The following is a 115,343-nucleotide window of genomic DNA, read 5'->3' as shown; positions in this document are numbered from 1 at the left end:
GTGATCCCGTTTGGCGCGGTGATGTAAACGTCACCGTAAGAGTTCACATTGCTCCCTTGTGGTTTATGGTTAGTCGTCACATTTTGAACCATGTTAGGCGGTAGCGTCGGCAGAGCACTCGGTTGTTTGTATTCGGCAATGCTTTCACCGTTAGTCGTTGTTGGCATTGCTGGCGCGTCGAACATCATGGGTTCAATTAATTTAGGGGCGTTTCGCTCAGCTTGAACCGCTGCACTGACCTCTGGCGTCTCCACCTGGCTACCCAATTCAATGTCCACACCGGGGATCATATTCAGCAAATCAACAAGGCCCTCAATCGCTCCTGCAATAACATCAAACCAAGCCGTGTCTTTGAATGCTGCGGTTAAGTCGTCCCACCAATAGATTGCAGCAACCACACCACCAATAAGCAGTGCCATACCAGCCACAACCCATGTGACTGGGTTAGCCCATAAAGCGGCATTAAATAACCAGGCTGCAGCAGCGCTAGCGATCGTACTAATGCGGAACAACTTCATGATACTGTTTAAACCTGTCATGGTGACGGCCCAACCTGCCGACATCATTTGTCCGATCCCCATCACAAGCGATAGTGTTGCTACGACACCACCAAGAGACAAACCCGCAATCGAGACGTAACCCAAAATTTCAGCAAGCCAAGGGAATTCGTCTGTCCAACCCACAAGCACCATCATGCCGTCAGCCATCGAACCGACAACAGTATTGATAGACGGAAGCACAGCACCAAATACAGCAGCGCGGACGGCAAACCATACAGACTCCAATCGCTTCCATTGGTCAGTCATAGCACTCGCCATTTCTTCAGCTTTTGACATGCCCTCAACTTTACCTAGTTGTTCAATGCTTACAGCTAACCCATCAGTATCAGCCATGAGCAGCTTGATCATGCTTACGGCTTCTTCTGAACCAAATGCTTTTTTCAAGTTGGCCGCTTCTACCACACTCAAGGTGTCACCATATTGGCCTTTCAATTTATCGAGAATATCCAACATAGGCAGCATCTGACCTTGGCTGTCAGTAAAAGATACATTGAGTTTGTCTTGAGCATTGGCGACCCCAGCTAGGAACGCTTTATATTTAGTCCCCGCTTCACTGCCGCTCATTGTGGCTTGCAACGTACCTAATATTGCCATTTGTTCCGACATCGCAATTCCTGCCGATGTAGCATTAGCACCCACACTAGTGAAAGCGCTACTCATTTCACTACCCGTGGTCTTGAACCTTTGCACTGCACTGGCAGTCATGCCTGCTACCTGATCCACCCATTCACTTTTACCCATTTCTAGGGCTTGGTTTTTAAATATTCCGTACATGGTGCCCATGTAATTGGTGATAGTAGCGGTGTCCGCTTTAGTCGCAGCAGCAAGCACACCCGACGCTTTGGTGAACTGAGAAAGCTCCTCACCGTTTAACCCCGCAATAGCGGACTGAATATCATAGGACGCCCCAACAAACTCCGTCGCTGACTTACCGTACTTGGCAGAAAAGTCGAGAGCGGTTGCTTGCAATTGCTTTAATGCATCCTCAGCAACCCCAAGTGATTTCACCTCACCTAGTTTTCTGTCCATTTCAATGGCAGGCATCAACGCATTCTGGATAGCAAAGCCAGCCGCAACCAAACCCGCGCCACCTGTCGCCATGTTTTGCATGCCTTGCTTGCCTACTTCCATGGAAGATTGCATTTCTTTAGTGATGCCTTGCAGTGGTTTGGTTACTTGGTCAACCAAAGCCACGTGCATTAAAAGCTTTTCCATACTCATGCGTAATGTTGCCTCTACCTACTAAACAATCGGCTAATTGCGCTCATTACTGCTCTTTCTTCACGTTCGAACTGGTGTTTATCCAACCAGATAGCGCGACTTAAACTTTGTTCGTCATCAGGCTCACTGGGTAAAAAGTGACGACGCAGGGCAAAGGCTTGTTCAAGTGGGCTCCCTTCAATCCTCTTTGCCCTGTCGGTTATTTTTTTAGTGTGATTTCAATGCCACCTTTAGAGGCATTACTCACGGTGGCATACAGCTCAATGGTTAGGCCGGGAACACTATCCAGCAACTCGGTCAATGCCGCTTTCTGTTCCGGTTTAACCGTACGAGTTAAATACGTGTATGCAGGCGCCACCTTATTGTTTGGCATCATGTCATTGGTGTAGTTGTTCGCGTCTTGCACCGTTGGGGTAAATTCGAAGTCCGTGTCACCGATAGTGACTTCTACAGGTTTTGAGGCAAAAACAGGTTTAGTCATTGTCATCTCTCTTGGTTTTTTCGTGCTTAGCACGCCATTGCAAATAATCTTCAGCTTGCTGAGCGCATTGACTCAACGCCGCTTTTAATTTGGGTACATCTTCACTGGCGGTTATTAATGGGCTAGTGCCTCGAATTTCCGGTTTATGACAAGACACGATCAGCCCCGCAGGCGGTAACTTCACCACCACTTGAGTCGCAACCCACTCAGTACGGTTCGCGCAACCTGTCAACAACATCACTAGGCCAAGGCCTTTGATAACACTCTTCATCAGCAAGTTGGCGTCGCAGCGTTTCAATGTCTTCATTGAGCTTTCCTTCTCTCGTGCTGTGTAACCTTGCTCTCTCTACCAGTAAATGATTCGCATCGCTGTTTTCTTGGGTTAGTGTTTCAATGGTTGCTTGGCTGATCTGATTGGTTGATAAAGTGCTTTCTAAACGCGCCTTTAAAGCCGCTAACTCAGACTGACTCACTTTCAACATCAACCACATGGTCCCCATGGCAATCCCCATAACGACAATCAGTAGCCACTTCCCCCATTTAATGCTTTTATATGGCAAGGCAGCGATCACGTTCTTTTTCCCTGCGGTCAATTAAACCTTTCAACTTCACGCCTCCCCCATATACCCACCTTGGTAACTCATGGCACGCTTTGATAAAGTCACCCCGTTTAATGAAACGGTAAACCTGCGTTTCACTACCATCCCGGTTTCGCATAAATCGAGTGCACCCCGTATTAAAGCTAAAAGAGGTGAAGGCATCGAACTGACCTGGTGACATCTGTTTGCCAGAGGCCGCTTCTGCCCGACTGATACACTGTTCAGCTTGTTGTAGGTTCTTCACCCAATCTGTGGCGATTTGCTCTAACGACACCACTTGGTCTTTCACATTATGGGTATTGCCAATACCATTCGTTGCTAACCCTGCCGGACAGGTGTAAAGGCCTTGGCGGCATCCTTCCGCATTGCCGATGATCTCCAGCCCAATGGGGCTCGTTCTTAGTGCCCCCATTTGTTCACCTGCGATTGTCACATTGCCAATCGGCAACTCTGAGCGATGCAATGCCATTCCCCCTGTCACTAACCCGACCACTGCCGTTACAGAGCAAATAATGCGTTTCGTCATTTTCACTTGGTGTCACACCTTTTTTCGCTCGCGATACGTTGCATCGCTCGTTTATGCCAGTAATTCAATCCGAGAGCTGCCAAACCAATGACCAGCGATAAGATGAAGTACCATTCTTCAAATGTCAGGTTACTTAATGTCATGCCGACCAATGACATTAAGTAAGCAATCCCACTGGTTATTTTGTCGTACCAGTCTTTCATTCCGTTACTCCCCTCTACTTGGCAAGATATACAATACCGACACCCTGCTATCGCTACTCGACGCTCTTCTGGAATGCCCTCGCCACACTCAACGCACTCTTGCACGCTTTCTTGTTGGCTCGTCTGCACTGACCGTTTAAGTTGGCTTGCAATCGCCATTTCGGTGAATTTGGCTTCGTTACTACTTGCATGGTCAACAAAATCCGGCATTCGCTCTCTCTCATTAGACTTAAAGCAGACCGCGTGTATCGTCTGAACTTAAGTATGAAATCCCATTGATGCGGACAAAGTGCGGGCTCGTCACAAACCCTTTCAGTTTGCGCTTAGTTTTATCACTACTATTAGGATCAACACTGAGCAGATCAGAGAGTTGAAGCTTCACACCGAACAACTCCACTTTGTCTTCATCCTCCCCCGTATTCGCATAAAACATGCAATCGTGAGGTTGAACGCTACGCCAGCTTCCCGCTTCACGCGCTTTCTGCTGCAGCTTTCGGAAATTGTTCAAGTCCAACTCATATTCCACGTCACAGTTCACCGCGCCGTGAGTAAAACCGGTTGGAATACCTCGCTCTTTATCAACGGCTGATTCATCATTGATGGTTGCCGTTGCCGATTCCACATGAACCAAAACACCCAGAATATTTACGTCGAAGCTTCGACCGGTATAACGAGAATTCATTGATTACTCTCCTAGTCGTTGATTAAGCATGATGCCGATTGTGATTTTTACCGGACATTCATAAGGTGTCACCGCCAGCAGAATTTCTACTTCTTCACTGTTCATCCAAGTGATGGTGATGTCTTCATCTTGTGGCGGTTTGATTTCGCCAGGGAACTCGTAATCACCAATTTTCTTCACAACCGCCATTTCACGCAGGTCTTGGGTAAAATAGAGTTTTGCACTTGCTTCACTGCCTGGTGTTGAATTCAATTCACGATCCGCAATTCGAGCGATGGCACGAGCACGAACTTTACGCGCCGCTTTCATCGCAACACGAATGTGGCGAATATCTTGGAAGTCGCCCCCTGGCACATCCAATGTGCGGCCCGTTGTCCAATACTGCCCCGGATAATCTGGGTACCACATCGGCACAGCAATTCGAGACGCTTCCAAAGCCTTAAGGGTTGCTAACTCCAAAGGCTTGCCGTCTTTATCTTTTGCCAGTTCTAGGCTCCCTAGAACACTGCCTGTTTTGACTCGCGCAGGGGAATCCGCGATAGATACTTCTTGGTTTGCCAGCCGCCCCGCATAGATACCAACTGTTGAGTTATCTTTATGAACTTGAGGAACAACAGTGACGTACTCACTGGCGATGCTTGTTGGTATGGCCACTGTTGCCGCGAGCCATTGCGCCCAGGTTTCACCTGTTATCGGATCATTATTGATACCCGGTAACGTGCAAATCATGAATACTTCACGACCTAACTTGGCTTTTAGTTCAGTACGGAAAGCGACTGCCTCTTCAAGAATCGATGTACCTGTCTCCGTTTTATCCAACACAACCGATTCAAAACTTGACGTTTCATTGGCTTTAAGTACGGCGGCTTGCCAACTGTCAGCAAGGTCTAAAACCATCACACCTGCCGTCCAATTCTGCTTCCCATTCAATTGGGCTGCTTTCAATGTGAGCATGTGTGCAGGATCGATGTTATCAAACGTGCTGTCTGTAAAATCCGTGGTGTTGTCCACCATGATCAAGTTGCGCTCAGTGCCCGAAACTGTGCCAAACACAACAAACAGAAAATGAAATTCAACGCCCGGGATTGGTCCGCGCATCATGTTCAGAATATTAATAATGACGGTAGGCCATGCCATGAGTATTTATCCTCTTCTTAGGTGTTTAGGTTGAACCTTCCAACCGTAGTCAATGCCTTGAAAAGCTCTTGTCCATGCCTTTCTTAAGCTTTGCCTTGTCGCTCCTAGGAACTTACGAGGAGGGACAACAATCTCCCAACTGCTTTTTATCCGAACCAGTCCTAGCTCCCTCAGTTTCTTGAATGCTCCTTTAACTTCGTATTGAGTTAGGTTTTGAGTCATCCATTTTATGGTTGGAACTCGCTTGGAACCTCTTTGCGCTTTCGGGTTAATTCGCCTTGCATACACTTCATAACCAATATTTCGTAATGCTTTCGCCTGCCCCTTTGTGCACATTTCAGTGTCACTGAGCGACGTTTTACGCCCAGTAGGCGTGTTATCTTTGTTTGCTTTACGTCTGTGCCCCTGCTGATGAAAATTGGCAACATAAGCACCGTGGATGCGATAACTCCCTTTCCCCACTGAAACTTTCGCTGCATCTTTGTTGGCCGAGACATAAATCAACTTCTTAAACCCTGTAAGCATTTTTTTGCTCTTGCCTTTACGCTTATTTCTCCGAGCTTTCCACGCTTTCCCATCTGGGCTTTGCTGTTTGGTAATATTGCGTTTCGATATTTTCTGAACTTCTTTGGCGACTCTTCGCAATAACCGCTCTCGCTTGGTTGCTGGCATAGCCAGAGCTTTTAGAATTTCATCTGTTCTGAGGACACCTTTTTCATCCCACTGAACTTTAATCATCGTTTCAAATCCAAAGTGAATCGTTCAGCAATCCAAACTTCATATTCTGCTAAGTTGTATTGTTTGCCATGCCAATGAATCACCCCTTTTGCCTCTTCGACTAACGTGACAGGCTCTATAAACTGAATATCTATCTCTACATTGGCTGTCTTGTCACTTTCGGGCTCAACTTTGAATCTAGGGTCTTCCAACTCGTAGGGTTCACGATATGGGTCATTACTTTGCAACCAAGCCATAACTGAGGCCATGACAATAGCTGGCTCAAACTCCCTAAAAGGAAAACGTTCTATCGAGATAACCGCTTCGTATTCCATCATCCCTAAATCGACGCCCAACCCTTGGTGCTTTGGAGTGAGTTGCAGTTCCGCCCCATCCATCCACGACTCAAGCAGCGAGTGACAATTTTTAGGGATGACTGTCAATAAGTGAGCCGTTAACGTTTGGAGTAAATACCCCATTTCGCTTTGACCTTTTGACTCGATATTCATATCAGAACAACACCTACTCGACCTTTGCCTTTCATGGCTCGAACGTGCTGCTGGCTTTCTGCTAGCAAACTCTCTTTGGTGTCAGACTCTTTTTCAGCGACTCGATCACCGGCTTCTTTGGTTTGCTGAGTGGCGAACTCAGGTAACAAGTCGGCTTTGGCTCTCGCATAAACCGCCTTTTCATACAGAATGACCAATAAGTTTTTATCTAAAATGCTTGGTTGCCCAGTCACACTGGCAGCTTTAGCAAACCCGCTTTCTTGGTATTGTTCTTTGGTCGTGTTTAATTCAATATTTAGTTGTGCAATTGCAGCAGCGACAGCGTATGCAATCGCTTCTTTGTCCATATGAGCTGGTACCCCACGGCGTTTCTCAAAATCACCGGCATTAATATCCGGCCAAAAACCATCATTGATGATTTTGGTATCTTGATAGTCTGCTCCTGATGAACCATTAAACATTGCATCCCCTTGATATAAGTGAGCCTCTAGCCACTGGGTCGATAGGTCACGATGAACTAAAAGCTATCGCACCCTCACCAGTCGAGGCTCGGCGGCGTAGGAGTCTTTAAAGATTCGAACCCTCTTTAATGGCACGAATACGTTGCTCGATTTGACCGATTTTGGTTTTCACCCCCACTTTCTCGTACTTATCGTGAGCGTGTTGCAGAAGTGCCAACGCTTTTTCTAATGTTTCTAAGTCCCCAATAGCCGTTGGCTGCGGTTGCCCCTGTTCATTTAGAATTAAGTGCAAACCTGCGAATCGGTACCACTTGGCTTGAACTTTTTCATGCAGTCGCCACTCTTTATCGACCTTTTCAAATACCTGACTGAAATAGGGTTCAATCGAGTGACCACGAGCAGATTCTTTCTCTGCCCACTCAAGAACGGCATCAGCGCAGACTGTCGGCCAGTCACGACGAAAGTTTTCTGGTGTCGGCAAATCCATCTCAATGGCTTTCATGCACCAATCAATAGCGGTATTCATCTCGTTGACATCGAATAACCAAATCACCATATTGGTAAAAATTGGGTTTTCGAAGACTTCACCTTTTTCCAAATACATTTCCACGTAGGGTTTGTACTTCGGTACTAAAACCTCTCGTTTATGCTTCACTCTGTCTTCGATGGCATTGAGCTGTTTTAAGCACTTACGATCTTCTTCAAAACCGAGCAGCTTGATGTGTAGGCTTTCGGTATCTGCACCGGGAATCAATTCCGATGCAGACTGGTTAGCTTGCTTTTCAAGCAGTTGTCTGCGCTGTCTGGCTAATGGACTCGCCATCCTCTCCCCCTAAAACTTTTGGTTCAGATTCAACAACGGTGACAGATTCGATAGCCGCAAACTTTTTCAAATTACCCACAGCGTAACCTTCCATACGGATATGGTTTTGCTTAAAGCGAAGCTCATCCTCATCATTTTTCTGTGTACGCCATTGCGTCCCTTCTTGCGTTAAAATTTGCAAGTTCTTGGTATTGGTCACCCATAGCTGATCAGCTGGGAAGAATGGTGGTGTATAGGCCTTTTTACCCGCGATAGTCTTAGCCAGGCTCTGTGCCGCCTTGTGCTCCGTTGGTTTATCTGCGGATTCAAGTAAACGATGCTGCTCAGCCGCCACCAAGTCAGAACCCACCAACACGACAAGATCTGGGTCTTGGCGATGCTCTGGAGCAATAGTGGTATTGATTAGATCTTGAGCTAAGGAATCCAAATTCTTGTAGGAGTCCTCAGCAGCTCCGGTAGGATCTAACAGTGCAAACGAAAGAACTTGGCTTGGTCTCTTCTCTTTAACTATCGTTAGCCAACCTTTGTTCACATCTTGGCCAAGAGGATTGACTACTGGGTTGGTTTTAACCGCAATAGAGGTGCCGTTAAAACCAATTCGAAGCATGTCTAATCCAAAACGACGAGAAATCGCGTTTTTCATCATGGCCAACCATTGGCCTTTCGAACCGGAGTTAGCCCATTGGGTCATGATTTCCCAAAGGATATGTACACCAGAATCGGTTTTGGTTAGCTCGTAAGTATTGCCACTTTGTCCCACTTCAACGCTAAAACGTCCAGTGTCGGAACGACCCGTCGACAGGCCATCATCACCAACATCGATCACTTGACCTTTGATTTGCTGAACAGGTAACAATGAAATCATGCCCATAAACGCATTCGACTGCATGATTGCTTGGCGTAGCTTAGTTTCCATTGGAGGCGTTAAGTTAAAAGACTGCGTCCCTTGTGGAGCATTCGCGGCTTCTAATGTTGCCGCACAAAACTCTTGTAGGTATTTAGTCGATATTGCGTTAAGCATTAAATAATCTCCTCAGATGAGAACTTCTCACTCGCACCCGATGGATCCGGCTCTTGATTAGGTACTTCTTGTGATAGTTCAGCGAACTTAGTTTCGATATCGTTCACTTTCTCAATAAACGGGGCCAACTTTTCTTCCAACGTTGCAGAAAACTGCTCAACGGTGGCTTGGCTGGCCTCTTCTGGCTGCTCTGGACTTTCTTGCAAATTGAACGCTTCTTTCAGTTCTTTCTTAAACTCGCCCTTAAAGGCAGAAAAATGTTCTTCCAGTGCGGCTTTGAGTTGCTCTTCGGTCACGTCGGTGTCCTCTACTTTTGATGGCGTTTCTGGCTCTTCATCACCAGAAGAGAAAAATTCATTGAATGCCGCAAAAAATCGGTCTTTATGAGTAAAGCAATCTGAAAAATCGACTTCTTCTAGGTGGCTAGCTTGAATTTCGGTGGTTTCACCTTTAATGCGAGAAAATTGAAGGCGTGATGTCCCTGTTGACGCTGGTGAGTCAGTCGCCGCTAAGCCCATTAAATAGCAACGACCTTCCCCCTTGTAATCGGGGTTTGGCTCAATGGAGGTGAATAGTTTTTGCTTTCTACGATTGGCTTCGAGCATATAATCGTTAGGTTCGAGCTTCGCAAATAGGCGTAATTTACCGTTCAACTCTTCCGCTTTCACTTCGACCACTCGCCCCCAGTTTTCACCGTAACCATAGAAGCGGCGATGCTCAGGCCAGATAAGTGCGGTGTATTCATCCATTGAGTAACTCGCGGCCATTTGTTCAATCCAATCACGGGTGATTTTTCTCCCGTCAACGGTTGGGCCCTCAGTCGCTATGATTTTCCACTCACTAATCTTTGGCATTTTTGTACTCAAACTTGTCAATCACACACCGTTTGAGCAAACAATACGCCTTTGAATGAAGGCGATCAGCTACTTCAATTCCTAGGGATTCGGATTTGGCCTCTATCCGAATTCATCCGAATTTCCATTCATCATTTTCAATATTTCGGGGCGTATGATGCGCTTATGGCCTATTCCCCCGAAGTACGACAAACCGCCCGAGCACTCTATTTAAAAGCTTGGACGCCAAGTGAAATCGCTACCGAACTGAACCTGAATAATGAACGCATCATTTATTACTGGGCAGACAAATTCAGTTGGCGCGATATGTTGCGTGAACAAACAATTGATGAAGCGATAGCGAACCGTATTCAAACGCTGCTCGAATTGGAAGAACCAAGCAAAAACCAACTAGACATGCTGGATAGGCTTATCAAACATCACGCGGCGTTGAAGAAACAAAGGGCCCAAGAAAAGCAGCAAAGTGAACCATCGTTAAATGCAGGCAACAAAAACAACCCTAGTGACCAGCTATCTGACCGCCGCTCTAAATCAAAGAAGCGCAAAGGCAAAAAGAATGACATCAGCGAACTGAGCAAAGAAGATTTCGACACGTGGCACGATTCCCTGTTTGCCTATCAACACGTCATGCGCAACAACATCAAGCAGCGGATTCGAAATATTCTTAAATCCCGCCAGATTGGTGCGACCTATTATTTCAGTGGTGAAGCGTTAGAAGACGCGATTCTAACTGGTGACAACCAAATCTTTTTGTCAGCGTCACGTGCTCAAGCGGAAGTTTTTCGCAGCTACATCATTGCGATTGCAAAAGAGTTCTTAAACATCGAGCTGACCGGGAACCCAATCATTCTCTCTAATGGTGCTGAACTTCGTTTTTTGTCGACCAATAGTAAAACCGCCCAGAGTTATCACGGCCACGTTTATATTGATGAGTATTTCTGGATACCTAAGTTTGACGAACTCAATAAACTTGCTTCGGCCATGGCTACCCATAAAAAATGGCGTAAGACCTACTTTTCGACTCCATCATCGAAAATGCATCAGGCATACCCATTTTGGACTGGCGACCAATGGCGAAAAGGTCGAGACTCCCGCACTAAAATTGAGTTTCCTACGTTCGAAGAATATAGAAATGGCGGTGTACTTTGCCCTGATAAGCAGTGGCGTTATGTCGTTACCATTGAAGAGGCTGCAGCGGGCGGCTGTAACTTATTCGACATTGAAGAGCTGAAAGACGAATACAGCAAAGACGATTTCGACAACCTATTTATGTGTGTCTTTGTTGACAGCGCTTTGTCTGTCTTCAAATTCTCTGATCTTGAGAAAGGCATGGTTGACTCTGCCCACTGGCAGGATTTCAAGCCGAAAACCAAATTACCCTTTGCAGGTCGTGAAGTCTGGTTAGGTTATGACCCTAGCCGAACGCGCGATAATGCTTGTTTAGTGGTCATCGCACCGCCAGCAGTCGCCGGTGAAACATTCCGTGTGTTAGAAAAACACTATTGGAAAGGACTGAACTTCCAATATCACGTAGCTGAGATCGAAAAGGTATTTAAGCGCTATAAGGTCACTTACATAGGCGTTGATACAACCGGCATTGGGGGTGGTGTTTGGGACCTAATAAAGAAAAAGCATCCACGTGAAGCCCACGCCATACATTACAGCAATGAAAATAAAAACCGCCTTGTAATGAAGATGATCGACATCATAGAAGCTAAGCGACTGCAGTTTGATGCCGAGCACAAAGACATTGCTATGGCCTTCATGGCAATTAAACGGGTTCCGACCAATAGCGGTAACGCCATGACCTTTAAAGCCGCTCGAAGTGAGACAACAGGCCACGCCGATGCGTTTTGGGCAATTTCACACGCAATTATCAACGAACCGTTAGATCACGAAACACCAACGAAATCAACTTGGGCCACTGCAGCATGACCGACACTAAAACAAAACTAGTTAAGCAAGAAGCACTAGCCGAGTCTGTTTATCACATTGACTCATCACCAGAGGCCATCGACTCGACCAGTTGGATGACGTCTTATTCTGAGCTGTTCTACAACGACACAGACAACTATTGGGAACCGCCCATTTCACGACAAGGATTGGCCGAGACATCACGAGCTAATGCCTATCATGGCTCTTTATTAAAAGCACGTGCGAACTATGTTGCTGCTCGTTTCATCGAGGGCGGAGGGGTAAGACGTCGACAACTTCAATCGTTTTGTAATAACTACTTCACTTTTGGTGATGCCGCCTTCTTAAAAATCCGCGACCATTTTAAGCGGCCAGTGCGCCTGTTCCCTCTACCGACTATGTACCTACGTAGACGTAAAAATGGTGACTTTGTGTTACTTGAGCGTGACAACAAGCAACGAGTCTACAAAGCAAATGACATCATTTTCTTGCCTCAAGAAGACTTGCAACAGCAGATTTATGGATTACCGGATTATTTGGGTAGTTTGCAAAGCAGCTTGCTAAACAAAGATGCCACGCTCTTTCGTCGCCGCTACTACAAGAACGGTGCTCACATGGGCTTTATCTTCTACGCCAATGACCCAAATTTAAGTGACGATGATGAAAAAATGCTAAAAGATAAGATCGCGAGCTCAAAGGGTGTGGGTAATTTCCGCAGTATGTTTGTCAATATTCCTGGTGGTGCGGAGAAAGGTATTCAGCTAATACCTGTGGGAGACATCGCAACGAAAGATGAATTCGAACGCATTAAAAATATTACAGCTCAAGACATCTTAGTAGGTCATCGCTTTCCTGTAGGTAAGGCAGGTATCATTCCACAAGGAACAACTAACTTAGGTGACCCGATTAAGATTGGTAGTGAATACGCCAAAGATGAGATCATACCCGTATGTGAACTGATTATGGATGAAGTGAACAATGACCCAGAAATTAGAAACATAAAAACCCTCCACCTAAAATTTGATGTTACTACGGGCGACGCTTTATAAAACTGTACAAAAATACAGCAGCTGGCGTAATATCATATTGTCAGTCCATTAAGTTAGGCCAACGTTATGAGAGTGTTTTGCCCTGAGTGCGGTGCAAGAAGCCGGATCCTGAAATCGAATAGAATGAGCACAAAACATGCAGATTTGTATTGCTCATGCAGTGATCCTGAGTGTGGGCATACCTTCGTGATGAATTTATCTTATAGCCATACTCTAAGCCCTAGCGCTAAAACCACATTACAATTAGCTTTCAACCTAGTGCAGGCCTTACCGCCAAAACAACGACAAGAACTCCAAGAACAACTTTCCATGCTATAACGAGAACTTTGGTGACTCTGCTTCTGCAGCCATTTCAACGATTGACTGGATAGCCTTTACTTTATCTGCGTCTAGTTCGCCCTTATTGTCTGCAATCAACAACCCCATTAAGTACACTCCTGCCTGTTCGCTTCCTTCACGATCTCCACTCATTGAAACCCCATCAATAATGACCTCCAGAGCGGATTGAAATAGCTGTTTTTCTTTAGACATATCATTACCCTTATCAGTAAGACTGAATTTACTGTGTATTTATACAGCTTGGTAATAGTGAAACTTACTGGATATTTGTACAGCTTTCTAGCTAGATTCTTAAGTTAGCTTCACTCATATGTCATATTTCTTCTTTGAGAGCATAAGTTTATTGCTCACCCTAATAACTAACAAAAAATGATTAAACTCTATTTAATTCATTGACTTAAAATAAATTACAGATTTAAAAATATTCAAATTCCCCATAAAAAAACCTCACGTCACCCTCACATATAAATTAGATATAAATTAAATGAAATAAGATTTGCCAGGACAGATGTGAGGTATGGATGTGATCTATACTCCTAATTAGGCATCCATAGTTAATCAATGTTAACCATGCTTAACAGTATTTAAGGGTAAGTGTGGTTATTTAATGTGATTTTGGTATTATGAGCGGTGTTGTTTTTATATCGGAACAGTATATAAAACTTAGAAAGCTGAACTAAGTCTTCAACTGGACACAATGAAGAAAGGTAGAAATTTCCACCTAAACTAGAATGGCTTATCAATAAATAAGGTGAACCTTTGCAAATAGCACCCCAATCTAAAGTAAATGAAATTCTTAGCTCACTAATGGAAGCTGTTAGTTCTTCTACAGTTTTGAGTGAGTTTGAAATCGCTTACTATAAAAGAGAGGCGGAAAAGCTCCCTGAAGCAAGTCATACTCACTTAACGTTGACTATTCTCTACACATCTTTAAAACAACAAAAACAAGCTTTATTACACGCTCACGAAGCCATACGCCTAGCGCCTGATGACCAAGTTATTATTGGTAATATCATATGGGCTCTTTCGTTTGTTGGTGCGGCTAAAACTGTTTATGAACTAATAAAAAAGATACCTACTGAAATTTGTACAGGTAAAGTATTAGAAAACATCTTGGTTGCTAGTCACTTTTTCAATGATCTAGAATTAACTGAAGGATTACTTAAACAGCTTGAATCTGAGCAGCCTGATGCATCTAGATACAAGAGTGAACTAGCTCACTTCCAGGCTAAAATGAATAATATAGCCTGGGCTAAACAGAGAATTGACTTTAGTGAGAACGACTTCTTAGAACTCTCTCTACTTGCCTTAGAGCTAGTTGAGCGCTCACCTAATATTAATGCTGTAAGTTCATATATCTACGCCCTACCAGAGTCCGATAAGATCTGCCTCTCTTTTGAGGTAAACTGCGAGCCTGAAGCTATTTTTGACCTCAACTGGGAACTAAGCCTGCTCATTACAGAGACTAATCTCATGTCGAGTCCAGTAATTGCACGCTTTGATGTAGCCGACAATAACCACGAACTAACGCGAAGTGGAGGATTCTAATGGCTGTATCACCATCAGATATTTTGACATGTACTGAAAACCAGCTAAGCCAAGCAACAACAGAGTCTGAATACCGCAACATTGTAAGTAGAAGCTATTATTCTATGTACCATTCAGCTTTAACGATTTTAGCACATGAACCACCATCATATGGAGGTCAAGGTGTACACTCATCACTAATCAGCTATTTACAGTCTAATGATGTAAAAACAAGTGAAGTACATTCGCCTAGCGCTTTGAAGGCTTTATCCTATATGCTTCAGCAGTATAAAGCTCAGCGAGTTATTGCTGACTATTATTTAACGCAAAACATCACTAAAGACAACGCATCTGATTCCGTAAATACCGCCAAGAGATTCAAGCAAAAATGTGATGAAATAACACCCCAACAAACTTCTGACAAATGACTCACGGCAACGGCCAATCATCAGACTCAATGATTTCTAAGTAATCGGCCCACTAACCTTTCATATCCCCATACTGCCTCAGAGGTTTGTTCATTAACTGTTCTAGCTTACGCTTTCTGGCTGCCTTAGCTTCTGGGCTATTGCTTGGATGATTAGGGTCTTCTGCTTCTTCTATTCTTCTTTTTGCTTTAACTTCGGCTTCCGTTAACCATGCTTCTGAACCAACAATATGATTATTATTAGCGTTGTAATCTGAAAGGCGTTCACTCTTACTTTTTGGCATCACCTGACTCCATTCAACTATTATCCGCTCTAATATTGACCAACAATGTCTTAATTGCAATATTTGTTAGGTGTAGAAATCCGCTTAGAACGACAAGGCATATACAGTTCTGTGGCGTATTCTAATTGAGCCTCCATCCAATAACTTTTCTCTCCTTCCTCCACCTCCCTAACTGGTGGGCTATCTTCAAATACTGACTTCCAATAAGCTAACCGCTCTTGATGCCGAATAAAATCATTTGAGTACAAATTGTCAGCCTCTTGCTTGATATCATTTAAGTCTAGCTCTCTACATTCCATCGACCAACCACGGGCACCAGCCGCCCAGAATAAGAATTCATCCACTTTAATCTTTGAATCATCGCCTTCAAACGTTACTGAGAACCTATTATCACTTGAAGCAAATACGCCACGTTCACGGATCTCTTTGTTCACCTTCTCCACCTGTTTTTCCAAACGAATAATACGGCTCTGCATTTTGTCAGTGAGCTCTTTCGGTTTGCCTTGTTGCACTGCTATCGACTTCGCCTTGATTGTTTGAGCCTTAGCAGCAGCCAACTTAGTTGCCTTTCTTTTCAGCGGCTTTTTCCACTGGTCTAGCTTATGTCCTAGCTCCTTAATTATCGCCGTCATATTGCCAGCCTCAAACGAAGCTAAACATTCCCATTTTGGTGCTCGAGTGCTTGCCGATATGTTATAGCGATTCCCTTTTATCAACCCTTGTTCCGAATCTCCACCTTTGGCGGCATACCCAACCGCTTTGATGATGTACGAGCCGGCGGCTTTAGGCTTCCTGATTCGCTCAATATTTGAAAAACCATGTCCCCAGATTTTCTCCAATCGTTTTGCCCAAGCGCGGAATAACCTAGGTTCAACATTCCACTTTAAAAGCATATGTACATGAGGGTTAGGTTCACCATCATCATTGGCCGGACACTCTGCAACCCAAATATAGTGAAAGTCGAGAGGTTTATTTGTTGGGCCAATGTCACTTGGTTTACCTAGATGAGGTGGCACTTTTTCAACTTTCAAATCGCAGTAAGGTTGCCCACTGTCTTCATCTATTTGAATAGTATGATCAGCCACCCAACCGCGTTGATACATTTTTTTCATTGCATCAAGTAAGCGTGAAACTTCTTTACCTATAGTGGTTTCAAGGGTTTTTTCTACAGTAAACTCTTTGGCGGGCTTATCTTCCAAGCGACAGAAATCACCCGCTATCTCACCATTCTGATTCATCAACTTGGTTCGCAGTCTATTTTTAAATGGGACTGTTGAATAAGGTCCAGCAATATCGGTAACAGGCGAAGCCACTCGCTTCTCTTTCGAGTTGCTCCTATAGGTCACCATGTTTCGACGATAACGAATTGGATGCCTAGCGCCTAGTTCACCCAATTCCGATTCATCAGCCATACCGCCAAATATGGCCAATCTCTGCTCTCGGGTGAACGTTAAGGTCAAAAACGTAGTGAAACCATCGTTACGAACTGCCGAATAAGCCGCACTTTCAAAAATCTTAGTTACCGCTCGCTTGGTCAGCTTGTCGGTGTACCGATCACCACTGTTGGCAACTGGTGCTTTACTCGTCGGTGTTTGAGTAATGTGCTGGATTCTGTACTGGTCGAAACACTCTCGCTGCTGTAATTGGACTGAAGTAGGAATAATTTTAGGCTCACAGCGGTTAGCTCTACCTTTATCGTGTAAAACGGCAGGTGTATTACGCTCTGTAGAGGTATATAACGAGTCGTGATTGAAATACGCCTCAGGGCTTTGCAGAACTTCCGATGGATTAATAACCCTCTCTAGCAACTGCAGAGTTTGGCGATTTCGCTCAATTCTATGCCGGTGTTTCTCTGTCGGACTTTTGCGCCCTATGTCTAGCCTATACTCTTCGGCGATTCTCGCCGCCGCTTCGCGGTCGTGTTCAGTGCGATAATTAAGAGCTTTAAAGAGATCTATCGATCTCTTGAGCTCAAATTCTCGCTTAGATTGTTGGTTGAAAACACGATCGTAGATTGGGATTTTTTTAACAAAACCAGCGTCTAAAAGGGCTTGCTCTTGGTCGGTATAAATTTTAGGCACTAAAAAACCAGCGTGGTATCTAGCATCATTTCGTTTGATTCGGTCGAGGGGCATTACTTTCCCTGCTATGTATAAGAGATCATTGTGTGATATTTCATCCATTCTCATACTGCCACCTCCCCTAATTTTTTTAGTAGAGTCGTCGCCTCTGTAGCAAAATAGCGTGAGTCTTGAATCTGCCTTTCTAGATCAGTAGTTGTGAGTCCAGCCTCTCGAATAACGTTAATACCCGCCTCCATACAGTCAGCAGCTTCAACTAAACGATCTCGTAAATGCCCCATCAAAATTACACTGTTTAAGTGAGATGAATTAGAAAGAGAAAGAACACATACCTCTTTGCTTAAACCAAACTTCCCGCCATAAAGTACATGAGTGATTTCATGTACCAGGGACGCACCCGTTTTATAGCCATCTTTGTCAATTTCATGCTGTATCAACACGTCGTTTGCTTGATAGTTACGATCATTAACTCGAATCTCAGCCGTTTTACGACCTAATCGAACTTCATTAAAAAATTCTGATTTGGTGTTTACTTCATGCAATGTCATGCTCACTCACCCCTACCGCCGACAAACAAAACTGTTCGAACTCATATAACGCTTCATCATCAAAATGACCTGAATCACGTAGCCCTAACATTTCAAGAAACAGATGACGATTACTCATATCTAAGTTCGCCCAATGATGAAGCTGTGAAACCTGTGCTATTGAGCCGTTGCGATACCAACTTGGGAATGAATAACCAAAAAACACACGAGCGCGGTCGCCCTGCATAGCTTGCTTGAGATCGGCCAATACTTCTTCTTGTGGTCGATGTGTTGCGATTAGCTCTTGCTTCTTCGCGATAGCCTCTAACTGAACCAGGACTTGGTGTTGCTGCTTTTGATTACTTGAATTAAAGCGAGCAGTAATTTGGTTAACAGACTGATTAAAAAGATGTTCTTCAATAGTCTTCATCATCAATTCCTCAGATTTGAGATATAAAAAACCCTCCCTCTTTAAATCAAAGAGGGATAAAGGGTGTAGGCAAGATGCCTAAGGGCTATGTTCGTTTAAGCATCACTGGACTATGACCAGCGTGACTGAATATCCTTTGCGCTGAAATCAAGAGCTTTTAACTCGCGATCAATGCGAGCTTGCTCTAAACGGTCATTGCTTGAGTTAAATTGATTCAGTAGAGCTTCTCGTGTCTGATAGAGTGACCTCAACTGACGCTCGCCAAGCTCTTTTCTTGTTCGCTGCAAAAGAGCTAGGCCGCGTTCTTTTTGCTCGCGATTCAAAGACCAACAAACTAAATCAGGGCATGGGTTTTCTAGTGGTGGGACATCTACTTTTAAACGTTCTCTTGTTGCAACAGACATAACGAATTCCTCTAACTTAAGCCGGGGATTGGTGCACCGTTGGCAATAAACTCGAAACCCATACTGATAAAAGGGGTTGTGCCACTTGTGCGGTTTTCTAAATCAGACATAAGCAAAACCAAATTGCCGATAGCGGCTTGAGCTTTTGCAATCGTCTTACGTTTTTCGTTTCTGTATAAGCGGTCTGCATTGCACATCTTCAATGCATCGCTAGACAGCTCACCGGACAGAATCGAATTTTCTAGGATGCGTTCAACGAACGTTTTTGACTCCTCTTCACCGGGTACCTTAGCCACCACCACGCCTAAATCGGCTAATACGGTATTAATGATGGTGTAATCGCCCGTTTCTTTACTTATCAACGCCATATCGACAGGCGTTAACTTATATTGCTGCTCTGGGTTTAACTTGCTGCGTAACACGGTCCCGCTTAACCCAACACGTTTAGCGAGCTTTTCCACATTGTGATTAATCACAAAGTCACGACATACAGCGTCAAACGCATTCTGTTTGGGCTCACGTAATTCGCACATGGCATACATTTCGTTCATGAAAGACACTCTCTACAGAAAAGGCGGAACCAGAATGACCACCCAAGCAAATAAATGGAGCCAGCTTGGGCAGTAATTCTTAGTAGGAACTAGGGAAGAAGCAGCCATAGCTAACCCAACTTCTCTAGTGCTTCGCGAGACGCAACTTCCATCATTGCGATAACGTTAACCATTGCCTTTTCGTTCTTCGCCGCTTTAGGACGAATGATTAGTTTATTGTTTTCCATGTCTTTACGGAGTGTCGAAATAGGTACGCCAGAAAAATGAGAGTACTCTTTAATACGCATATATGGGACGGGAGGCGATAGTGAAAATGACAACATGATGATATCCTTACAAGTTACTTTATTAAGAATCAAGCCTACTTGGTTAGCTGCCTTAGTTAAGCTTGAGTACAAAAAGATTATTGATCCATTTTTAGTAGATTTCAATTACCAAAAGTAAATAAATCAACTTTAGTGGATATTAACTACCTTTTGGTGATGCCTTGTCTAATTTAAAGAATAAAAAAATCCCTCCTTATAACTACTTGTTAGGTTCTGAATTTACAGAAAACCTAAAAATCCTAACAAAGAGTAGAAACCAGAAGGAAATGGCTGACTTATTAGATTTGAAAACATCGTTAATAAGCACTTGGAATACACACAACCGCACTTCACATGAATTGATGGTTCGCTTGCATTTAGCTTTAGGTATCCCAATCGAAGAGCTTGCACTGCCTGAAGAAGAACGAGCAAAGCTACCAAGTCACCAACCAAAAACAATTACAGAGCAACCCTCAGTCCAAATAACGGCGGCAAGTACAAACCCACAGCACCAGGTGGTGATTTTGAAGAGCTTTTGTTTAAGCGGCGGCAAGTTATTGGATACAGGTGAAATTCCGTACCCGGTAAGAAGAATTAATAGCTTGGGCTTACAGCAAGCTGAATTAATAGAAGTAGAAACTAACGAAGCCATCTACCTGCTTGATAAAAGCACGACCGATGCACTGCGTGGGAACTACTTAATAGATATTGATGGGCACTTGTCTATCAACCGCATTCAACGTTTACCAGGCAAGAAACTGGCAATCGCATTTGATGACAACACGATTGAGGTATCCGACGAAGATATCCAAGTGGTTGGCTACATTACTGCAACGTTGAAGAAGGAATAATAAATGACACGAATTCTAAGGTTCGCTGTGCTCGTAGCTCTTGTCGCGAACATAGTTTTATTCGGTATGGAAGGTGTAAAGCAACTCGCAGAAGTTGGTAAAAATACGACGTTAAAATAACTAAAATTGGCTGGGTAAATGTAATGGATACAAACGTAATAATAGCTCTCATAATATTTTTTCTTCCCTTAGTTTTGCTCATCATTTCTCGTGCAAAAAGCAAAAAAACACAACAAGCTCTTGATGCCAAATTAAAGGAAACAGAGCAATTACTTAGGAAGGTTGAAGTTGAGAGCAACAAGCAAAGGCTAGAAAACTCAAAACTCAACGAAAAGTACTCTCCAATTACAGATATGGAAGCGTACACCAATGAACTATTAAATGATGCCGAAGAAAAAATTAAACGCTCTCAAGCTGAAGTAGAAAAAACTATCGAAAAAGCAGAAAAGCTTGAAGAAAAAGCACTTTTACAAGTATCAAATGCAAAACGTGAAGCACAAAATATTAAAATATTGGCTAATGATGAACGGGCTAAAATTTTGGATGAAGCCAAAGTTGAATCCAAAAGCATTACTGCTGAGGCTCGTGTAAAACTAGTCCATTCAAAAGAAAAAGCTGAAGAGCTCAAATTAGAAGCTCGTGAAGAAGCAAGTAAAGTCATTAGCTTTGCAGAGGCTCAAGCAAAAGAGATTGCTGGCGACGCATACGAGGCAAAAGCAAAAGCAGACTCTTATGAGAATGCTATTAAAGCCATGAAAAATACTATCGATGGCTATAAAGACGATTACATAATCCCTAACCAATCCGTTCTCGATGACCTTGCTGAAGAGTTCAGTTTCAAAGAGGCAGGCGAAGAACTTAAAGCCGCACGTAAACGCGTTAGAGAAATGGTTAAAAATAACTATGCTGGTTCATGTGATTATGTAGAAGCTCACCGTAAAACCTATGCAATCCACTTTGCTGTCGATGCATTCAACGGAAAAGTAGACAGTGCCCTTTCAAAAACAAAACACGACAACTTCGGCAAAATCCAACAAGAAATTATTGATGCTTTTGCATTGGTAAACCACAACGGCGCACCATTCCGAAACGCCCGTATTAACCAAGAATATCTAGATGCTCGTTTAACTGAGTTAAAGTGGGCGGTTGCAGCATTTGAACTTAGAAAGATAGAAAAAGAAGAACAAAGCGAAATTAAAGCTCAGATTCGCGAAGAAGAGCGTGCTCTCCGAGAAATGGAAAAAGCACGTAAAGAAGCTGAGAAAGAAGAAAAGATGCTTCAAAAAGCGCTCGAAAAAGCACGAGCGGAACTGAACCAAGCAAGCGAAGAGCAAAAAGCTGAATTTGAAGCTCAACTTGCAGAACTTGAAGGCAAGTTGCAAGAAGCTGAAGAGAAAGGTCAACGTGCCCTATCAATGGCTCAACAAACACGCCGCGGCCACGTTTACGTTATTAGTAACGTTGGTAGCTTCGGTGAAGAAGTATTTAAAATTGGTATGACTCGTCGTCTAGAGCCAATGGATCGCGTTAAAGAACTGGGTGATGCATCTGTTCCTTTCTCGTTTGATGTCCACGCAATGATTTACAGCGATGATGCTCCAACCCTTGAGAAAGAGCTCCATAGAAAGTTCAACTTGCAGTCCGTTAACAAGATCAATCCTCGTAAAGAATTCTTTAGGACGACGATTGCTGAAGTAAAACAAGCTGTAGAGCAACAAGGTTTAGATGAAGTTCATTGGACTCTGAAGGCTGAAGCGGCTGAATTCCGTGAGAGTTTAGCCATTGAGAAAGAACAACAAGTTGAAGCTGTGGCTTAGAAAAGTTACCAATTGTTCAAGACGCTTAAGCGAAGGATGGCTCACTAGTATTGTGAAGTAACCAAGGAAGAATACTTGAAGCATCTTTCTCAACTTACGAGGTAAGACGATTCAACAGCCCTGCGATTAAAGCGGGGCTTTTCTTATATGCTGCACTGGTAGTTCTATAGGGCAAATTACCCACAATTTTTGTGAGATATTAATCACAGTTATTAATACCTTTCTGATTGAGGATACTTTGTGTGATTGTTGTCTAATATCGCATGCTGTAAAGGTGTTAGAACATTCAAAAAAGCTAAAACCTGTTGATTTGTGAGAAAAATATTATGGCAAAGACATACGAAGAAGGAATCATCTACAGGGTTGTCCCATACAATCCTTGGTGGAAGGATGGAGAGCGTAACCCTGATCGAAATGATGATACAAGACGCATTATGGATCTTAAAAATCCAGAAGCCTATAACCATCAGGCTGCGATCAATTACTTCGGTGCTAAGTTCACTGCTGGAACTCGTAAAATTATGGACTATTTGGACATTGATCAAGTTCAAATTGCGATAGTTCCATCGTCTAAAGTAGACAAACGTTCTGTAGGATTAGAAGGTGTCATTGGACATGCTAATCAAGGGGAAGTCGTGTACAATCCGCTTTTCCTTGTGAGAATCAAAGATATTGATTCGGCTCATGAAGGTGGGATTCGAAGTAAGCAACAGCACATTGAGACGATTGAAGTGCAGGTTGTTCCAAATCCTGACATCCCTTTGGTGTTACTAGACGATGTAGCAACAACTGGCACTAGTTTTGATGCATGTGAGCAAATCTTGCGAGATGCAGGCGTTAAAGAAATCTATACGGTAGCACTAGGTAAAACTGTTTAATTATGAAGTCTATGGACATACAAACCTTGTTCGCCCTTGCTTTACAAGATGGTAAGGTAAAGATCAAAGATGCAAGTCAATTACTAGAGGTGATTGATTTCTCTGGCGTGGCTTCCATAACAGATCTTCGATTAGCGATTGAGTCTATCGGTCGAGTTGACTTGTTCCCAAGTGAGAAATCTTGGAATTTCGCTCTAAACATTGATGAGCAAAATGCTAAACATGGTATTCAATCTTTTTCTATCGTCTCAGATGGCTATCCTAAGCATTTGAAAGCAATTGATAACGCACCACTTGTTCTTCATGTACGTGGTTCAGTTGATATCTTGCAAGAGATCAATGGTATTGCTGTAGTAGGCTCTCGCAAGATAAGCAAAGCGGGTGCTGTTATAGCGCATAGAATAGCTAAACAAGCCGTAGAGCGTAATTGGATTGTTGTTAGTGGTCTTGCTCTTGGCGTGGATGCTGAGGCGCACAAAGGTGCATTGGCTTGTGGTAAACCTGCTGCGACTGTTGCAGTTCTAGCGCATGGCTTAGAAAAAGCCAAACCAGCGTCAAATGCATTATTAGGTCAAAAGATCCTTGATAATGGTGGTGCATGGGTATCTGAGCACCCAGTAGGAACTCCAGCTAAACCACCTTACTTTGTTCAACGGAATCGTATTCAATTAGGTCTATCAGTTGGTTCGATTATTGTTGAAGCAGAAGAAAAGAGCGGCTCGATTACTCAGGCTAAGTTCTGTGTACAACAGAAACGACCACTGTACGCTGTAATTCCAGAATCGATAGATAATCCATTCGGAATGGTTTGCTCAGGAACGTTAATGCTTGTTCATAAAATGGGAGCTAACCCATTGAGAAACAAAGATGATTATCCTGAAATGTTTGAAAGGTTCGAACGCCAGAAGATGTTAATGCAGTCATTATAAGAAAGGAGCCAGTCGGCTCCTTTTTGTTTTTCAAAGACTCTAAATACTGGTGCGAGTAATGACCTGTTACTTATTAATTTCTTCAATGCCTAGCATACGTCTCAGCTGCTTAAACATTTTCTTTACCAAATTATCATAGGAGGTTCATTGTCGTTGTTTTCAAATTTACGATTCACTGCTTGAACTCGTTTAGTTCGTACCTCATTTTCTAACTGTATACGCTCTTTCTCTGCTTTATCTTTAAGAGCAACAGCATTCACATCAAAATGATCGTTATACGATGCACCGACATAATGCATCGTAGATCGTAACTCGTAATTGCCCCATTCTAAGCTAGAACTGTTTTGTACCTCATTTCTATACGAGGTTATTTGACCTATTTTTCCTTATGCCACAAAGTGTCTATGAGTTTGGTGGGTGTTCAGTCGGTTCTTTACCAAGTTAATCAATACATCACATATCTAGGTTTGAAAAACAATGTTTGGATTAGTCAAAAAGTCCCTCTTGATGGATGCCCAAGCTAACGTTACTGAGCTTGAAAAACAGTTAAGTGAAGCGAAAGAAGAATTGTCGAGTATTCAAAAAGTTTTAGCCTCCCCTGAATATATGAAGGCTACAGATTTAATGAAGCTCGAAGAGGAGTTGCTCGTGCTTAGAGCTACTTGTCATGACGTTAGAGTCCAGTGCGAGAAAGATAGAGCGGCTGCCAGAGAGCACCTTGTTGATATAGAAAAACAGTGTGCATTCGTATTACAAGAGAATGAAAATTCTATAGGACTAGAAAAGTCAGAATTAGCTGAAGAAATTGAGAATGCACATAGACAAAAAGACCTAATTCTGACTGAAGCGAAAGCTGAACGTGAAAAAGTTCTTAGTAATGCGGAGGCTGAAGCCGAAGCCATCGTCGATAAAGCAACGGCTCGTGCAGATAAAGCACTAGTGGATGTTGAGAAAAAAATTGAAACAGGAGAAACCCGCGAAAAGGTACTTTCTAGCAGTATTGAGAAGCTCCGAGAAGAGTTGCGTGACTTGGAGTTAACTAAAGAACATCAGGATCTTCTCTCTACAGTGACGCCATTTGAACACCTTCTTGATGGGCCTACTAGCGATGAAATTAAGGTATCTTTGCAACAAGTAAAAAATAAACAGAAGGAACTGATAAAACAGGGTAACGCATTTGATATTCTTCAAGATATTCTTTGGAATGACAATCTTGCTAAAGGAAAGGCAAGGCAAAAGAGACATGGTAAATTTCTGATAACTGCCTTTAATGCAGAAGTAGACAACATTATAGCTAATACTAACGCACGTAACTTCACCGCTAATGCAAAAAAAATAGACAAGTGGTTTCAAAAGGTCAATAAGAGTGGTGATGATAGCTACGTAGAGCTGAATAGAACTCTACTATTTTTGCGTCTGGAAGAGCAGCGCCATGCCTTTGAATATAAGTATAAAAAGGAGATGGAGCTAGAAGAACAACGATTCATGAAAGAGTCTCTGCGTGAAGAAGCCAAAGTTAAAAAAGAGATAGAAAGCTTTGTCACTGCTCGTGAAAAGGAGGAAAAAGCTTTTCAAAAAGATTTGGGTGATGCTCTAGCCAGAGTTCAAACAGCGAACCAAGAAGAAGTAGAAAAGCTCAGCTCTCATATCGAAGAGCTGAAGCTTAAGTTGGAACGTGCGACTTCTGAGAAAGAGCGTGCGCTAAGTATGGCTCAGCTCACAAGGTCAGGATATGTTTATGTTATCTCAAACAAGGGATCGTTTGGTGAAAATGTGTACAAGATTGGAATGACACGACGTTTAGAGCCTATGGATCGTGTGAAGGAATTGGGAGATGCATCTGTTCCGTTCTTTTTTGATGTCCATGCTCTTATACCATCTGATGATGCCCCAGCCTTGGAAAACAAACTTCATTCTAAGTTTGCCTCTCGAAGAGTCAACAAAGTCAATCACCGAAGAGAGTTCTTTAACCTGACTTTTGAAGAAGTTGAAGAGGCTTTAAATGAGTTTGTTGAAGGTGACTTTAACTTGGTTCGGGATGTTGTTGCTGCGCAGTATGAAGAGTCCAAGTTTTTAGAGGCAAGGGAAGTGCTTAATGGCTAGTATAATAAATGATTTAAAGCGCATTCAACGAGTATCCTCAGTTGTAACAAGAGCTACTGAGCGCTGCTTTCCTAACGCAGAAGTATCGCGAGTAATGTGCGAATACAGTGATGGAGAGTTTTCCATTGACCTGTCAGCTACAGTTTTGGATTATCACGATATTGATGCGGATATTTGCTGTGTGAATGCTGAGAAATGTACATCAATGTTTATCGAAAGTATCTTGAACTCGGTAGATAGGATCATCAGAAGACTAGAGAAAGACGAAAAAGAGTTCCGAAGTGATTTAAAGGAGTATGGTGAGGCGTTCTCAGAAAGCCCAGCAGCGCATCTATCTTCTGCATTGATGTTCAAACAGATTGTAGCTGGAATTAAACCGTGAATAATCACTGGTAAGGTTTTACCTAAATTGTTTCTCGTGGAGTCGAGTAACACGAAGTTGCCCCTTTATGAGTTTGCGCAACAGAACGCTGGTAAATCCTGCCAGAAAATAGCCCGACTTTTATTAATGACAGACCGCGAAACACCGATGCGCGGAATCTCCCAATTCCGAGCATATAGCACTCGTTTTCTCAGATAACATCACTTCACATAACTATGCATTGGGTTCGTAATCACTTCGGGCTTCATTGTCTAGGGTTTAACCTGTAAGATATTGATTTATGGTAGTCAGGAGCAAGGTGATTCTATGGAAAAATATGCAGTGTTATCAGACATACATAGCAATGTATGTGCGCTAAAAGCTGTTGTTGAAGATGCACGGTCAAAGGGAGTGACCAAGTTCGTCAACCTTGGAGATATCTTCTATGGGCCACTTGCTCCTAGAGAGACATATGACTATTTATGTGGGCTGGACGCTATCACTATATCTGGAAATCAAGACAGACAAATTTACCAATCCTCCGCATCAGAGGTTGCGTCCAATCCTACAATGCAATTCATTCTTGATGAGCTAGGCGAAGCTCCCCTTGAATGGATGAGGGCTCTTCCATTTGATTTAGAAATAACGGATGAGATTTACGCTTGCCATGGCACACCAGATGATGATCTTATCTATTTATTAGAAGATGTTACCAGCGGACATGCCTCGGTAAGAACCGAAGTGGAGATTCGTGGACTACTGGGTCAAGTATCCTCAAAGATCATTTTGTGTGGTCATACTCACACACCTCGTTGTGTGGAGCTATCTACCGGACAAATAGTAATAAATCCCGGAAGTGTTGGACTACAAGCATATGCAGATGATGAGCCAATTCCTCATATTATGCAGAACTATACACCTAGAGCCTCTTATGTGATTTTGGAAAAACAAGACAGTGAAGTGTGGGATATTTCATTCTGTAGAGTTAAGTACGACGTAAATACTGCGATTGAGCAAGCCAAAGCAAGAAACCGCACTGACTGGGTTACATATCTAAAAACTGGTAGGTGTGAATAGCCTAGCTGATGCATGTTTGCTATATCTGTAAGCACATTTCAACAGATTGTGATTGAATATGCTGTTTCATGAGATATAAATTGATGCTGTAAGCTGGATATGTCGTATTGTTGATGACAGCTTTTGTCCATTTCCGTTCACGGACGGCACCTTATCAAGCGGTGCCGTTCTGTGTTTTAAAATACCAGAAGTTATCCGAAGGGTAGATTTATCCCGTTGCGCCAAACTCGTTTGTGTCCAAAAGCTTGTTAGCGACATTATATATTTAATGTGATCATATTTAATGTCTACTGACAAGAACGCTGTTCAGTATGACCAGCACAAAGCAACCGCCATACAGAATTAACTAGAGCCCTTCAATCTGCATTGTTCGAACATGCATATTTAAAACATTGCCTACAAAAACCACCCGAATTAAACTGTATTTATAACCAGTACTTTCGGGATTTTTTATGTCTATCAGAAACCTTAAAGACGGCAGCAAGAAACCTTGGCTTTGCGAGTGCTACCCGCAAGGCCATAGCGGTAAACGTGTTCGTAAACGCTTCGCCACCAAAGGCGAAGCGAACAACTATGAATTCTACTTAATGAAAGAGATAATCGACAAACCGTGGTTAGGTGAAAAAAACGATCACCGCCGCCTGTCTGATTTAGTAGAGTTATGGTTTAAGCTTCATGGCCAAAACCTAAAGTCTGGTGAACACGCAAAAAACCGCATGCTGCACATTTGCGATGAAATGAATGACCCTATCGCTTCACATTTATCTTCGCGAGATTTCGCCCATTACCGAGCAACCAGAACCAACAAAGGCAGGGGCCGTAAAGGTAGCCTTTCTATCAGCTCAAACAATGGTGATATTGCTTGGTTAAAGTCCATCTTCACGAAGTTAATCAAGCTCAAAGAATGGAAGTTGCCTAACCCTGTTGATGGTGTAGAGCCCATTAAAAAAGCTGAGTCTGAAGTTACCTTTTTAAATGAAGCGCAAATCATGCACTTGTTTGAGGTTATTAAAGAAAGCAGATCCGCTGAAGATCTCACTACCATTTTCAAAACCTGTTTAGCGACTGGGGCGCGTATAAATGAGGTAGTAGAAATGAAAGGAAGCCAGCTGTTTAAGCACAAGCTCACTTTCATTAATACTAAAGGTAAAAGAAACCGAACCGTTCCAATATCAAATAAGCTTTACAAAGAGCTTCACAAGCCAACAAATGATAAGCTTTTTAGTTGCGGTTATGGTGTCGCGCATAAGTGGCTAACAAAAGCCCTACCCGATTTACCAAAGGGTCAAGCAACTCATGTTTTGCGCCATACTTTCGCCAGCCATTTTATAATGAACGGTGGTAATATTTTAGTATTGCAGAATATTCTAGGGCATCAAAAAATTGAGCAAACGATGATTTATGCTCACTTTTCCCCTAACCATTTGAGTGATGCAATCACCTTCAACCCCGTCACTCAATACAGCCTTTAACGTACTCAAAAAGTGGCGATGAAATGGCGATGAAATTTATTAAGCATGGTTAATTATGGTTAACCATGGCATTCACTAAATCAAAAAACCCTTGATAGGCAAGCAATCACAAGGGTTTGCAAGAGGTATAAAAACAAATGAAAGTAATTAGCTTCAACATCAATGGCCTTAGAGCCCGCCTTCACCAACTGCAAGCGATTATCGACAAACACCAACCCGACGTGATTGGTCTTCAAGAAATTAAAGTGCACGATGAAGCCTTCCCGCTCGCTGATGTTGAAGCGATGGGCTACAAGGTTTACTTCCACGGCCAAAAAGCACACTACGGTGTGGCAATGTTGTGTAAGCAAGAACCTATCTCTGTGCAGAAAGGTTTTCCTACAGACAATGAAGACCATCAAAAGCGTATGATCATGGCTACGTTTGAAGATGAAAACGGTGAAAAGGTAACGGTACTAAACGGTTACTTCCCTCAAGGGGACAACATCAAGCACGAGACTAAATACCCATACAAGCGTCAGTTCTACAAAGACTTGATGACTTACCTAAATGACTACCACAACAAAGATGAACAAGTCATTGTGATGGGCGACATTAACATCAGCCCTACCGATATTGATATCGGTATTGGTGAACCTAATGCGAAACGTTGGTTGAAAACAGGTAAGTGTTCTTTCCAACCAGAAGAGCGCGAATGGTTGAAAACACTGATGGATTGGGGTTTTGTGGACAGCTTCCGTTTACTACACCCTGAAGTGAACGATCAATACTCGTGGTTTGATTACCGCTCAAAAGGCTTCGTGGACAACCGCGGCCTACGCATTGATGTGGTACTTGCGACTCAGAAGCTTGCTGATAAGTGTACTGAAGCGGGCATCGACTACGAGCTACGCGGCATTGAAAAACCATCAGACCACGCTCCGATTTGGTCGACGTTTAAATAGTCATTTTTAGGTAGCAAAACTTAGCCAGATCAAGTAGCAAGCAAATAGTACTCACAACGCTGATCAGAAGCTAATAACGAAAGAGAGGAGATAATATCTCCTCTCTTTTTTATATCACTTTTATATATCGTATGGTCTAGTTAAGCGGCCAAATGGTCATGCCGTCAACGTCTAACGGCGTCTTAGCAAACTCATCTAAACAATATCCTTGATTAGACGATGCAAAATATGTCAAAGGCATGTTACTTAGACTAAGAGCTGTGACTTGTTGCTTCGCTTTGTCACTGAAACTGAATCCCCACATATCTAAGTATTGCGTCATATTCCGTTCTGCAACGTAACTCAATGCGATAAGCAACCAATCATTGTTTGTAATATCTACCGCTTCTTGTCTCGTATAATCTGAAAAACCAATCGAGCCTTTTCGATCGTTCCAAAGTTCATCACCGCCTTTCAAGCGATTAAACTCTCTCTCAATCAAGTGCAAGCGCCCTAATAAATGCCAACCCGAATTCAATACACCCTGCTGCTCTGCAAGCATCATCATTTGAATGTAGATACGAGCTCCCCAACTCCAACCAGTTTGATTTTGAGCCGCCATAAAAGCACTTGGATCAGGTTGAGTCCGGCTCTGCTGTAAAAGCTGATACTGCCCTTTAAAATCTAAGCCTTGGCAAGAAGATACCTTTCCTGTGTCTTTGTAGTATTTTGATTTACTAAAATACGAATAGTAGTTGGTTGTTGAATGACCATCCCATCCAGAAAATCTGAAACGACCTCTCTCTAAGCCATGCCCTAACTCATGAAGATCACCATGCCCTAACGGGTGAAAAGACCAGTAAGCATCGTAAGGGTTTCCTGAACAGCCGTAACCACAGTTCGCTTGATCGGCATTCATGTGCTTCACGATATCAATATTCGCAATTTCCCAGCCCTTTGCCTCACCGTATTGATGAACTTCAGTAATTTCATCAATCCCAGGACCTCTAAAACCTGCAAGCGCATGAGGAAAGTTATGTACATAACGCTCAGTGGCGAGTGCCATATCATGCGGCTGCGTCCAATCTGAGGCACCGATAGACTCTTTCATCTTGTCTAGTTTAGAATGGACTTCGAACCCAGGTGTGACCAACTCGGCCCAATCAAACTTTCCTTCTTCCAGCTGCGCGACAAAACTGTCGTTGTCGGCTTCACTTCGCCAAACAGGGTGTTGAGCAACATTTTCAAAACGTAGTTCAACATCAATATCATTGGTATCAAAATGAACCTGTAATGTTCCGCCATAGGCAGAAGTCAGAGAAATCGTCTCTCCTGTTTTCACTGGATAGGTTACTGACGTCAAAAACTTCGGCCTAGCATAGCCGTCATCGCCCGAAAATTCGTGAGTCGCGCCACTACGTAGGGTATTAAATGCTATCGATGTCGCTACCTCATTGTTGTCCAAACGAGTCACTTTGATTGTCTTACCCGGCAAAGCATAGACACCAGCCGCACGAAAGTTTCTCTTAGACTCTAAGGAAATAAGCTTGGTGACCAACGGTACATTATCAAAACTCTTAGAGCTGAAATTACCTAAGCTTGGTTGCGCTGCATTATACAAACGGCTGTTGTATGTGGCGTAATCACTATAGTAAGAACGAAGAAACTCGATTCTCTCAGTTACGCCTTTACCCATCGGGTATTGAACATCTTTGCGATAACGATCAGCGAGTAACAGCAACAACTTTTCATATTCGTAATCATCGGTTGCAAACAGATCAATTTTTTTACTATCAAGAGTCGTTAGGTGTGAACGAATACTGTTCGCAGCGGCATAGAACTCTTCATTCATGTTGGAATCGTCAGGACAAGATTTGTCATCACACGAATTCAGATCGACGGTGAAGCTGTTGTCTTTCATTCGCTGTAAAAGCGCTTGTTGTTGAACAATATTATCCGGCATTCGATCTATCAGCTGTGTAGAATCCCAGTTCGATAAACCGAGCTTACGCCAATAGTTGTCGCCAACGTAAGTCATGTGCATTTCTGAAAATAGCGCGTTACCTAAGTCCGTCATACCGCCATCAAGATGTAGGTATAACACTGGTATATTTTTATTGAACGCCAAGCGTAAACCCGTAATCACATCTTCAATGTCATCACCATCATTCAGCTTTTGGGACAAAACCAGTAAATCAGGGTTATTGCTTTCAACGCATTGACTCAACTTATCGCCATCACAAGCATTGTCGGCATTAATAACCATTGAAGGATTGATATTACTAGTCAACCAATCTCGTGTTGCTTGGTCGTCAGGAAAATAATGAGATTGATCAAGCTGAGCTAATACGACATTTTGTGGCGAATCATTATCAGAAGCCCACTTAACCAAGTTTTCTAGCCAAATATCCATCTCTTCGTTAACAGAATCTGGAAAGCGCTGCTTAGTTCGAAACGGGTTACTTGCCAATGCTGCATAGCGACTGTTATCTGACGTATAACCCGCAATACCAATGGCAAGCTCTTGGTCGGAATACCCATCTTGCATCGCTTTATTGGTTTGTAAGATGACATCGTTAAAGCCATAAGTTGGTAAGATAATTGCCGTGTCGTGTGTTGGATCCCAATGAAGATTGCGTAAAGGCTCTCCTTCAGAGTTTTGGGATAATGCTTGCTTAATATGATTGAAGTTCGAGTTGTATTGAGCAACTAATGCTCGGCTGGCATCAATGAACTCTTTGGAATCCTTAACATAAGAAGCATCACCTGTGGCCAACGCCTTTTGAACAGCAGTTTGTGGAACCGGAGTGATACCAGGCTCACCACTTCCGTCGCCTTCGTTTCCTTCTCCTCCGGAACCACCAGAACCACCAGAACCACCAGAACCACCAGAACCACCAGAACCACCAGAACCAGTTTGAGCACTTTCACCGCCGCTGCCACCTCCACATCCAAAAAGTGATAAAGCAATAGCACAAAGAACCCAATTGGATAGTAACTTACTCTTTTTCATCATTATTCCATACAACAACAAAATTTTGCTGAGTCTATCTATCGCCAAACCTAAAGCAATCAATCTCATGAATACGCTAGTTTAATTTGAAGCAAGGTAACTATTTCGTTGGGACGTAACTTCTCGAAAGCTCGTAGAATTCAAAAGCACACGACTTGTTTAATGCTATAAAAAACGGCGCTATAGAAGCGCCGTTTTTTTAACTATGATTTATACAAAGTGCAATTAGCTAAGTGGTCTTAGGTAAGCAAGGAAACGCTTCTCTGCGAATTTGAAAATCGCAATAATGATAAACGTTAGCCCCATGTAGAATAGGCCTGCTGTTAAGAACGATTCAAATGGTGCGTAGTAACGTGAGTTAACTAAACGGGCAGCACCAGTTAGATCCATAATCGTTACGATACCTGCTACCGCCGAACCATGAAGCATAAAGATAACTTCATTACTGTAAGCAGGTAATGCTCGACGTAAAGCGCTTGGCAGAATGATGCGGCGGTATGTCTTGGGTGTGCTCATACCATAAGCTTTTGCTGCTTCAACCTCACCTTTAGGCAAGCCGTTGATAGCGCCACGAATGATTTCTGCTGTGTATGCCGATGTGTTAAGAATGAATGCCACCAAAGCACAAAACCATGCATTTTCCCATAGGGTATCTTTTACTGGGAAGAACTGATCCATTCCGTAGTAAATCAGGTACAACTGCACCAATAATGGCGTACCACGGAAGAAATAGATGAACGACCAAGCTGGAGCGTTAATCAGCATATTTGGGCTGTTACGAGCAATAGCTAATGGTATTGCTACACATAAGCCAATGATCAAAGCGACGCAAACCATCCAAGCCGTTGTCCATAAACCACTAAGGTAAATCGGCAGGCTTTCAATTATCAATGAAAAGTCCATAACTACCTCGCGTGGATACTGAATTTACGTTCAACCAACTTAAGCAAGCCCGTCGAAACACTGGTGAAGAATAGGAAAATAAGAGCCACTGTCATATAAAAGGTAAATGGCATTTTGGTTGAACCAGCAGCCAATGCACTAACACGTACCATGTCCTCTAGGCCGATAATCGAAACCAACGCGGTGGTCTTAAGTAGAACCAACCAGTTGTTACCAAAACCCGGCAGTGCGTGACGAATCATTTGAGGTAACAGAATACGGCGGAACGCTAAGACGGGTCCCATGCCGTAGGCCTTTGCCGCTTCCATCTCACCGCTGTCGACAGCCATGATTGCACCACGGAAAGTTTCAGCCATGTAAGCACCAAAGATAAAGCCAATGGTTAAGACACCAGCAATGAATGGGCTGACATCGATATAATCAGGTAAGTAAGCGGTCCATTCATGGTTAGGATCACTTGATGTGAACCACTCATTGAGCCACTCATTGATGGAATACAAACTGTTGTTTAAAAGGATTTGTCCACCAAAGAAAATCAGCATCATCAAGACGAGATCGGGGATACCTCGAATGACAGTTGTGTAGAGGGTTGCAATTGCACGAGCCCAGCGATAAGGCGCAAGTTTTGCTAAGGCACCTAGCATACCAAGAACCATAGCTAAAATTAGCGACAGCAAGGCAACTTCGATTGTAAGCACCGCCCCTTTCAGGATCGAAGCTTCATATCCTTGTAAATCAAACATAATGAATTCCAACAGAACTGCGAAAAAGTTGGTAAGACAGGGAGAGGAGAACCTCTCCCTTAAGAATTGACGCTAGATATTACTGACCGTATACGTCGTAGTTGAAGTATTTAGCTGCGATATCTTGGTAGATGCCTTTTTCACGTAGTGAAAGGATTGCCGCATCTAATTGCTTAGTCAGATCTTTGTCTTGCTTACGTAGAGCAATACCAAAACCATCACCGAACCATTTAGGATCTGTTAATGATGGACCAACAAACTCGTAGTCTTCACCACCCGCTTTGTTTAGTACGCCTTCTTCTAGAGCCGATGCATCACCCAGTACAGCAGCAACACGACCGTTAGCTAGATCAAGGTAAGCTTCATCGAATGAACCGTAACGAACGATCTCTACTGTGTCGCCGTAGTTGTCTGTTAGGTACTTATCGTGAGTTGTTGCACGTTGAACGGCAATTTTTTGACCGCTTAGATCATCGAAGTTAAGGCCTGCACCTTTTTTAGCGATGAACTTGTTTGGGATAAGTGCATATTTACCAGTGAAGTCGATCTTTTTCTTACGCTCTTCCGTGATAGACATTGCCGCGATGATCGCATCATATTTACGAGCAAGTAGAGAAGGAATAATACCATCCCAATCTTGTGCAACGATCTTACACTGCACCTGCATTTCGGTACAAAGCGCGTTAGCCATGTCAACATCGAAGCCTTTTAGTGAACCGTCGGCTTCTGTCCAGCTAAATGGAGGGTAAGCACCTTCAATACCGAAACGTACTGTTTTCCATTCTTTTGCTTGAGCTACGCCCGTTGCAGCAGTTGCAGCAAGTGCCGCGACTAATAACCACTTTTTCATATCCCTACTCCTGTGATTTAGGTTTTTATGTTTTGCTAATTTAATATTGTGTTTGTTGTTGCTTATTAACTTACTTGTTGTGTTTTATTGTTCATACCGTCGCCATTTTCCTTAGCGGCGGTATTTCAATCTTGATTCGTCTGAACGCTTTGCTTTGTCTTTAAGAAGCCATCTATTTTCTACTTCTCTACTGCGCTCTACTGCTAGTAGAAGCCCATCTAACGTTTAGAACATTAATAGATAGAAGAGATAAACTGTTGTAATCGCTCAGATTCAGGTTCTGTAAACAGTTTAGCTGGATCGCCCTGTTCTTCCACTAGACCTTGATGTAAGAACATCACATGGTTCGATACGTCACGAGCGAAAGCCATTTCATGTGTTACCACAAGCATGGTTCTGCCCTCTTCTGCTAGATCGCGCATTACACCAAGCACTTCGCCTACTAACTCAGGGTCAAGTGCAGATGTTGGTTCATCAAACAGCATAACTTCAGGATCAACCGCTAGCGCTCGCGCAATAGCAGCACGCTGTTGTTGTCCGCCAGACAAGTGACCCGGGTAGTAATCTTTACGCTCATACAGACCAACTTTCTTCAGTAGTAACTCTGCATTTTCAATCGCTTGCGCTTTAGGTACACCTAAGACGTGAACAGGCGCTTCGATAACATTTTCGAGAACGGTCAGGTGAGACCACAGATTGAAACCCTGAAAAACCATCGCTAGGCGAGAACGGATTCGCTGTACTTGTTTTTCATTGGCAGGAACTGAAACACCTTGGCGGTTGTTTTTCATTTGAATTAATTCGCCATTAACCCAAATTTCGCCGGCGGTAGGTGTCTCTAAAAGGTTGATACATCTAAGGAAAGTACTTTTACCAGACCCAGAAGATCCGATAATCGAGACTACATCGCCTTTATGCGCAGAAAGTGAAATTCCCTTTAAAACTTCATTTTGACCAAACGTTTTGTGTAGATCCTTTATGTCCAGCGCTGGTACATCTTTCATGCGCTTTCTCTCCCAAGTTTGTGAAAATGCAAGGTACTCCGACCTTTTCATGCGATACAAACTAGCACCACACGGAATAACATGCAACAAATTATTAACCTAATAATTTGGAATAAATAGCGATTCACTCTGACTTATTATGCAAAAGGTAGCGTTTTCACCTCAATTTAATGAATGAGTTCTATCAATAAGTCGTAATTACCACTCTTACATTGTTTAAATAAAGTTAATCAAAATGAGATTCTCGTAGCCTGATAGCTCACAAGAAAAACACGTTTTGTGAACTTAGAAACATCGCTGCCGAAAACATGCAACCAGAGCATTCAGCGCACCCCCTCCATCAATCACAGTTCTGTTTGAAGTCATTACATTGTAAGTATTTCAAAAGGAATGGATGACAATCGAATAATAGTGAAATAACTCAGTACGCGTTAAGCATTCAGCTAATACCATAGCGGGAGAGGTTCAAAGAAGATTGGAAAACGTCAGTTTGTGAAAACAAATTACACTTTTTATCAACGGTACGTTAATGAATCGCTGCGTTTTGTAGCTTTCTTTCACATACACTCATAAAGTGATCAAGATCAATCACCCTAAAGGGTAAGCTTGTTAGACTCCTCAATACAAAATAAGGCATTAAAAATGCCAAACATTTCTTTTAACTTAGCTGCATAAAGCACATCAAAACCGTGCAACATAGTGTTAATAAGTTATAACTAAGAAATAACGCAATTACGCGAACTTATTTAATTCAATTTTAGAATTACTAACATAAAAATATGAGGAATCTATGTCAGACGTTGTGAATAATGCGAACTCTGAAGTAGAAGAGAAAAGCTATAAAGAGCTACACCGCCCTTCTTCGGAATTTGAGAGCCGCTCAGATTATCTAGATCACGAACTTCAAATCATGAAGCCTCGCCGCTTCGGTTTAAACCTTCCAGGCCGTGATTTCCGTTTTGAACTTGAAGATCTTGTTCCTGCACTTGCTGGTACCATAGGTATCATCGCGATGTACTCAGCAGTAATGATGTCTTGGGCTGATGGCCTAACTCAAGCTTGGGATCACGTAAACCTAGGTAAAGACTTCGCAATTGAAGTTGCTCGTGTAGAAATGCTGATTCCTGCACTGCTGTTCTGTATTCTTGCTTCTGGTTTCTTCAACCCTAAAGCAAACCTTGCCGGTAACCACGGCCCAATGATCCCTCTTATTGGTACCATCGCTCTCGCTGGTGCTCACCCTCTTGCATTGGCAATCCTTATCGGTGTCTTCGGTCTAATCCTAAGTTTCCTAAAAGGCGGCTCCAAGCTGGTTAACCTGACTTCGGAAGGTACCGCTGGCGGCTTGCTCATTTTCTTAGGCCTAACAGGCACCATGAGCCAAATTAACTCGATTCAAGCATGGGCGGTTGGTCTTCAATCTTCTACTGTTGAAGCGGGCAGCATGGGTTACGTTGGTTTAATCGTTCTTGCTATTACGATTGCTATCTACGCTTTCTTAGCAAAAGTGAACAAGCGTTGGTTGGCTATCCCAGTTTGTGCATTCACAGGCCTTGCTATTGCATTAGCACTAGGTGCTGGTTTCGATATCGTATTCGAAACTGAAATGGGTATTCCAAACCTAAACCCAGTTTACTGGTGGGGTTCTACTTCTGAAGGTTGGATGCTTGGCTTACCAAACATTGAACACTTCATTGCTTCTTTACCATTCGCAATTCTTGCCGTAGCAATGTGGTCGCCAGATTTCCTAGGTCACCGTATCTTCCAAGAACTGAACTACCCTAAACGTTCTGAAAAAGTTCTGATGGATGTTGATGACACAATGACTATGTGTTCAGTTCGTCAAATGGTGGGTACTGCAGTTGGTGGTGGTAACATCACATCTTCTTGGGGTACTTACATGATCCCAGCAGCAATCGCGAAACGTCCAATTCCTGGCGGCGCAATCTTGCTTGGTTCTCTATGTATTATTGTTGCGATTCTTGGTTTCCCAATGGACGTAGCTGTATGGCCTCCAGTGATGCGTGTTGCGCTGCTTGTAGGTGTATCTCTGCCTCTACTTGAAGCGGGTATGCAAATGGTTAAGGATTCAAAAGATTCTCAAGCAGCTGGTATCTGTATCTTCGGTTCTGCGGTTGTTAACCCAGTATTAGCATGGGCACTGACTATGCTTCTAGATAATAACGGTCTAATTGGTGATAAAGAGCGTGCGAAGCGTCTATCATTTGTAGACAAGATTGTTATCCCAGTTGGCGTTTTGGTTATCTGTTTAGTAGCAATGCTTGCAGTTGGTATGCTAGAAAGTCAATATGGCCTAAAAGCTTGGCTATAATGGTTTTAACTACACAAAAGTAGTATTGGGATTAAAAAAAAGTTTGGGTGGCAACCCCTGCCACCCATTTTTTTTCAACTTTTTTTGGCATTTATTGATTTAGTTTAAGGTTTACAGAAATTTTTTAGCGTAGTCTTGAATACATAGAGTAAAGACAACATATAAAAGGTAGTGACAATATATATAACCATATGATGCGAATATGCTCATATATATTGTTATTAATAAGAGTGTACTACCCTTACGAGGGGCGCTGGCTCAACAGTGTTAATGTACGTATTTTTTCTACTAAAAAGGTAGGTATGTCATGGCAGAGCAATTTGCTAAAGCTTGGGAAGATTTTGCTGCAGGTGAGTGGCAAAGCGAAGTAAACGTTCGTGATTTCATTCAAAAGAACTACACGCCGTATGAAGGCGACGAGTCTTTCCTAGTTTCTGAGGGTACTGAAGCAACTAACAAGCTTTGGTCTTCGGTAATGGAAGGTATCAAACAGGAAAACGCAACTAAAGCACCTGTAGATTTCGATACTTCTGTTATCTCTACCATTACTGCTCACGATGCAGGTTACATTGAGAAAGATCTTGAGACTATCGTTGGTCTACAAACTGAGAAGCCACTAAAACGTGCAATCATCCCTAACGGTGGTGTACGTATGGTTGAAGGTTCTTGTAAAGCATACGGTGAAACTCTTGACCCAATGGTTTCAAAAATCTACTCAGAATACCGCAAAACACACAATGCTGGCGTTTTCGATATCTACACTCCTGATATCCTAAAATGTCGTAAGTCTGGTGTTCTGACTGGTCTTCCTGATGCTTACGGCCGTGGTCGTATCATTGGTGACTACCGTCGTGTTGCACTATACGGTATCAACTTCCTAATGAAAGACAAAGCGGCTCAATTCGCATCTCTACAAGAGCGTTTCGAGAACGGCGAAGATCTTTCTGCAACAATGCAATTGCGTGAAGAGATCTCTGAGCAACATCGTGCTCTAGGTCAAATCAAGCAAATGGCTGAGAAATACGGTTTCGATATCTCTGAGCCAGCTCAAACTGCTCAAGAAGCTATCCAGTGGACTTACTTCGGCTACCTAGCTGCTGTTAAATCTCAAAACGGTGCTGCAATGTCTCTAGGTCGTACTTCGACTTTCCTAGACATCTACATCGAGCGTGATATCGCTGCTGGCAAAATCACAGAAGACCAAGCACAAGAGATGATCGACCACTTCGTAATGAAGCTGCGTATGGTTCGTTTCCTACGTACTCCTGAGTACGATGAGCTATTCTCTGGCGACCCAATCTGGGCTACAGAGTCTATGGGTGGTATGGGTGTTGATGGTCGTACGCTAGTAACGCGTTCGAACTTCCGTTTCCTTAACTCTCTATACACTATGGGGCCTTCTCCAGAGCCGAACATCACGGTTCTTTGGTCTGAGCAACTACCTGACGGCTTCAAGCGTTTCTGTGCGAAGGTATCTATTGATACTTCTTCTATCCAGTACGAAAATGATGACCTAATGCGTCCTGACCTTGGTTCTGATGATTACGCAATCGCTTGTTGTGTATCACCAATGATCGTTGGTAAGCAAATGCAGTTCTTCGGCGCTCGTGCTAACCTTGCAAAAACTATGCTTTACGCAATCAACGGCGGCGTTGATGAGAAGCTTAAGATGCAAGTTGGTCCAGTTGGCGACAAGATCACTGACGAAGTACTTAACTACGATGACGTAATGGGTCGCCTAGACACATTCATGGATTGGTTAGCTAAGCAATACGTGACAGCTCTAAACAGCATTCACTTCATGCACGACAAGTACAGCTACGAAGCGTCTCTAATGGCTCTTCATGACCGTGACGTTCGTCGTACTATGGCTTGTGGTATTGCTGGTCTGTCTGTTGCTGCTGACTCACTGTCTGCAATTAAGTTTGCTAAAGTGAAGCCAATCCGTGATGAAGACGGTATCGCAACTGACTTCGAAATCGAAGGCGATTACCCTAAATACGGTAACAACGACTCTCGTGTAGATGACATTGCTTGTGAACTAGTTTCTACGTTCATGAACAAGATCCGTAAGCTTAAGACTTACCGTGATTCAATCCCTACACAGTCAGTTCTTACTATCACGTCTAACGTGGTATACGGTAAGAAGACAGGTAACACTCCAGACGGTCGTCGTGCTGGCGCTCCTTTCGCTCCTGGTGCTAACCCAATGCACGGTCGTGATGAGAAAGGCGCTGTAGCTTCACTAACGTCTGTAGGTAAACTACCGTTTGCTGATGCTCAAGATGGTATCTCTTACACTTTCTCTATCGTGCCAAACGCGCTAGGTAAAGAACAAGACAGCCAACGTGCTAACCTTGCAGGCCTAATGGATGGTTACTTCCACCACGAAGCTGGCATTGAAGGTGGTCAACACCTTAACGTTAACGTTCTTAACCGCGAAACTCTTGAAGACGCAGTTAAGCACCCAGAGAAATACCCTCAGCTAACAATCCGTGTTTCTGGTTACGCTGTACGCTTCAACTCTCTGACTACAGAGCAGCAAGCTGACGTAATCGCACGTACATTTACTGAGTCTCTATAAGCTCACGCTAAATAGATAAGTAAAATGATATTAGCCCCGCCAATGTGCGGGGCTTTTTTATATCATCCAGAAATTTATTATTTCGTCTTCACTATACGAAACGTCAGATTGAGCAAAAAACCCGTCATCTATTCACTTTTTTTTCACACCTAAACTCTAATTACGGTACTATCTTGGTTCATAATTTAAGAGTAACTGCTCCATGAAATACCTGCGTTGTTTACCCCTGCTCCTTCTCTCTTTTTCATCTTTAGCATCTGAGCGTTCTACGCTAACTTTCGCTTTAGATAATGATGGTATTTTTGGTGTCGACCAAGACTATACCAACGGCTTATTTCTGGGTTACACATCGTCAAGTATTACGCCATACAATTGGGTGAAACCATTGAGTCTCTCTTACTGGGGCGCAAGCTCTCTAGATAAATGGGAAATCACCATTGGCCACAAGATGTATACGCCTTCTGATATTGAGTTAGAAACGCCATCGGCTAATGACCGCCCATACGCAGGTTACCTACATACAGAATTCAACTACATCAGTTTGAACCCACAACAAGCCCAACGTTTTAACATTACCTTCGGTACAACAGGCGAACGTGCACTGTCTGAAGATGCTCAAAAGTTGGTTCACTCGATCACAAAATCAGATGAGCCTATGGGTTGGGAATATCAGGTTGACGATGAGTGGGCGGGGAGCGTTGGTTACTTAAGCCATTTCAACCTAATGCGTAATCAAGCACTAGCAAATACAGACTTCGAGATCTCTAACATTTCAGAAATTAATGTGGGTAACTTTAGAAGTGATATCCAAACGGGCTTCATGTTCCGTTGGGGTACCGACTTAGGTGGTAACTTTGGCGCGGCTAACATCAGCACTGAAAACCCATTTAAAGCTGGCATGATTGGCGCATCCAATACGGGTTGGTTTACCTATGCTGGCCTCGAAGGGCGTTACCGATTTAACGACCTCACTATCGAAGGTGATCGCTCTGGTGTTGACGAATACGCAAATAAAAACAGCGAAAACCCTGCGATCTACGATGTGACATTAGAGAACATCCAAGCGACAGCCGTACTGGGTTTTGCTTGGTATAACCAATACGTTGGTGCCTCTTTCGCGCTAACGGCCAAAACGCCTGATTACAAAGAAGCGAAAGAATCGATTTATACCACTGGTGGCATAACTATGTTTGCTTTCTTCTAGCCACCAGTAAGGGCTTTCGTCCTTTACTTTTCCAGTTTAATAAAGGCAATCATCTTCACCGGTGATTGCCTTTATTTTTAAAGGCCTCGTTACCATTTGACCCTATTTTATGTACCGTTTTTGTAATAAAATACACGATATAAATTCCTCTACGAGAATAGCTCATGTCTACAACTGGTCGCATTCACTCATTCGAATCTTGTGGTACTGTCGATGGCCCTGGTATCCGCTTCATTGTGTTTCTTCAAGGCTGCTTAATGCGTTGTATGTACTGCCATAACCGCGATACATGGGATCTTCATGACGGAAAGGAAGTAACGGTCGAAGAGATCATCAACGAAGCAAAATCATACCGTCATTTCATGAAAGCCTCTGGTGGTGGTATCACCTGTTCTGGTGGTGAAGCGATGCTACAACCTGAGTTTGTTCGTGACTTTTTCCAAGCGGCGCAAGCTGAAGGCATTCACACTTGTCTTGATACTAATGGCTACATTCGTAAGCACACTGAAGTGGTCGATGAAGTACTAGAAGCCTCTGATCTAGTGATGCTGGATCTTAAACATATGCGAGATGAGATACACCACGATTTCATTGGCGTATCAAACAGACGTACTCTGGATTTTGCACGCTACCTGCACAAGATTGGCAAGAAAACTTGGATTCGTTACGTGATTGTTCCTGGCTACACGGATACGCCTGAAGATGCTCATCTTCTTGGTGAATTCATTAAAGACATGGATAACATCGAGAAAATAGAACTGCTTCCATACCATAAGCTTGGTGCTCATAAATGGGAAGCGCTTGGTTATGACTACCCTCTTGAAGGTACAAATCCGCCAAGCAAAGAGAAAATGGACGAAATTGTTGCTGTTCTAAGCCAGTACCATTCAAACGTAAAATACTAATCTAGACTTTTACGTTCATAGTGTTTTTAAACGCCTCAATTTCGATTGGGGCGTTTTCTTTTGTGGCTCAAACTATCCTTTCACTTTTCTTTACAACTTTTGTTTATCAATTCAAAAAATCATATTAAATCCGTGTTGAGATCATGTTTCCACGCGTAGGAATGCTGTTACTCTTACTGCAACAAAAGAATATAACATTTAGTTTTTTAGTGAGGCTCCTCCCATGGAAATGACCAATGCTCAGCGTCTAATTCTATCAAATCAATACTACCTAATGTCTCAAATGGATCCTGAGAACTCCGCTAAATACCAACGTCTACAAACGATTGTAGAGCGTGGTTACGAACTTCAAATGCGTGAACTTAATAAAGAATTTGGCTGTTTGACTGAAGCAGAATGTCGCGAAGTTATCGACATCATGGAGATGTACCATGCCATGCAAGAGTCGAATAAAATGCTTGCAGAACAAGAACGAGCTGAAGTAGACCAACGTCGCCTACAGTTCCTAGGTTTTGATATCGCTTCTGAAGCTCAGAGCGTACATTACGTGCGTTTCCTTGTTGATTCTGAAGGTCTTTACCCTCAATTCGACAAAGCAGATCACCACTTTAATAGCCAAATGCCAATGCTAGAGAAGTACCGTCGCATGCTAACAACATGGCGCAACTGCCCTCGTCAGTATCACCTATGTGCAACAGAGCTATCTCAAATCTTTAGTGCTTAATACATTTATTGATCAGCTCTAACTTTTAAAAAGTTTCAAAAAAGGGTTACTCATCATGAGTAACCCTTTTTTAATGTTCGCATACAAACAGAAAACGGGACTTATGAAGCAATGTGGATGAAAAGTGTACTTCAGATACAGAAAACGCAAATGAATCATAAAGATAAGATATTAAATGTTGAACCATTTCCAATTAATTTCTCTGATATCGCCCATAAACCAACGAACACAAACCTAGTATTTATAACCAATTAAGTCATTCATCTTTATTAATTCCACTTCGAAACATTTAATACAAATTAAAAACCACCGTTCGATTTTGAACGGTGTTTTTTATTTTAAATAAGATAGCTAGAATGCTCCCCGAAATTTATTAACCAGAGCGATAAACAAAATGAGAAAATTCATCCTTGCATCACTAGCTATCATGTCTACTTCAGCTTTCGCAGCTAACGAAATGTACGTACTTGGCGGCGTTGGCATTAACGAAGACGACACAGGCGCACAATTCACTGTTGGTTCACAAGTTCTTGATACAAACTTTTATTTAGAATCAACCATGAATTACATCGATTCAGATATCAGCGATGTTACTTCAGACGTAAACGGCGACCTAACTAAGCACAAGGGCGATTACCAACACTTCAAAATGTCTCTAGCGCCAATGTATAAATATAGTTTCGATGAATCTTTTGCTATCTACGGTAAAGTTGGTCTTGCTTACTCAAACTTTAATTCTAAATCAACGATCACTGATAAAGATGGCTCAGTGAATAACAAGCATTCAAATAGTGAATGGGGGGCAACTTACGGCATCGGTGCTGAATTTAAGTCAGTGCAACCAATGTTTGGTAACTCGAAGTTTATGGCACGTGTTGGTTTTGATTGGTACGACTTCAGCTCAGGTGGTCTAAATCTAGGCAGTGACGGCACTCTAGGTCTACAGGCCGGTTTCACTTTCTAAGGTATGAAGTAGAAAGATTTTACATTAATTGAGCTGATCATAGTTATTGCTATTCTTGGTATCTTAGCGTTAACCGCTGCCCCAAGTTTTTAAACCACTGGGTGAAGAGTTTGGTAGTACGTTGATTTGTAAAAAAGTCACTGGTGGGTGATAAATCTAGCCATGCCATGTCTTTCCTTTCCTTTCCTTGATTTGATTTGATTTGATTTGATTTGATTTGATTACTGTAATAATCGGTCGGTACTTCGCATAAATAAAAAGGGTTACTCATCATGAGTAACTCTTTTTTAATGTCCGCATTTAGAGAGAGAAACCAAAGCAACTAGAAGACGTAAGCAACCCCGACGTTTGCGGCCATGTTGATGCCACTTTCAAGTATTGGGCTGTTCTCAATATCACCTTCAAGGTTGGTATAACGAACGCCACCAGTGACCCGGATATTTGGCGTCACATGCAAGTAACCACCTAAACCAATAAAGTACTGACCATCCCAGTCTGCATCGAACTCATTTAAATTAGTTCTCGACGCTTCTGCTGAACTCACCCCGTATAAGTGGTTATTCAAGCGCTCACTGTTATAAGCATAACCAATAGAGGGTGTAATCGCCCACCCATTGCGACGAATCGGTAAACGCCATGCAGCTTCCGCATAGATACCATTATGCCTAAACCCTAAGTCAGAGCCTGCTGTCGCTTCAAACATCCCGACCAAGGTGATCACTTGGTAGCTAATGCCACCTAATACTGATGCTTTACGTTCATCTAACTTTTGAATATCAACGTTATCAGAATCACCCGGCTTCAATGTCCTCGAATCATAAACCGCTCGAAACACGATATTCTGTGGTGAGCCCGCAGGAAGTAAGCGATAACCCGCACTGAATCCACGCATGAAAAAGTGCTCACCTTCATAACCAATCATAGGGATCACAGCACGGTTTGACGGTGTATCTTTATAGACAGCAGGAGAATAAGAAGCGGCAACGCCCAGTGACCACTGTGAGATTTTTGCATGTGTTGCTGTCGAAGCCAGTAACGCAACACTGATAGCCACTATTTTTAACCCATAATTCTTCACTACATCTACCTATTTATTGAGCAATTTTTGATAACGCTGCGCATTATATGGTACTTCATTCCAGCAAATCAATAGAACTCAGTTATACATCTAATACACATAAATCCAGTGTGAGTATTATTAAGCGACCTAAAATCACAAAACAAACGGCTAGATCCCCTCGAATGTAAAATAATTGGATTCTACACGCCTCAAGTTGCCTATTGCGCTCGCTAGGTTTTTCACACGCAAAATTGTAAATAAATACATAATTGTTAAGCAAAATTGTGCAAGCGGGTCTAACCTTAAAATGTAGGGAGAGCCTATTTTTCAATCGCTCATCAGTTTTGACTGGTTAACAAGGGGAATGTGACTATGAGTATTTTTGACCACTATCAATCACGTTATGAAGCAGCCAAGGAAGAAGAGCTCACATTGCAAGAGTTCTTAGGGCTGTGTAAAGACGATAAAAGTGCTTACGCTAACGCTGCTGAGCGCTTACTACTGGCCATCGGCGAACCGGAGGTTATAGACACCGCTCAAGACCCCCATCTAAGTCGTATTTTCTCGAACCGTGTCATCTCACGCTACAGCGAATTTAAAGATTTCTACGGCATGGAAGATGCGATTGAACAGATTGTTTCTTACCTAAAACACGCTGCACAAGGCTTAGAAGAACGGAAGCAAATCCTTTACCTGCTTGGCCCTGTGGGCGGTGGTAAATCTTCCCTTGCTGAAAAACTCAAAGCACTGATGCAAAAGCTACCAATCTATGTGCTGTCTGCAGATGGTGAACGAAGCCCTGTGAATGATCACCCCTTCTGTCTATTCGACGTAAACGAAGATGGCGACCTTTTGAAACAAGAGTACGGAATAGAGAAACGTTACATACGCTCTATCATGTCTCCTTGGGCAGCGAAACGCCTCCATGATTTCGGTGGTGATATCTCTAGATTTAAAGTCATCAAACTACGCCCTTCGATTCTCGACCAAGTTGCGATCGCGAAGACAGAACCTGGTGATGAAAACAACCAAGATATCTCTTCACTTGTAGGTAAAGTCGATATTCGTAAACTTGAGCACTTTTCTCAAGATGACCCTGATGCCTACAGTTACTCTGGTGCGCTGTGTAAAGCCAACCAAGGTGTAATGGAATTCGTGGAGATGTTCAAGGCGCCAATCAAAGTCTTGCACCCACTTCTAACGGCAACGCAAGAAGGTAACTTCAACGGTACTGAAGGACTTTCTGCACTGCCGTTTGACGGTATGATTCTAGCTCACTCAAATGAATCCGAGTGGCAGACCTTCCGTAACAACAAAAACAACGAAGCCTTCCTCGACCGTGTGTACATTGTAAAAGTCCCGTACTGTCTGCGCGTCTCTGAAGAAGTTAAGATCTACCAAAAACTGCTTGAGCACAGTGAGCTATCCAAAGCCCCTTGTTCGCCAAGCACACTCGATCTGCTATCGCAATTCAGCATCCTATCGAGACTGAAAGAGCCTGAAAACTCTTCTCTGTTCTCAAAAATGCGGGTTTACGATGGTGAGACTCTAAAAGACACCGATCCAAAAGCGAAGAGTTACCAAGAGTACCGAGACTACGCAGGTGTTGACGAAGGCATGTCTGGGCTATCAACGCGTTTCGCCTTTAAGATCCTGTCTCGTGTATTTAACTTCGACCAAGCCGAAGTGGCGGCAAACCCGGTTCACTTGTTCTACGTGATTGAACAACAAATCGAACGTGAGCAGTTCCCTCAAGAGACCGCTGAGAAGTATCTTGAGTTCTTGAAAGGATACCTAGTACCGCGTTACGTAGAATTCATTGGTAAAGAAATTCAAACCGCTTACCTAGAGTCTTACTCTGAGTACGGACAGAATATCTTCGACCGCTATGTCACCTACGCGGACTTCTGGATTCAAGACCAAGAGTACCGCGATCCAGAAACAGGACAGCTATTTGACCGTGCTTCTCTGAATGGTGAACTTGAGAAAATCGAGAAAACAGCCGGTATCAGTAATCCTAAGGACTTCCGAAATGAGATTGTGAATTTTGTGCTTCGTGCCAAAGCCAACAATAACGGTCAAAACCCAGTTTGGACGAGCTACGAGAAACTGCGCACTGTAATTGAGAAGAAAATGTTCTCTAACACTGAAGAGCTGCTTCCTGTTATTTCGTTCAATGCTAAGACCTCAACGGATGATCAGAAAAAACACGACGACTTCGTTGCTCGTATGATGGAAAAAGGCTACACCGAGAAACAAGTGAGACTGCTATCCGAGTGGTACCTAAGAGTTCGTAAATCCTCATAACCAAACTGTATTGAGCTGCTCAACTGAGCAGCTCGTACAAACCAATAACTTTATACCCTAATAAACGAATAGCTCTAATAAACCAATAACTCTTACAACCTATAAAAAGTAGGATCGCGACATCAGCTGAGAGGGAGTTCTTATGGCACAATTTATCGATCGGAGGCTCAATGGCAAGAATAAGAGTGCTGTGAATAGACAGCGTTTCTTACGACGTCATAAAGAGCAAATCAAAGAATCTGTGGCCGATGCAGTCAACCGACGCTCAATCACCAATACTGAAACCGGTGAAGACGTCACTATTCCCCATAAAGACATCAAAGAGCCAAGCTTTCACCAAGGTCAAGGCGGCGTAAGAGAACGCGTTCACCCAGGTAATGACCAGTTCATCACGGGCGATAAAATTGAACGTCCTAAAGGTGGCGGTCAAGGTGGTGGCGCAGGCCAGGGTGACGCAAGCCCTGATGGCGAAGGCCAAGATGAATTTACATTCCAAATTTCAAAAGATGAATATCTTGATATTCTCTTTGAAGATTTAGCTCTTCCTAATCTAGAGAAGAATCAGGTCAACAAAATCACCGAATGGAAGACACATCGCTCTGGTTATCAAAGTGCGGGGATTCCTTCCAACATCGCTATCGTTCGTTCACTGCAGCAATCTCTGGCTCGTCGAACCGCGATGACAGCAGGTAAAAAGCGCGAGCTTAACCTACTGATGGAGCAGCTTGACCAAGTTAAAATGACGGAACCAGCACAACCCTTTGAAGAAAGTCGTTTAAAAGAACAGATTGCCGAGTTACGTAAAAAAATTGAAAGCGTGCCATTTATTGACACCTTCGACCTGCGTTTTAAAAACTACGAGAAGCGCCCTATTCCATCTAGCCAAGCCGTTATGTTCTGCCTAATGGATGTATCTGGCTCAATGGATCAAGTCACGAAAGACATTGCGAAGCGCTTTTATGTCCTTCTGTATCTGTTCCTAAACCGCACCTACGAAAACGTCGATGTTGTGTTTATTCGTCACCATACTCAGGCTAAAGAAGTCGACGAACATGAGTTTTTCTACTCACAAGAAACAGGTGGCACCATCGTTTCTAGTGCACTGAAACTAATGAAAGAAATTGTCGCAGACCGCTATCCTGCAAATGAGTGGAACATCTATGCAGCACAAGCCTCTGATGGCGATAACTGGGCTGATGACTCTCCTCGTTGTAAAGAGCTATTAGTCAATACACTTCTGCCAACTTGCCAATATTACTCTTACATCGAAATAACACGCCGCTCTCATCAAACACTTTGGCACGAATACGAAAAACTCGAGAGTAGCTTTGACAACTTCGCCATGAAGAACATTAAAACGGTGGATGATATTTTTCCTGTGTTTAGAGAACTGTTCCAGAAAGAGACAGCGTAAGGGGGCTTGCCATGACAGCGAAATCAAACGTTGCAGAGAAATCAAACATTGCAGATAGAGATAAAGCGACACAGAAGAGAAACGACAAGATGCTGCCTGATGGTCCAGATTGGACATTCAACCTCTTGGAACAATATCACGTAGAAATCAAGCGTGTGGCGCAGCATTACCGTTTAGATACTTACCAGAACCAAATTGAAGTGATTACTTCTGAGCAGATGATGGATGCTTACTCGAGCATCGGTATGCCGATCAATTACAATCACTGGTCATTTGGCAAAAAATTCATTCAAACCGAGCAAAACTACAAGCATGGTCAGATGGGATTAGCGTACGAAATCGTGATCAATTCAGATCCTTGTATCGCATACCTGATGGAAGAGAACACGGTCACGATGCAGGCGCTCGTAATGGCTCATGCTTGTTACGGCCATAACTCTTTCTTTAAGGGCAACTACCTGTTCCAAACCTGGACCGATGCCAGTTCCATTATCGACTACCTATTATTCGCTAAAAAATACATTACTGATTGTGAAGAAAAATACGGTGTTGCCGAAGTCGAACAACTTCTCGACTCTTGTCATGCCCTCATGAATTACGGCGTAGACAGATACAAACGCCCTGAGAAGATTTCCATAGCTGAAGAGACAGCAAGGCAAGAAGAACGTGAAGCGTATCTGCAATCTCAAGTCAATGAGCTGTGGAGAACTGTGCCTAAAAATCAAGACAAGGAAAAAGAGACCAAAATCCGCTTTCCTAGCGAACCTCAAGAAAACATTCTCTACTTTATCGAGAAGAACGCACCACTACTTGAACCTTGGCAGCGTGAGTGTGTTCGCATCGTTCGCAAGGTGAGCCAATACTTCTACCCTCAAAAGCAAACTCAAGTAATGAACGAAGGCTGGGCAACCTTCTGGCACTACACCATTCTTAACCACCTTTACGACGAAGGTTTGGTGAGTGACAAGTTCATCTTAGAATTCCTACACAGCCACACCAGCGTGGTCGCACAGCCCGCCTACAACAGCCCTTATTTCAGCGGGATAAACCCTTATGCGCTTGGCTTTGCGATGTTTAGAGACATCCGACGCATCTGTGAAGAACCAACCGATGAAGACAAAGAGTGGTTCCCTGAGTTAGCCGGAAGTGATTGGTTAGAAGCGGTGCACTTTGCGATGCACAATTTCAAAGATGAAAGCTTCATCAGCCAATACCTTTCACCAAAGATCATTCGAGACTTTAAACTGTTCTCTGTGCTCGACGACGATCGCAAAAACACCATTGAGATAAGTGCTATTCACGATGACCCAGGCTATCGCTTGATTCGTGAAAAGCTTGCGGCGCAATACAACCTAAGTAACCTTGAGCCGAATATTCAGGTGTTTAACGTCGATGTTCGTGGTGATCGCTCGATGACACTACAATATGTGCCTCACGGTCGTATCCCGCTTGATAAAGGCTACGACGAAGTGATGAAACATCTCTATCGCTTATGGGGCTTTGATGTGATTTTGGAAGAGCTCAAAGATACGGGTCATAGAGAGATTCTGACTACTTGTCCAAAACGTAATGATTATGGAGCCAAGATTTAATACCAATCACAGTAAGTAAGTGCTTGGTATAAAACTCCGCTCCCCCTACAACATAGTGGTCACCCGCTCGGAAGTGGAGCAATAAAAAAGCGCATAAGTCTGATGACTTATGCGCTTTCTTTTTAAGGCTTAAACGTCTTTAAATGACAACCTAGAACTAAATAAGCTTAAACAATCGGCTTTTGGCCGCGTTCAATCAGCTTCATCAACACGCTATCAGCAGATTTACCTGCAACGCTTGCTAACTTGTCCGAAAGCTTTTTCTTCTGTACGTAGTGAATCGCTAGAACTGTCTTGTCTTTGCATGCTTCTACAACTAGGTCATCAGAAGTACGGATCTCATCCACCAGCCCAAGTTCATGTGCTTGTGTACCAAACCAGTGTTCACCCGTTGCTACTTTTTCAAGATCGAGTGCTGGACGATGGTCACGGATGAAGTCTTTGAATAGGCCATGTGTCTCTTCGAGCTCTTCTTTAAACTTCTCGCGTGCTTTATCGCTGTTCTCACCAAACATAGTAAGTGTGCGTTTGTACTCACCCGCCGTTAGCTGTTCGAACTCAATATCATGCTTTTTAAGCAATTTATTGAAGTTTGGCAATTGAGCAATAACACCAATAGAGCCAACAATAGCAAAAGGTGCAGATACAATTTTGTCTGCAATACATGCCATCATGTAACCACCACTCGCGGCTACTTTGTCTACCGAGATAGTCAGAGGCAAACCTACTGCTTTGATACGGTCGAGTTGAGAAGACGCCAAACCATAGCCGTGAACCATGCCACCGCCAGACTCAAGCTTAAGCAAGACTTCATCACCTTCACGAGCCACAGACAGAACCGCCGTTACCTCTTCACGTAATGAAGCCACTTCTTTCGCATCAATGCTGCCATTAAAGTCGAGAACGAATAGGTGTGGTTCACGCTTGCTATCAAGCTCACCCTCTTTCGCTGCTTTCTTCACTTCTTTGCCACGTGATTTTACTTTTTCTTTTTCCGCTTTCTTTTCTGCTTTATCACGTGCTTTGATGAAAGCATCATCATGCAAATGGTGCTCTAGTTGTTCAATCGTTTGTTTGTGGTGTTCAGATAGGTTCGTGATTTCCAGCTCACCTTTAATCGCGCTTGATTTTCCACCCACCGATTTAGCAATCACTAAAATTGCAATGATGGCGATTACAACGGTCGCAATCTTGGCTAAAAACAAGCCGTAGTCCAACAAAAATTCCAATGTCATATCCCCTATTGTATGAATTAGTGTATTGTAACCATCTTGTCACGATTACCAAGAATTTCTCATCATTCCTGCGGTTATCTGTGTGATTAAACATCAATGGAATGACGAACATAATAAAAGAAAGAAGGATAAGCACAGTGGATTACCCAATCTCTACAGATGCCCTCAAAGATAAAGTAATTTTGGTTACAGGTGCCGGTGCTGGCATTGGTCGCCAAGCCGCACTAAGCTTCGCTCAACATGGTGCAACTGTCATTCTGTTAGGCCGCAATGTTAAAAACCTTGAATTCATTTACGATGAAATCGAAAGTGCTGGTTACCCTCAGGCTGCGATCATTCCGCTAGACCTCAAAGGAGCAACAAAGCAGAACTACATTGATATGGCTGAAACCATTGAATCACAGTTCGGTCGTTTAGACGGCCTACTGCATAACGCAGGTGTGCTTGGCACGTTAAGTCCATTTGATCAAATCGATGAAGAAACGTTTGATGGCGTTATGCAAATCAACGTTAAAGCTGAATTTCTAATGACTCAAGCATTACTGCCTGTCATTAAGAAAGCTGAAGCGGGTCGTATTGTCTTTACCTCTTCAACGGTTGGTCACTCTGGCCGTGCGTTCTGGGGCACTTACGCGATTTCTAAGTTTGCTACCGAAGGCATGATGCAAATCCTAGCGGACGAACTTGAAGACACCAACATCCGTGTAAACGCGATCAATCCTGGCGGCACTCAAACACGCATGCGTGCAAAAGCGTACCCAGGTGAAGATGCGAACAAGCTGAAAACGCCACTCGACATCATCCCGCTGTACCTACACTTAATGAACCCAAGTGTGACAGACATTAATGGCCAATGTATCGATGCTCAACCTAAGTAACTGATATCATTAACCAACAGTAAGAAGCCGCTTCCATAGCGGCTTTTTTTGCATCTAAATCAATCATCTAATATTTAGTTCATCTGATTTTCGTCATTTTTCTTTGCATCTTTTTCATTGTCAAATATACTGTATAAATATACAGGTATTTAATTATGCATGAACTAATAAAAAACTTACAAGACCGCCAGCTAATCTGGACAGGGTTACAATCAACAGCGCAAGGAAGCACTACTTCAACCGGCTATTCTCAATTGGATAAACAGCTTGATGGTGGCTTTCCGACACATGGTGTTATTGAGGTTGAATCGCAACAAGGGATCGGCGAACTTCGCCTACTTACGCCCTATTTAGCTCAACAAAACTCACAAAAATTGGCCATCTTCATTAACCCACCGGGGAAGATCTGTGCTGAGTTTTTTAGCAGCCAAGGTATTGAACTAGAAAACATCCTCGTTATCCAACCTCAGCGCGATCTCGATGCATTGTGGGCAGCAGAGCAGTGCCTTAAAAGCGGCGCCTGTCACTCGGTATTGCTATGGGGAGCCGATCTAGAGATACACCAAACCAAGCGCCTGCAAGCAGCAAGCGAAACCGGTAAGTGTCTGCAATTTCACTTTAAGGCCACCAGCCATAATCAGTTATCCCTACCCGTTTCTCTAAGCATGAAGCTATCTTCTCACGCCCAAGGGTTAAAGGTTGAGGTCACAAAAAGGAAAGGCAGTTGGTCGTATGGCAGCTTTATTCTAGACATGAGCCAAAATTGGCCGTTACTCACTGAAAAAATCACCCTTCAAGACAGTTCACATAGTGCTTTATCAAATAACACCGTGCTGGCTTTCCCTATTGCGAAACAAGGCTAGCGTATGTTGTGGCTTTATCTGCACTTTCCATCTCTGCAGTTAGATACCTTGTTTAATTCTGAGCTATCTAACTCCGAGAAAGTTCACTCTAATGAAGAGTCACACGAGCAACCTATTATCATCGTGGATGAAAAAGATCACCGTGTGCTGCAAGCTAACCAAGCTGCTCTGCAATCGGGAATTTCACTTGGTATGGGGCTAGGGTCTGCGGCGGCGCTTTGCCATAACTTACACGTCCACCCTTACAGTATTGAGCTAGAAAAAAGCAAGCTCAAAGAGATCGCTCAATGGGCGTATTTGGTCACTTCTGACATGGCTTTACTACCACCGAATGGTTTGTTGATTAAAGCTTCTAATATGCTGTCACTTTACGATGGGTTAGATAACTACTGGCATGAGCTCAAAAGCCACTTAGAAACGCTCAATATCCAGTTCAGCTTCGCGACGGGTTACTCACCACTTTCTGCGATCCTTTTGGGCAAGCAATCCATCAACCAAGTCACTAATAATGTTGAGCAAATGAAAGCATGGGTCAATCAACAAGCATTGAGTTCTAGTGAGTTGCCAACTAAGCAAGTGGAGCGTCTGAACCGCGTCGGCATTAACTTAGTGGATGACCTATTGAAACTTCCTTTGCAAGAGGTCGCACGTCGCTTTGATATCGATTTGGTGAATTATGTCGGTCGCCTTAACGGCCAGTTCAAGCACCCGATTGATTTCTATCATCCACCAGAGAATTTCCAGAAATATTTGGAGCTGTTGTTTGATATTGAAAACATCCTGTTTATCGAAAAGCCGTTACTGAAATTATTAAATCAACTCGAGTGTTTTTTGAAGCTACGCGACCGAGTGGCTTTCGAGTTAACGCTGACTTTGCACCTGAGAGATAAAGACGACCACCCTGTCTCTTTCTATTCAGCACAAGGCGATTACCTTGCTGCAAAGTGGGCGAACCTGACTCATCTAACCTTAGAATCACTGAAGATCACGGCACCGGTTCAGGGGCTGACCCTTTCCGTAATTCGTCATGGAGAACCGCAAATGGCCTACCGTGATCTTTTTGATGGCAATACAGGAACACTTGCCGCGTTAGATTTGCTCTCATTACTGCAAGCTAAGTTAGGGCAAGCCTGCATTCAAACACCGAAAATACAGCACGACCCAAGGCCAGAAAAAGCCAATCAGTACTCGCTTCCAACACTGAATAAGTCTATGGCAAAGAGGCAAACACCCCCAGAGTTCGAGCAACAAACAGCGACTCTCAACATCAACCAACAACGACTCAGGCCCAGTATTTTATTGCCAGAGCCCGAAGCCCTAACCGAAAACGTCACCTTATCTCAAGGCCCTGAGCGTATTGTGTCTGGCTGGTGGGATGGCGAGAAAATCATTCGTGACTACTTTATTGCTCACAGCGAAAACGGTCGGTGGCTATGGATCTTTAGAACGCCAGATAAGCAGTGGTTTTTGCACGGCTTATTTAGCTAGCTTGCAAGAAAGTAAGTCAGTAAGAAAGCTAGTCTGTAAGTAAGTCAGTAAGAAAACTTCGTTAGCTCGTCCGTTCTACTTATTAAATTTCAACGTCCCTTTTCAATCAAGCCCACTCGCAATGGTTAAGTGAGATTACGTTATGTCTCAGCAATACTCAGAGCTATTTTGCCAAAGTAATTACTCCTTCCTTGAGGGAGCCTCACACGCAGAAGAGCTTGTTTTACAGGCCGACTTCTTGCGTTACAAAGCACTCGCTATCACTGATGAGTGCTCTGTGGCGGGCATCGTTAAGGTTCACTCTGCGATCAAGCAACATAAACTGTCGCTCAAGCAAATTGTCGGGAGCCTATTTTGGTTAAATGAAGAGTGCCAAGTTGTCTTGTTATGTCCAAACAGACAAGCCTACGCCGAGCTGTGTCGTATTATTACCAATGCGAGACGTCGTAGCAGCAAAGGACATTATCAACTCTCTGAATGGGATATCATGTCGGCTAAGCACTGCTTTATTCTTTGGCTTCCTCAACAGAAAAATGAAGATGCGCATTGGGGGCAATGGCTTTCTCAACACCACTCCGGTCGATTGTGGATTGGCTTACAACGACACCTAAAGCAAACCGACCAGCAGTACACGGATTACTGTGTTGAGCTGTCACAACACCATCAACTGCCGATTACTGCCTGTGGTGGCGTGCTGATGCACAACGCTAATCGCTTACCCTTGCAGCATTCACTCACTGCGATCAAATACCAACGTCCCATTACTGAAGTGGGCAGTCACTTACTCGCCAATGCCGAGCGTTGTTTACGCAGCATCAATAAGATCTCTCATATATTCAAAGCTGAGTGGCTAGAAGAGAGCAACCGAATCTCTGGGCTATGCGAATTTGATTTAGACAGCTTACGTTACGAATACCCTAGCGAGCTCATTCCTCAAGGCGAAACACCTATGAGTTATTTGCATATGTTAGTCGAGAAAGGGAAACAGGCTCGCTTCCCGCGAGGCGTGCCTAACGACATTCAACAAATCATAGATAAAGAAATGGGGTTGATTGGTGAGCTCAATTACCCTTTCTTTTTTCTCACGATTCACGACATTGTCATGTTTGCCAAAAGCCAAGGTATTCTTTATCAAGGTCGAGGTTCTGCGGCTAATTCCGTGGTCTGTTACTGCCTAGAAATCACCTCTGTCGATCCAAGACAGATCTCAGTGCTATTTGAACGCTTCATCAGTAAAGAGCGCGATGAGCCACCCGATATTGATGTCGACTTTGAACATGAACGCCGTGAAGAAGTCATCCAATACATATATCAAAAATACGGTAGAGAACGGGCTGCACTTGCTGCAACGGTCATCTCTTATCGCTTTAAAAGTGCGGTTAGAGATGTCGGTAAAGCATTGGGACTACAAGAAACTCAACTTGATTACTTCATTAAAAACACCAATCGCAGGGACAAAAGCCTAGGCTGGCAGGCTCAGTTAACTCAATTGGGGCTACAACCTGACTCTTTAAAAGGTCAGCAGTTTATCCATTTGGTCAATGAAATCATCGGTTTTCCACGTCACTTATCTCAACACGTCGGTGGCTTTGTCATATCCTCAGGGCCTTTGTATGAACTGGTTCCTGTCGAGAATGCCGCGATGCACGAACGAACCATAATTCAATGGGATAAGGATGATCTAGAAACCTTAGGCTTGCTGAAAGTCGATGTGCTTGCACTGGGTATGCTCTCTGCGATTCGTAAATGTTTCGACCTGATCCAGTCTATCCATGGACGATCACTGACCATTGCAGAGATCACTCGCCTTAAAGATGATCCTCAAGTTTACGGCATGATTCAACGGGCAGACACGGTCGGGATATTCCAAATTGAGTCACGCGCTCAAATGAGTATGCTGCCAAGGCTTAAACCGAGGGCTTATTACGACTTGGTGATTCAAATCGCTATCGTGCGTCCAGGGCCTATTCAAGGTGATATGGTGCATCCGTTTCTAAAACGCCGAGATGGTATTGAGCCAATCAGCTATCCATCTAAAGATGTGGAATCGGTACTGTCACGCACTTTAGGCGTACCGATATTCCAAGAACAAGTGATTAAGCTCGCGATGGTCGCTGCAGGGTTCACCGGTGGTGAAGCCGATCAGCTCAGACGCGCGATGGCCGCTTGGAAAAAAAATGGCAACGTCTTTAAGTTTAAAAACAAGCTCATCGAAGGGATGCAAAATCGCGGCTATGAGGCAGAGTTTGCCGAACAAATCTTTAAACAAATATGTGGTTTCGGTGAATACGGTTTTCCAGAAAGCCATTCGGCCTCGTTCGCAGTATTAGCGTATTGCTCAGCTTGGTTGAAGTGTTACTACCCAGAATGTTTCTACGCGTCTTTGCTGAATAGCCAACCGATGGGGTTTTATAGCCCATCACAGTTGGTACAAGATGCGCAGCGACACAATATGGTAGTTCTTCCGGTATGTGTGAACGCCTCACAAGACAACCACATAGTCGTTGAACATCAGAATGGTTTAGCGATTCGCTTAGGGCTGCGACAAATCAAAGGATTCAGCGAACATGGAATTCAAAGTGTGCTCGCCAATCGCCCGCAATCCGGTTATCGCCACCCTAGCCAGGTGAAACAGTTATCGATGAATAAAAAAGATATCGAGCTACTGGCATCGGCCAATGCGCTACATAACGTCTCGGGAGACCGCTTCCAGACGCGTTGGGCAATGATGGACTCAGCCTCTGATCTGCCTTTGTTTAACCAAGTCGATAACTATGCAGAAGATGATAATGGCGAGCTCTCATTGCATCAACCCAGTGAGATGCAAGATCTACTCGAAGATTTCACCAGTGTCGGGATTTCATTAAACAAACACCCAATCACTTTGCTCGAAGAAGCCAATCGATTAGGTCGATTCACACACATGAAGGACTTAATACAACAAAGACACAAATCCATGGTCACCGTTGTCGGATTAGTCACGGGTAAACAGTCACCCGGCACCGCAGCTGGTGTCACCTTTGTCACATTGGAAGATGACACAGGTAATATTAATGTTGTGGTCTGGGGAGCCACCGCCCGCGCGCAACAGCAAGCTTATCTCACAGCCAAGGCTTTAAAGGTACAAGGGATATTAGAAAAAGAAGGGGAAGTCGTGCATGTTATCGCGGGTAAGCTCATCGATATTACCGAGGAGATTGTTGGCTTGAACACCAAATCTCGAGATTTTCATTAGCGATTCAAATAGCCCTTTCATAAATGCCAGAAAAGGAAAAGGGAGGCATCAGCCTCCCTTCAATTTAAATCGTTGAGTTATGACTCAACTTCAGCTTCCGTACGTCTTTTCTTAAATTCCCTATACAGTAATAAGCTCAAAGTCATTACGACTTTAGAAGTCAACCATATCATTAAGAGGAACTACCTTAGATTGAGTGTGAAAAGTTACGCTAGTAGTTGAGCATATTTCGTTAAGAAAAATATGCTGCGTGAATATTAGCAAACGCTTTCCATAAGGTCACTCAAAATAACCGTACAGCAGTCTTAATTATAAAATCTGACGCATTCGCTCTTGAGTCACTTCAACCAGAAGGTCCGGTTGGAACTTAGAAATAAAGCGATTACACCCTACTTTCTCAACCATAGCTTCATTAAAACTTCCACTTAATGAAGTATTTAGCGTGATGAACAGGTCATGCATTCTTGGATCCGTACGCACTTCATGCGTCAGTTTATAGCCGTCCATTTCAGGCATTTCAGCATCGGTGATCATCAACAATATTTCTTGATTGATGTCTTTACCTTCATCACACCAGCCCTTAAGTAAGGTCAGTGCTTCTAAACCATCACAACATTCAATAATGTTCAAACCCAGTTGCGATAAGGTACCTTTAATCTGGTTACGCGCGGTTGAAGAGTCATCAACGATAAGTACATTACGTCCAACCATTTCATTGGCAAGTTGCTCATCTAAAACACCGTCAGAAATCGAAACATCATAATCAATGATTTCAGCGAGTACCTTTTCAACATCAATAATCTCAACGATTTTGTGCTGCTCTTCTTCTTGAATATGCGTGATAGCAGTCAGGTAATTGGCACGACCCGTTGTCTTTGGAGGCGGCTGAATTTCAGTCCACGTCGTATTCACGATATTACGCACTTGTCCAACCAAGAAACCTTGTACAGTTCGGTTGTATTCCGTGATGATCAAGTTATTTTCTTGAGTCTCATCTCGTGACGGTGGGAAGCCAATAGCGCTGCGCAAATCGATAACAGGCACCGATTCACCACGTAGAGACGCAACACCTGTAATATGATGGTGAGAGCCCGGCAAGCGAGTGAGTACTGGCACCTTTAGGACTTCTTTCACTTTAAATACGTTAATCGCAAATAGTTGACGACTGTTTAAGCTGAATAACAAGAGCTCCAGACGGTTTTCACCGACCAGTTTGGTTCTCTGATCAACCGAATTTAAAACGCCAGACATACAACACCTTAGTGACAAATAATAACTGTGGCTACAATAGCCTACTTCAATAGGTTAAAGCAAAGCGCCAATGCACAGAATGCTTAAACTAAGTACAACAAATGATGTTATACAAAGCTTAAGTACATGGAAAGGTTTCGGGTGAGGCTAAAAGACGAGTATAAGGAGTTAACCTTCAACAACTTTCATTAACAGTTGGCCATCATATAAGGCTTGTTTAACAAGCGCAGCACCAGGCATGGTTGCTTGTTTATAGAATCGAGATTCCACCAGCTCTAAATCTTGATGGTAAACCGATAAACTCTGCTCTTCGATACACTTTTGAATCGCAGGGTACAACACGCTTTTAGCCTGATTGATAACACCACCCACCAAGATTTTCTCAGGGTTGAAAAGGTTAATCACAATCGCAATCGCGGCACCTAAGTAACGACCTAACTGTTCAATAACTTCAACAGCCAATGGATCGCCATCAGCAGCGGCAGCACAGATCTGTTCGATAGTGACGTCTTCAAACACAGTTAATGATGATGCTTCACCATTAGCCAGTCGCTCTTTCACTTGATCACGGATCGCCTGAGAACTCGCGACTGTTTCTAAGCAGCCTCGGTTGCCACAATGACAAAGTTTGCCCTGCTTATCGATCTGGATATGCCCAAGTTCACCGATATTACCGTGGCGACCTTGTAGCACTCGGCCGTCGAGAATGATCCCAGCACCTACACCATGGTGAATAGAGATAAGAACAGAATTATCGTTGTCTTGTGAGTGACCAAACAGCTTCTCTGCTAATGCCCAAGCTCGGGTATCATTGGCAATAAAGACAGGCAGACCTGTTTCTTTGTAAATCTCAGGACCCAACGCTAAATTTTTAACGTTGTAGTGCGGCATCTGCAACACAATACCTTGCTCAGAATTCACAAGGCCCGGTAGCGTAACCGCAATGCTTGTTACCCTATCGAGTTGCTCAGCATAGGTTTGGAAAAATTCATCAATTTCATGTAGAAGACGCGCAAGCACATCATCTTGGTCACGTTCATGAATATCAATCTTGGTATCGATAAGCACGTCGCCGCCCAATTCATGGAGCGCGATCGTCAAGTATCCGCGACCAAGACGCATCGACAGAAACTGCCAACCTTCGTTATTGGTTTGCAGACCGACAGCAGGACGCCCACGAGTCGTGGCTTCTTGAACCGTCGTTTCGTGAATAAGGTGAGCTTCAATGAGTTCACGGGTAATTTTAGTAATACTCGCCGGAGCCAACTCACTTTGCTTGGACAGATCGATACGAGAAATAGGACCTTTAAGGTCAATTAGTTTATATACACGACCAGCATTGACCTGTTTGATATGATCAATATGGCCCGGTTGAGCCATGTACATTTTACGCTCCAGAAATCATCAACGAGTTAATTTTTTTACTTTGCGAAGTAATTGTGAAGTCACTTGGTATATCGCCGTGACCAGTATCACGTATATACATGAATCTTTGTGTATCGAGTCAAATAGTTCGAGGAAAATTAACACCAAAATCGATAAATTGAGACTTAATTTTCAGAATAAAACATCGTTATTGAGCCCTGAATTCAATAATTAGAGACAAATAATGAAATATCTCCCTAGCTCCCAATAAATAATCAATTAATGCATATACTTAATTCAGTCTTTTAAAAGATTACTTGGCCTCACTCTAGGAGTATTCATGACAGCCGAATTAAGAAAAACGAAAATCGTCACAACGCTAGGCCCTTCTACTGATAAAGGTAACGTGCTTGAAGAGATCATCAAAGCCGGTGCCAATGTCGTCCGTATGAACTTCTCTCACGGTACCAGCGACGACCATATACAACGCGCAGAAAACGTCAGAGCAATTGCAAAAAGACTTGGCACTCAAATCGCTATTCTCGGTGACTTACAAGGCCCCAAGATTCGAGTATCGACATTCAAAGATGGCAAAATCCAACTTGCTGTGGGTGACAAATTCACTCTCGACAGTAGCCTAGGTTTAGGTGTAGGCAACCAACAAGCAGTCGGTCTTGATTATAAAGAATTACCTAACGACGTTTCAGCTAACGACATCCTGTTACTCGACGATGGTCGTGTTCAGCTGAAAGTGACCGAAGTGGAAGGCTGTCGCGTTCATACAGAAGTCATCATTGGCGGCCCACTGTCAAATAACAAAGGCATCAATAAAAAAGGCGGTGGTCTTTCCGCAGAAGCGCTGACAGAAAAAGATAAGCGCGACATCGTCACCGCAGCCCAAATCAAAGTGGATTACCTCGCAGTGTCTTTCCCACGCAACGGCGCAGACATGCACTACGCTCGTCAGCTTGCACGAGAAGCGGGATTAGAAGCTCACCTTGTAGCAAAAGTAGAGCGAGCAGAGACGGTAGCCACTGTTGAGAACATGGATGACATCATAATGGCCTCAGATGTGGTCATGGTAGCTCGTGGTGACCTCGGAGTAGAGATTGGCGACCCTGAGTTGGTCGGAGTACAAAAACAGCTTATACGCCGTGCTAGAGCGCTTAACAGAACCGTAATCACCGCAACTCAGATGATGGAATCAATGATCTCAGCACCAATGCCAACCCGTGCCGAAGTGATGGACGTTGCCAACGCCGTACTGGACGGCACCGATGCAGTGATGCTTTCAGGTGAAACCGCCGCCGGTGATTACCCGGTTGAAACAGTCAAATCAATGGCCGAAGTCTGTATTGGCGCAGAGAAAATGGCAGGAATTAATAACCAATCTAATTACCGTATTGACCGTACTTTTGTTACCGCCGAAGAAACTGTCTCAATGGCAACCATCTACTCTGCAAACCATATGGAAGGCATTAAGGGCGTAGTCACTCTCACCGAGTCAGGCCGTACTGCATTGATGATGTCTCGTCTAAGTGCTGATATGCCTATCTATGCGCTGTCTCGTAACGAAGGAACGCTTAATCGCTGTACCTTGTACCGCGGTGTAACGCCTATCTACTTCGAGACTGAAGCCGAAGATAGCTTTGACATTGCCCTATCTACGCTCACTTGCCTAAAAGAGAAAGAGCATCTTAAGTTTGGCGATCTCGTGATCGTCACTCAAGGCGACATTATGGATGTGGCAGGATCAACCAACTGTATGAGAATCTTGCCTGTCACTTAATGTTTGAACGTAAAGCGAAACGATTAGCATAATTTCAAAGACAAAAAAGGGTTATCGAACCAAGTTCAATAACCCTTTTTTATTCCAGAATATTCTTTACTAATAACATGAACAATTAACGTCGTGACTAATCAACCTCAAGCATTACTTATCAGCAGCAATGGTTGCCAACTGTGGCATGTATGAACTGCGGGCATTTTCCGTAGAGGTATAAGTCTCTACAAATCGGTAACCCGCTTCTAAACCCATGTCGTAATCGTGCAGTAAATCGTCTTTATTACTCATTAATGAACTTGATTTCAGCGGCTTACTTGGGGCAATTTGCACGACAAACGCATCGTCTGGTGGGGAATTCAAAAAATCCTGAGTCAATGAGTAAGTTTGATAATGTACCATTAGCATATCAGCCAAACCGGAATCAAACTTATCACCAATTAAATGACTTAATCTATAGATGTCATCCGCCCCAAATAGCCATCGACCACCATTAAGTAAATCCAAATGTGATCTGTCGCGCTTCTGTTCTTTTGAACTGAGGATTTGTTGTTGAAAGAACGAGCTCCAATCGGTTTTCCACTGTTCCACTTTTTGCTGCCAATGACCTTGAACACTGTCAAAAGATTCCCGGAACCATTCCAGCTCTTCAGCTGATATTGGTTTGGGTGTTTTTAATCCCGTACTGTTAACTTGAACTCGAACCTCTTCCTCTAAAGGTGGCTCAGTTCTGATCACTACAATGGAACGGGCTTGTCTACGCCACGCTTCTTGAACCGGGATACAAGCGGATACACCACCATCAACATAAGCGTTATCGCCAATGAATATTTCATCGCTATACAAACGTGGAATGGCGCAAGTGGCAATCATCACCTTGTACCAGTCTTCACCAAGCAAAGGGAAATAATGATCTCGAAGATCTTTCGAAGCGGTGACCGCTGCAAAAAAATGTCTGTCACCCAGCGTTTGCCTACCGAGGTCAAGATCAAGCTTATATGGGTACGCCATGATTTGTTCTAACGCCCATTCTAATCCTAGGTTCTTTCTGTGTCGTATATAAGAAAAGAGATTAAAGAACTCTGGTGAAGTCGTGAGGTCGAGAACGAAAGAGCGGCCAAGGCCTTTATCGCGGCACAGATAAGCGCATAAGTTGAGAGCGCCCGCTGAGGTGCCAAAAAATTCATCGAAGGGGTCAAAATTAGAAAGAAGAAAGGCATCCAGCACTCCAGAAGTAAAAATACTTCTCTGTCCGCCACCTTGAGCGACCAGTGCTGTTTTCCCAGCAATAAACTTAGCGTAGTAATCCAAGTCTATTGCTGCATCAATATTGGTTATAATCCCACTATTCATGATTCCCTGAGTATAAAAACTCAGCCTCGCAATAGATGGTATTAGCTACCAATCGCAATAAAACCAAATGAAAGAATGATGGTATAGATGATCACTGTTATTTGTAGAGCATTTTTCAGATTATGGTCCATAGACACCTCTGGCTTATTATTAATTTGTCGAGTCTCTATATAAGTTCTATCAGGTGTGTGAAGTATCTTCAAGAATCGTCGAAATTAGTCGCACAATATTGATGTAACCATCACAATTAGTAAGTGTATGGATAAGGATATACTCATGAATAACAAAGCAAATATGATGGCACTGATTGCACTTTTCTCCGTTTCGAGCGTGTATGCTTCGCCGGAGATCATCATTACCCCGATGGTGGGTTATACCGGAGGCGGTAGTGTCGAAGACCAGGATGGTAAAACGTATGATATGAAAGGTTCGGAAAACTATACCTTTGCGATTGAAACGCCACTTGAAAAAGGACGCATCGGATTTTTCTATTCTAATCAAAGCTCTGAATTAGAAACGCTCAACCTAAGCTCTTCCATCCAATACCTTCACTTTCAAAGCAGCATCTACTACCCTGCTTCCTCTGTGTTGTCTGGCTATCTAGGGCTCGGTCTTGGGGCTTCTTACGTTGATGTAGACTGGGCAAAGGATAAATATGGATTCTCAACTTCTATCTTTGGTGGTTTAGAGTACAAACTTAGTGACCGCTTAGCGTTAAATACACAAGTACGTTGGCTAGGTACTGTGGTCGACAACGACACCTCCGGTGTTTGTAACGTACCGAGCAATGGCCAAGACTGCATCATCCGCTTTGATACTGACTGGATGAACCAATTCCAAGCCAATGTTGGATTGAGTTTTACCTTCTAGGTTGAGTCCCCATATTGGATCAATAAATCTTTAGATTAGAAGTATTCTAACGAAATGAAAAAACCAGCTTGATGCTGGCTTTTTCATTATAAAAACGGTTTTCAGTTCAACTTAGAACTTGTAGGTCACACCTAGTGCGCCGCCTACTTGTAACTCTACACCTTTGTACATGTCGAGCTCAGGGTGAACTTGTGCGTAAGCATTCCAACCTTCGTAGAAATTCACTTTCACGCCTAGCGGCACACGCAAACCAAAGTCGTCATTCCATTCAGCCCAAGCACCAGCACCTACATACCAGCTCAACGGAGCTTCAGTTTCAAACTGACCACGCTTAAAAATATAATCAAATGCAGCGCCATCATTGCCAATAGTTGCGCGATACTTCTGATCAAACTCCACAACGACACTTAGGTCTTGGTCGATGGCGAGTCCAACTTCCAAAGCTGGGGCTTCAGAAGCGTGAGCAAACGAGGCTCCGCTGCAGCACATAAGGCCGATCAAGTAACGATGTTTCATAATATTCTCAGACTGTGTTTAAAAAAGGGAGTTTACTAGAATCTCAGCGAAAGGTGTCATCGCTAGGTAAAAGATAAAAGACACGAAAAATTTGGGAACGACCATCAATTGATCGAGTTGAGCGGTAACTCTCTGAGTTGATGGGGATTAAACGCAGCAAGGTCTTTCATAGAGCAGAAAACAAAAAAGGAGGCCTCTCGGCCTCCTTTCAATTTATTGAATCAGTGAATTAACCGTTGTTACGGATCCACTCATCCATGTCTGTCTTAAGGTTGTCAGACTTAGTACCGAAGATAGCTTGTACGCCACCAGCAACTACAACAACACCAGCTGCGCCTAGTTTCTTCAGTTTGTCTTGGTCAACAGCTTCTGTATCAGCTACTGCAACACGTAGACGAGTAATACAAGCGTCAAGACCAGTGATGTTCGCTTTGCCACCGAATGCAGCAACTAACTCACCAGCAAGCTCAGTACCAGTTGCAACGATGTCGTCTTCTGACTCGTCTTCGCGACCTGGAGTTTTAAGGTCAAGTGCTTTAATCACAGTGCGGAATACAATGTAGTAAATTGCAGCGTAACCAATACCACATACAACCATTAGGCCCATCTTAGACGCGTTGCCAGATAGAACTAGGAAGTCGATTAGACCGTGTGAGAAAGATGTACCGTGTACAAAACCTAGAGTGTTCGCAAGAACGTATGCAGAACCAGCTAGTAGAGCGTGGATTGCGTACAGTACTGGAGCAACGAATAGGAATGAGAATTCGATTGGTTCAGTGATACCCGTTAGGAATGAAGTCAACGCAGCAGAAGCCATGATGCCCATTACTTTAGCGCGGTTTTCAGGCTTAGCTGAGTGTGCAATTGCGATTGCAGCAGCAGGTAGACCGAACATCTTGAACATGTAACCACCAGCTAGCTGACCGAAGCCATTGCCCGCTGCACGAGATGCGTCATCAGCAACTAGGTAACAAGTAAGAACACCGTTTTGAGTTTCGCCAGCAGCGTTTACACAAGTACCAGCTTCAAAGAAGAAAGGTACGTTCCAAACGTGATGAAGACCAAATGGAATTAGAGAACGCTCAACGATACCGTAGATACCAAACGCCACTTGTGGGTTTTGGTGAGCAGCCCAATCAGAGAACGCAGAGATAGCGCCGCCAACTGGTGGCCATACTACAGATAGTAGGATTGCTAGACCAATCGCAGAGAAACCTGTGATGATTGGCACGGCACGCTTACCAGCGAAGAAGCCTAGGTACTCTGGTAGTTGAATACGGAAGAAACGGTTGAATGCCCAAGCAGCAACACCACCGACTAGGATACCACCTAGTACACCAGTATCGATTTTATCAACGCCCATTACACCAGCCATTACGCCAAGTGTAGCAGTCATGATGCCGTAACCAACGATAGCAGCTAGACCAGCTACACCGTCGTTATTAGTAAAGCCAAGTGCTACACCTACTGCGAACAGTAGTGCCATTTGACCGAATACTGAACCACCCGCTTGTTCCATTAAGTTTGAAACAATTTCTGGAATGAAAGGAAGGTCTGCTGCACCGACACCTAGCAAAATACCCGCAACTGGTAAAACTGATACTGGTAGCATCAGAGACTTACCAACTTTCTGCAGGTTAGCAAAAAGGTTCTTAAACATGTTTATGCTCCTGATAAAGATAAAATAATTATATGGGTTCTAACGGCACACCCCCGTAGCCTATATGTTAGCACCCAGTGAAAATGTAACCATGTATTGCATTATATTTTCTGCCGCTAAATATATATTGATGCGGAACTAACTTTCTAGTCACTTACGAAATTTAGTTTCAAAACACGTCTTGGATCACATGTCAAATCTAGAAATGCAATGCTTTACAAGCAATTAAAGTATTGAAATATATGTGTATTTTTTGATGAGTGTATTATTTTACTGGGTAAATAAAATAGGAGCTAATGTTATTTTTAGTAACAAAATTACAAATGATGTAAATAGTGCTCTCAAGTTCAACATAATTAGTAAACATTAAAAAAAAACGTACTTTTGGTGATCAAAAACACAAAAAGGGAGCTTTCGCTCCCTTTTATTTGTTTAGTTAGTTTTTTATCGCAAAAAAAGTTTTCGGTAATTTTTGGTTGTTTGTTCAGCAACCTCTTTCATTGACAGCCCTTTCAACTGCGCGATATAAGCCGCCACTTCGACCACATATGCAGGCTGATTCTGTTTACCTCGATATGGAATCGGAGCCAAGTATGGCGAATCCGTCTCGATCAGCAACCTATCTAGCGGTAAGTTTTTCACAACGTCTTTAAGTTCTGTGGCTTGTTTAAAGGTCACAATACCTGAGATCGAGATATAAAAACCTAATTCCATTGCCGCTTCAGCGAATGCTTGATCTTCAGTAAAGCAATGAATCACACCACCGCACTTCTCTGCTCCACCATCGCGTAAAATAGCTAACGTATCTTCACGCGCGTTACGCGTGTGGATGATCAAAGGTTTATTAAGCTCAACAGCCAACTCAACGTGCTGCTTGAACCTAAGCTGTTGCAGTTCTGCCGTCTCTGGCTGGTAGTGATAATCTAAGCCTGTCTCACCTATCGCCACAACCTTTGGATTGCTCGCAAACTCACGCATTCTTTCCAGACAGAAATCGCTCTCTACATCGAGAGGGTGAACGCCACAAGAAGCTTTAACATTATCAAACGGCGAGATCATCTCAAGCATGTTTTCAAACGAGTCTAATGTCACACCGACAGAAAGCAGTTGGTCTACGTTTGCTGCCTTCGCCTTATTAACCACGTCTTCTACACTGGTGTGTAAATCTTGGTAATCCAGTTTGTCTAAATGACAGTGGGAATCTACGAACATGTTTCCTCGCAAGTGGCAATCAGCCAGTTCATTATGAGTAGCTCCGTATTGAGCCCGGGGTGTTGCTTTAACTGCTCAATCAATATCAACAGTTTATTCGATGCTGCGTAAGCACTTTGATAAGACATTACCTCAACCAAAGCTTTCGCACTCGGAGTCATCGCCTGATTCGCTAAACCAAAATGCAGCTTTTGCACGTCAGACAGTAAGTGCCATAGCCAGCCTAGTTGAACCAAAGGGTCTTTACTAAGCTCTGTGGAAAACTTCAGCATGTCAGGTTGAGTGCCTTTGATAACATTGACAAAACCATCGAGCACTTTTGTTGAGGCTTCAACACCGCCTTGCTCAAACATGGCTTTCGCTTTCAAAGGCGCGTTGTCATTGAGCGTTAGAATATACTGCGGAACCGCTTTACCTACTTCCCCATCTAGCCAAGTCGATCCAGTATCCAACTGTGGGCTAACCACATTGAATTGCTGACAGCGGCTAATAATAGTCGGCATTAAGCGATTACTGTTACGAGTAGAAAGAATGAAGATACACTTACTTGATGGCTCTTCTAGAGTTTTCAGCAGTGCATTGGAAGCCGATTCGTTCATCGCCTCTGCAGGGTTAAGCAAGATAACGCGCAAACCACCTAACTGGGACGATTGTTGAGCCCAGCGGTTACTCGCACGTACTTGGTCAACGGTAATCGATTTACCTTCTTTCTCAGGTTCAATCACATGGAAATCCGGATGACTCCCCGACTTCATCAATTCACAACTGTGGCAAAATCCACACGACTCGCTTTCGTAATTAGTACACATCAATGCATCGGTAAGTTGGCTAATCAGCGCATCAACGCCAAGCCCTTCCGGCGCATTAACAATCACAGAGTTAGGAAAACGCTCTGCATCGAGACTTTTTTTCCACTCACTCCATACCGGTGTGAGCCAAGAATAAACTTCAGCCATGACTACCTACTGTTTATTGAGCCAAGCACTGAGCGCGACTTTAATATCAGCGGCTACTTGCTCAATTTCTTGCTGTGCATTAACCACAAGAACCGTTTCGTCTTGTTCTGCAATCTCAAGGTAACGTTCACGTGTACGATCGAAGAATGAGATATCCATCTTTTCGATTCTATCGAGCTCACCACGGCCTCTAGCGCGTTCAAGCCCTACTCTTGGATCAAGATCCAAGTATAGGGTTAGATCTGGCTTAAAACCGCCTAGCGTGGTTTCTTTCAGTGATTCCATCGTAGTGCGTGCGATCTGACGACCACCACCTTGATAAGCTTGAGATGACATATCATGACGATCACCCAACACCCATTTACCGCTGTCTAATGCAGGCTTGATGACGTTCTCGACTAATTGAACACGTGCCGCGTACATCAGCAATAGTTCGGTCATATCTTGAAGCTTCTCACCTTCGTGCTCTTCTTTAACCAATGAACGCATCTTTTCAGCTAAGACAGTGCCACCCGGCTCACGAGTATTGACGATATCTTCAACACCCGATGCTTTTAATGTCTCAACGATGGCATTGATTGCTGTACTTTTGCCAGCACCTTCAAGGCCTTCAACTACGATAAATTTCGACTGATTCATAATTATTTCTTTATTTGTTTTTTCTTAATTGCTTTAAGTAAGCTCGTACTGCACGGTTATGCTCAGTCAAACTCTTTGAAAATACGTGACCGCCGGTTCCACTCGCAACGAAATACAGGTAGTTGCTCTTCTCTGGATTCAGCGCAGCATTGATAGACGCTTTGCCCGCCATTGCAATAGGCGTCGGTGGTAAACCACTCATTGTATAAGTGTTGTATGGCGTTGGAGTACGTAAGTCTTTTTTACGTATATTGCCTTTGTAACTGTCGCCCATGCCGTAGATAACCGTTGGGTCAGTTTGCAGACGCATACGCTTGTTCAAGCGATTAACGAACACAGAAGACACACGTTCACGCTCTGACGCTACTGCAGTCTCTTTCTCAATGATAGACGCAAGAATTAGCGCTTCATATGGCGATTTAAGAGGCAGTTTATCGGCTCTATTTTCCCACTCATCATTGACCACGTTCATCAGATCTCGGTGGGCACGTTTCAACAAATCTAAATCCGTTGTGCCATAGGTGTAGTGGTATGTTTCCGCTAAGAAAAGACCTTCTAGCTTTTCATTTTCGATACCAAGCTTTTGTGCGATCTCTTTTTCAGAGACATCATTCAACGTCTGCTGAATGAATTCGTTGTCTTTTAGCTGAACAAGCCACTCGTCAAAACGACTGCCTTCTACGAAGGTAATGGTAAATTGGTGCTCCTTCCCTTCTACAAGCACTTGTAGCGCCTGCTCTAGGGTTAAACCGGGTTCAAGCAGGAATGTACCCGCTTTTACGTCTACAAGCTCAGGATGTAACTTACGAATTAATTTCTCGTAAGGAGAAGCCTCAAAAAGCCCCTCGTTAATCAACTGTGCTAGAACACGGTTAAAGCTGCTACCAGAAGCAACGGTAACCACCTGCGGTTTTTCTAATTGAATAACTTGTTTCAGGTTATCTTGCGCTTGGTTGTAAACATAAAAACCAGCAGCAGCGGCTGCGATTAAGCACAAGGTAATAAAAATAAATAACTTTTTGATCACGAGTTTAGTTGTCCTTGAAGGCTACGAGTAACGGTTCCAATGTTGAATTGGGTATCACTAATACGGGTAACTGGGGCAACCCCTAAGATGGAGTTGGTCATGAAAATCTCATCAGCTTGCATGAGTTGAGATAAGCAGTAGTCACTAATTGTAACGGAAAGTTCAGCTTGATTCAGCGCGGTTAACACTTGCTTACGCATAACCCCCGCCACACCACTTTGCGTGAGTTGAGGTGTATATATCATCTGACCTTTTCGCCAAAACAGATTGGCCATGGTGGTTTCAATCACATTGCCCGAGATATCAAGAACTACACCATCAGCTTCATCGGCCTGATCCATTTCATCTTTCATCAAGATCTGCTCAAGGCGATTATTGTGCTTATGGCCTGCGAGCAGTGGGCTCAAACCTAGTGCTTGTTGGCAGATACCGAGTTCTACACCAGAGCCTTGCCATGCTGAATAATGACTAGGGAAATCAAATGTACTGATGGTTATCGTTGGCTTGGCGATATTCTTGGTACTGTAGCCACGACCGCCAGCTCCACGGCTAACGTGTAGCTTTATCCCAGCTTTTTGATTATGAGGCTTGTTTGTATCATGGAGGATCTTTGAACCATAAAGGCTCTTTGTTCCATGAAGATCGTTATCTTGGATATGTTGAAGTGCATTATCGATCCAAAGGCGAACCACATCCCAATCAAGAGCAGAAATGCGTAGCGCTTTAAGGCATTCGTCGACACGGTGCTGATGATCGTGAAAATGTTGTATCTCACCATCACTCACGAGCATTGTCGTGAAACAGCCGTCTCCGTATTGAAACGAACGATCCAAGATATCGACAGTTTGCTGGCTTTCTCCATCAACCCAAAACATGTTTTTCCCCATAAAAAGAAACGGCTCAATGCTAAAGCATCAAGCCGTTTAAAAACAAGTCTAATTATGACTATCTACGAATGTTTACATCTTTAATAAGATGATTAAATCTTTTTGAAGATCAAACAGCCGTTTGTACCACCGAAACCGAATGAGTTACATGCAGCATATTCCATACCGCTAACTTTACGCGCAGTGTGGGGTACTAAGTCAATATCTAAGCCTTCTTCAGGATCATCCAAATTGATTGTTGGTGGAACAATTTGATCAATTAGAGACATCGCTGTGATGATCGCTTCAGCAGAACCTGCAGCACCTAGAAGGTGGCCTGTCATTGATTTCGTAGAAGAAACCAAGACTTGCTTGCTGCCTGCTTCGCCAAGAGCACGCTTGATGCCCTTAACTTCCGCTACGTCACCTGCAGGAGTCGAAGTACCGTGTGCATTAACATAACCGATTTGTTCACCAGTAATGCCAGCATCACGCATAGCCGCTTCCATTGCTAGTGCACCACCAGAGCCATCTTCACTTGGAGATGTCATGTGGTAAGCGTCACCCGACATACCGAAGCCGACTAGCTCACAGTAAATCTTAGCGCCACGAGCTTTAGCATGTTCATACTCTTCAAGAACCATCATGCCTGCACCGTCACCAAGAACGAAGCCGTCACGGCCTTTGTCCCATGGACGAGAAGCTTTTTGAGGCTCATCGTTACGAGTAGACAGTGCTTTAGCCGCACCAAAACCGCCCATACCTAGTGGTGTCGATGCTTTTTCAGCACCGCCCGCTAGCATTGCGTCAGCATCGCCGTATGCAATCATACGAGCCGCGTGGCCAATGTTATGTAGGCCAGTCGTACATGCTGTAGAGATCGCGATGTTTGGACCGCGTAGGCCACGCATGATAGACATGTGACCCGCAATCATATTCACGATCGTCGACGGTACGAAGAACGGGCTGATTTTACGAGGGCCTTTTTCAGTTAGAGCCTTGTGACCGGCTTCGATCAAACCAAGACCACCAATACCAGAACCGATAGCAACGCCTACACGAGGAGCGTTTTCTTCAGTAATAGTTAGGGCTGAATCATCTAAAGCTTGAATACCTGCTGCGACGCCGTACTGGATGAACAAGTCCATCTTACGAGCATCTTTTTTAGTCATATACTCTTCGCAGTTAAAGTCTTTAACTAGACCTGCAAAACGAGTTGAGAAATTGGTTGCATCAAAATGATCGATATTAACGATACCACTTTGACCAGCTAGCAGGGCTTTCCAAGAAGATTCTACAGTGTTGCCTACCGGCGACAACATACCCATGCCAGTGACAACTACACGACGCTTGGACACGATATTACACTCCGGGGATTGAGGTGATTTAAGATGAGGATAGATGAGTTAGATAAAACACAGGCGGTCAAGGTGACCGCCTGGGAGAGATTATTACTGAGCGCTAGTTACGTAATCGATAGCAGCTTGAACAGTAGTAATTTTCTCAGCTTCGTCATCTGGGATTTCAGTGTCGAATTCTTCTTCTAGAGCCATTACTAGCTCAACTGTGTCTAGAGAATCTGCACCTAGGTCATCAACGAAAGAAGCTTCGTTTTTAACTTCAGCTTCGTCTACACCTAGCTGTTCAACAATGATTTTCTTTACGCGTTCTTCGAGGTTGCTCATTTTTTCTTTTCCTTTACAGAGTTCGCTTTATGCGATGTTTTCCGTAGTTTATTCAATCTATTGAAAGTTGCAAGGTCAACTTTTCTGGTCAAACCACAATTTTCACGATTTTAACCGAAATTACGTATGATCTTGACTTAAATCATGCACAAATGTTGCACATAATTTACACCATGTACATACCGCCATTGACGTGAAGTGTTTCACCTGTGATATAAGCTGCCGCAGGTGACGCCAAAAATACCACAGCTTCAGCGATTTCGCGAGGGTCACCTAGTCGACCTGCTGGTACATTCGCCAAAGTTGCTGCACGTTGGTCATCATTTAGCGCTTTAGTCATGTCTGTTTCGATGAAACCTGGCGCTACAGTGTTCACTGTAATACCACGAGACGCAACTTCACGAGCCATTGATTTAGTGAAACCAATCACACCAGCTTTTGCTGCTGCGTAGTTAGCTTGACCAGCGTTACCCATAGTACCTACTACAGAACCAACGTTTACGATACGGCCTTGACGCTTCTTCATCATGCCACGCAATACAGCTTTAGACATGCGGAAGATAGGCGTTAGGTTAGTATCAATGATGTCATTCCATTCATCGTCTTTCATACGCATAAGAAGGTTATCACGAGTGATACCTGCGTTGTTCACCAGAATGTCAATCGCACCGAATTCATCGTTGATGGTTTTCAGTGTAGCAGCAATTGAGTCAACATCAGTGACATTAAGAGCAAGACCTTTACCGTTCTCACCAAGGTACTCGCTGATTGCAGCAGCGCCGCCTTCAGACGTAGCAGTACCGATAACTTTAGCACCACGCTCAACTAAAAGCTCAGCGATTGCACGACCGATGCCACGGCTTGCGCCTGTAACTAGTGCAACTTTGCCTTCTAAATTCATCATAACTTCTCTATTAATTGGTTATTTACTTAGCAGCGTCTAGTGATGCAGTGTCATTAACTGCAGCAGCTGTCATAGTTTTAACAATACGTTTTGTTAGACCAGTAAGAACCTTGCCTGGGCCTAATTCTAGTAGCTTTTCAACGCCTTGCTCATTCATCGCTTGTACACCTTCAGTCCAACGAACCGGGCTGTATAGCTGACGAACAAGTGCGCTTTTGATTTTTGCAGGGTCTGTTTCAGCAATAACATCGACGTTATTGATAACAGGCAGTGCCGGTGCGTTGAACTCTAGAGCTTCTAGAGCAACCGCTAGCTTGTCTGCTGCAGGCTTCATAAGGGCACAGTGAGACGGCACAGATACAGGTAAAGGAAGAGCACGTTTAGCGCCTGCTTCTTTACATAGTGCACCAGCTCGCTCTACTGCCGCTTTGTTACCCGCGATAACAACTTGGCCAGGTGAATTGAAGTTAACTGGAGACACAACTTCGTCTTGCGCCGCTTCTTCACACGCTTTAGCAATCGCTTCATCATCTAGACCGATGATTGCGTACATTGCACCAACGCCCGCAGGAACCGCTTCTTGCATCAGTTGACCACGTAGCTCAACTAGCTTGATCGCTTCTTTAAAGTCGATAACACCCGCACACACTAGTGCAGAGTATTCGCCTAGGCTGTGGCCTGCTAGGTTTTCAGGTTGCTCTAGACCAAGCTCTTGCCATACACGCCAGATTGCAACAGACGCAGTAAGTAGAGCTGGTTGAGTACGGAAAGTTTCATTTAGATTTTCTACTGGACCATCTTGAACCAATGCCCATAGATCGTAACCAAGTGCTTCTGAAGCTTCAGCAAATGTCTTTTTAACAACATCATACTGTTCGCCTAGGTCAGCAAGCATACCGATAGCTTGAGAGCCTTGGCCTGGGAATACGATAGCAAATTTGCTCATTGTAATTTTCCTTTAAGCAAAGCAAAAAATTGAATAAGGCACATAAGTTATGTGCCTTGTTTGTTGATTATCGCTTGGGGTTAGAATTTAACTAACGCAGAACCCCAAGTGAAGCCGCCGCCAAATGCTTCAAGTAGAAGCGTTTGACCACGTTTAATTCGCCCGTCGCGAACAGCCTCATCAAGGGCCGTTGGTACGGTAGCTGCCGACGTATTGCCGTGCTTATCAAGAGTAATCACAACTTGATCAAGCGACATCGTCAGCTTCTTAGCGGTTGCCGAGATAATACGGTAGTTCGCTTGGTGTGGAACTAACCAATCAAGCTCTGACTTATCCATATTGTTCGCCGCTAATGTGTCTTTAACTAGCTTAGAAAGCTGAGTTACCGCCACTTTAAACACTTCGTTGCCCGCCATGTGCAGCCACTTGTCTGCATCACCGCCACGCTCTGGAACTTCTAGGCTTAGAAGCTCACCATATTTACCATCAGAGTAAATATGAGTAGACAAAATACCTGGCTCTTCGCTTGCGCCTACAACCACCGCGCCTGCAGCATCACCAAATAAGATGATAGTAGAGCGGTCAGTCGGATCACAGGTTTTTGACAGTGCATCCGCACCGATTACCAAAACGTTTTTACACATACCAGTCTTGATATGTTGATCAGCAACAGACAGTGCATAGACAAAGCCAGAACACGCCGCAGCTAAATCAAACGCAGGGCAGCCTTTGATACCAAGCTTACCTTGTACCTGACATGCCGAAGACGGGAATGTATGGCTACTGCTGGTTGTCGCAACGATGATTAAATCAATATCTTCTTTGTCGATACCTGCCATCTCAATGGCATTCTCAGCAGCGTAAAACGCCATATCCGCAACGGTTTCGTTTTCCGCTGAAATACGACGCTCTTTAATACCTGTTCTAGCAACGATCCACTCATCGCTAGTCTCTACCATTTTCTCTAAGTCTGCGTTAGTACGCACCTGAGATGGCAAGTAGCTGCCAGTACCTAAAATTTTGCTATACATGAAGACTAATAATGCCTCTCGAGTAAAACCGCTTCCAAACGATCGCTAATGCGGCTGGGGACTTGTCGTTTGACCTCGTGTACTGCTTCACCAATCGCGTTGACGACTGCAGACACATCAGCACTTCCATGACTTTTAATGACAATGCCGCGCAATCCTAACAAACTTGCGCCGTTATACTGGTCGGGGTTCAAGGTTTTTAATTCAGTAAATAGCTCAGAAAACAACATTCTGGCGATCCAACCCTTTATTGTTGAAGCCATCATGCGCGTTTTTAGCTTATCAATAAAGAGCTGAGCCGTACCTTCGCACGTTTTTAAGCAGACATTGCCCACAAAACCATCACATACGACGACATCAGCAGCATCTTGAAGTAATTGATTACCTTCAATATAGCCTATGAAGTTCACAGACTGAGTATTAGACAACATTTCCGCGCATCGTTTCACAAGGTCATTGCCTTTGATTTCTTCGGCACCGATATTCAAGATAGCGACACGTGGAGCGCGACCTAAATGTTGTTCCGCTAATGCACTACCCATTACAGCAAACTGAAACAGTGAATCTGCGTCACTAGAAACGTTCGCTCCTAAATCAAGCATCCATGTACGGTTACCAGAAGCAGTAGGCAAAGCGGAAACCAATGCAGGCCTATCAATACCGGGAAGGAGTTTGAGTCTGAAACGAGATAACGCCATCAGTGCTCCAGTGTTACCACCACTCACACAAGCATCAGCCTGTGATTCGGCAACCAAATCGATAGCAGCACGCATAGAACTACCCTGACTATTACGTAAGGCTAGGGAAGGTTTTTCAGAATTGGAAATGACTCGATCACAATGCTGGATACTCAAACGAGAATCAGGCTTTCGACCTAATGAAGATAATTGAGATGTGATCGCATTTCGATCACCTATGAGAATGACTTTTAGCTCTGGGAAATACGACAGTGCCTGCACGGCGGCAGGCACTGTTACACGAGGACCGAAGTCCCCGCCCATTGCATCAAGCGCAACGGTTAGATTTTGCAAAGGTCAACCTTACTTGTTGATAACCTTTTTGCCGCGGTAGAAACCTTCGGCAGTCACGTTGTGACGTAGGTGAGTTTCACCTGAAGTTGCGTCTACAGAAAGTGCAGCTGTAGTTAGCGCATCGTGTGAACGACGCATGCCACGCATTGAACGTGATTTCTTGCTCTTTTGTACGGCCATTGACCCTACTCCTATGTAAATTCTTAAAGATACTTATTAATAAGTTACTTCTTTAAGTTTTTTAAAACATCAAATGGATTCGGCTTTTTATCTTCCTCAATTTCTTCAGGAAGTTCACCAAACACCAAGTTATTTGAGTTAACGCTACATTTCGCATCGTCGTGCATTGCTATTTGTGGCAATCCAAGGATGAACTCGTCTTCAACTAATTGAATCAGGTCTAACTCACCGTACTCGTTCAGATCTACCAAATCGTACTCTTCCGGTGCTTCCTCTTCACTTTTCTCGCTGTAAACAGGAGTATAAGTAAATTGAACATCGCACTCATGTGCGAAAACCTCATTACAACGTTGACACTCTAAATCGACTTCGACGTTAGCTTTACCAGAGATAACGACTAATCGTTGTTCATCAAGCCCAAATGACATTGAGACTTGCGCGTCACGTTTTACGCCTTCAGTTGTTTCGGTTAAACGCTTTAAAAGACTGACTTGAATGATACCATCCATATCGAGTCGTTTTTGAGCCGTTCTTGCCGGATCAACTGTACGCGGTATTTTTTCCTTTTGCATAGGGCGCGAATCTTATCTTCCAAATCGTGTTTAGTCAAAGGAAATGGCAAAAAAAATGTACTTTCCTACCTTTCCTGTTCAGAGCATTATGAATAGCAGGATAAGTTACGTTATCCTGAACTAAATGCTTACACGAATTGTAAATTAAAATGAGAAATTACCAACTAGTTTTAGCTTCTACATCTCCATTTAGGCAAGAGATCCTCAAAAAACTACAGTTAGACTTTGTCACAGCGAAGCCTGACTGCAATGAAACACCACTTCCAGAAGAGACACCTCAACAGTTAGTGATGCGTCTTGCCGAGACAAAAGCCAAGTCTTGTACTGTCGAACAACCAAGCCTAGTGATTGGTTCCGATCAAGTGTGTGTGATTGATGGAGAAATCATTGGTAAACCACACACTCGTGAAAAAGCGATTGAGCAGCTATCTCGCCAAAGCGGTAAAAGCATCACTTTTTATACTGGGATAACCGTATGGAACAGTGAAACCAATAAAGCCGACACTCGCTTAGATACCTTCATCGTGCATTTCCGTGATTTAACACAACAGCAGATCATTTCTTATGTTGAGAAAGAACAGCCTTATTACTGCGCGGGCAGCTTTATGTGTGAAGGGTTAGGTATCGCGCTATTTAAACAGATGGAAGGTAAAGACCCGAATACCTTGATCGGTTTACCTCTGATCGATCTGGTTGATATGTTAGAAGCGCAAGGAATGAGCGTACTATAACGGAGACTCTCTCTTTGTTAGAGATTCCCTACTCCTTCCTTTGTCAGTCTAGGGAATGACGAAGATAGCTACATCATCCATCAGCTCATGATGTAGAACCTGTCTTTAAAAAGTCGTCATCCTCATGAGCGAGGAACGAGCGAGTTGGGGATTTTCTACAACAGATGAAAACAAAAAAGGTTGACGGATTTCGTCAACTTTTTTGTTAGTAGATAGGTAAGGCTAGAAACAGCTAACCCTTTCGTATCTTCTTAAAGCTTACGTAGACCAGTGAGTGCTCTCTCTAGCCTTTTTTCCATTGGAGCAGAGATATCCATCTTCTCTTCGCTACCTGGATGGGTAAACTTAATGTTGGCGGCATGTAAGAACAAACGATTCAATCCTACTTTACCCGTGTAAGCATCAAAACGACGATCACCGTAACGGTCATCCCAAGCAATTGGGTGGCCAGTATACTGAGCGTGTACTCGAATTTGGTGCGTACGGCCGGTAATTGGGCTTGCCTGAACCAACGTCGCATCTTGGAATTTTTCCAAAACCTTAAAACGAGTTTCAGAAGCCTTACCATTCGGGTTAACGCGAACAATGCTGTTTACTTCATTTTTCAATAAAGGAGCATTAACCACTTTACAGCTGTTCTTCCATTCGCCCATCACTAAAGCGAAGTAGTATTTTTGAACCGTTTTTTCACGGAACTGTGCTTGAAGGTGTCTTAGCGCCGAGCGCTTCTTAGCAACAAGCAAAATGCCAGACGTATCTCTATCAATACGGTGTACCAATTCAAGAAAACGAGCATCAGGGCGAAGTGCACGCAATGCTTCAATCGCGCCAAACTTTAGCCCGCTACCACCATGAACCGCAGTACCTGATGGTTTATTCAGAATCAGCATGTGATCATCTTCATAAATGATGCACTGTTCTAATTCAGAAACCTTATTGAGTTTCGTGCTTGGCACGTTCTCTTCTGTTTTCTCTTCAATAGTGACTGGCGGGATACGAACTAAATCACCTGCTTTTAGTTTGTATTCAGCCTTGATGCGTTTTTTGTTTACGCGGACTTCGCCTTTACGCACAATTCGGTAAATCATGCTTTTCGGGATGTTTTTTAATTGGTTGCGTAAGAAGTTATCAATACGCTGACCAGCCATATCTTCGTCAATGTCGACAAATTGGACTTGGGTTCTAATTTCGCTCATTGGGCCATTGTATCACTGTCACTTTTGATAATTGAGATTTTCTTAACCCTATTCTGAACTTATTTATCTATAATCCCTGCCGATCTATCCCTAAAAGGTCATTGAAGTTCTATATTTCTTTGATTCTTCGAACAAAAAAGCACCAAGCTTCCTGCAAATTAAAATATCAATTGATAAATTATTTATAGACAGTGAGTTAGAGCTATCAAAACCCAAACAAAAACTGTTTTTTTTACCGCATTACGACAAAGCAGATTGCTGTGTTTACCGACCACTGCTATAGTTCACAGCTGCTATCAATGGATTGACTAATATTTAAACAGCTAACCATTCATAAGCAAGTAAATGAGTAGATGACTCAGATTAGACAGTGCTGCAATCGGCGTAAGACACGGTCAACTGAGTTCCTTATCGCTCTACTCACGTACACTCATGTTGAGTATTCACCGCCACATCGCGGATCATAGGCTAACTCCCTATGATGACTGACGTGCCCCAGAGCATCCCTACTCCAGCCGGGAGGCTGCACCGATAAAGCCATGGGATCTGGCACCATGAGAAACGAATAAAGCGATAAGACCAATGATGAAAATAAGAAAAGACAATGAGAATTTCTAAATGAAAAGAATGTTAATTAACGCAACTCAAAAAGAAGAGTTGCGTGTCGCTTTGGTTGATGGCCAGCGACTGTTCGATCTAGATATCGAAAGTCCAGGTCACGAGTCAAAGAAAGCGAATATCTACAAAGGACGTATTACCCGTATTGAACCAAGCCTAGAAGCGGCATTTGTTGATTACGGCGCAGAACGTCACGGTTTCCTCCCTCTTAAAGAAATTGCCCGCGAATACTTCCCTGAAGGTTATACATACCAGGGCCGTCCTAGCATTAAAGAAGTGCTAAGAGAAGGACAAGAAGTAATCGTACAAGTTGAGAAAGAAGAACGTGGTAGCAAAGGCGCTGCACTGACAACTTTCATCTCTTTGGCTGGTAGTTACTTAGTTCTTATGCCTAATAACCCTCGTGCTGGCGGTATTTCTCGTCGTATCGAAGGTGATGAACGCACTCAACTGAAAGCAGCATTAAGCACTCTTGAGCTTCCTCAAGGCATGGGCTTAATCGTGCGTACAGCAGGTGTTGGCAAAAGTGCAGAAGAGCTAGAGTGGGACTTGAACGTTCTATTGAATCACTGGGGCGCTATTAAGCAAGCTTCTGATTCAAATGCAGCTCCTTTCCTTATTCACCAAGAAAGTAACGTTATCGTTCGTGCGATTCGTGACTATCTACGTCGTGATATTGGCGAGATTCTAATCGACAGCAATACTATTTTTGAACGTGCACAAGCGCACATTCAATTAATACGCCCAGATTTCATGAATCGCGTTAAGAAATACGATGGTGAAGTGCCACTATTCAGCCATTACCAGATTGAAAGCCAGATCGAATCAGCTTTCCAACGTGAAGTTCGTCTTCCGTCTGGTGGTTCTATCGTGATCGACCCAACAGAAGCTCTAACTTCTATCGATATCAACTCTGCTCGTGCAACAAAGGGCAGCGATATTGAAGAAACAGCGCTAAACACTAACCTAGAAGCAGCCGATGAAATTGCACGTCAATTACGTCTACGTGACCTAGGTGGTCTTGTTGTTATCGACTTCATCGATATGACTCCAGTTCGCCACCAACGCGAAGTTGAAAGCCGTCTACGTGATGCCGTTCGTTTAGATCGTGCACGTGTTCAGATTGGTCGTATTTCTCGCTTTGGTCTTCTAGAGATGTCTCGTCAACGTTTGAGCCCATCACTAGCAGAAGCAAGCCACCACATTTGTCCTCGTTGTACAGGTACTGGTGTTGTTCGTGATAACGAATCTCTAGCACTTTCTGTTTTACGTTTGATTGAAGAAGAAGCTCTAAAAGACAACACAGCACAAGTACTTGCTGTTGTGCCTGTTCCAATTGCCTCTTACCTTCTGAACGAAAAACGTCGCTCAGTAAACCACATCGAGAAGAACCAAGAAGTTAAGATCACTGTTGTTCCTAACTCTGACATGGAAACGCCACACTTTGAGGTTATCCGTGTTCGTGAAGGTGAAGAGTTCGATCTACTCTCTTACTTGCTGCCTACCAAGCTAGAAGCTTTAAAAGAAGCAGAAAGCAAAGAACCAGCAGAACAGACTATTCGTCCTAAGAAGATCGAAGAGCCTGCTCTGAAAGGTTTCGCGGCTCCAGCTCAATCAGCACCCACTCCTGCTCCAGCTCCTAAAGCTGTTGAAGAGAAGAAAGTTGAACCAGCTGCAACGCAAGAACCTAGCCTAATTGGTCGTTTCTTCAAAGCTATCGGTAGCTTCTTATTTGGCTCTTCAACTCAAGAAGAGAAGAAAGAAGAAGAGAAGCAAGAAGAAAAACCTAAGAACAATCGCAACAACGGTAACCGTCAACGCCGTGATCGTAACGACAACCGCCGTCGTAACCAACGTGGTGACCGTGGCGAACAACGTAACGAGCGTGGTGACCGTAGCGAACAACGTAACGAACGTGGCGACAATCGCAACGAAAACCGTGACAACAAACGCCGTCGTAAACCTGTACGTGATGAGAAACCTGAAGAGCAAAAAGAAGCAGCTCCACAGCAAACTCGTCAGCCTCGTAAGCCTAAGCAAGATCGTCGCAATAAGCCACGTGATGAGCAGAAGCAACAAGAAGAGCAAGTACCATCTAAATTAGCAGAAGAAGGTCTACAGCTAGCGGCAGAAGCTCAAGCTGATAAACCAGAAGCGCCAAAGGCGAAGCCTGAAGCAAAAGCTGTGAAAATTAAAGAGCGTCGTCAACGTCGTAAGCTGAACAAACTAGTTCGAGTTAAAGACCAGCAAGCTCAAGCAGAAGCTGACAACAATGCCGATAACGCTTCAAAAGAGCAAAAGGTACAAACAGCAAATCACGTACAAGCTGTAGCTCAAGAGCAAAAAGTTGCGGAACAAGTAGAAGCAACTCAAGTAAATGCTGAGCAAACAGAACAGGAAGAGCCGAAGCAACGTCGTAACCGTCGCTCTCCACGTCACCTACGTGCAAGTGGTCAACGTCGTCGTCGCGGTCGCGATCGTCGCCCTAACCCATTCCGCCTACGTAAAGGTGGTGTAGCTTCTCCTGAGATGGCTATGGGTAAAGTGATGCCTCGCTTCATTCCAAAACCTCACCACAATCAGACAAAACCTGAAGTGGCGGAAATGGACGTTGCTGTTCAAGCTCAAGAGCAAAATACAGCTCAAGAGAATGCACCTCAAAGCAACGTAGTGATGGCTGGCGGTTTTGCTTGTCCTGAATTAGCTATGGGTAAAGTGATCATCTCTCGTGAAGACGCAGTTGTTGCTGAAGAAACTCGCTCTGAAGCTCAGGTAACTGAAGCTCCTGTAGTCGTTGAAGAAGCACCAGTGGTCGTTGAAACTGAGAAAGTTGAAGCTCCAGTGATTGTAGAAGCGACGAAAGTCGAAGCGGCTGTTGCAGTAGAAGAGACAACACCAGTTGTTGAAGCTGAAGCACCTAAAGCTGAAAGTGCAAAAGTTGAAGAAGCGCCTGTTGTAAAAGCAGAAGCTCCTCAAGCTGCACCAAAAGCAACTGTTGCTAAGAAGCAAGCAGGCTCACCAATGACTAAAGCTCCTGGTCCACAAGAGATCAAAGAGATTGAAGTTGTTGCAGCTCCGTTCCGCACTGAGCGTTTTGTACCGAAAGGTGCAGGTAGTCAGGCAGCGTCGAACCAAGCTGGCGCAGGTATGACTAAGCCAAACTACTAGCGATTACTGATAGATAATCACCAGTAAATAGAATCAAAGGCTGCTTATTAAAGCAGCCTTTTTCATATCTACTAATCGAATAAAAATTAACAGATATATTACTCAAAGTTAGGTTCAACCTTGAACTTAGTCACATTTTTGGGTAGCATTCGCGCACTTATCTTTTCGACACTTCGCTATTGCCGCTCTTTTCCATCACTGTTTGGCTACGCAATACACTCGTGTCGGTAAATCCATTTTTAGCATAGCTGAGCAAACATGTTCGAATTCCCACAATTTTCAAAGCACTCTGTAAAGAATGACGTGCTTTCAGGTCTTACAGTAGCCCTAGCTCTGGTACCTGAAGCCGTAGCATTCGCCTTTGTTGCTGGCGTTGACCCAATGGTTGGTCTTTACGCAGCATTCATCGTAGGTTTAATCACTTCCGTCTTCGGTGGTCGTCCAGGTATGATTTCTGGTGCAACTGGCGCAATGGCCGTTGTAATGGTGAGCCTAGTGGCAACCCATGGCGTTCAATACCTATTCGCAGCCGTTATGCTGGCTGGCCTTCTGCAAATTGCAGCGGGTGTATTCAAGTTAGGTAAATTTATCCGTATCGTTCCACACCCAGTAATGATTGGTTTCGTGAACGGTTTGGCAATTGTGATCTTCCTAGCTCAGCTTGGTCAATTTAAAGCGCCAGACGTAACGGGTGCATTAACTTGGTTACCAAGCGGTCAAATGACACTGATGTTAGGCCTAGTCGCACTCACTATGGGTATCATCCACTTCCTACCTAAACTCACTACAGCAGTACCTTCTTCATTGGTAGCTATTGTAACGGTAACGGCTTTGGTTGTAGGCCTTGATCTTGAAACTCGTACTGTTGTTGACTTCCTACGTACTATGTCTGGCGACGAAGCCGCTACGCTAGCGGGCTCTCTACCAACGTTCTCTATTCCCGCAGTTCCGTTTTCTTTCGAGACACTTCAGATCATCCTGCCATACGCAATTATCCTTGCAGCTATCGGCCTGATCGAGTCTCTACTGACACTAACGGTACTAGACGAGATGACAAACACTCGTGGCCAATCTAACCGTGAATGTGTTGGTCAAGGTATGGCTAACGTAACGTGTTCTGTATTCGGTGCGATGGGTGGTTGTGCGATGATCGGTCAATCGATGATCAACGTAAACTCAGGCGGTCGTGGTCGTCTTTCAGGTATCGTAGCGGCAGTTGCACTACTGATGTTCATCCTGTTTGGTTCTGCACTGATTGAAATGATTCCTCTAGCAGCACTTGTGGGCGTAATGTTCATGGTTGTTATCGGTACGTTTGAATGGGCAACCTTCAAGCTTGCGCGTCGCGTTCCTAAGCAAGATTTCTTCGTTATCGTTCTGGTTACCGTGGTAACAGTACTAACGGACCTTGCGGTCGCTGTTGGTGTGGGTGTTGTTGCTTCGGCACTAATGTTCGCATGGCAACATGCTAAACACATCTACGCAGACAAATCAGTTAACGCTGAAGGCTCTAAAGAGTACAAAGTTAACGGCCCAATCTTCTTTGGTTCAACCGCTAACTTCCTTGAGTTGTTTGACGCATACAACGATCCACAAGATGTTATCGTTGATTTCGCCAACTCACGCGTAACAGACCACTCTGCAATTGAAGCGATCGACACGATTGCTGACCGTTACGCTGCACTAGGTAAAACACTTCACCTTCGCCACCTAAGCCAAGACTGTGTTGCTATGCTGCACAAAGCCGGTAGCTTAGTTGAAGCGAACGTTGCAGAAGACCCAATCTACAAAGTAATGTCTAAGTAAGCTTAGTCATGGCTTAAAGCTAGATTTAGAAAGGCCGACATTCGATGTCGGCCTTTTTTATACCTACCGGTCAGCCCTTAGACTTATCACCCAACGACGAACATTGTTCCCACACTACATTGAACGCAGTATCGCTTCGCTAGACTCTTCGATTAAATCCAACACCAACTCAAAGCCATTTCCCTCACCATAATAAGGATCTGGTATCTCTTGATATTGTGACTCTCCAAAGCTCAAGAATAGCGCAAGTTTGTATTGAAGGTGGGCTGGGCACTGGCTCATTAAATCATCTAAATTCGCCTGATCTGCGGCTAGTATTAAATCAAACTCATCAAAATCATTCATCACTACCTTGCGAGACGTAATACCTTTAAAGCTGTAGCCACGCTTTTCACCGGCTGACTTAGAACGTGAATCTGGTGGATTACCTTGATGAAAGCCAATCGTCCCCGCAGAGTCGACCGTTACGTCAATATCCATCTGTTGGGCTTTCTTTCTAAGTACCGCTTCACCTGTTGGCGAGCGACAAATATTCCCCATGCAAACAACGAGTATCTTTTTCATCCGTAATCACCTGTTCTTCCGATGGTTTTTGCTATCGTTAAGTTAAGCTATGATAGGCGCAATCACAACTTAAAAGGATTTGTTATGTCGACCGAAGACAACAAAGAACAACGCCATAAAGCAAGACAACAGAAAGTAAAAGAACAAGTTGATGCACGAGTGGCTGCAGCACAAGAAGTGAAAGGCTTATTGCTGGTTATTACTGGTAACGGTAAAGGAAAATCAACATCCGGTTTTGGTACCATTACACGTGCAGTTGGTCATGGTAAGAAATGTGCCGTTGCACAATTTGTCAAAGGGACTTGGGATAACGGCGAAAAGAACGTTCTTCAAAAACTGGATGTGGAATTCCAAGTTATGGGAACCGGCTTCACTTGGGAAACCCAAAACAAGGCTCAAGATATCGAAGCCGCGCAGCGCGTGTGGAAAGAGTGTCAGCGCATGCTAGCCGATGAGTCGATTGATGTGATTCTGTTTGATGAGCTGACTTACATGGTGAGCTATGGCTATATCGAACTGGATGAAGTGGTGGAAGCTCTGAATAACCGTCCTAAAATGCAGTCAGTGATCATTACTGGCCGTGGCGCGCACCGCACTTTAACGGACATGGCCGATACTGTTTCAGAAGTACGTAACGTAAAACACGCTTTTGAATCTGGTGTGAAAGCGCTTCAAGGCGTTGACTGGTAATCGCATTCAACTAGAGATCCCCGACTCGGTCATTCTTCCCTCTCGAGGATGACGACTCTTCAGTGTTACTCCCCTAAATAAAGGACGAGCACCGATCGTCATTCTCTAGAACGAGGAACGCCCCTAGAACGAAGAACGAGTTTCATAGGGAATCTCTTTGTTTACTAAGCCCGGATAATAATCAGCATCCAAAAAAAAGCGCCACTCCTGCAACAGGAGTGGCGCTTCTTTATATGCGAGTTAGAAAGGTTTAGTTAAAGAAACCTTTCAACAAACCGTCAACCGCTTCTTTGGTCTTCTCGTCTTTGATCTTATCCGTTAGCTTATTCACACCACGGTCGATCTCTTTCTGTGCTTTTTGTTTCAACACATCATCAAAAACAAGCGCAAATTTCGGGTCAGCCCATTGGCCTGTCACCTTAATTGGGATGGTCACATCTTTCAGGTCATCAATGTTCTTGCCGCCCTGACCTTCAAGCGAACCAACAATCGATGTACGAACAAGGAAGTCGACCGTTTCATTAATGAAGTTTGCTTTACCTTGACCTGTCACGCGTAGCAGTGGTGACTGTGCCGATAAGTCGTTCGTTGAAACCCAACCCTTATCAACTTTCAGTGTCGCTTTCATTGCGCTGAAGTCCGTCTTTTGAGCCTCATCTTTGCTTTCGACTTTTTCGCCTTTGATCTTAGCGTAATTTTCTCGAATCAATTGAGCAACGTTGATGCCATTCACCGCACCATCTTCAAAGTTAATCACGATCGTGCCGACTAGGTTCTTCTTGATTCCTGTTGGCGTAAGGCTCTTACCTTTAACGTTAACATCGATATTACCCGTCCCTTCCAGCATGTCGTTGTTCGCTACATCAACCAGTAACGGTTGAACCTTCACACCTCTAATTTTCTTATTAGCAGTGTAAGTCGCTGGTGTTTTACGAGCGTCTAGCTTAGCGGTCGCAGAAATAGAACCTTGGTAAAGATTCGATGTGAATGAGGTTAGCTCTGCGATACCACGGTTAACCGAAAATGCCGTTTTAACATTCTGCATCTTCGCATTGCTCGCCTTGAACTTATCAATCGTGATGTCACCTTTCACGTCGAGCGTTTTCAATGCAGAAAGATCAGGTTCGACTTCTTTAGCAGGAGCTGAACTACCAGAGTTTGACGTTGAGCCACCAGCAGAACCAGAAGGAGCTGTGCTCGCTGTTTCTGTTGTATTGCCTAAGCCTAAGAACTCATCTAAATCAATATTCGGGCTATGAAGAGAGAAACGAACTTTTGGTATTTCAGATAGGGTTACGTCTGCTTTACCGTCTAAAGCAATAGCGTTAGCTTGTAGCTTCTCTAACACAAAGCTCAGGTGGCTCTTATTAAGATCGAAGCTTAAATCAGACAGCATGTCGACTTTCATTGGAGACTGAGGAAGCGTGTCGCCTTTGAATGTTGAGTCTAACGTTAATTTGTTCAGCGTTACTTTTGAAATCGCGCTATCGACGGTAAGTTCACCGCCACCTTTAAGATCAAGGTCAAGGCCAGCCGCATTACCGATTACAGCGTAAGTCAGTTGGTTTACCTTATCGAACTCAAACGTATCCAAGCCAATTTTTGCTGACTCAATCGACGTTGCTGGATCATTGAACTTAGCGTTTAGGTCAATATTACGCAGTGCGTAACTTGCGAAGCCTTCCGATAATTTGAATTCAGCACTGCCGTTTGCAGAGAATTTCTGTTGATTGTTTTCACCAGAAGCCGCAAACGTCGCGGTTGTCCATGTATCAACGGCAAACTCAGAAAGGTTCAAAGACACATCGTATAACTTAGTAAATGAACCAGCTTGCTTGTCGTCCATCTCAAACAACGCATTTGAAACAGTGACGCCGGCAAGGTTGATCGTCCAACCAGATGCGTCTGTAGCACTTTGCTCTTGGGGCGCAGGTGTTGATTCAGAACTTGCGTCAGCTGCAGGCTCAGACTCTTGAGGAGCTGATGCTTGAGTTAGCGCGTCGATATTCTTACGACCATCTTTAAGCGTTTCTAAATAGAATTCTGCACCATCTAGAGTAATGTTGCCGATCTCTAGTTGGTTGCTAAATAGCGGGGTAACCGAAACATCAACGCCAACGGTATCAACCTTAAACAGGTTTGGTTGGGTGAATCCTTCAGGGTTACGTAATTCAGTTTGACCAAGTTCGAAGCCAATAGATGGGAAGAATTGCCAGCTGATATCGCCCTCGATCACGAGCTCTAGGCCTGTGTGTTTTTGGGCTTGTTCGACAATTAATGGCTTAAATTGGTTAGGGTTCACTAACAGCACTAGTGCCAGAATTGCTGCAACGACAACAAACACTGGTACAGCTATGAAAATGAGTAGTTTCTTCATCCGCATATTCCTTGCTTAGATTCCAAAAGAAAGTGGCACTATAAAAGTGCCACTGATTCGGTAAAAAATAAAGCTAAGTGAGTCACTTAGGCAAATTTTTATTCGATTAAGACTTCAACAACTTCGCAATGTGCGCTTTTAGCACGTCAATCGCAATACGGTTTTTACCACCACGAGGAACGATGATGTCTGCATGTTGTTTTGAAGGCTCGATAAACTGCATGAACATTGGACGTACTGTTTCTTGATATTGCTTAAGTACCGTGTCCATTGTACGACCACGTTCTTCTACATCACGCTTAACACGGCGTAGTAGACAGATGTCTAACGGTGTATCCATAAACACGCTTGCGTGCATTAGTTTACGAAGACGCGGGTCTGTTAGAAGCAGAATACCTTCTAAAATGATCACTTTCTTAGGTGTAAGTGTAGTCGTTTCAGAGGTACGTGTGTGTTCTGTGTAGCTGTATTCAGGAACTTCTACCGCATTGCCACTCATTAGCTGCTGTAGGTGTTCACATAATAGATCATGATCCAGTGCATTTGGGTGATCGTAGTTAGTTTTAACACGCTCTTCCATACTCAAGTGGCTTTGGTCGCTGTAGTAGCAATCTTCCGTGATAACACCAATTTGATGGTCGCCTACTTTCTCGCGCAACTCATTATAAATTGTACTAGCAATCAGACTTTTTCCTGATGCTGAAGCGCCAGCGATACCTACGATGACACATTGATTATTATCAGACATTAATTTTGCACCCGATATGGTTTGGTGGTGGGAAGAGATAAACCGCCTGATTATAGGGGCTAAACAACATAGATTCTAGTCGCCATTCTAGCTAATTGCAGTCAAATTGATGTTATCTATACATTAAATGAATACAATCGTTTGCTTTCGAATAACTGGCGTACAACTATTTGCACAAACCCAACGGCTCTTTAGCCAAATACAAAAGCTATTTATCTCACCCAAACATTATTTATACGGCCTTAAGACTTATCTACTCTAATCAACCATAGAAAAGTTGATCGCTTCCGGTCTCGCTTTTCCCGTCCAGAACATTTTCGCAGCCACATTTTCAGCCAATTCTAGGTAATGACGAGTGTGTTCGCTTTCCGGGCGGCGTATAACCGTTGGGCAGCCCGCGTCGATGTCTTCTCTTACATCAATATGCAGTGGAATTTGCGCCAAAATATCGAGGAAGAACTCTTCCGACATGGCTTCTGCACCACCAGCACCGAAGATATGCTCTTTTTCGCCACAGTGACTACAAATATGGTAACTCATGTTTTCCACTAAGCCTGCAACTGGCACGCTCACTTTATCGAACATCGCCACACCTTTACGTGCATCGGCTAAAGCCAAGTCTTGAGGTGTCGTCACGACTACCGCGCCCGTTACTGGGATTTGCTGTGAAAGTGTGAGCTGAATATCACCTGTGCCCGGTGGCATGTCGATAACAAGGTAATCTAAATCAGGCCATACGGTTTCGTTAACAAGCTGACCTAAAGCCTTCGCTGCCATTGGGCCACGCCAGATTGCAGCATCATCTTTCGACACAAGATAGCCAATAGAATGAGTGAAAATGCCATGCGCCTCGATTGGCATCATCCATTTGTTGTTCTGTACTTCTGGCTTTGCATCCAGTTGACCGAGCATCATAGGCACAGATGGACCATAGATATCCGCATCCAACAAGCCCACTTTTGAACCTGACTTAGATAACGCAAGCGCAAGGTTTACCGAAGTTGTCGATTTACCCACCCCACCCTTTGCCGACGTCACGGCGATAATGTTCTTAACGCCTTTCAATGGTGTTGCGACTGTAGTTTCTAGCGCAGACGCCTTCACTTTTACTTCAAACTGAAAAGTGCTGACAAGCTGTTGTTCAATCTGGGAGTTGATCCACTGTTCCAATTCAACCGCGAGCTGATTAGCTGCAAAAGGCAAGGTAATGACAAATGACCCACGAGGATCAACCGATACAATATTTTGGTGTAGCGCCCACTCTGGGATGAGGATTGGTGACTCGAACTCATTCAACCATGAACAGAAATCTTGCTTAGAAGTAAAGTTACGCATTGGGGCTCCTTTTTTTATTTATGCTATCACCCACGAGATGAAGACTGAACCCCTAAAAAACTAAGGGAATCCTTTGTCTGATACCTTGGCGTATCACACGTTATAAAGTAGTATTACCTCTCAAAATTTATACCTATCAAAAAAGCGAATTATTAAGTATGGCAACTGATCCAAGACAACTTTTGGTAACTTGTGCGCTTCCGTACGCTAACGGCTCTATTCACCTTGGCCATATGCTTGAGCATATCCAAGCTGATATCTGGGTTCGATACCAGCGTCTACGTGGCAACACTGTAAACTTCATCTGTGCTGACGATGCTCACGGCACGCCAATTATGCTTAAAGCTCAACAGATGGGTATCACGCCAGAAGAGATGATCGCTGCTGTTAGTGAAGAGCACCAAAAAGACTTCGCTGGCTTTGATATCAGTTTTGATAACTACCACAGCACACATAGCGAAGAGAACCGTGAACTGGCTTCTCACATCTATCTAGAACTTAAAAAGAACGGCTTCATTTCTAGCCGTACTATTTCTCAGCTTTTCGATCCTGAGAAAGAGATGTTCTTACCAGACCGCTTCGTAAAAGGTACTTGCCCTAAGTGTAAGTCAGAAGACCAGTATGGTGATAACTGTGATAACTGTGGTGAGACATACAGCCCAACTGAGCTAATTAACCCTAAATCAGCGGTTTCTGGCGCAACTCCAGTAATGAAAGATTCTGAGCACTTCTTCTTCGACCTACCTCAGTTCGAAAGCATGCTTAAAGAGTGGACTCGTTCTGGCTCTCTACAGAATGAAACTGCAAACAAAATGCAGGAATGGTTCGAGTCTGGTCTGCAACAGTGGGATATCTCACGTGATGCACCTTACTTCGGCTTCGAAATCCCAGGCGAGAAAAACAAATTCTTCTACGTATGGCTAGACGCTCCTGTTGGCTACATGGCTTCTTTCAAGAACCTATGTGACAAGCGTGACGATCTAAACTTTGACGAATACTGGAAGAAAGACAGCACAACTGAGCTTTACCACTTCATCGGTAAAGACATCGTTTACTTCCACAGCCTATTCTGGCCTGCAATGCTAGAAGGCGCTGGTTTCCGTAAGCCAAACAACGTATTCGTACACGGCTACGTAACGGTGAACGGTGCGAAGATGTCTAAGTCGAAAGGCACATTCATCAAAGCAAGCACGTACTTAAATCACCTAGACCCTGAGTGTCTACGCTACTACTACGCTGCGAAACTAAACAGCCGTATCGATGACCTTGACCTTAACCTTGAAGACTTCACTCAACGTGTAAACGCTGACGTCGTAAACAAGATTGTTAACCTAGCGTCTCGTAACGCTGGCTTCATCACGAAACGTTTTGAAGGAAAACTTGCTGCTGAATTTGCAGAACCTGAGCTATACAACGAATTCGTTGCTGCTGCTGAGCGTATCGGTCAGCTATACGAAACTCGTGAGTTCAGCCGCGCTATCCGTGAAATTACTGCACTAGCAGATAAAGCTAACCAGTACATTGACGAAAAAGCACCTTGGGTTCTTGCGAAAGAAGAAGGTAAAGAGAAAGAGCTTCAAGAAGTTTCTTCTGTCGGTATTAACCTATTCCGCGTGCTAATGGCTTACCTGAAACCAGTTATGCCAGAGCTTGCGGCTCGCACTGAGGCTTTCCTAAACGAAGAACTAACGTGGGAAGCTATTGCTACACCGCTAACTGATCACGAAATCACTAAGTTCAAAGCGCTGTTTAGCCGTATTGATCCGAAGAAAGTGGAAGCAATGATCGAGTCTTCTAAAGAAGATTCAGCCGCAGAAGCAGCTGCGAAAGAAAAAGCAGAAGCTGAAAAAGAGCAAGCAAGCCAAACTGAGCTAGACAAAGAGCCAATCGCAGACGAGATTGAGTTCGATGCCTTTGCAGCAGTCGATATGCGTATTGCTCGTATTATCTCATGTGAAGAAGTACCAAAAGCGAACAAACTACTGAAGTTCCAACTGGACATCGGTGGTGAAACTCGCCAAGTATTCTCTGGCATCAAGTCAGCATACAAACCTGAAGAGCTAGAAGGCAAGCTAACCGTAATGGTTGCAAACCTAAAACCTCGCAAGATGAAGTTTGGTATGTCTGAAGGCATGATCCTAGCCGCGGGCCCTGGTGGCAGCGACCTGTGGATCCTTGAGCCACACGAAGGTGCTCAACCTGGTATGCGTGTAATGTAATTCTGGCTTCAGTCAGATAACAAGCACTCATAACGAAATCCCTAATGCACTTTTAACTTGAATGAGTTAATAAGCATTGGGGATTTTTTATATCTACCGAAAATAAGCGTTCTCTGTTAGAGTCGCCGTCAACTATGCTATGTAGAGTAGAAATTGGTTTGTCGACGATAACGGGCTAACCAACACCTCTTTACTCTCCAAACCCTTTTTAGGAATTCCCAGTGACTAACAACGAAATCTTGCGTCGTATTCAACACGCGCTAAACCTTAAAAATGCACAGATCATTAAAGCTATCGAGCAAGCTGATGTGACCGTTGCTCATGACCAAGTGATCAACTGGCTAAAAGAAGACAACGACAAGTCATGCTCTACGATGAAAGATAAAGAGTTAGCGGTATTTCTAAATGGTTTTATCAACCTTAAGCGTGGCAAAAAAGAGGGTGTTCAGCCTAAACCTGAAGTTGCTCTGACTAACAACATGATTTTCATGAAGCTGCGTATTGCGTTGAACATGAAAGCAGAAGATGTATTAGATATATTAGAAGTGGTAGGCATCAGCCTAAGTAAGTACGAGATTGGTGCTTACTTCCGTAAGCCAGAGAACAAGAACTACAAAGTATGTGAAGACCAACTACTTTGCGATTTTCTAAATGGCGTGCAATTTACTAACCGTCCAGACTCAGAAGAGTTTGCAGGGTAAGTTACTCATCATAGATAGATAAATGACTACTTATAGATAGTTGCTGGCCACTGGTAAGTTACTGCCTATTGATAAGTTTTCACCAACTATCGATAAATAAAAAGCGGCGAGATAATTTGATTATCTCGCCGCTTTTTCGTTTTCTTTACGTCGTTTACTTAATAAGTAAACCAACCTAACAGTACTTTAATGAAAAGACTTAGCTGTCGTCTTCAGTAAAGTTTGTTGGTAACGTTGTTTTCATCTCGTTCCAAATCTGTGCGCTTGCGATACCGTAGTTACGAATCACAAGTGGCAAGTTTTCACGCTCACCACTTTCACAAATAACAAACAAGTCTTTGTAGAACTCCATGGCTAAGCGACGAGCTTCTGGGTTAGAGAAGTAGTAGCTGCCAACACGGTCGTACAATTTACGAACACCGTTGAAGATCAGACCATAAATTTGGTTACCTGAATGGAATGCTAAACGTTGGAAAAGCATGTAATCGTAGAAGTTAAAAGTTTTAGCAACTAAGATTGTTTGACGCTTCGTTTCATCTTTTTCTGCGTCTTCTTTGACCGATTGTTTGATCTTATCAGCGTACGGGGAAGACTCTAGGAATTCATCCCATGTCGGTGCCGCAAGTAAAGCTTCACAGGATTCGATCACATTAGTAATCGTACGCTCAGAAGCTTCTTTATTTGCTTTAAATGCATAACGCATAAAAATAGGGCTGATATTGGTGCGTGCAGCAAGTAAGTCTTCTACCATTTTGCTTGCGTTATCAACATCCAACGTCATTAATGTATCAAGAATATGAAGACCTGACGTTTCCATAAACTGGTTAACTTTAGTTGGCTTACCGTGTTGGATTGTCAACCAACCATCACGAGCAAGACGCTGAAGTACTTCACGAAGCGTAGTACGTGTAACACCAATCAGCTCAGAAAGCTCACGCTCTGCGGGCAAGATAGAACCTGGAGCGAAACGGCCATTCCAAATACTTTCAATGATATACTTTTCTGCAAATCCTGCCGGGCTTTTAGCCTTAATGACCATCTACACTTCAATCCAATTTAATTATTCTGTTCTAATTTACTCATCATACCACTAGTTCACACCCAGCGGAAACACCCTCAAAAATTTTACTCCCCCAAAACACCAGTAGAGTTAAAACTCTAAAGTTCAGCACACGTTTGCACCCTAGGTTTGAAAAGCAAGCAACGATAAACCACCATTTCAACAAACCATTAACACAACAAATTTTCTTTAAAATCAATGAGATTGGTCATAATTTCAAAGTTATTAATTTGCAATATTAAGTTGTAATAATCATATATAAACCGTCGTTATTCTGTTAATTTCAATCATTTCGCTGAAATATTGATTCTAGTCGGTTTTTATCACATTTTAAGTGGTATGCTTGCGCTACTTTGATCGCGTTTCTCAACAAAAAAGAGGTATTTTTAGGGCTACAGGGGTTTTCCTGTTGACTAAATGTTATCTAAGAGTAGAGTTGCGCTCAAAAATTAGCAGTGCTTGAGTTTCTAAGGGAGTGACTTGGCAAGACCACAGAACATTACATGGAATGTAGTTTTTCTAAGTCACTGTTAGTTATAGTTTTTAACAACCTCTATAGCTCGATTCTCAAATGTTGTATTGCTTATCTATTCATAATCAACATAAAAGAGTATTAACATGCCGATGTCTCTCGGAAACGCTTTTATCAAGAACTTCCTTGGTAAGGCTCCTGATTGGTATAAACTTGCCATCATTTCCTTTTTAATCATCAACCCGTTTGTTTTCTTCCTAGTTGACCCATTTGTTGCGGGCTGGCTATTAGTGGTTGAGTTTATTTTCACTCTAGCTATGGCTCTAAAATGCTACCCTCTTCAACCGGGTGGTTTATTGGCAATTCAAGCGGTCGCCATTGGCATGACCAAACCCGAAATGGTTTATCATGAGCTACAAGCAAACCTTCCAGTTTTACTCTTATTAGTATTCATGGTTGCTGGCATCTATTTCATGAAAGAACTGCTTTTGTTCATTTTCACGAAGATCCTGCTTGGCATTCAATCCAAAGTCCTACTCTCTGTCGCTTTCTGTATCGCTGCTGCTTTCTTGTCAGCATTCTTAGATGCTCTAACAGTAATCGCCGTTGTTATTAGCGTTGCGGTTGGCTTCTACTCTATCTATCACAAGGTTGCATCAGGTAAGGGCACAACGTCAGCGCACGATCATACTCATGATGAAGAGATCTCTGAGCTTACACGTGACGATTTAGAAAACTACCGTGCTTTCCTACGTTCACTACTTATGCACGCTGGTGTAGGTACTGCACTCGGTGGTGTAATGACCATGGTAGGCGAACCGCAAAACTTAGTGATTGCTAAGCAAGCAGGCTGGGAATTCGGTGAATTTATCATCCGTATGTTGCCAGTAACATTGCCTGTATTCATCTGCGGCATTATCACTTGTGCACTTGTAGAGAAATTTAAAGTATTTGGCTACGGTGCAAAACTGCCAAATAACGTTCGCCAAATCTTAGTTGAATTTGACAACAAAGAACGCGCAAACCGTACAAAACAAGACGTAGCAAAACTATGGGTTCAAAGTGCAATCGCAGTTTGGCTTATCGTAGGCCTTGCGCTTCACGTCGCTGAAGTCGGTTTGATTGGCCTTTCTGTTATCATCTTAGCAACGGCGTTTACTGGTGTAATTGAAGAGCACTCAATGGGTAAAGCCTTTGAAGAAGCGCTACCATTTACTGCACTTCTTGCTGTCTTTTTCGCTGTCGTTGCTGTAATCATTGACCAGGGACTGTTTAAGCCAGTGATCGATGCAGTACTTCACGTTGAAGATAAAGGCGCACAGCTCGCACTATTCTATGTGGCCAACGGTATCTTATCGATGGTGTCAGATAACGTGTTCGTTGGTACGGTTTACATCAACGAAGTGAAAACTGCACTGGTTGAAGGCATCATCACTCGTGACCAATTTGACCTACTTGCTGTTGCTATCAACACAGGTACTAACCTACCTTCTGTTGCTACGCCAAACGGTCAAGCTGCATTCCTATTCTTATTAACATCGGCACTTGCCCCGTTAATTAGACTGTCTTACGGCCGCATGGTTATCATGGCTTTGCCATATACTATCGTACTGGCTCTTGTTGGCCTTGCTGGTATCGTGTTCTTTGTTGAGCCGATGACTGCTTGGTTCTACGATGCAGGTTGGATCATTCAGCGTACTGGTGAGGTTATCGCTCCAGTTATCTCTGGTGGTCACTAATCCGATTTTGTTTAGCAAGGCACAATAAGTGTGTCTAACTAATCAAAAATATTAGTTGATTAGGAAACTTATCCAAGATAAAAAGCTCTGAGTATTCAGAGCTTTTTTATTTTATAGACGGGATTAAATTCGTGAACTTTTTTGCAATGCTCAAAGACTTCTCTAAGGGACGTTTATCTTGGCTTTTACTGCTGGCTTTTATTGTCTTTTTTGAGGCATGCGCTCTCTTCTTTCAACACGTGATGATGCTTGGCCCTTGTGTGATGTGCATCTATGAGCGCGTTGCTATGCTTGCTATCGGTGTCGCTGCAATGATTGGTGCTATTGCTCCGAATAACCCGATATCACGTTGGTTAGGCCTTGCTGGTTGGGGATTTGGCGCCTACAAAGGTTTGACGTTGGCTTTAGAGCACGTCGATTACCAGTTTAATCCGTCTCCTTTCGCAACCTGTGATTTATTCGTTACTTTCCCTAGCTGGGCACCTTTAAACCAATGGGCTCCGTGGATGTTTGAAGCTTACGGTGACTGTAGCAAGGTGGTATGGCAGTTCTTAGAGCTTTCAATGCCTCAATGGCTAGTGATTATCTTTGCGGGTAACTTGGTTGCTTTCGGTTTTGTGGTTATATCTCAATTTGTAAAATCGAAAAACGATTAACACTAGATCATCTAAATTAGAACAACAAAAAAGTCGACCACAAGGTCGACTTTTTTATCGCTAAAGATTTTTATCACTTAAAGAAAGTCTGTTACTCAAGCTGAGTTACTCAACAAGCCGTGATTAGCTGTTTTTGCCACAGCATTGTTTAAACTTTTTGCCGCTTTCACATGGGCAAGGGTCGTTTCGACCGATATCTTTAAATGGGTTCACACTCTGTGACTTATTACCCAGCATCGCCTCATCAGCCGCCATTGCAACCTCTGAAATCATCAGATCTATTTGATCGATTAAATCGGCAAGCGCTGGTGGATTCTCAAGCCCGGCCGCAACCATTTGTTGCTGAGTTTGCTCTTCATCAATCCCAAGCATCAAGGTTGTTAGGAGTGCTTGCAGCATACGCAGAGTACCATCCGCGACTGTCACGCTTTGCCACTGCTCTTCCACGGTTGGCCAAACCATCATAAAGCCTTCAGCGAAATCCGCGAATTGCTCGTTAAAGTCACCATCAACAAGTACGTCTGTCAGTAAGTATTCACTACGCTGAATCAGGTTGTGCTGGCGATTAATCTGTTCCGTCACGATTGTTACAAGCTCTTTACCTGTTTCAGGTGCAACGATAGCTAACCATTCTTCTGGATCGAGTGGTTTGGTCGCTAAGTTGGAAGCAAGGATTGAACCTTCAATGAACTGTGGAGTAATGTCAGTGATTGATTCCGGTAGGCTTAATAATTGATATGTCATGAAAGCTCTGAATATTGGGGCATTTTCGATATTATAACGCCATACTCCCCAAGATGTCGCCAACCACTTTCCTCTGTTTTCCCGCCAATAACCATACGCAAACCATTGCTATTCAAATATCGTCGATATTTCACTTATTTCGCTTTGATAATCAGAATATTGGGTGTAAAACGCTCACTGAAACATTCAGTTACATATAGGCGTATTCATCATGAAATCAAGGTCCCAAGGTTTTACATTACTCGAGCTTATTGTGGTGGTCGTTATTTTAGGTGTATTAGCGGTAACCGCGGCGCCTCGTTTTCTTGGTGTTCAGCGAGACGCTCATGAAGCGTTAGCGCAAGGTGCGTTTTCAGCATTTAGAAACAGCATCGATATGTACCACTCGCAATGGCTTGTCGATGGTGAGCCTGCTTTTGATCAAGTGGTGAATTATGGTGAAGGCGATGTATATCCGTCGGAAACTGGTTTTCCAATTTCGGTTCTTGCTACACCACCAACAAGTCCTATCCTTGTCGGTGAACAGTGCGAAAAAATCTGGGCAGCTCTCATGAATACTGACCTTACGATTCGATCTTATACAAGTGATGTTTTCCCTTCAAACACCGATATTGTTTCATGGTACCAAGGTACATCTACCTGCTTCTATTACTACACAACTGGCTACTCTCAAGGTGAACCTCTACCAAGGTTAAACTACAACACAAACACTGGTGAAATTGAAATCACAACAGGTACACCACACTCATAGTGACAATCCTGTAAGCAAACCGTACAATCACGCCTCGAATTTTTCGGTCCACTCAGTTTCGGTAAAGCAGCATGCGAGTAATACTTGGCCCTATGGAGGGCGTACTAGACCACCTAATGCGTGAGATTCTTACAGAGATCAATGATTACGATCTCTGTGTGACAGAGTTTGTGCGCGTCGTTGATCAACTTCTTCCTCCGCATGTGTTCCACCGTATTTGCCCAGAGCTGCATCAAGGCTCTCAAACCATGGCAGGTGTGCCAATCCATCTGCAACTTCTAGGGCAACACCCGAATTGGATGGCCGAAAATGCTTTTCAAGCGGCAAACTTAGGCGCTAAAGGCATTGATCTTAATTTTGGGTGCCCAGCAAAAGCGGTAAACAAAAGTAATGGTGGGGCTTCACTGCTAAAAGAGCCAGAGCTCATCTATCAAGTGGTGAACGCCTGTCGAGAAGCAGTCCCTGCGCATATTCCCGTGTCCGCAAAAATCCGATTGGGTTGGGAGCACCCGGAAGAGTGCTTTGAAATTGTCGACGCTATCGAGCAAGCAAAAGCTGACGAACTCACTGTGCATGCAAGAACCAAAGTTGGCGGCTATAAAGCCAGTGAAATCAAATGGGATTACATCAATCAAATAAGAGAGAAAACCTCTCTGCCGTTGATTGCTAATGGGGAAATCTGGAACTACCAAGATGGTCAAGATTGCATAGAAGCCACAGGTGTTGATTCATTGATGGTCTGCCGCGGCGCTTTTAATATTCCCAATCTTGGCAACGTTGTTAAGCACAACCACCAGAAAATGCCATGGGATAAAGTAATCGCACTTTTACTGCGCTATTCCGAGTTTCAAATTAAAGGGGATAAAGGCATGTACTACCCCAATAGAGTGAAACAGTGGTTTGTTTATCTAAGTAAAGGCTACCCTGAAGCGAACGAACTGTTTAAAGAGATTCGTACTTTCAAAAAGGCACCCCCCATTGTAGAGCGCCTTCAACGTTATCAAGAAGAATACCACCAACCCGTTTGAGTTAGTTCCCCCCTATCGCGATATTGAACTTCATAGCGTGGCTAAAATACGATCTGGTCTTTACCCGTCGTCTTAGCCACGTACAGTTTTTCATCGGCGTATTTAAATATCTCTTCAAAGTTAAGCTTGTTTTGCTCTGTTTCAACAATACAAACACCGCCAGATACCGTAAATCCATTAGGTACAATGTCGGCCGAGTTCGCGCAGACCGCATTTTTTACACGTTCTAATGTCCTTATCAGCGTCTCACGATCATCGCCTTTCATATAAACGACAAACTCTTCTCCGCCAAACCGTGCTGCCACATCACTACTTCGAACACTGTTACTAATTTGACGTGACATATAACGAATCACATCATCACCTTTATCGTGACCATGAGTATCGTTAATTGACTTAAAATCGTCGATATCAAATACCGTTAAGGCAAACAGTTGATCGTGCTCTACGCTGCGCCAGAACGCTTCTAAGCCTCGTCGATTCAACAACCCGGTCATTGGGTCTTTAGCTGCTAGTTCTTTGAAGTAACCACGTTCAATATTGGAGTTAACATAAAAGAAAATCGTAACCGAGAACAGATACACGATAATAGCGACGATTAGGCTGTCTTTTTCATAAACGAAAAAGTGCTCCACTTCGTTAGCAAGATCCAACTCGTAGTACATCGCATGATGAGACGCGACCCCTTCTAGTTTAATCTCGTGATAGAACGTGGCCGTATCAATCGGGTTAGCTAAAGTCGTATCAATAATATCGATCCGACCCGCTAGGTGCTCATTAGAGCTCGCGAGTAACCTGTCAGCATCAATATCTACTGAGAGCATCCCTTGGTGCACTCCTTGATGGAACACGGGAATCGTCATACTAATAATTCGATCAAGGGAGTCAAACCGATATGCAGGGCCAGATAAAGTCAGTAGATCTGGGTTGTTAGCGGTTCTTTGCCAATATGGACGGCTTTTGATGGTCGAAAGTAATTCCTTTCCTAACTCTTTAGCAAAATCTTCCGGTGACGAAATAACGTATCCGCGTTTATCAATAAAATGCACACCATTGTGGAATTCATCAAGTTGAGAGAGAAATGAAAGAATAGGTGCTAGCGCTATTTTCTCGGAAGCACTTTTATAGGTACCGCTGGTTTCTGTACACAAAGATTCTTCACCGACCAGCATATAATCAATATCAACGGAAGGAATGTCGGTAGTTTTGCCATCGGCAAGAAGCAGGCTATCGATAGGCCAAATACGGCAAAGACCATCAACCACTTGCTTGTTGTGGTCGAGGAAAAGAGGATTACCGGATTTGTAGTAATTTGAGAAACTGTAGTCTAAGGCGGTGACAACTTTAGTGGTTCCTTTGAACACATCTTCAATACGGTTGAATTCGCTGCTGATGTCTTTTTCTACCGCGTCAAAGTGGTTCTTTCCTATTAGGCCAAGTAGCATCGCGGCGATCACTGCGGGAAACCCGAAGACAAAGGTAAGGCTAAAGTGCCTGTTTACTTTCATATAATGTGCTCTTAGCGATCAGCTGTTTTCATTTACTTCATTAATATTATTACATTAATGGACATTTTCCTCGAGGTAAAAGAGTGTAAGTTGATATGAATCAGGCCGTATCATTGAACAATCGACTCCTTTAAAAAACTACCCCTGCATTAAGCAGGGTTAGCGGATACTGTCTTAGTCAGTTTAAATTCAACGATTTACCACGTCATAAATCTTAGCTTTCATCGCTGTGACCACAAGATCAACGACACCATTAACAATTGACTCGCCCTTCACTTTACCTTGTAACTCAACCAACTCACCTTGTAATTCAATCAACTTCCCTTGTTCTTGTCCAAGCATCCACACAGGTAAAGACAACACTTTTTCATCTTGAGATAGGTTGAGCACAACCAGTGTCTTTTCACCCCTAAGGCAACGAGTAAACACTAACGTCTCTGCATCACAATATAACTCTAGGTAAGCACCACTTCGTAAGCTGCGGCGTTCTGTTCTTAGTTTTATCAACGCTTGATGGAAAGGGAACCAATGCGAAGTATCTTCTTTATCCCACGGGAAGCATCTGCGATTGTCTGGGTCTTGACCACCTTTCAAGCCCACTTCTGTCCCATAGTACAAACATGGAGTTCCAACATAGGTAAACAGTAACGTCAGCGCCAGTTTTTGCTTAGCTTGGTCACCATTTAGAAGCGTTAGCAGTCGAGCCGTATCATGACTGTCCAGTTGATTTAGCTGCGATAATTGATTCAACCAAGGAACTTTAGCTCTCGCTTCAGCTAACCAATCAGAAAAAGCCAACATATCAATATCAATCGGCTCGTACGCGATGTCTTGCTTTGCCAATAGCGCACGAACTGGGTGAGCAAATCCATAATAGTTCATCGACCCGTCTTCTTGCTCTCCCTGTAACCATGATGTGGCCTCGAAGAAGTGCTCTCCCAAGATGTAGGTTTCGGGGTTCTCTGCTTTTGCTGAGTCACGGAATGCTTTCACATAATGTGCGTTGTTATAGGCTCCCTCCCCTTCACCTAACATATGAATCACATCGAAGCGCCAGCCATCGATGTTATAAGGTGCTTTTAACCAGTGCTTAATCACAGAGTCTTGTGACTGGTATATATGTTCTCGCACGGAAACATTGGAGAAGTTTAAGACTGGAAGTGAGCTAATATTTTTCCAACTAACATATTGCTGAGTGTTTTCAGGGTCGAAAAAATAATAGTCATGAAATGCCGAACCTGGGTTGTCATATGCACCGGAGTCAGTGGCTTTCAGTTTATCAAACCAAGGGTGCTCAACCGAAGTGTGATTAAATACCGCATCCAGAACGATTCTCATATCACGCGTGTGAATGTCTTTTGAAAGTGCAGAGAACTCATCATTGGTCCCGAAATGGGTGTCGACATTGTAGTAATCGGTTGTGTCGTATTTATGGTTGCTCGGCGACTGAAAAATGGGGTTGAGATACAACGCGGTGATGCCTAGATCTTGCAGGTAATCTAACTTGCTATGAATACCCGCTAGGTCACCACCAAAGAACTCTGCTGCGCCCGTTCCATTGTGTCCTTCGACAGGCTCGCCCCATTCTTTCACTACAACATCTAAGGTACCTTCTTTTAAGCGATACTCTCCCGCTTTGACACTGATGCTCGGATTTCCGTTGCAAAATCGTTCAGGGAAGATTTGATAAAATACCTGCTCTGACACCCATGATGGTGGGCGATGTTGGGTATTAAACTTAAAGTGAAACTCACGACTCGCAACGCGGCTATGGACGCCCCTAGCATCAAGCCAATACTGTCCTTTTGAATCGACAAGCTTGAACGCATAGTGAGTAACGTTTCTGTCTGTATTCGCAGGGAAAGAGGCTTGCCACAGCGTCAACCGTCCTTCAGTACCAACTTGCACCATGTCGAGTAGATACTCTTCGTTATCTGGCTCATGCCTCAACTGAACCTTATTCCAGTCAGTGCGTTCAGACACTAATGTTACGGTTAGCACACCCTCATTTTCGTGGAAGTAATCGGAGGTTTGAGCATGAAAGATAAAAGGTTTCATAGCGGTTCTCGAGCAATATTTAATTTGCTTAAGATATGAAAAATTTCTTTGACCACAACGAGAAAAATAACATCAGTCAAAGTAGATCACGCTTTGTAGATCCACTTTGTTTACAGTAAGTCGATTTCTCTCAAAATGATCAAATGAATCGACCATTTTTCAAGAGGAGATCCAATTTTCAATTACTCCATCAACGGTTAACTATCGCACGATCAATCACAGATTGAGGCAATGTGACACCAAGCTCACGAGCAGCATCCAAATTCACAACCAGTTGCGAACTCTGTGCAGTTTTAACACTCAGCTTACCCGGTTTTTGTCCGTTCAGAATAGCAGCCACATAATCGGCGGTTTGCACCCCAACGTCATAGTAATCTAGACCTAAGCCAGCTATCGCCCCCTTACCCACGTAAGACGTCGCTCCGGCAACCACTGGCGTTCCAGCCCTGTTCGCAGCTTCTATAAGCCCTTCTATACCACTTGCAACAGTGTTATCTGTCAGTGCGTAAATAACATCAGACTTCTTGGCAATGGATTCGGTTTTTGATTCTACATCATCGATGGTTAGCGCTTTTTCAGTGTGCAGAGTAAAACCAAAGTCTCGTGCCGACTTCTTTAAGAGCCCAACTAACGCGACGGCATTTGCTTCTGCCGGATTATAAACAACCCCAATTGAGCTTGCCTGAGGAAGGAGCTCTTTAATCAGAGATACGTGCTGGGAAATAGGTGATAAGTCAGAAAGGCCCGTGACATTTCGTCCCGGTTTATCCAATTGTTTAACAAGCCTTGCACCGATAGGGTCCGTAACCGCGGTAAATACAATCGGTATTGAGCGAGTCGCAGAAACCAAAGCTTGCGAAGTCGGTGTCGCGATGCCAACTAAGACATGAGGGTTTTCGCTGACTAGTTCTCTGGCAATTTTTGCTGCCTGAGCGGGGTTACCATCAGCCATTTCATAGGAGAATTCTAAATTTTTACCCGCTTCATAGCCTTTAACTCTTAACCCTTCGATGAGTCCTAAGCGTGTCGCATTCAAATCTGGATGGTCGACAACTTGTGAAACCGACACTTTGGCGACGTTCGCCACTACATTGCCAGTCCATAGCAACAGCAAACAGCTTAAAACCGCTGCCAATACCTTTCTTACAGAACTCATTATCGCTCCCCAAATCAAGCTCTACTCGTTATTACTCGATCGAAGAGAACAACATCAAAAATCACTATTGACATTATTACCAGTAACTATTGATAACTTGAAGTGATATTTAACAAAAATACAACAAGGTTCGAATTATGTGGGGATAAGCGGGTTTGTTTGATTTAAAAGGTAAGAAACTCAATGAATACAAAATAAGCACGGCAAATAAAGGCAAAGCCAAATGAATAAAGACTAAATGAATAAAGGGCAAGTGAAGCGATTAGAAGAGAGGAGCAAATCTGAGAACGAGCTATCGATGATGTATGGCTGTTCTCAGACTAGATAGAGAGATAAGACGACCTGCTAGAACCAACGTTCCATTGATGATTTGTCTAGCTGACGAAATGCGCGATTCAAAATGATCGCCAACTCTTTGTAACGAGGGCGTGGTTTCATTGGTTCCAATGCAAAACCTGTTTCGCTGATCTTCTCGTGCAACTCTCGATACCAAGAAACCAATGCTGGCGGTAATTGAGTGTTCGAACGGTTACCTAACCACCACATGCCTTGAAGTGGCAAGCTGATCGCAAACAACGCCATAACCACAGCTTGCGGCATCGCATGATAATTGTTGAAGACCATTTGTGTAAGAATACTAATAGCAGCTATCGCTGGCATCACTTTCACACCAAAACGAGTGGCTTTAATGATGCGCTGTTCAGGGAAGATAGCGTTTAACTCTTTTCGAACAGGCCAGAGATCCATGTACTTTTGGCCATCTTTTAAACTGCTCGCTAAACCAACTCTATTACTCATATGAGTCTCCCATTAAAAAAAAGTTGAAATTATCAACTAAAAACACAAAAATTTGACGAAAAATAATATTCTTTCAAATTTTTTTGTTATATTTGCACAATATCGCTATTATTTGCAGACCTCAATCTCATTGTTGCCCTTATTTACAATTTAAGCAACTTTGGGACGACTTCTGCAAGGAATGCAAAAGCCTCTTTTTCTGAAAAAGTGCGCTTTCACTTTAATACGGAAATTAACGTTTTTTTGACCAAGGTTAGTACGCAAGCCTATGCGCTTCGACTATTCTTGAGATTAATTTTCATCCTTAACTGATTTCGATCAGAAAAATAAACAGGTAGTCATTAATGTCTAAGCTAGTTTTAGTTTTAAACTGTGGTAGTTCTTCTCTTAAATTTGCTGTTGTTGATGCAGAAACAGGTGCTGAGCACCTAACTGGTCTTGCTGAGTGTCTTGGTCTTCCAGAAGCTCGTATGAAGTGGAAACTTGACGGCAAGCATGAAGCACAACTAGGCGCGGGCGCAGCTCACGTAGAAGCACTATCTTTCATGGTAGAAACTATTCTTGCTTCTAAGCCTGAGCTTAAAGCTAACCTTGGCGCTATCGGTCACCGTATCGTACACGGTGGCGAGCAGTTCACTTCTTCTGCACTTATCACTGATGAAGTTCTTAAGGGTATTCAAGACGCTGCGACTTTCGCACCTCTTCATAACCCAGCTCACCTTATCGGTATCGAAGCGGCTCAACAGAACTTCCCTGGCCTACAAAACGTTGCTGTATTTGACACTGCGTTCCACCAAACAATGCCTTCTGAGTCTTACCTATACGCTCTACCGTACAACCTGTACAAAGAGCACGGCATCCGTCGTTACGGCATGCACGGTACTTCTCACCTGTTCATTACTCGTGAAGTTGCTGGTTTACTAAACAAGCCAGTTGAAGAAGTTAACATCATCAACTGTCACCTAGGTAACGGCGCATCGGTATGTGCAATCAAGAACGGTCAATCTGTAGATACTTCTATGGGTCTTACTCCTCTTGAAGGTCTTGTAATGGGTACTCGTTGTGGTGACCTAGATCCTGCGATCATCTTCCACCTACACGACGCTCTTGGTTACTCTGTTGAAGAAATCAACAACATGCTAACTAAAGAGTCTGGTCTTGCTGGTCTAACTGAAGTGACTTCTGACTGTCGTTTCGTTGAAGACAACTACGGTGAAAAAGAAGAAGCAACTCGTGCAATGGATGTGTTCTGTCACCGTCTAGCTAAGTACGTTGCTGGTTACACTGCAACTCTAGAAGGTCGTCTAGACGCAATCACTTTCACTGGCGGCATCGGCGAGAACTCTGGCCCAATCCGTGAAATGGTTCTTAACCGCCTAGGCATCTTCGGCATCGAAGTTGACAGCGAAGCTAACCTTAAAGCACGTTTCGGCGGCGAAGGTACTATCACTACAGCTAACAGCCGTATCCCTGCAATGGTTATCTCTACTAATGAAGAGCTAGTAATTGCTGAAGACACTGCGAAACTAGCAGGTCTTTAATTGATTTCCCTGACTAGCTTCACTCGAAGCTAGTCAGTTTTTCATATCAAGAAAATGGGGCTCAACTTCTATTCCTACCCCAATTTAAATATCGGTGGGAATAGCAGTTGAGCTTTTTTATTTCCAATAGTCAAAGGTGTTCGTCAATGTCCCGTACTATTATGCTTATCCCTACAAGCGCTGGTGTTGGTCTTACTAGTGTTAGCATGGGTGTTCTTCGCGCTATGGAGCGTAAGGGCGTAAGTGTTTCTTTCTACAAGCCAATCGCTCAACCTCGCAGCGGTGGTAACCAACCTGATTTAACGTCTACTATCATCAGCGCAAACAGCGACATTAAGATTGGTGAGCCAATCGCAATGACTAAAGCTGAAGCTTTGATCGGTAGCGAAAAAATGGACGAGCTTCTAGAGTCTGTTGTTGAGCAATACAACAAGATCAACAAAGACGCAGAAGTAACGCTTATCGAAGGTCTAGTACCTACTCGTAAGCACCCATTTGCTAACCAAGTGAACGCGGAAATCGCTAAAACACTAGGCGCAGAGATCGTATTCGTTGCGACTCCGGGTACATACAACCCTATTCAGCTTAAAGAGCACATCGAAGTAGCATGTTCTAACTTCGGCGGCACTAAAAACAAGAACATCTCAGGCGTTATTATTAACAAACTGAATGCACCTGTTGATGAAGCTGGCCGTACTCGCCCTGACCTTTCTGAAATCTTCGATGATGCAGATAGCGCTCAACAAGCGAACCTTGAAGTAATGCAAATCTTCAACTCTAGCCCTATCCGTGTTCTTGGCTGTGTGCCATGGAGCATCGACCTAATCGCTACTCGTGCGGTTGATATGGCTAAGCACCTTAACGCTGAAATCGTTAACGAAGGTGAAATCTCAACTCGTCGTATTAAGAGCATCACTTTCTGTGCACGTTCTCTACCGCACATGATTGAGCACTTCAAACCTGGTTCACTGCTAGTAACTTCTGCAGACCGTCCTGACGTTATCGTTGCTGCGGCTCTTGCTGCGAAAAACGGTGTTGAGATTGGCGCAATCCTACTGACTGGCGGTTACGACATTCCAGAAAGCATTGCTAACCTTTGTGCTCCAGCATTCGCTTCAGGTCTACCGATCTTCAAGGCTCAAGGTAACACTTGGCAGACGTCTCTAAACCTACAGAGCTTCAACCTAGAAGTTCCTGCAGACGATAAAGAGCGTATCGAGTTCGTTAACGATCACGTTGCTAGCCACATCGATGGCCCTTGGATTGATTCTCTATCTGAAGGTACTCAAGGTATTCGTCGTCTAAGCCCACCAGCATTCCGTTACCAGTTAACTGAATTTGCTCGTAAAGCGGCTAAGCGCATCGTTCTTCCTGAAGGTGATGAGCCACGTACCGTTAAAGCAGCATCTATCTGTGCTGAGCGCGGCATCGCAACTTGTGTACTTCTTGGTAACCCTGAAGAAATTCGTCGCGTTGCTGCACAGCAAGGTGTTGAGCTAGGCGCTGGCGTTGAGATCATCGATTCTGCATCCGTTCGCGAAAACTACGTAGCTCGCCTAGTAGAACTTCGTGGCGCTAAAGGTATGACTGAAGTTGTAGCTCGTGAGAAGCTAGAAGATTCAGTATTCCTAGGCACTATGATGCTTGAAGCGGGTGAAGTTGACGGCCTAGTTTCTGGTGCTGTTCACACAACGGCGAACACAATCGTTCCTCCGTTCCAGATCATCAAGACAGCACCTGATGCTTCTATCGTATCTTCAATCTTCTTCATGCTTCTGCCTGATCAAGTTCTTGTATACGGTGACTGTGCGATCAACCCAGATCCAACAGCTGAACAGCTTGCTGAAATCGCTATCCAATCTGCAGATTCTGCTGCGGCATTCGGTATCGACCCACGCGTTGCTATGATCTCTTACTCTACTGGTGAATCTGGTAAAGGTGCAGACGTAGATAAAGTACGTGAAGCAACCAAGCTTGCTCAAGCGAAACGCCCTGATCTAGTGATCGACGGTCCTCTTCAGTACGACGCAGCAATAATGGAAAACGTAGCCGCTTCTAAAGCGCCTAACTCTCCAGTTGCAGGTAAAGCGACAGTATTCGTATTCCCAGACCTAAACACTGGTAACACGACTTACAAAGCTGTACAGCGTTCAGCAGACCTAGTGTCTATCGGTCCAATGCTTCAAGGTATGCGCAAGCCAGTAAATGACTTGTCTCGTGGCGCTCTAGTAGACGATATCGTTTACACAGTAGCTCTAACGGCTATCCAAGCAGACCAAGCAGCTCAAGCTGAAGAAAAAGTAATTAACTAATTTTTCTTTTGTAGAAAGCAAAAACCCTAGATTCTTATCTAGGGTTTTTTTATGTCTACCGTTTAAGGTTATTTGATGCTCTTAAGATGAATCTAGCCTCGCCCATGGGTTGATTCTAAATCTAGCGCAGGTCCTTTCGGCACAACTTGGGTTGGGTTGATACCTGTGTGGCTGTAATAGTAGTGACGTTTGATGTGATAGAAATCGGTCGTCTCTTTAATGCCTTCGATCTGGTAGAGCTCTTTTAAGTAGCCCTGAATGTGGACGTAGTCTGAAATTCGCTGCTTGTTACACTTAAAGTGGCCAACATACACCGCATCGAATCTAACCAGAGTGGTAAACAATCTCCAATCTGCTTCTGTGATGTCATTACCCGCTAGATAACGATGTTCACTAAGATGTGCATCTACTTTGTCTAACGCCTCAAATAACGCGTCATACGCTTCTTCATAAGCTTCTTGAGTGGTTGCAAAGCCAGTACGATAAACACCGTTATTGATGCTTGGATAGATGTAGTCATTCCACTCATCAATCTTCTTCGACAATTCCCACGGATAGTAGTCATCCGTATTGCCTGTTAACTCATTAAATTCTGAGTTGAACATGCGGATAATTTCAGAGGACTCGTTACTCACGATGGTGTTGGTTTTCTTATCCCAAAGCACTGGAACTGTTACTCGGCCTGAGTAGTCAGGTTTGGCTTGAGTATAGATTTGGTGCATACGAGTATGACCAAACAGAGGTTCAGGTAAACCCATTTGCCAACCTTCGCTCATCATATCGGGGCAAACCACTGTCACGTCAATATGATCGGTTAAATCTTTCAGCTCTCGGAAGATAAGAGTTCGGTGCGCCCAAGGACAAGCTAACGATACGTATAGATGGTAACGACCACTTTCTGGTTCAAACTGCGCGCCGGCTTTGTTTTCGATCCAACTACGAAAGCCCGCATCTTCACGAACGAACTTACCACCGCTTTCTTTGGTGTCGTACCACACATCGTGCCAAACACCTTCAACTAACTTGCCCATATCCAAACCTCTGTCATCCAAACTTTTCTCTAGTATAAGAAAAACCTAATTTTTCAAAACTAGAAGAAGTTGGCTTAGTTGTTCGAATTATTTGAAGAAGGTTATTCATGAGAAATTTGGGGCACAAAAAAAGCGCAACTCATAAAAAAGTTGCGCTTAAGCCTGTCACAGGCTGAACCGTATCAAACGGGTTCTAGACTTGTACGTGCAAGCAAGATACTGCGTGTACGTCATCGCCTTGAATAGTTGGCTTGGTTTGCGCGCAGGCCTCGGTTGCTTCAGGGCAACGAGTACGGAACACACAACCTGATGGTGGACTAATTGGTGATGGGAGATCACCCTCCAGCATCTGAATGGTTTTACTGCGCTCTAAGCGTGGGTCTGGAATCGGAACTGCAGACATCAATGCTTTGGTATATGGGTGTTTAGGATCTGAGAACAAGGCATCTGATTCACCTAGCTCAACAGCATTACCTAAGTACATCACCAATACACGGTCAGAAATGTGTTTCACAACCGACAAATCGTGCGCGATGAATACCAAAGACAAACCTAACTCTTTCTGTAGTTCCATAAGAAGGTTTACTACTTGAGCTTGGATAGATACATCCAGAGCAGAAACCGGCTCATCACAGATGATCATCTTAGGCTTCAAGATAAGTGCACGTGCGATACCGATACGTTGACACTGGCCACCAGAAAATTCATGTGGGTAACGGTTGATTACGTTAGGTAGTAGACCAACCTTTGCCATCATCTCTTTAACTCTGTCCTTCACTTCCTGTTTAGAAAGCTCTGGATAGAAAGTTTGTAGAGGCTCAGCAATGATGTCTCCAACTGACATACGCGGGTTAAGCGATGCTAGCGGGTCTTGGAAGATCATCTGAATCTCTTTACGAGTCTCACGACGCTTCACTTCCTGCATCTTAGTCAGGTCTTGACCTAACCACATAACCTCGCCTTCAGTTGCCTCAACTAAACCAATAATTGCGCGCGCAAATGTTGATTTACCACAGCCAGACTCACCTACTACACCCAGAGTCTCACCTTCATAAAGGTGAACATCCACACCATCAACCGCTTTAAGATTTGATGGTTTCGCCCAAGGCCAAGCAGACTTAGCCGCAATGCTAAAGTGAACCTTAAGGTTTTTAATATCTAATAGTAATTCTTTACTCATTTTGTCCAAGTCTCCCAATCAGAAAAACAAGCACGCTGGCGATCTTTCGCAAATGGCTGCAAAATCGGTGCTTCTTGCTTACAACGGTCCATTACACGGTGACAACGGTCTTGATAAGGACAACCGGTTGGTAGGCGAAGTAAGTTGGGCGGGTTACCTGGAATCGTCGGTAAAATTTCACCTTCGGTATCCAAACGAGGAATTGCTTTAAGCAGGCCTTCCGCATAAGGGTGGCTGGGCTCATAGAAGATTTCATCTACTGTACCGTATTCCATGGTACGGCCAGCGTACATCACTAGAACTTTGTCACAAGAACCGGCAACTACACCCAAGTCATGGGTGATCATGATGATTGCTGTATTGAACTCATCTTTAAGCTCGTTCAGCAATTCCATGATTTGCGCTTGAATGGTTACATCCAACGCCGTTGTTGGTTCATCAGCAATCAGTAGTTTTGGACGACATAGCAAAGCCATTGCAATCATCACACGTTGACGCATACCGCCAGAAAATTCGTGTGGATACATGGTAATACGTTTACGTGCCTCAGGGATTTTCACCGCTTCCAGCATGCGTACTGATTCTTCGAACGCTTCCGCTTTGCCCATGCCTTTATGCAGCATAAGCACTTCCATCAACTGATCACATACTTTCATGTAAGGATTCAGTGACGTCATTGGATCTTGGAAGATCATCGCGATCTGTTCAGCGCGAACTTTGTTCAGTGCTTTCTCAGGTAGATTGAGAATCTCATTACCTTCAAACTTTGCACTACCTGAGATGATACCGTTCTTAGCCAGCAGTCCCATCAGTGCAAATACCGTTTGAGATTTACCCGAACCCGACTCACCAACAATACCCAGCGTTTCGCCTTGGTTGAGTGAGAAGTTCAGGTCGTTTACTGCGGTTACCGTACCATCTTGCGTGGTAAATTCGACGCGCAGATCTTTGACATCTAATAAGCTCATTATTGCTTCCTTAATCTTTTATAGCTTTTAATTGCTATTTCTTTATCTGTCTTTTGGATCAAGCGCGTCGCGCAGACCATCACCTACGTAGTTAAAGCAGAACAGCGTAACTACCATGAATGCCGCTGGGAATGCCAGTTGCCAAATAGCAACTTCCATTGTTTGCGAGCCTTCTTGTAACAGCGCGCCCCAACTTGTCATAGGCTCTTGAACACCAAGACCAAGGAAAGATAAGAATGATTCAGTAAGGATCATGCTTGGAATAAGTAGTGTTGAGTAAACCGCAACAATACCCAATACGTTCGGTACGATATGACGTGTAATGATTTTCCATTTACTGACACCACATACGTGAGCAGCCTCAATGAACTCTTTACTACGTAAACTCAACGTTTGGCCACGTACAATACGCGCCATATCGAGCCAAGCAATCGCACCGATAGCAACGAAGATAAGTACGATATTACGACCAAAGAATGTCACCAGTACGATCACGAGGAACATGAAAGGAACCGCGTATAAGATCTCAAGGATACGCATCATCACTCGGTCAGTACGACCGCCAATGAAACCTGAAGCCGCACCGTAAAGCGTACCTATCAGTACGGCTACGAATGCGCCCATCACACCAACCATAAGAGAAATACGGCCACCAATCATCGTACGAACATATAGGTCACGACCTAAACTGTCGGTACCAAACCAGTGATCAGCACTTGGGCCTACGTGCATTGCGTACCAGTCAGTATCATCGTAAGCATGCTGTGCCAACATAGGTAAGAAGATTACCGATAGCACCATAACAATTAGAATGAACAGACTGATCATTGCGGCTTTGTTGCGCATAAAACGAATACGCGCATCCTGCCACAAGCTACGACCTTCAATTTCCAAACTCTCAGAGAATTTTTCGATCGCTTCTAAGTTTTCTTTTTTCTTCAACATAACCATGCGTCCCTGCTAGTAGCGAATTTTCGGGTCAATAAGCGCTAGTAAAATA

The 115,343-nt window shown here is 43.7% G+C and carries 104 protein-coding genes and 2 pseudogenes (2 of these 106 only partly in view); 42 read left to right on the top strand and 64 right to left on the bottom strand.

The features are described 5' to 3' along the window. The 14 genes and pseudogenes from L3V35_RS14285 to L3V35_RS14225 form a co-directional block, all read right to left on the bottom strand. Window positions 1–1,781 carry the 5' portion of a phage tail tape measure protein gene (locus L3V35_RS14285; protein ID WP_237300132.1) on the bottom strand. The gene continues 43 nt to the left of window position 1, outside the view, so only the first 1,781 of its 1,824 coding nucleotides appear in the window; the start codon lies at window positions 1,779–1,781; the stop codon falls past the left edge of the window. Window positions 1,782–1,980: 199 nt separating this feature from the next. Then, window positions 1,981–2,262 (bottom strand): putative phage tail assembly chaperone, encoded by a 282-nt coding sequence (locus L3V35_RS14280; RefSeq protein ID WP_102424733.1) that lies wholly within the window; start codon window positions 2,260–2,262, stop codon window positions 1,981–1,983. Further along, complete coding sequence (locus L3V35_RS14275) at window positions 2,255–2,569, bottom strand: hypothetical protein (protein ID WP_237300131.1); 315 nt, start codon at window positions 2,567–2,569, stop codon at window positions 2,255–2,257. The genes L3V35_RS14280 and L3V35_RS14275 overlap by 8 nt, the downstream gene beginning before the upstream one ends. Before the next feature lie 242 nt (window positions 2,570–2,811). Further along, window positions 2,812–3,393, bottom strand: a complete 582-nt coding sequence (locus L3V35_RS14270; RefSeq protein WP_237300130.1) for a lysozyme — start codon at window positions 3,391–3,393, stop codon at window positions 2,812–2,814. Next, window positions 3,390–3,530 carry a hypothetical protein gene (locus L3V35_RS25540; protein ID WP_346730174.1) on the bottom strand — a complete coding sequence of 47 codons (141 nt, stop codon included), beginning with the start codon at window positions 3,528–3,530 and terminating at the stop codon, window positions 3,390–3,392. The genes L3V35_RS14270 and L3V35_RS25540 overlap by 4 nt, the downstream gene beginning before the upstream one ends. Before the next feature lie 72 nt (window positions 3,531–3,602). After that, window positions 3,603–3,800 (bottom strand): annotated as a pseudogene (locus tag L3V35_RS14265) (TraR/DksA C4-type zinc finger protein); the annotation flags it as partial. Between the two features lie 19 nt (window positions 3,801–3,819). Next, window positions 3,820–4,272: a phage protein gene (locus tag L3V35_RS14260; RefSeq protein WP_210437591.1), complete on the bottom strand. Its 453-nt coding sequence runs from the start codon at window positions 4,270–4,272 to the stop codon at window positions 3,820–3,822. 3 nt (window positions 4,273–4,275) lie between these two features. Further along, window positions 4,276–5,409, bottom strand: coding sequence for a DUF2586 domain-containing protein (locus tag L3V35_RS14255; RefSeq protein ID WP_210437593.1), 1,134 nt, complete (start codon window positions 5,407–5,409; stop codon window positions 4,276–4,278). 6 nt (window positions 5,410–5,415) lie between these two features. Beyond that, entirely contained in the window at window positions 5,416–6,147 is a 732-nt protein-coding gene (locus L3V35_RS14250; RefSeq protein ID WP_210437595.1) for a phage virion morphogenesis protein, read from the bottom strand. Beyond that, window positions 6,144–6,635: a phage tail protein gene (locus L3V35_RS14245; protein ID WP_210437597.1), complete on the bottom strand. Its 492-nt coding sequence runs from the start codon at window positions 6,633–6,635 to the stop codon at window positions 6,144–6,146. Before L3V35_RS14245 ends, L3V35_RS14250 begins: the two co-directional genes overlap by 4 nt. Next, window positions 6,632–7,096: a head completion/stabilization protein gene (locus L3V35_RS14240; RefSeq protein WP_210437599.1), complete on the bottom strand. Its 465-nt coding sequence runs from the start codon at window positions 7,094–7,096 to the stop codon at window positions 6,632–6,634. The genes L3V35_RS14245 and L3V35_RS14240 overlap by 4 nt, the downstream gene beginning before the upstream one ends. 106 nt (window positions 7,097–7,202) lie before the next feature. After that, window positions 7,203–7,919, bottom strand: coding sequence for a phage terminase small subunit (gene gpM / locus L3V35_RS14235; protein ID WP_237300129.1), 717 nt, complete (start codon window positions 7,917–7,919; stop codon window positions 7,203–7,205). Further along, window positions 7,879–8,940, bottom strand: a complete 1,062-nt coding sequence (locus L3V35_RS14230; RefSeq protein ID WP_210441803.1) for a phage major capsid protein, P2 family — start codon at window positions 8,938–8,940, stop codon at window positions 7,879–7,881. Before L3V35_RS14230 ends, gpM begins: the two co-directional genes overlap by 41 nt. After that, entirely contained in the window at window positions 8,940–9,794 is an 855-nt protein-coding gene (locus L3V35_RS14225; protein ID WP_210441804.1) for a GPO family capsid scaffolding protein, read from the bottom strand. The genes L3V35_RS14230 and L3V35_RS14225 overlap by 1 nt, the downstream gene beginning before the upstream one ends. Before the next feature lie 165 nt (window positions 9,795–9,959). On the opposite strand from L3V35_RS14225, the gene L3V35_RS14220 reads away from it, so the two are divergent. The 3 genes from L3V35_RS14220 (at window position 9,960) to L3V35_RS14210 (ending at window position 13,075) form a co-directional block, all read left to right on the top strand. Beyond that, the gene (locus tag L3V35_RS14220; protein WP_237300128.1) at window positions 9,960–11,729 is read left to right on the top strand and encodes a terminase family protein; all 1,770 of its coding nucleotides are present in this window, start codon (window positions 9,960–9,962) and stop codon (window positions 11,727–11,729) included. Further along, entirely contained in the window at window positions 11,726–12,757 is a 1,032-nt protein-coding gene (locus tag L3V35_RS14215) for a phage portal protein (protein WP_210437610.1), read from the top strand. Before L3V35_RS14220 ends, L3V35_RS14215 begins: the two co-directional genes overlap by 4 nt. Before the next feature lie 66 nt (window positions 12,758–12,823). Beyond that, a complete protein-coding gene (locus tag L3V35_RS14210; RefSeq protein WP_210437612.1) occupies window positions 12,824–13,075 on the top strand; it encodes an ogr/Delta-like zinc finger family protein in 252 nt (83 codons plus the stop codon). Here the strand turns inward: L3V35_RS14210 and L3V35_RS14205 are convergent. Next, window positions 13,070–13,288, bottom strand: coding sequence for a hypothetical protein (locus tag L3V35_RS14205; RefSeq protein ID WP_102425620.1), 219 nt, complete (start codon window positions 13,286–13,288; stop codon window positions 13,070–13,072). The genes L3V35_RS14210 and L3V35_RS14205 overlap by 6 nt on opposite strands. A gap of 567 nt (window positions 13,289–13,855) precedes the next feature. Here L3V35_RS14205 and L3V35_RS14200 point away from each other — a divergent pair. Then, window positions 13,856–14,644 (top strand): hypothetical protein, encoded by a 789-nt coding sequence (locus L3V35_RS14200; RefSeq protein WP_237300127.1) that lies wholly within the window; start codon window positions 13,856–13,858, stop codon window positions 14,642–14,644. Further along, the gene (locus L3V35_RS14195) at window positions 14,644–15,051 is read left to right on the top strand and encodes a hypothetical protein (protein ID WP_237300125.1); all 408 of its coding nucleotides are present in this window, start codon (window positions 14,644–14,646) and stop codon (window positions 15,049–15,051) included. Before L3V35_RS14200 ends, L3V35_RS14195 begins: the two co-directional genes overlap by 1 nt. Before the next feature lie 52 nt (window positions 15,052–15,103). On the opposite strand, the gene L3V35_RS14190 is transcribed toward L3V35_RS14195, so the two are convergent. The 7 genes from L3V35_RS14190 to L3V35_RS14160 form a co-directional block, all read right to left on the bottom strand. Next, window positions 15,104–15,334, bottom strand: coding sequence for a hypothetical protein (locus L3V35_RS14190; RefSeq protein WP_210455935.1), 231 nt, complete (start codon window positions 15,332–15,334; stop codon window positions 15,104–15,106). Window positions 15,335–15,384: 50 nt separating this feature from the next. Continuing rightward, window positions 15,385–17,523, bottom strand: coding sequence for a hypothetical protein (locus tag L3V35_RS14185; RefSeq protein ID WP_237300123.1), 2,139 nt, complete (start codon window positions 17,521–17,523; stop codon window positions 15,385–15,387). Continuing rightward, the gene (locus L3V35_RS14180; RefSeq protein ID WP_237300122.1) at window positions 17,520–17,963 is read right to left on the bottom strand and encodes a DUF3850 domain-containing protein; all 444 of its coding nucleotides are present in this window, start codon (window positions 17,961–17,963) and stop codon (window positions 17,520–17,522) included. Before L3V35_RS14180 ends, L3V35_RS14185 begins: the two co-directional genes overlap by 4 nt. Continuing rightward, on the bottom strand, window positions 17,950–18,372 hold the full coding sequence (locus tag L3V35_RS14175) for a hypothetical protein (protein ID WP_237300281.1): 423 nt from the start codon (window positions 18,370–18,372) through the stop codon (window positions 17,950–17,952). The genes L3V35_RS14180 and L3V35_RS14175 overlap by 14 nt, the downstream gene beginning before the upstream one ends. A 110-nt stretch (window positions 18,373–18,482) precedes the next feature. Further along, window positions 18,483–18,776 carry a hypothetical protein gene (locus tag L3V35_RS14170; RefSeq protein ID WP_237300120.1) on the bottom strand — a complete coding sequence of 98 codons (294 nt, stop codon included), beginning with the start codon at window positions 18,774–18,776 and terminating at the stop codon, window positions 18,483–18,485. Between the two features lie 11 nt (window positions 18,777–18,787). Next, window positions 18,788–19,327 (bottom strand): phage regulatory CII family protein, encoded by a 540-nt coding sequence (locus L3V35_RS14165; RefSeq protein ID WP_237300117.1) that lies wholly within the window; start codon window positions 19,325–19,327, stop codon window positions 18,788–18,790. A 110-nt stretch (window positions 19,328–19,437) separates the two neighbouring features. After that, a complete protein-coding gene (locus tag L3V35_RS14160; RefSeq protein WP_237300115.1) occupies window positions 19,438–19,650 on the bottom strand; it encodes a hypothetical protein in 213 nt (70 codons plus the stop codon). A gap of 164 nt (window positions 19,651–19,814) precedes the next feature. Between L3V35_RS14160 and L3V35_RS14155 the strand changes: the two genes are divergently transcribed. The 9 genes from L3V35_RS14155 (at window position 19,815) to xthA (ending at window position 30,064) form a co-directional block, all read left to right on the top strand. Beyond that, entirely contained in the window at window positions 19,815–20,483 is a 669-nt protein-coding gene (locus tag L3V35_RS14155) for a helix-turn-helix domain-containing protein (protein ID WP_237300113.1), read from the top strand. Between the two features lie 143 nt (window positions 20,484–20,626). Continuing rightward, the gene (locus L3V35_RS14150; RefSeq protein WP_237300111.1) at window positions 20,627–22,300 is read left to right on the top strand and encodes a DUF4041 domain-containing protein; all 1,674 of its coding nucleotides are present in this window, start codon (window positions 20,627–20,629) and stop codon (window positions 22,298–22,300) included. Window positions 22,301–22,734: 434 nt separating this feature from the next. Continuing rightward, window positions 22,735–23,178: a hypothetical protein gene (locus tag L3V35_RS14145; RefSeq protein WP_237300109.1), complete on the top strand. Its 444-nt coding sequence runs from the start codon at window positions 22,735–22,737 to the stop codon at window positions 23,176–23,178. Between the two features lie 11 nt (window positions 23,179–23,189). Further along, on the top strand, window positions 23,190–24,107 hold the full coding sequence (locus L3V35_RS14140; protein WP_237300107.1) for a DNA-processing protein DprA: 918 nt from the start codon (window positions 23,190–23,192) through the stop codon (window positions 24,105–24,107). 477 nt (window positions 24,108–24,584) lie between these two features. Then, a complete protein-coding gene (locus L3V35_RS14135) occupies window positions 24,585–26,210 on the top strand; it encodes a DUF4041 domain-containing protein (protein WP_102488849.1) in 1,626 nt (541 codons plus the stop codon). Next, on the top strand, window positions 26,203–26,592 hold the full coding sequence (locus tag L3V35_RS14130) for a hypothetical protein (RefSeq protein ID WP_050650782.1): 390 nt from the start codon (window positions 26,203–26,205) through the stop codon (window positions 26,590–26,592). The genes L3V35_RS14135 and L3V35_RS14130 overlap by 8 nt, the downstream gene beginning before the upstream one ends. A 306-nt stretch (window positions 26,593–26,898) precedes the next feature. Beyond that, a complete protein-coding gene (locus L3V35_RS14125; RefSeq protein WP_016789467.1) occupies window positions 26,899–27,648 on the top strand; it encodes a metallophosphoesterase family protein in 750 nt (249 codons plus the stop codon). Between the two features lie 452 nt (window positions 27,649–28,100). Next, window positions 28,101–29,120 (top strand): tyrosine-type recombinase/integrase, encoded by a 1,020-nt coding sequence (locus L3V35_RS14120; protein ID WP_237300105.1) that lies wholly within the window; start codon window positions 28,101–28,103, stop codon window positions 29,118–29,120. A gap of 137 nt (window positions 29,121–29,257) precedes the next feature. Beyond that, window positions 29,258–30,064: an exodeoxyribonuclease III gene (gene xthA, locus L3V35_RS14115; protein ID WP_017102068.1), complete on the top strand. Its 807-nt coding sequence runs from the start codon at window positions 29,258–29,260 to the stop codon at window positions 30,062–30,064. Window positions 30,065–30,200: 136 nt separating this feature from the next. Here xthA and L3V35_RS14110 read toward each other — a convergent pair whose 3' ends face one another. From L3V35_RS14110 to L3V35_RS14090, 5 genes are all read right to left on the bottom strand, one after another. Beyond that, window positions 30,201–33,056, bottom strand: a complete 2,856-nt coding sequence (locus tag L3V35_RS14110) for an ImpA family metalloprotease (protein ID WP_237300103.1) — start codon at window positions 33,054–33,056, stop codon at window positions 30,201–30,203. A gap of 225 nt (window positions 33,057–33,281) precedes the next feature. Continuing rightward, window positions 33,282–33,959 carry an ABC transporter permease gene (locus L3V35_RS14105; RefSeq protein ID WP_004736535.1) on the bottom strand — a complete coding sequence of 226 codons (678 nt, stop codon included), beginning with the start codon at window positions 33,957–33,959 and terminating at the stop codon, window positions 33,282–33,284. Window positions 33,960–33,961: 2 nt separating this feature from the next. Further along, window positions 33,962–34,702 carry an ABC transporter permease gene (locus L3V35_RS14100; RefSeq protein WP_004736534.1) on the bottom strand — a complete coding sequence of 247 codons (741 nt, stop codon included), beginning with the start codon at window positions 34,700–34,702 and terminating at the stop codon, window positions 33,962–33,964. A gap of 79 nt (window positions 34,703–34,781) precedes the next feature. Next, on the bottom strand, window positions 34,782–35,552 hold the full coding sequence (locus tag L3V35_RS14095; RefSeq protein WP_017078148.1) for an ABC transporter substrate-binding protein: 771 nt from the start codon (window positions 35,550–35,552) through the stop codon (window positions 34,782–34,784). Between the two features lie 233 nt (window positions 35,553–35,785). Further along, the gene (locus L3V35_RS14090; RefSeq protein ID WP_004736532.1) at window positions 35,786–36,556 is read right to left on the bottom strand and encodes an ABC transporter ATP-binding protein; all 771 of its coding nucleotides are present in this window, start codon (window positions 36,554–36,556) and stop codon (window positions 35,786–35,788) included. A 790-nt stretch (window positions 36,557–37,346) separates the two neighbouring features. Between L3V35_RS14090 and L3V35_RS14085 the strand changes: the two genes are divergently transcribed. The 7 genes and pseudogenes from L3V35_RS14085 to L3V35_RS14055 all read left to right on the top strand — a co-directional run. Then, window positions 37,347–38,888, top strand: a complete 1,542-nt coding sequence (locus L3V35_RS14085) for a DUF3360 family protein (protein WP_054547273.1) — start codon at window positions 37,347–37,349, stop codon at window positions 38,886–38,888. A 307-nt stretch (window positions 38,889–39,195) separates the two neighbouring features. Further along, a complete protein-coding gene (gene pflB, locus L3V35_RS14080; RefSeq protein WP_054547272.1) occupies window positions 39,196–41,472 on the top strand; it encodes a formate C-acetyltransferase in 2,277 nt (758 codons plus the stop codon). Between the two features lie 202 nt (window positions 41,473–41,674). Next, on the top strand, window positions 41,675–42,676 hold the full coding sequence (locus tag L3V35_RS14075; protein ID WP_237300101.1) for a lipid A deacylase LpxR family protein: 1,002 nt from the start codon (window positions 41,675–41,677) through the stop codon (window positions 42,674–42,676). Between the two features lie 164 nt (window positions 42,677–42,840). Next, the gene (gene pflA / locus L3V35_RS14070) at window positions 42,841–43,581 is read left to right on the top strand and encodes a pyruvate formate lyase 1-activating protein (RefSeq protein WP_004736528.1); all 741 of its coding nucleotides are present in this window, start codon (window positions 42,841–42,843) and stop codon (window positions 43,579–43,581) included. 223 nt (window positions 43,582–43,804) lie between these two features. Continuing rightward, window positions 43,805–44,305, top strand: a complete 501-nt coding sequence (locus L3V35_RS14065; protein ID WP_054547269.1) for a YfbU family protein — start codon at window positions 43,805–43,807, stop codon at window positions 44,303–44,305. Between the two features lie 394 nt (window positions 44,306–44,699). Next, the gene (locus L3V35_RS14060) at window positions 44,700–45,269 is read left to right on the top strand and encodes an outer membrane beta-barrel protein (protein WP_004736526.1); all 570 of its coding nucleotides are present in this window, start codon (window positions 44,700–44,702) and stop codon (window positions 45,267–45,269) included. Between the two features lie 27 nt (window positions 45,270–45,296). Next, window positions 45,297–45,359 (top strand): annotated as a pseudogene (locus L3V35_RS14055) (prepilin-type N-terminal cleavage/methylation domain-containing protein); the annotation flags it as partial. A gap of 232 nt (window positions 45,360–45,591) precedes the next feature. Here the strand turns inward: L3V35_RS14055 and L3V35_RS14050 are convergent. Continuing rightward, window positions 45,592–46,347, bottom strand: coding sequence for a MipA/OmpV family protein (locus tag L3V35_RS14050; protein WP_017078144.1), 756 nt, complete (start codon window positions 46,345–46,347; stop codon window positions 45,592–45,594). A gap of 354 nt (window positions 46,348–46,701) precedes the next feature. On the opposite strand from L3V35_RS14050, the gene L3V35_RS14045 reads away from it, so the two are divergent. The 3 genes from L3V35_RS14045 to L3V35_RS14035 all read left to right on the top strand — a co-directional run bounded on the left by L3V35_RS14045 (window position 46,702) and on the right by L3V35_RS14035 (window position 51,642). Further along, window positions 46,702–48,636 (top strand): PrkA family serine protein kinase, encoded by a 1,935-nt coding sequence (locus L3V35_RS14045; protein WP_004736581.1) that lies wholly within the window; start codon window positions 46,702–46,704, stop codon window positions 48,634–48,636. A 142-nt stretch (window positions 48,637–48,778) separates the two neighbouring features. Beyond that, window positions 48,779–50,050 (top strand): YeaH/YhbH family protein, encoded by a 1,272-nt coding sequence (locus L3V35_RS14040; RefSeq protein WP_237300099.1) that lies wholly within the window; start codon window positions 48,779–48,781, stop codon window positions 50,048–50,050. A gap of 11 nt (window positions 50,051–50,061) precedes the next feature. Further along, window positions 50,062–51,642 (top strand): SpoVR family protein, encoded by a 1,581-nt coding sequence (locus L3V35_RS14035; RefSeq protein WP_017084003.1) that lies wholly within the window; start codon window positions 50,062–50,064, stop codon window positions 51,640–51,642. Window positions 51,643–51,809: 167 nt separating this feature from the next. Here the strand turns inward: L3V35_RS14035 and sohB are convergent, their stop codons facing one another. Continuing rightward, window positions 51,810–52,877: a protease SohB gene (sohB, locus tag L3V35_RS14030; protein WP_237300097.1), complete on the bottom strand. Its 1,068-nt coding sequence runs from the start codon at window positions 52,875–52,877 to the stop codon at window positions 51,810–51,812. Between the two features lie 137 nt (window positions 52,878–53,014). On the opposite strand from sohB, the gene L3V35_RS14025 reads away from it, so the two are divergent. The 4 genes from L3V35_RS14025 to L3V35_RS14010 all read left to right on the top strand — a co-directional run bounded on the left by L3V35_RS14025 (window position 53,015) and on the right by L3V35_RS14010 (window position 59,341). Then, entirely contained in the window at window positions 53,015–53,755 is a 741-nt protein-coding gene (locus L3V35_RS14025; protein ID WP_004736577.1) for a YciK family oxidoreductase, read from the top strand. Between the two features lie 155 nt (window positions 53,756–53,910). Next, the gene (imuA, locus tag L3V35_RS14020; protein ID WP_054547264.1) at window positions 53,911–54,618 is read left to right on the top strand and encodes a translesion DNA synthesis-associated protein ImuA; all 708 of its coding nucleotides are present in this window, start codon (window positions 53,911–53,913) and stop codon (window positions 54,616–54,618) included. 3 nt (window positions 54,619–54,621) lie between these two features. Beyond that, window positions 54,622–56,106, top strand: coding sequence for a DNA polymerase Y family protein (locus L3V35_RS14015; RefSeq protein WP_054547263.1), 1,485 nt, complete (start codon window positions 54,622–54,624; stop codon window positions 56,104–56,106). A gap of 142 nt (window positions 56,107–56,248) precedes the next feature. Beyond that, window positions 56,249–59,341, top strand: coding sequence for an error-prone DNA polymerase (locus L3V35_RS14010; protein ID WP_054547262.1), 3,093 nt, complete (start codon window positions 56,249–56,251; stop codon window positions 59,339–59,341). Between the two features lie 309 nt (window positions 59,342–59,650). Here the strand turns inward: L3V35_RS14010 and L3V35_RS14005 are convergent, their stop codons facing one another. Together L3V35_RS14005 and L3V35_RS14000 are read right to left on the bottom strand one after the other, a co-directional pair. Then, window positions 59,651–60,592: a chemotaxis protein CheV gene (locus L3V35_RS14005; RefSeq protein WP_004736572.1), complete on the bottom strand. Its 942-nt coding sequence runs from the start codon at window positions 60,590–60,592 to the stop codon at window positions 59,651–59,653. A 168-nt stretch (window positions 60,593–60,760) separates the two neighbouring features. Next, window positions 60,761–61,978, bottom strand: coding sequence for an ROK family protein (locus tag L3V35_RS14000; RefSeq protein ID WP_017084008.1), 1,218 nt, complete (start codon window positions 61,976–61,978; stop codon window positions 60,761–60,763). 319 nt (window positions 61,979–62,297) lie between these two features. On the opposite strand from L3V35_RS14000, the gene pyk reads away from it, so the two are divergent. After that, window positions 62,298–63,746 carry a pyruvate kinase gene (gene pyk / locus L3V35_RS13995; protein ID WP_017085832.1) on the top strand — a complete coding sequence of 483 codons (1,449 nt, stop codon included), beginning with the start codon at window positions 62,298–62,300 and terminating at the stop codon, window positions 63,744–63,746. Window positions 63,747–63,890: 144 nt separating this feature from the next. Here pyk and L3V35_RS13990 read toward each other — a convergent pair whose 3' ends face one another. Then, window positions 63,891–65,093, bottom strand: a complete 1,203-nt coding sequence (locus tag L3V35_RS13990) for a DUF6363 domain-containing protein (protein WP_054547261.1) — start codon at window positions 65,091–65,093, stop codon at window positions 63,891–63,893. Window positions 65,094–65,134: 41 nt separating this feature from the next. Further along, the gene (locus tag L3V35_RS13985) at window positions 65,135–65,224 is read right to left on the bottom strand and encodes a YnhF family membrane protein (protein ID WP_102466665.1); all 90 of its coding nucleotides are present in this window, start codon (window positions 65,222–65,224) and stop codon (window positions 65,135–65,137) included. A gap of 145 nt (window positions 65,225–65,369) precedes the next feature. Here L3V35_RS13985 and L3V35_RS13980 point away from each other — a divergent pair, with 145 nt between their 5' ends. Continuing rightward, a complete protein-coding gene (locus L3V35_RS13980; RefSeq protein WP_237290269.1) occupies window positions 65,370–65,963 on the top strand; it encodes a porin family protein in 594 nt (197 codons plus the stop codon). 111 nt (window positions 65,964–66,074) lie between these two features. Here the strand turns inward: L3V35_RS13980 and L3V35_RS13975 are convergent, their stop codons facing one another. The 15 genes from L3V35_RS13975 to yceD form a co-directional block, all read right to left on the bottom strand. Continuing rightward, window positions 66,075–66,479 carry a hypothetical protein gene (locus L3V35_RS13975; RefSeq protein WP_065204928.1) on the bottom strand — a complete coding sequence of 135 codons (405 nt, stop codon included), beginning with the start codon at window positions 66,477–66,479 and terminating at the stop codon, window positions 66,075–66,077. A gap of 229 nt (window positions 66,480–66,708) precedes the next feature. Beyond that, window positions 66,709–68,139: a PTS glucose transporter subunit IIBC gene (gene ptsG / locus L3V35_RS13970; protein WP_004736562.1), complete on the bottom strand. Its 1,431-nt coding sequence runs from the start codon at window positions 68,137–68,139 to the stop codon at window positions 66,709–66,711. A 444-nt stretch (window positions 68,140–68,583) separates the two neighbouring features. Continuing rightward, window positions 68,584–69,351 (bottom strand): YchF/TatD family DNA exonuclease, encoded by a 768-nt coding sequence (locus L3V35_RS13965; protein WP_171310777.1) that lies wholly within the window; start codon window positions 69,349–69,351, stop codon window positions 68,584–68,586. Next, the gene (locus tag L3V35_RS13960; protein ID WP_237300095.1) at window positions 69,342–70,307 is read right to left on the bottom strand and encodes a DNA polymerase III subunit delta'; all 966 of its coding nucleotides are present in this window, start codon (window positions 70,305–70,307) and stop codon (window positions 69,342–69,344) included. Before L3V35_RS13960 ends, L3V35_RS13965 begins: the two co-directional genes overlap by 10 nt. A gap of 6 nt (window positions 70,308–70,313) precedes the next feature. Further along, window positions 70,314–70,946: a dTMP kinase gene (gene tmk, locus L3V35_RS13955; protein ID WP_054547257.1), complete on the bottom strand. Its 633-nt coding sequence runs from the start codon at window positions 70,944–70,946 to the stop codon at window positions 70,314–70,316. Between the two features lie 10 nt (window positions 70,947–70,956). Further along, window positions 70,957–71,973 (bottom strand): endolytic transglycosylase MltG, encoded by a 1,017-nt coding sequence (mltG, locus tag L3V35_RS13950; RefSeq protein ID WP_017078128.1) that lies wholly within the window; start codon window positions 71,971–71,973, stop codon window positions 70,957–70,959. Next, complete coding sequence (pabC, locus tag L3V35_RS13945) at window positions 71,970–72,848, bottom strand: aminodeoxychorismate lyase (protein WP_237300093.1); 879 nt, start codon at window positions 72,846–72,848, stop codon at window positions 71,970–71,972. The genes mltG and pabC overlap by 4 nt, the downstream gene beginning before the upstream one ends. A 104-nt stretch (window positions 72,849–72,952) precedes the next feature. Further along, on the bottom strand, window positions 72,953–74,197 hold the full coding sequence (gene fabF / locus L3V35_RS13940; RefSeq protein WP_004736554.1) for a beta-ketoacyl-ACP synthase II: 1,245 nt from the start codon (window positions 74,195–74,197) through the stop codon (window positions 72,953–72,955). A gap of 93 nt (window positions 74,198–74,290) precedes the next feature. Continuing rightward, window positions 74,291–74,524: an acyl carrier protein gene (gene acpP / locus L3V35_RS13935; RefSeq protein WP_012603569.1), complete on the bottom strand. Its 234-nt coding sequence runs from the start codon at window positions 74,522–74,524 to the stop codon at window positions 74,291–74,293. A 166-nt stretch (window positions 74,525–74,690) separates the two neighbouring features. Then, the gene (fabG, locus tag L3V35_RS13930; RefSeq protein WP_010437280.1) at window positions 74,691–75,425 is read right to left on the bottom strand and encodes a 3-oxoacyl-ACP reductase FabG; all 735 of its coding nucleotides are present in this window, start codon (window positions 75,423–75,425) and stop codon (window positions 74,691–74,693) included. Between the two features lie 25 nt (window positions 75,426–75,450). After that, window positions 75,451–76,374 carry an ACP S-malonyltransferase gene (fabD, locus tag L3V35_RS13925; RefSeq protein WP_171310773.1) on the bottom strand — a complete coding sequence of 308 codons (924 nt, stop codon included), beginning with the start codon at window positions 76,372–76,374 and terminating at the stop codon, window positions 75,451–75,453. A gap of 80 nt (window positions 76,375–76,454) precedes the next feature. Then, entirely contained in the window at window positions 76,455–77,405 is a 951-nt protein-coding gene (locus L3V35_RS13920) for a beta-ketoacyl-ACP synthase III (RefSeq protein WP_010437276.1), read from the bottom strand. 5 nt (window positions 77,406–77,410) lie between these two features. Then, window positions 77,411–78,436 (bottom strand): phosphate acyltransferase PlsX, encoded by a 1,026-nt coding sequence (plsX, locus tag L3V35_RS13915; protein ID WP_237300091.1) that lies wholly within the window; start codon window positions 78,434–78,436, stop codon window positions 77,411–77,413. A 9-nt stretch (window positions 78,437–78,445) separates the two neighbouring features. After that, window positions 78,446–78,616 (bottom strand): 50S ribosomal protein L32, encoded by a 171-nt coding sequence (gene rpmF / locus L3V35_RS13910; RefSeq protein ID WP_004737376.1) that lies wholly within the window; start codon window positions 78,614–78,616, stop codon window positions 78,446–78,448. 44 nt (window positions 78,617–78,660) lie between these two features. Further along, window positions 78,661–79,188 (bottom strand): 23S rRNA accumulation protein YceD, encoded by a 528-nt coding sequence (gene yceD, locus L3V35_RS13905; protein WP_004733994.1) that lies wholly within the window; start codon window positions 79,186–79,188, stop codon window positions 78,661–78,663. A 149-nt stretch (window positions 79,189–79,337) separates the two neighbouring features. On the opposite strand from yceD, the gene L3V35_RS13900 reads away from it, so the two are divergent. Beyond that, entirely contained in the window at window positions 79,338–79,919 is a 582-nt protein-coding gene (locus tag L3V35_RS13900; protein ID WP_054547254.1) for a nucleoside triphosphate pyrophosphatase, read from the top strand. 251 nt (window positions 79,920–80,170) lie between these two features. On the opposite strand, the gene rluC is transcribed toward L3V35_RS13900, so the two are convergent. Further along, complete coding sequence (gene rluC / locus L3V35_RS13895; protein ID WP_017078123.1) at window positions 80,171–81,115, bottom strand: 23S rRNA pseudouridine(955/2504/2580) synthase RluC; 945 nt, start codon at window positions 81,113–81,115, stop codon at window positions 80,171–80,173. 618 nt (window positions 81,116–81,733) lie between these two features. Between rluC and rne the strand changes: the two genes are divergently transcribed. Next, entirely contained in the window at window positions 81,734–84,901 is a 3,168-nt protein-coding gene (rne, locus tag L3V35_RS13890) for a ribonuclease E (RefSeq protein ID WP_237300089.1), read from the top strand. A gap of 258 nt (window positions 84,902–85,159) precedes the next feature. Further along, complete coding sequence (locus L3V35_RS13885) at window positions 85,160–86,707, top strand: SulP family inorganic anion transporter (RefSeq protein WP_004733998.1); 1,548 nt, start codon at window positions 85,160–85,162, stop codon at window positions 86,705–86,707. Window positions 86,708–86,821: 114 nt separating this feature from the next. On the opposite strand, the gene L3V35_RS13880 is transcribed toward L3V35_RS13885, so the two are convergent. Continuing rightward, window positions 86,822–87,271: a low molecular weight protein-tyrosine-phosphatase gene (locus tag L3V35_RS13880; protein ID WP_237290275.1), complete on the bottom strand. Its 450-nt coding sequence runs from the start codon at window positions 87,269–87,271 to the stop codon at window positions 86,822–86,824. Between the two features lie 84 nt (window positions 87,272–87,355). Between L3V35_RS13880 and cobO the strand changes: the two genes are divergently transcribed. Continuing rightward, entirely contained in the window at window positions 87,356–87,961 is a 606-nt protein-coding gene (gene cobO, locus L3V35_RS13875) for a cob(I)yrinic acid a,c-diamide adenosyltransferase (RefSeq protein WP_048610567.1), read from the top strand. A gap of 250 nt (window positions 87,962–88,211) precedes the next feature. On the opposite strand, the gene L3V35_RS13870 is transcribed toward cobO, so the two are convergent. The 3 genes from L3V35_RS13870 to apbC form a co-directional block, all read right to left on the bottom strand. Beyond that, entirely contained in the window at window positions 88,212–90,338 is a 2,127-nt protein-coding gene (locus tag L3V35_RS13870) for an AsmA family protein (RefSeq protein WP_237300087.1), read from the bottom strand. 106 nt (window positions 90,339–90,444) lie between these two features. Continuing rightward, window positions 90,445–91,086 carry a uridine kinase gene (gene udk / locus L3V35_RS13865; RefSeq protein WP_004734002.1) on the bottom strand — a complete coding sequence of 214 codons (642 nt, stop codon included), beginning with the start codon at window positions 91,084–91,086 and terminating at the stop codon, window positions 90,445–90,447. 258 nt (window positions 91,087–91,344) lie between these two features. Continuing rightward, window positions 91,345–92,421: an iron-sulfur cluster carrier protein ApbC gene (gene apbC, locus L3V35_RS13860; protein WP_237300085.1), complete on the bottom strand. Its 1,077-nt coding sequence runs from the start codon at window positions 92,419–92,421 to the stop codon at window positions 91,345–91,347. 158 nt (window positions 92,422–92,579) lie between these two features. Here apbC and metG point away from each other — a divergent pair, with 158 nt between their 5' ends. Both metG and L3V35_RS13850 read left to right on the top strand, forming a co-directional pair. Continuing rightward, window positions 92,580–94,640 carry a methionine--tRNA ligase gene (gene metG / locus L3V35_RS13855; protein ID WP_237300083.1) on the top strand — a complete coding sequence of 687 codons (2,061 nt, stop codon included), beginning with the start codon at window positions 92,580–92,582 and terminating at the stop codon, window positions 94,638–94,640. 221 nt (window positions 94,641–94,861) lie between these two features. Then, window positions 94,862–95,341, top strand: coding sequence for a DUF1456 family protein (locus tag L3V35_RS13850; RefSeq protein WP_017084024.1), 480 nt, complete (start codon window positions 94,862–94,864; stop codon window positions 95,339–95,341). Between the two features lie 199 nt (window positions 95,342–95,540). On the opposite strand, the gene fadR is transcribed toward L3V35_RS13850, so the two are convergent. Then, window positions 95,541–96,380: a fatty acid metabolism transcriptional regulator FadR gene (fadR, locus tag L3V35_RS13845; RefSeq protein ID WP_017084025.1), complete on the bottom strand. Its 840-nt coding sequence runs from the start codon at window positions 96,378–96,380 to the stop codon at window positions 95,541–95,543. Window positions 96,381–97,019: 639 nt separating this feature from the next. On the opposite strand from fadR, the gene nhaB reads away from it, so the two are divergent. Together nhaB and dsbB are read left to right on the top strand one after the other, a co-directional pair. Beyond that, the gene (nhaB, locus tag L3V35_RS13840) at window positions 97,020–98,612 is read left to right on the top strand and encodes a Na(+)/H(+) antiporter NhaB (protein WP_017088574.1); all 1,593 of its coding nucleotides are present in this window, start codon (window positions 97,020–97,022) and stop codon (window positions 98,610–98,612) included. A gap of 131 nt (window positions 98,613–98,743) precedes the next feature. Then, window positions 98,744–99,268 (top strand): disulfide bond formation protein DsbB, encoded by a 525-nt coding sequence (dsbB, locus tag L3V35_RS13835; RefSeq protein WP_004734009.1) that lies wholly within the window; start codon window positions 98,744–98,746, stop codon window positions 99,266–99,268. Between the two features lie 123 nt (window positions 99,269–99,391). Here dsbB and L3V35_RS13830 read toward each other — a convergent pair whose 3' ends face one another. Continuing rightward, window positions 99,392–100,012, bottom strand: coding sequence for a YecA family protein (locus L3V35_RS13830; protein ID WP_017091557.1), 621 nt, complete (start codon window positions 100,010–100,012; stop codon window positions 99,392–99,394). Window positions 100,013–100,223: 211 nt separating this feature from the next. On the opposite strand from L3V35_RS13830, the gene L3V35_RS13825 reads away from it, so the two are divergent. Next, window positions 100,224–100,763, top strand: a complete 540-nt coding sequence (locus tag L3V35_RS13825; RefSeq protein ID WP_065605504.1) for a prepilin-type N-terminal cleavage/methylation domain-containing protein — start codon at window positions 100,224–100,226, stop codon at window positions 100,761–100,763. Window positions 100,764–100,834: 71 nt separating this feature from the next. Beyond that, the gene (gene dusC / locus L3V35_RS13820) at window positions 100,835–101,791 is read left to right on the top strand and encodes a tRNA dihydrouridine(16) synthase DusC (RefSeq protein WP_017084026.1); all 957 of its coding nucleotides are present in this window, start codon (window positions 100,835–100,837) and stop codon (window positions 101,789–101,791) included. Between the two features lie 41 nt (window positions 101,792–101,832). On the opposite strand, the gene L3V35_RS13815 is transcribed toward dusC, so the two are convergent. The 4 genes from L3V35_RS13815 to yfbV all read right to left on the bottom strand — a co-directional run bounded on the left by L3V35_RS13815 (window position 101,833) and on the right by yfbV (window position 107,311). Then, entirely contained in the window at window positions 101,833–103,299 is a 1,467-nt protein-coding gene (locus L3V35_RS13815; protein ID WP_102451379.1) for a GGDEF domain-containing protein, read from the bottom strand. Window positions 103,300–103,488: 189 nt separating this feature from the next. Further along, complete coding sequence (gene malZ / locus L3V35_RS13810; protein WP_237300074.1) at window positions 103,489–105,357, bottom strand: maltodextrin glucosidase; 1,869 nt, start codon at window positions 105,355–105,357, stop codon at window positions 103,489–103,491. A gap of 190 nt (window positions 105,358–105,547) precedes the next feature. Further along, window positions 105,548–106,513, bottom strand: a complete 966-nt coding sequence (locus L3V35_RS13805) for an ABC transporter substrate-binding protein (protein ID WP_237300072.1) — start codon at window positions 106,511–106,513, stop codon at window positions 105,548–105,550. 345 nt (window positions 106,514–106,858) lie between these two features. Then, window positions 106,859–107,311 carry a terminus macrodomain insulation protein YfbV gene (gene yfbV, locus L3V35_RS13800; RefSeq protein ID WP_017084030.1) on the bottom strand — a complete coding sequence of 151 codons (453 nt, stop codon included), beginning with the start codon at window positions 107,309–107,311 and terminating at the stop codon, window positions 106,859–106,861. 344 nt (window positions 107,312–107,655) lie between these two features. Here yfbV and L3V35_RS13795 point away from each other — a divergent pair, with 344 nt between their 5' ends. Both L3V35_RS13795 and pta read left to right on the top strand, forming a co-directional pair. Continuing rightward, window positions 107,656–108,852: an acetate kinase gene (locus L3V35_RS13795; RefSeq protein WP_004734016.1), complete on the top strand. Its 1,197-nt coding sequence runs from the start codon at window positions 107,656–107,658 to the stop codon at window positions 108,850–108,852. A 146-nt stretch (window positions 108,853–108,998) separates the two neighbouring features. Beyond that, on the top strand, window positions 108,999–111,164 hold the full coding sequence (gene pta / locus L3V35_RS13790; RefSeq protein WP_102278180.1) for a phosphate acetyltransferase: 2,166 nt from the start codon (window positions 108,999–109,001) through the stop codon (window positions 111,162–111,164). A gap of 92 nt (window positions 111,165–111,256) precedes the next feature. On the opposite strand, the gene L3V35_RS13785 is transcribed toward pta, so the two are convergent. The 5 genes from L3V35_RS13785 to oppB form a co-directional block, all read right to left on the bottom strand. After that, complete coding sequence (locus tag L3V35_RS13785) at window positions 111,257–112,195, bottom strand: glutathione S-transferase family protein (RefSeq protein ID WP_054547244.1); 939 nt, start codon at window positions 112,193–112,195, stop codon at window positions 111,257–111,259. Between the two features lie 193 nt (window positions 112,196–112,388). After that, the gene (oppF, locus tag L3V35_RS13780; protein WP_237300070.1) at window positions 112,389–113,375 is read right to left on the bottom strand and encodes a murein tripeptide/oligopeptide ABC transporter ATP binding protein OppF; all 987 of its coding nucleotides are present in this window, start codon (window positions 113,373–113,375) and stop codon (window positions 112,389–112,391) included. Then, window positions 113,372–114,343 carry an ABC transporter ATP-binding protein gene (locus tag L3V35_RS13775; RefSeq protein ID WP_017107310.1) on the bottom strand — a complete coding sequence of 324 codons (972 nt, stop codon included), beginning with the start codon at window positions 114,341–114,343 and terminating at the stop codon, window positions 113,372–113,374. Before L3V35_RS13775 ends, oppF begins: the two co-directional genes overlap by 4 nt. Before the next feature lie 42 nt (window positions 114,344–114,385). After that, the gene (gene oppC, locus L3V35_RS13770) at window positions 114,386–115,288 is read right to left on the bottom strand and encodes an oligopeptide ABC transporter permease OppC (protein WP_054547243.1); all 903 of its coding nucleotides are present in this window, start codon (window positions 115,286–115,288) and stop codon (window positions 114,386–114,388) included. Window positions 115,289–115,303: 15 nt separating this feature from the next. Then, on the bottom strand, window positions 115,304–115,343 hold the final stretch of the coding sequence (gene oppB, locus L3V35_RS13765; RefSeq protein WP_004734022.1) for an oligopeptide ABC transporter permease OppB. It continues 881 nt past the right edge of the window; 40 of the gene's 921 nt are visible here — the last part of the coding sequence; its start codon lies off the right edge, out of view; the stop codon is at window positions 115,304–115,306.

Source organism: Vibrio sp. L5-1 (assembly GCF_021728315.1).
GTDB lineage: Bacteria > Pseudomonadota > Gammaproteobacteria > Enterobacterales > Vibrionaceae > Vibrio > Vibrio splendidus_K.
This window is presented reverse-complemented; position numbering and strand designations above follow the sequence as displayed.

Coding starts and splice junctions, on each gene's coding strand:
- pabC (WP_237300093.1), bottom strand. CDS start 72,848: ATGTTTTGGGTTGATGGAGAAAGCCAGCAAACTGTCGATATCTTGGAT.
- L3V35_RS13815 (WP_102451379.1), bottom strand. CDS start 103,299: ATGAAAGTAAACAGGCACTTTAGCCTTACCTTTGTCTTCGGGTTTCCC.
- tmk (WP_054547257.1), bottom strand. CDS start 70,946: ATGAATCAGTCGAAATTTATCGTAGTTGAAGGCCTTGAAGGTGCTGGC.
- malZ (WP_237300074.1), bottom strand. CDS start 105,357: ATGAAACCTTTTATCTTTCATGCTCAAACCTCCGATTACTTCCACGAA.
- L3V35_RS14220 (WP_237300128.1), top strand. CDS start 9,960: ATGGCCTATTCCCCCGAAGTACGACAAACCGCCCGAGCACTCTATTTA.
- acpP (WP_012603569.1), bottom strand. CDS start 74,524: ATGAGCAACCTCGAAGAACGCGTAAAGAAAATCATTGTTGAACAGCTA.
- L3V35_RS14105 (WP_004736535.1), bottom strand. CDS start 33,959: ATGGACTTTTCATTGATAATTGAAAGCCTGCCGATTTACCTTAGTGGT.
- ptsG (WP_004736562.1), bottom strand. CDS start 68,139: ATGTTTAAGAACCTTTTTGCTAACCTGCAGAAAGTTGGTAAGTCTCTG.
- nhaB (WP_017088574.1), top strand. CDS start 97,020: ATGCCGATGTCTCTCGGAAACGCTTTTATCAAGAACTTCCTTGGTAAG.
- L3V35_RS13825 (WP_065605504.1), top strand. CDS start 100,224: ATGAAATCAAGGTCCCAAGGTTTTACATTACTCGAGCTTATTGTGGTG.
- L3V35_RS14045 (WP_004736581.1), top strand. CDS start 46,702: ATGAGTATTTTTGACCACTATCAATCACGTTATGAAGCAGCCAAGGAA.
- L3V35_RS25540 (WP_346730174.1), bottom strand. CDS start 3,530: ATGACATTAAGTAACCTGACATTTGAAGAATGGTACTTCATCTTATCG.
- fabD (WP_171310773.1), bottom strand. CDS start 76,374: ATGAGCAAATTTGCTATCGTATTCCCAGGCCAAGGCTCTCAAGCTATC.
- L3V35_RS14040 (WP_237300099.1), top strand. CDS start 48,779: ATGGCACAATTTATCGATCGGAGGCTCAATGGCAAGAATAAGAGTGCT.
- apbC (WP_237300085.1), bottom strand. CDS start 92,421: ATGCGTAACTTTACTTCTAAGCAAGATTTCTGTTCATGGTTGAATGAG.
- L3V35_RS14260 (WP_210437591.1), bottom strand. CDS start 4,272: ATGAATTCTCGTTATACCGGTCGAAGCTTCGACGTAAATATTCTGGGT.
- L3V35_RS14240 (WP_210437599.1), bottom strand. CDS start 7,096: ATGTTTAATGGTTCATCAGGAGCAGACTATCAAGATACCAAAATCATC.
- oppF (WP_237300070.1), bottom strand. CDS start 113,375: ATGAGTAAAGAATTACTATTAGATATTAAAAACCTTAAGGTTCACTTT.
- L3V35_RS14250 (WP_210437595.1), bottom strand. CDS start 6,147: ATGATTAAAGTTCAGTGGGATGAAAAAGGTGTCCTCAGAACAGATGAA.
- L3V35_RS13985 (WP_102466665.1), bottom strand. CDS start 65,224: ATGGACCATAATCTGAAAAATGCTCTACAAATAACAGTGATCATCTAT.
- L3V35_RS14060 (WP_004736526.1), top strand. CDS start 44,700: ATGAGAAAATTCATCCTTGCATCACTAGCTATCATGTCTACTTCAGCT.
- L3V35_RS13990 (WP_054547261.1), bottom strand. CDS start 65,093: ATGAATAGTGGGATTATAACCAATATTGATGCAGCAATAGACTTGGAT.
- L3V35_RS14035 (WP_017084003.1), top strand. CDS start 50,062: ATGACAGCGAAATCAAACGTTGCAGAGAAATCAAACATTGCAGATAGA.
- L3V35_RS14095 (WP_017078148.1), bottom strand. CDS start 35,552: ATGAAAAAGTGGTTATTAGTCGCGGCACTTGCTGCAACTGCTGCAACG.
- yceD (WP_004733994.1), bottom strand. CDS start 79,188: ATGCAAAAGGAAAAAATACCGCGTACAGTTGATCCGGCAAGAACGGCT.
- L3V35_RS13960 (WP_237300095.1), bottom strand. CDS start 70,307: ATGGCTGAAGTTTATTCTTGGCTCACACCGGTATGGAGTGAGTGGAAA.
- L3V35_RS13980 (WP_237290269.1), top strand. CDS start 65,370: ATGAATAACAAAGCAAATATGATGGCACTGATTGCACTTTTCTCCGTT.
- L3V35_RS14110 (WP_237300103.1), bottom strand. CDS start 33,056: ATGAAAAAGAGTAAGTTACTATCCAATTGGGTTCTTTGTGCTATTGCT.
- L3V35_RS14015 (WP_054547263.1), top strand. CDS start 54,622: ATGTTGTGGCTTTATCTGCACTTTCCATCTCTGCAGTTAGATACCTTG.
- L3V35_RS13885 (WP_004733998.1), top strand. CDS start 85,160: ATGTTCGAATTCCCACAATTTTCAAAGCACTCTGTAAAGAATGACGTG.
- L3V35_RS13965 (WP_171310777.1), bottom strand. CDS start 69,351: ATGTTCGTAGATTCCCACTGTCATTTAGACAAACTGGATTACCAAGAT.
- L3V35_RS14005 (WP_004736572.1), bottom strand. CDS start 60,592: ATGTCTGGCGTTTTAAATTCGGTTGATCAGAGAACCAAACTGGTCGGT.
- L3V35_RS14000 (WP_017084008.1), bottom strand. CDS start 61,978: ATGTACATGGCTCAACCGGGCCATATTGATCATATCAAACAGGTCAAT.
- rpmF (WP_004737376.1), bottom strand. CDS start 78,616: ATGGCCGTACAAAAGAGCAAGAAATCACGTTCAATGCGTGGCATGCGT.
- xthA (WP_017102068.1), top strand. CDS start 29,258: ATGAAAGTAATTAGCTTCAACATCAATGGCCTTAGAGCCCGCCTTCAC.
- L3V35_RS14160 (WP_237300115.1), bottom strand. CDS start 19,650: ATGTTGTCATTTTCACTATCGCCTCCCGTCCCATATATGCGTATTAAA.
- cobO (WP_048610567.1), top strand. CDS start 87,356: ATGTCGACCGAAGACAACAAAGAACAACGCCATAAAGCAAGACAACAG.
- L3V35_RS14195 (WP_237300125.1), top strand. CDS start 14,644: ATGGCTGTATCACCATCAGATATTTTGACATGTACTGAAAACCAGCTA.
- L3V35_RS14085 (WP_054547273.1), top strand. CDS start 37,347: ATGTCAGACGTTGTGAATAATGCGAACTCTGAAGTAGAAGAGAAAAGC.
- L3V35_RS14140 (WP_237300107.1), top strand. CDS start 23,190: ATGGACATACAAACCTTGTTCGCCCTTGCTTTACAAGATGGTAAGGTA.
- L3V35_RS14010 (WP_054547262.1), top strand. CDS start 56,249: ATGTCTCAGCAATACTCAGAGCTATTTTGCCAAAGTAATTACTCCTTC.
- L3V35_RS13795 (WP_004734016.1), top strand. CDS start 107,656: ATGTCTAAGCTAGTTTTAGTTTTAAACTGTGGTAGTTCTTCTCTTAAA.
- L3V35_RS14100 (WP_004736534.1), bottom strand. CDS start 34,702: ATGTTTGATTTACAAGGATATGAAGCTTCGATCCTGAAAGGGGCGGTG.
- oppC (WP_054547243.1), bottom strand. CDS start 115,288: ATGTTGAAGAAAAAAGAAAACTTAGAAGCGATCGAAAAATTCTCTGAG.
- L3V35_RS14210 (WP_210437612.1), top strand. CDS start 12,824: ATGAGAGTGTTTTGCCCTGAGTGCGGTGCAAGAAGCCGGATCCTGAAA.
- L3V35_RS14150 (WP_237300111.1), top strand. CDS start 20,627: ATGGATACAAACGTAATAATAGCTCTCATAATATTTTTTCTTCCCTTA.
- L3V35_RS14165 (WP_237300117.1), bottom strand. CDS start 19,327: ATGAACGAAATGTATGCCATGTGCGAATTACGTGAGCCCAAACAGAAT.
- L3V35_RS14170 (WP_237300120.1), bottom strand. CDS start 18,776: ATGTCTGTTGCAACAAGAGAACGTTTAAAAGTAGATGTCCCACCACTA.
- L3V35_RS14120 (WP_237300105.1), top strand. CDS start 28,101: ATGTCTATCAGAAACCTTAAAGACGGCAGCAAGAAACCTTGGCTTTGC.
- L3V35_RS14205 (WP_102425620.1), bottom strand. CDS start 13,288: ATGTCTAAAGAAAAACAGCTATTTCAATCCGCTCTGGAGGTCATTATT.
- udk (WP_004734002.1), bottom strand. CDS start 91,086: ATGTCTGATAATAATCAATGTGTCATCGTAGGTATCGCTGGCGCTTCA.
- L3V35_RS13785 (WP_054547244.1), bottom strand. CDS start 112,195: ATGGGCAAGTTAGTTGAAGGTGTTTGGCACGATGTGTGGTACGACACC.
- L3V35_RS14190 (WP_210455935.1), bottom strand. CDS start 15,334: ATGCCAAAAAGTAAGAGTGAACGCCTTTCAGATTACAACGCTAATAAT.
- gpM (WP_237300129.1), bottom strand. CDS start 7,919: ATGGCGAGTCCATTAGCCAGACAGCGCAGACAACTGCTTGAAAAGCAA.
- L3V35_RS14180 (WP_237300122.1), bottom strand. CDS start 17,963: ATGACATTGCATGAAGTAAACACCAAATCAGAATTTTTTAATGAAGTT.
- L3V35_RS14275 (WP_237300131.1), bottom strand. CDS start 2,569: ATGAAGACATTGAAACGCTGCGACGCCAACTTGCTGATGAAGAGTGTT.
- rne (WP_237300089.1), top strand. CDS start 81,734: ATGAAAAGAATGTTAATTAACGCAACTCAAAAAGAAGAGTTGCGTGTC.
- L3V35_RS13870 (WP_237300087.1), bottom strand. CDS start 90,338: ATGAAGAAACTACTCATTTTCATAGCTGTACCAGTGTTTGTTGTCGTT.
- L3V35_RS14230 (WP_210441803.1), bottom strand. CDS start 8,940: ATGCTTAACGCAATATCGACTAAATACCTACAAGAGTTTTGTGCGGCA.
- sohB (WP_237300097.1), bottom strand. CDS start 52,877: ATGACATTGGAATTTTTGTTGGACTACGGCTTGTTTTTAGCCAAGATT.
- pyk (WP_017085832.1), top strand. CDS start 62,298: ATGACAGCCGAATTAAGAAAAACGAAAATCGTCACAACGCTAGGCCCT.
- L3V35_RS14175 (WP_237300281.1), bottom strand. CDS start 18,372: ATGAAGACTATTGAAGAACATCTTTTTAATCAGTCTGTTAACCAAATT.
- rluC (WP_017078123.1), bottom strand. CDS start 81,115: ATGAGCGAAATTAGAACCCAAGTCCAATTTGTCGACATTGACGAAGAT.
- L3V35_RS13920 (WP_010437276.1), bottom strand. CDS start 77,405: ATGTATAGCAAAATTTTAGGTACTGGCAGCTACTTGCCATCTCAGGTG.
- metG (WP_237300083.1), top strand. CDS start 92,580: ATGGCAACTGATCCAAGACAACTTTTGGTAACTTGTGCGCTTCCGTAC.
- dusC (WP_017084026.1), top strand. CDS start 100,835: ATGCGAGTAATACTTGGCCCTATGGAGGGCGTACTAGACCACCTAATG.
- L3V35_RS14185 (WP_237300123.1), bottom strand. CDS start 17,523: ATGAGAATGGATGAAATATCACACAATGATCTCTTATACATAGCAGGG.
- pflB (WP_054547272.1), top strand. CDS start 39,196: ATGGCAGAGCAATTTGCTAAAGCTTGGGAAGATTTTGCTGCAGGTGAG.
- yfbV (WP_017084030.1), bottom strand. CDS start 107,311: ATGAGTAATAGAGTTGGTTTAGCGAGCAGTTTAAAAGATGGCCAAAAG.
- L3V35_RS14130 (WP_050650782.1), top strand. CDS start 26,203: ATGGCTAGTATAATAAATGATTTAAAGCGCATTCAACGAGTATCCTCA.
- pta (WP_102278180.1), top strand. CDS start 108,999: ATGTCCCGTACTATTATGCTTATCCCTACAAGCGCTGGTGTTGGTCTT.
- L3V35_RS14225 (WP_210441804.1), bottom strand. CDS start 9,794: ATGCCAAAGATTAGTGAGTGGAAAATCATAGCGACTGAGGGCCCAACC.
- imuA (WP_054547264.1), top strand. CDS start 53,911: ATGCATGAACTAATAAAAAACTTACAAGACCGCCAGCTAATCTGGACA.
- L3V35_RS14215 (WP_210437610.1), top strand. CDS start 11,726: ATGACCGACACTAAAACAAAACTAGTTAAGCAAGAAGCACTAGCCGAG.
- L3V35_RS14135 (WP_102488849.1), top strand. CDS start 24,585: ATGTTTGGATTAGTCAAAAAGTCCCTCTTGATGGATGCCCAAGCTAAC.
- L3V35_RS13830 (WP_017091557.1), bottom strand. CDS start 100,012: ATGACATATCAATTATTAAGCCTACCGGAATCAATCACTGACATTACT.
- L3V35_RS13805 (WP_237300072.1), bottom strand. CDS start 106,513: ATGAGTTCTGTAAGAAAGGTATTGGCAGCGGTTTTAAGCTGTTTGCTG.
- L3V35_RS14125 (WP_016789467.1), top strand. CDS start 26,899: ATGGAAAAATATGCAGTGTTATCAGACATACATAGCAATGTATGTGCG.
- L3V35_RS13975 (WP_065204928.1), bottom strand. CDS start 66,479: ATGAAACATCGTTACTTGATCGGCCTTATGTGCTGCAGCGGAGCCTCG.
- L3V35_RS14065 (WP_054547269.1), top strand. CDS start 43,805: ATGGAAATGACCAATGCTCAGCGTCTAATTCTATCAAATCAATACTAC.
- fadR (WP_017084025.1), bottom strand. CDS start 96,380: ATGGTCATTAAGGCTAAAAGCCCGGCAGGATTTGCAGAAAAGTATATC.
- L3V35_RS14075 (WP_237300101.1), top strand. CDS start 41,675: ATGAAATACCTGCGTTGTTTACCCCTGCTCCTTCTCTCTTTTTCATCT.
- L3V35_RS14280 (WP_102424733.1), bottom strand. CDS start 2,262: ATGACTAAACCTGTTTTTGCCTCAAAACCTGTAGAAGTCACTATCGGT.
- L3V35_RS13775 (WP_017107310.1), bottom strand. CDS start 114,343: ATGAGCTTATTAGATGTCAAAGATCTGCGCGTCGAATTTACCACGCAA.
- L3V35_RS14090 (WP_004736532.1), bottom strand. CDS start 36,556: ATGAAAGATGTACCAGCGCTGGACATAAAGGATCTACACAAAACGTTT.
- fabG (WP_010437280.1), bottom strand. CDS start 75,425: ATGAATTTAGAAGGCAAAGTTGCACTAGTTACAGGCGCAAGCCGTGGC.
- pflA (WP_004736528.1), top strand. CDS start 42,841: ATGTCTACAACTGGTCGCATTCACTCATTCGAATCTTGTGGTACTGTC.
- L3V35_RS14145 (WP_237300109.1), top strand. CDS start 22,735: ATGGATCTTAAAAATCCAGAAGCCTATAACCATCAGGCTGCGATCAAT.
- L3V35_RS14255 (WP_210437593.1), bottom strand. CDS start 5,409: ATGGCATGGCCTACCGTCATTATTAATATTCTGAACATGATGCGCGGA.
- L3V35_RS14245 (WP_210437597.1), bottom strand. CDS start 6,635: ATGAATATCGAGTCAAAAGGTCAAAGCGAAATGGGGTATTTACTCCAA.
- L3V35_RS13880 (WP_237290275.1), bottom strand. CDS start 87,271: ATGAAAAAGATACTCGTTGTTTGCATGGGGAATATTTGTCGCTCGCCA.
- L3V35_RS13900 (WP_054547254.1), top strand. CDS start 79,338: ATGAGAAATTACCAACTAGTTTTAGCTTCTACATCTCCATTTAGGCAA.